At 38.2% G+C, this 115,343-nt stretch carries 103 protein-coding genes, 1 pseudogene and 1 other annotated feature (2 of these 105 cut by a window edge); of the genes and pseudogenes, 69 read left to right on the forward strand and 35 right to left on the reverse strand.

What is annotated here, in order from left to right; translation table 11 throughout:
- From AC4PID_RS10050 to AC4PID_RS10120, 15 genes and pseudogenes are all read left to right on the forward strand, one after another.
- Window positions 1–418 carry the 3' end of an alpha-galactosidase gene (locus tag AC4PID_RS10050; protein ID WP_492131875.1) on the forward strand. 1,823 nt of this gene lie to the left of the window's left edge, so the window shows 418 of its 2,241 coding nt (coding positions 1,824–2,241); its start codon lies beyond the left edge, outside the window; its stop codon occupies window positions 416–418.
- A gap of 80 nt (window positions 419–498) precedes the next feature.
- Complete coding sequence (locus AC4PID_RS10055; RefSeq protein WP_492131876.1) at window positions 499–1,335, forward strand: Cof-type HAD-IIB family hydrolase; 837 nt, start codon at window positions 499–501, stop codon at window positions 1,333–1,335.
- A gap of 130 nt (window positions 1,336–1,465) precedes the next feature.
- Window positions 1,466–2,584 (forward strand): 3-dehydroquinate synthase, encoded by a 1,119-nt coding sequence (gene aroB / locus AC4PID_RS10060; RefSeq protein ID WP_492131877.1) that lies wholly within the window; start codon window positions 1,466–1,468, stop codon window positions 2,582–2,584.
- Window positions 2,577–3,833 carry a 3-phosphoshikimate 1-carboxyvinyltransferase gene (gene aroA / locus AC4PID_RS10065; RefSeq protein WP_492131878.1) on the forward strand — a complete coding sequence of 419 codons (1,257 nt, stop codon included), beginning with the start codon at window positions 2,577–2,579 and terminating at the stop codon, window positions 3,831–3,833. The genes aroB and aroA overlap by 8 nt, the downstream gene beginning before the upstream one ends.
- Window positions 3,823–4,920, forward strand: coding sequence for a chorismate synthase (gene aroC / locus AC4PID_RS10070; protein ID WP_492131879.1), 1,098 nt, complete (start codon window positions 3,823–3,825; stop codon window positions 4,918–4,920). The genes aroA and aroC overlap by 11 nt, the downstream gene beginning before the upstream one ends.
- A gap of 991 nt (window positions 4,921–5,911) precedes the next feature.
- Window positions 5,912–6,241 (forward strand): annotated as a pseudogene (locus AC4PID_RS10075) (methyl-accepting chemotaxis protein); the annotation flags it as partial.
- 22 nt (window positions 6,242–6,263) lie between these two features.
- On the forward strand, window positions 6,264–7,148 hold the full coding sequence (locus AC4PID_RS10080; RefSeq protein WP_492131880.1) for a branched-chain amino acid ABC transporter permease: 885 nt from the start codon (window positions 6,264–6,266) through the stop codon (window positions 7,146–7,148).
- Between the two features lie 8 nt (window positions 7,149–7,156).
- Complete coding sequence (locus AC4PID_RS10085; protein WP_492131881.1) at window positions 7,157–8,143, forward strand: branched-chain amino acid ABC transporter permease; 987 nt, start codon at window positions 7,157–7,159, stop codon at window positions 8,141–8,143.
- A gap of 1 nt (window position 8,144) precedes the next feature.
- Complete coding sequence (locus AC4PID_RS10090; RefSeq protein ID WP_492131882.1) at window positions 8,145–8,954, forward strand: ABC transporter ATP-binding protein; 810 nt, start codon at window positions 8,145–8,147, stop codon at window positions 8,952–8,954.
- A complete protein-coding gene (locus tag AC4PID_RS10095; protein ID WP_492131883.1) occupies window positions 8,947–9,675 on the forward strand; it encodes an ABC transporter ATP-binding protein in 729 nt (242 codons plus the stop codon). The genes AC4PID_RS10090 and AC4PID_RS10095 overlap by 8 nt, the downstream gene beginning before the upstream one ends.
- Window positions 9,676–9,782: 107 nt before the next feature.
- Window positions 9,783–11,054 carry an ABC transporter substrate-binding protein gene (locus AC4PID_RS10100; RefSeq protein ID WP_492131884.1) on the forward strand — a complete coding sequence of 424 codons (1,272 nt, stop codon included), beginning with the start codon at window positions 9,783–9,785 and terminating at the stop codon, window positions 11,052–11,054.
- A gap of 201 nt (window positions 11,055–11,255) precedes the next feature.
- Window positions 11,256–12,143, forward strand: coding sequence for an intracellular short-chain-length polyhydroxyalkanoate depolymerase (gene phaZ, locus AC4PID_RS10105; protein WP_492131885.1), 888 nt, complete (start codon window positions 11,256–11,258; stop codon window positions 12,141–12,143).
- 1 nt (window position 12,144) lies between these two features.
- A complete protein-coding gene (locus AC4PID_RS10110; protein WP_492131886.1) occupies window positions 12,145–12,963 on the forward strand; it encodes an alpha/beta fold hydrolase in 819 nt (272 codons plus the stop codon).
- Window positions 12,964–13,081: 118 nt separating this feature from the next.
- The gene (locus AC4PID_RS10115; RefSeq protein WP_492131887.1) at window positions 13,082–13,738 is read left to right on the forward strand and encodes a sigma factor; all 657 of its coding nucleotides are present in this window, start codon (window positions 13,082–13,084) and stop codon (window positions 13,736–13,738) included.
- 92 nt (window positions 13,739–13,830) lie between these two features.
- Window positions 13,831–15,366 carry a putative polysaccharide biosynthesis protein gene (locus AC4PID_RS10120; RefSeq protein ID WP_492131888.1) on the forward strand — a complete coding sequence of 512 codons (1,536 nt, stop codon included), beginning with the start codon at window positions 13,831–13,833 and terminating at the stop codon, window positions 15,364–15,366.
- A 119-nt stretch (window positions 15,367–15,485) separates the two neighbouring features.
- Here the strand turns inward: AC4PID_RS10120 and speB are convergent, their stop codons facing one another.
- From speB to AC4PID_RS10145, 5 genes are all read right to left on the reverse strand, one after another.
- Window positions 15,486–16,337 (reverse strand): agmatinase, encoded by an 852-nt coding sequence (gene speB / locus AC4PID_RS10125; RefSeq protein WP_492131889.1) that lies wholly within the window; start codon window positions 16,335–16,337, stop codon window positions 15,486–15,488.
- A 1-nt stretch (window position 16,338) separates the two neighbouring features.
- Entirely contained in the window at window positions 16,339–17,184 is an 846-nt protein-coding gene (gene speE / locus AC4PID_RS10130; protein WP_492131890.1) for a polyamine aminopropyltransferase, read from the reverse strand.
- 107 nt (window positions 17,185–17,291) lie between these two features.
- Window positions 17,292–18,740 carry an aminotransferase class I/II-fold pyridoxal phosphate-dependent enzyme gene (locus AC4PID_RS10135; RefSeq protein WP_492131891.1) on the reverse strand — a complete coding sequence of 483 codons (1,449 nt, stop codon included), beginning with the start codon at window positions 18,738–18,740 and terminating at the stop codon, window positions 17,292–17,294.
- A 33-nt stretch (window positions 18,741–18,773) separates the two neighbouring features.
- A complete protein-coding gene (speD, locus tag AC4PID_RS10140; RefSeq protein ID WP_492131892.1) occupies window positions 18,774–19,586 on the reverse strand; it encodes an adenosylmethionine decarboxylase in 813 nt (270 codons plus the stop codon).
- Window positions 19,587–19,909: 323 nt separating this feature from the next.
- A complete protein-coding gene (locus AC4PID_RS10145; protein ID WP_492131893.1) occupies window positions 19,910–22,036 on the reverse strand; it encodes a heavy metal translocating P-type ATPase in 2,127 nt (708 codons plus the stop codon).
- A gap of 188 nt (window positions 22,037–22,224) precedes the next feature.
- Between AC4PID_RS10145 and AC4PID_RS10150 the strand changes: the two genes are divergently transcribed.
- Window positions 22,225–24,165, forward strand: coding sequence for a U32 family peptidase (locus tag AC4PID_RS10150; protein WP_492131894.1), 1,941 nt, complete (start codon window positions 22,225–22,227; stop codon window positions 24,163–24,165).
- A gap of 8 nt (window positions 24,166–24,173) precedes the next feature.
- On the forward strand, window positions 24,174–25,445 hold the full coding sequence (locus AC4PID_RS10155) for an aspartate aminotransferase family protein (RefSeq protein WP_492131895.1): 1,272 nt from the start codon (window positions 24,174–24,176) through the stop codon (window positions 25,443–25,445).
- A gap of 312 nt (window positions 25,446–25,757) precedes the next feature.
- Here AC4PID_RS10155 and AC4PID_RS10160 read toward each other — a convergent pair whose 3' ends face one another.
- From AC4PID_RS10160 to AC4PID_RS10180, 5 genes are read right to left on the reverse strand one after another with little or no spacing between them, the layout of a single operon-like run.
- On the reverse strand, window positions 25,758–26,498 hold the full coding sequence (locus tag AC4PID_RS10160; protein WP_492131896.1) for an ABC transporter permease: 741 nt from the start codon (window positions 26,496–26,498) through the stop codon (window positions 25,758–25,760).
- Window positions 26,495–27,256, reverse strand: a complete 762-nt coding sequence (locus tag AC4PID_RS10165) for an ABC transporter ATP-binding protein (RefSeq protein ID WP_492131897.1) — start codon at window positions 27,254–27,256, stop codon at window positions 26,495–26,497. The genes AC4PID_RS10160 and AC4PID_RS10165 overlap by 4 nt, the downstream gene beginning before the upstream one ends.
- Window positions 27,249–27,830: a UbiX family flavin prenyltransferase gene (locus tag AC4PID_RS10170; protein ID WP_492131898.1), complete on the reverse strand. Its 582-nt coding sequence runs from the start codon at window positions 27,828–27,830 to the stop codon at window positions 27,249–27,251. The genes AC4PID_RS10165 and AC4PID_RS10170 overlap by 8 nt, the downstream gene beginning before the upstream one ends.
- Window positions 27,831–27,864: 34 nt before the next feature.
- On the reverse strand, window positions 27,865–28,758 hold the full coding sequence (locus AC4PID_RS10175; protein WP_492131899.1) for a UbiA-like polyprenyltransferase: 894 nt from the start codon (window positions 28,756–28,758) through the stop codon (window positions 27,865–27,867).
- On the reverse strand, window positions 28,745–30,481 hold the full coding sequence (locus tag AC4PID_RS10180; protein WP_492131900.1) for a menaquinone biosynthesis decarboxylase: 1,737 nt from the start codon (window positions 30,479–30,481) through the stop codon (window positions 28,745–28,747). The genes AC4PID_RS10175 and AC4PID_RS10180 overlap by 14 nt, the downstream gene beginning before the upstream one ends.
- A 117-nt stretch (window positions 30,482–30,598) precedes the next feature.
- Here AC4PID_RS10180 and AC4PID_RS10185 point away from each other — a divergent pair, with 117 nt between their 5' ends.
- Window positions 30,599–31,531, forward strand: a complete 933-nt coding sequence (locus AC4PID_RS10185) for an ABC transporter substrate-binding protein (protein ID WP_492131901.1) — start codon at window positions 30,599–30,601, stop codon at window positions 31,529–31,531.
- Between the two features lie 160 nt (window positions 31,532–31,691).
- On the opposite strand, the gene AC4PID_RS10190 is transcribed toward AC4PID_RS10185, so the two are convergent.
- From AC4PID_RS10190 to acpP, 9 genes are all read right to left on the reverse strand, one after another.
- Window positions 31,692–32,165, reverse strand: a complete 474-nt coding sequence (locus AC4PID_RS10190; protein WP_492131902.1) for a MarR family winged helix-turn-helix transcriptional regulator — start codon at window positions 32,163–32,165, stop codon at window positions 31,692–31,694.
- Window positions 32,166–32,237: 72 nt separating this feature from the next.
- The gene (locus AC4PID_RS10195) at window positions 32,238–33,518 is read right to left on the reverse strand and encodes a glutamate-5-semialdehyde dehydrogenase (protein WP_492131903.1); all 1,281 of its coding nucleotides are present in this window, start codon (window positions 33,516–33,518) and stop codon (window positions 32,238–32,240) included.
- Window positions 33,519–33,522: 4 nt separating this feature from the next.
- Window positions 33,523–34,314, reverse strand: coding sequence for a glutamate 5-kinase (gene proB, locus AC4PID_RS10200; RefSeq protein WP_492131904.1), 792 nt, complete (start codon window positions 34,312–34,314; stop codon window positions 33,523–33,525).
- A gap of 153 nt (window positions 34,315–34,467) precedes the next feature.
- On the reverse strand, window positions 34,468–34,893 hold the full coding sequence (gene fabZ / locus AC4PID_RS10205) for a 3-hydroxyacyl-ACP dehydratase FabZ (protein ID WP_492131905.1): 426 nt from the start codon (window positions 34,891–34,893) through the stop codon (window positions 34,468–34,470).
- 2 nt (window positions 34,894–34,895) lie between these two features.
- Window positions 34,896–36,134: a beta-ketoacyl-ACP synthase II gene (gene fabF, locus AC4PID_RS10210; RefSeq protein ID WP_492131906.1), complete on the reverse strand. Its 1,239-nt coding sequence runs from the start codon at window positions 36,132–36,134 to the stop codon at window positions 34,896–34,898.
- Window positions 36,135–36,147: 13 nt separating this feature from the next.
- Window positions 36,148–36,870: a 3-oxoacyl-[acyl-carrier-protein] reductase gene (fabG, locus tag AC4PID_RS10215; protein WP_492131907.1), complete on the reverse strand. Its 723-nt coding sequence runs from the start codon at window positions 36,868–36,870 to the stop codon at window positions 36,148–36,150.
- Between the two features lie 8 nt (window positions 36,871–36,878).
- Window positions 36,879–37,835 carry an ACP S-malonyltransferase gene (fabD, locus tag AC4PID_RS10220; RefSeq protein WP_492131908.1) on the reverse strand — a complete coding sequence of 319 codons (957 nt, stop codon included), beginning with the start codon at window positions 37,833–37,835 and terminating at the stop codon, window positions 36,879–36,881.
- A 9-nt stretch (window positions 37,836–37,844) separates the two neighbouring features.
- Complete coding sequence (fabK, locus tag AC4PID_RS10225) at window positions 37,845–38,789, reverse strand: enoyl-[acyl-carrier-protein] reductase FabK (protein ID WP_492131909.1); 945 nt, start codon at window positions 38,787–38,789, stop codon at window positions 37,845–37,847.
- A 103-nt stretch (window positions 38,790–38,892) separates the two neighbouring features.
- Entirely contained in the window at window positions 38,893–39,123 is a 231-nt protein-coding gene (gene acpP, locus AC4PID_RS10230; RefSeq protein WP_492131910.1) for an acyl carrier protein, read from the reverse strand.
- Window positions 39,124–39,410: 287 nt separating this feature from the next.
- Here acpP and AC4PID_RS10235 point away from each other — a divergent pair, with 287 nt between their 5' ends.
- From AC4PID_RS10235 to AC4PID_RS10315, 17 genes are all read left to right on the forward strand, one after another.
- Window positions 39,411–40,574 carry an SPFH domain-containing protein gene (locus AC4PID_RS10235; RefSeq protein ID WP_492131911.1) on the forward strand — a complete coding sequence of 388 codons (1,164 nt, stop codon included), beginning with the start codon at window positions 39,411–39,413 and terminating at the stop codon, window positions 40,572–40,574.
- Between the two features lie 4 nt (window positions 40,575–40,578).
- Complete coding sequence (locus AC4PID_RS10240) at window positions 40,579–41,688, forward strand: TFIIB-type zinc ribbon-containing protein (RefSeq protein WP_492131912.1); 1,110 nt, start codon at window positions 40,579–40,581, stop codon at window positions 41,686–41,688.
- Between the two features lie 25 nt (window positions 41,689–41,713).
- Window positions 41,714–42,919, forward strand: a complete 1,206-nt coding sequence (locus tag AC4PID_RS10245; RefSeq protein ID WP_492131913.1) for a histidine kinase — start codon at window positions 41,714–41,716, stop codon at window positions 42,917–42,919.
- Window positions 42,912–43,541 (forward strand): response regulator, encoded by a 630-nt coding sequence (locus AC4PID_RS10250; protein ID WP_492131914.1) that lies wholly within the window; start codon window positions 42,912–42,914, stop codon window positions 43,539–43,541. The genes AC4PID_RS10245 and AC4PID_RS10250 overlap by 8 nt, the downstream gene beginning before the upstream one ends.
- Window positions 43,542–43,724: 183 nt before the next feature.
- Window positions 43,725–44,687 (forward strand): hypothetical protein, encoded by a 963-nt coding sequence (locus tag AC4PID_RS10255; RefSeq protein ID WP_492131915.1) that lies wholly within the window; start codon window positions 43,725–43,727, stop codon window positions 44,685–44,687.
- Between the two features lie 13 nt (window positions 44,688–44,700).
- A complete protein-coding gene (locus AC4PID_RS10260; protein ID WP_492131916.1) occupies window positions 44,701–45,636 on the forward strand; it encodes an ABC transporter ATP-binding protein in 936 nt (311 codons plus the stop codon).
- 10 nt (window positions 45,637–45,646) lie between these two features.
- The gene (locus AC4PID_RS10265; RefSeq protein WP_492131917.1) at window positions 45,647–46,978 is read left to right on the forward strand and encodes an ABC transporter permease; all 1,332 of its coding nucleotides are present in this window, start codon (window positions 45,647–45,649) and stop codon (window positions 46,976–46,978) included.
- Complete coding sequence (locus AC4PID_RS10270) at window positions 46,962–48,122, forward strand: ABC transporter permease (protein ID WP_492131918.1); 1,161 nt, start codon at window positions 46,962–46,964, stop codon at window positions 48,120–48,122. Before AC4PID_RS10265 ends, AC4PID_RS10270 begins: the two co-directional genes overlap by 17 nt.
- 84 nt (window positions 48,123–48,206) lie before the next feature.
- Complete coding sequence (locus AC4PID_RS10275; protein ID WP_492131919.1) at window positions 48,207–48,605, forward strand: secondary thiamine-phosphate synthase enzyme YjbQ; 399 nt, start codon at window positions 48,207–48,209, stop codon at window positions 48,603–48,605.
- Window positions 48,606–48,732: 127 nt separating this feature from the next.
- On the forward strand, window positions 48,733–51,432 hold the full coding sequence (locus AC4PID_RS10280; protein ID WP_492131920.1) for a sigma-54-dependent transcriptional regulator: 2,700 nt from the start codon (window positions 48,733–48,735) through the stop codon (window positions 51,430–51,432).
- Window positions 51,433–51,736: 304 nt separating this feature from the next.
- Window positions 51,737–51,994, forward strand: coding sequence for an HPr family phosphocarrier protein (locus AC4PID_RS10285; RefSeq protein WP_492131921.1), 258 nt, complete (start codon window positions 51,737–51,739; stop codon window positions 51,992–51,994).
- Window positions 51,995–52,888 carry an N-acetylglucosamine kinase gene (locus AC4PID_RS10290; protein ID WP_492131922.1) on the forward strand — a complete coding sequence of 298 codons (894 nt, stop codon included), beginning with the start codon at window positions 51,995–51,997 and terminating at the stop codon, window positions 52,886–52,888.
- 10 nt (window positions 52,889–52,898) lie between these two features.
- Window positions 52,899–53,198: a PTS sugar transporter subunit IIB gene (locus AC4PID_RS10295; protein ID WP_492131923.1), complete on the forward strand. Its 300-nt coding sequence runs from the start codon at window positions 52,899–52,901 to the stop codon at window positions 53,196–53,198.
- A 141-nt stretch (window positions 53,199–53,339) separates the two neighbouring features.
- Window positions 53,340–54,623 (forward strand): PTS sugar transporter subunit IIC, encoded by a 1,284-nt coding sequence (locus AC4PID_RS10300; RefSeq protein ID WP_492131924.1) that lies wholly within the window; start codon window positions 53,340–53,342, stop codon window positions 54,621–54,623.
- 72 nt (window positions 54,624–54,695) lie between these two features.
- Window positions 54,696–55,010, forward strand: a complete 315-nt coding sequence (locus AC4PID_RS10305; RefSeq protein ID WP_492131925.1) for a PTS sugar transporter subunit IIA — start codon at window positions 54,696–54,698, stop codon at window positions 55,008–55,010.
- 6 nt (window positions 55,011–55,016) lie between these two features.
- Complete coding sequence (locus AC4PID_RS10310; RefSeq protein WP_492131926.1) at window positions 55,017–56,102, forward strand: DUF871 domain-containing protein; 1,086 nt, start codon at window positions 55,017–55,019, stop codon at window positions 56,100–56,102.
- 111 nt (window positions 56,103–56,213) lie between these two features.
- Window positions 56,214–57,365, forward strand: a complete 1,152-nt coding sequence (locus AC4PID_RS10315) for an MFS transporter (RefSeq protein WP_492131927.1) — start codon at window positions 56,214–56,216, stop codon at window positions 57,363–57,365.
- A 76-nt stretch (window positions 57,366–57,441) separates the two neighbouring features.
- Here the strand turns inward: AC4PID_RS10315 and AC4PID_RS10320 are convergent, their stop codons facing one another.
- Window positions 57,442–58,335 (reverse strand): selenium metabolism-associated LysR family transcriptional regulator, encoded by an 894-nt coding sequence (locus AC4PID_RS10320; protein WP_492131928.1) that lies wholly within the window; start codon window positions 58,333–58,335, stop codon window positions 57,442–57,444.
- A gap of 198 nt (window positions 58,336–58,533) precedes the next feature.
- Window positions 58,534–58,754: a binding site (T-box leader), on the forward strand.
- A 92-nt stretch (window positions 58,755–58,846) separates the two neighbouring features.
- Between AC4PID_RS10320 and cysK the strand changes: the two genes are divergently transcribed.
- From cysK to AC4PID_RS10335, 3 genes are all read left to right on the forward strand, one after another.
- On the forward strand, window positions 58,847–59,770 hold the full coding sequence (gene cysK / locus AC4PID_RS10325; RefSeq protein ID WP_492131929.1) for a cysteine synthase A: 924 nt from the start codon (window positions 58,847–58,849) through the stop codon (window positions 59,768–59,770).
- A gap of 11 nt (window positions 59,771–59,781) precedes the next feature.
- Window positions 59,782–60,363 (forward strand): serine O-acetyltransferase EpsC, encoded by a 582-nt coding sequence (epsC, locus tag AC4PID_RS10330; protein WP_492131930.1) that lies wholly within the window; start codon window positions 59,782–59,784, stop codon window positions 60,361–60,363.
- A 96-nt stretch (window positions 60,364–60,459) separates the two neighbouring features.
- Window positions 60,460–61,218, forward strand: coding sequence for an ATP-binding protein (locus tag AC4PID_RS10335; RefSeq protein ID WP_492131931.1), 759 nt, complete (start codon window positions 60,460–60,462; stop codon window positions 61,216–61,218).
- A 187-nt stretch (window positions 61,219–61,405) separates the two neighbouring features.
- On the opposite strand, the gene AC4PID_RS10340 is transcribed toward AC4PID_RS10335, so the two are convergent.
- Together AC4PID_RS10340 and AC4PID_RS10345 are read right to left on the reverse strand one after the other, a co-directional pair.
- Window positions 61,406–62,323, reverse strand: a complete 918-nt coding sequence (locus AC4PID_RS10340; protein ID WP_492131932.1) for a PhzF family phenazine biosynthesis protein — start codon at window positions 62,321–62,323, stop codon at window positions 61,406–61,408.
- A gap of 3 nt (window positions 62,324–62,326) precedes the next feature.
- Window positions 62,327–62,863 (reverse strand): Holliday junction resolvase RecU, encoded by a 537-nt coding sequence (locus AC4PID_RS10345; RefSeq protein WP_492131933.1) that lies wholly within the window; start codon window positions 62,861–62,863, stop codon window positions 62,327–62,329.
- 571 nt (window positions 62,864–63,434) lie between these two features.
- On the opposite strand from AC4PID_RS10345, the gene AC4PID_RS10350 reads away from it, so the two are divergent.
- From AC4PID_RS10350 to AC4PID_RS10370, 5 genes are all read left to right on the forward strand, one after another.
- A complete protein-coding gene (locus tag AC4PID_RS10350) occupies window positions 63,435–63,575 on the forward strand; it encodes a hypothetical protein (RefSeq protein WP_492131934.1) in 141 nt (46 codons plus the stop codon).
- Between the two features lie 13 nt (window positions 63,576–63,588).
- Entirely contained in the window at window positions 63,589–63,822 is a 234-nt protein-coding gene (locus tag AC4PID_RS10355; protein WP_492131935.1) for a glutaredoxin family protein, read from the forward strand.
- 83 nt (window positions 63,823–63,905) lie between these two features.
- Window positions 63,906–66,401 (forward strand): DsrE/DsrF/DrsH-like family protein, encoded by a 2,496-nt coding sequence (locus AC4PID_RS10360; RefSeq protein WP_492131936.1) that lies wholly within the window; start codon window positions 63,906–63,908, stop codon window positions 66,399–66,401.
- A 10-nt stretch (window positions 66,402–66,411) separates the two neighbouring features.
- Window positions 66,412–66,675 carry a metal-sensitive transcriptional regulator gene (locus AC4PID_RS10365; RefSeq protein ID WP_492131937.1) on the forward strand — a complete coding sequence of 88 codons (264 nt, stop codon included), beginning with the start codon at window positions 66,412–66,414 and terminating at the stop codon, window positions 66,673–66,675.
- Window positions 66,676–66,778: 103 nt separating this feature from the next.
- A complete protein-coding gene (locus tag AC4PID_RS10370) occupies window positions 66,779–68,182 on the forward strand; it encodes an alpha/beta fold hydrolase (RefSeq protein ID WP_492131938.1) in 1,404 nt (467 codons plus the stop codon).
- A 124-nt stretch (window positions 68,183–68,306) separates the two neighbouring features.
- On the opposite strand, the gene AC4PID_RS10375 is transcribed toward AC4PID_RS10370, so the two are convergent.
- On the reverse strand, window positions 68,307–69,485 hold the full coding sequence (locus tag AC4PID_RS10375; protein WP_492131939.1) for an NAD(P)/FAD-dependent oxidoreductase: 1,179 nt from the start codon (window positions 69,483–69,485) through the stop codon (window positions 68,307–68,309).
- 277 nt (window positions 69,486–69,762) lie between these two features.
- Here AC4PID_RS10375 and rd point away from each other — a divergent pair, with 277 nt between their 5' ends.
- The 6 genes from rd to pcp all read left to right on the forward strand — a co-directional run bounded on the left by rd (window position 69,763) and on the right by pcp (window position 72,822).
- The gene (gene rd / locus AC4PID_RS10380) at window positions 69,763–69,924 is read left to right on the forward strand and encodes a rubredoxin (RefSeq protein ID WP_459848895.1); all 162 of its coding nucleotides are present in this window, start codon (window positions 69,763–69,765) and stop codon (window positions 69,922–69,924) included.
- A 19-nt stretch (window positions 69,925–69,943) separates the two neighbouring features.
- A complete protein-coding gene (locus AC4PID_RS10385) occupies window positions 69,944–70,354 on the forward strand; it encodes a Fur family transcriptional regulator (RefSeq protein ID WP_492131940.1) in 411 nt (136 codons plus the stop codon).
- 9 nt (window positions 70,355–70,363) lie between these two features.
- Window positions 70,364–70,741: a desulfoferrodoxin gene (locus AC4PID_RS10390; RefSeq protein WP_492131941.1), complete on the forward strand. Its 378-nt coding sequence runs from the start codon at window positions 70,364–70,366 to the stop codon at window positions 70,739–70,741.
- Between the two features lie 53 nt (window positions 70,742–70,794).
- Window positions 70,795–71,304 (forward strand): ferritin, encoded by a 510-nt coding sequence (locus AC4PID_RS10395; protein WP_492131942.1) that lies wholly within the window; start codon window positions 70,795–70,797, stop codon window positions 71,302–71,304.
- A gap of 22 nt (window positions 71,305–71,326) precedes the next feature.
- Window positions 71,327–71,902, forward strand: a complete 576-nt coding sequence (rbr, locus tag AC4PID_RS10400) for a rubrerythrin (protein WP_492131943.1) — start codon at window positions 71,327–71,329, stop codon at window positions 71,900–71,902.
- Between the two features lie 293 nt (window positions 71,903–72,195).
- Window positions 72,196–72,822 carry a pyroglutamyl-peptidase I gene (gene pcp, locus AC4PID_RS10405; RefSeq protein ID WP_492131944.1) on the forward strand — a complete coding sequence of 209 codons (627 nt, stop codon included), beginning with the start codon at window positions 72,196–72,198 and terminating at the stop codon, window positions 72,820–72,822.
- Here the strand turns inward: pcp and AC4PID_RS10410 are convergent.
- Window positions 72,819–73,364, reverse strand: a complete 546-nt coding sequence (locus tag AC4PID_RS10410) for a ribonuclease H family protein (protein ID WP_492131945.1) — start codon at window positions 73,362–73,364, stop codon at window positions 72,819–72,821. The two genes, pcp and AC4PID_RS10410, sit on opposite strands and share 4 nt — an antisense overlap.
- 143 nt (window positions 73,365–73,507) lie before the next feature.
- On the opposite strand from AC4PID_RS10410, the gene glnA reads away from it, so the two are divergent.
- Entirely contained in the window at window positions 73,508–74,935 is a 1,428-nt protein-coding gene (glnA, locus tag AC4PID_RS10415) for a type I glutamate--ammonia ligase (protein WP_492131946.1), read from the forward strand.
- Window positions 74,936–75,105: 170 nt separating this feature from the next.
- Window positions 75,106–76,659: a M20/M25/M40 family metallo-hydrolase gene (locus AC4PID_RS10420; protein ID WP_492131947.1), complete on the forward strand. Its 1,554-nt coding sequence runs from the start codon at window positions 75,106–75,108 to the stop codon at window positions 76,657–76,659.
- A gap of 222 nt (window positions 76,660–76,881) precedes the next feature.
- Here AC4PID_RS10420 and AC4PID_RS10425 read toward each other — a convergent pair whose 3' ends face one another.
- From AC4PID_RS10425 to AC4PID_RS10435, 3 genes are all read right to left on the reverse strand, one after another.
- Window positions 76,882–78,666, reverse strand: a complete 1,785-nt coding sequence (locus tag AC4PID_RS10425; protein ID WP_492131948.1) for a M3 family oligoendopeptidase — start codon at window positions 78,664–78,666, stop codon at window positions 76,882–76,884.
- Entirely contained in the window at window positions 78,666–80,429 is a 1,764-nt protein-coding gene (locus AC4PID_RS10430; RefSeq protein ID WP_492131949.1) for a M3 family oligoendopeptidase, read from the reverse strand. Before AC4PID_RS10430 ends, AC4PID_RS10425 begins: the two co-directional genes overlap by 1 nt.
- A gap of 146 nt (window positions 80,430–80,575) precedes the next feature.
- Window positions 80,576–81,997, reverse strand: coding sequence for a sensor domain-containing diguanylate cyclase (locus AC4PID_RS10435; RefSeq protein ID WP_492131950.1), 1,422 nt, complete (start codon window positions 81,995–81,997; stop codon window positions 80,576–80,578).
- A 239-nt stretch (window positions 81,998–82,236) separates the two neighbouring features.
- On the opposite strand from AC4PID_RS10435, the gene AC4PID_RS10440 reads away from it, so the two are divergent.
- From AC4PID_RS10440 to AC4PID_RS10470, 7 genes are all read left to right on the forward strand, one after another.
- Window positions 82,237–82,683, forward strand: a complete 447-nt coding sequence (locus AC4PID_RS10440; RefSeq protein WP_492131951.1) for an NfeD family protein — start codon at window positions 82,237–82,239, stop codon at window positions 82,681–82,683.
- 110 nt (window positions 82,684–82,793) lie between these two features.
- Window positions 82,794–83,723, forward strand: coding sequence for an SPFH domain-containing protein (locus AC4PID_RS10445; protein WP_492131952.1), 930 nt, complete (start codon window positions 82,794–82,796; stop codon window positions 83,721–83,723).
- 310 nt (window positions 83,724–84,033) lie between these two features.
- The gene (locus AC4PID_RS10450; protein ID WP_492131953.1) at window positions 84,034–84,402 is read left to right on the forward strand and encodes a DUF2089 domain-containing protein; all 369 of its coding nucleotides are present in this window, start codon (window positions 84,034–84,036) and stop codon (window positions 84,400–84,402) included.
- Window positions 84,403–84,419: 17 nt separating this feature from the next.
- Window positions 84,420–84,794, forward strand: a complete 375-nt coding sequence (locus tag AC4PID_RS10455; RefSeq protein WP_492131954.1) for an SHOCT-like domain-containing protein — start codon at window positions 84,420–84,422, stop codon at window positions 84,792–84,794.
- A gap of 12 nt (window positions 84,795–84,806) precedes the next feature.
- Entirely contained in the window at window positions 84,807–85,790 is a 984-nt protein-coding gene (locus tag AC4PID_RS10460) for a DUF4097 family beta strand repeat-containing protein (protein WP_492131955.1), read from the forward strand.
- Window positions 85,791–85,816: 26 nt separating this feature from the next.
- A complete protein-coding gene (locus tag AC4PID_RS10465; RefSeq protein WP_492131956.1) occupies window positions 85,817–87,466 on the forward strand; it encodes an ABC transporter ATP-binding protein in 1,650 nt (549 codons plus the stop codon).
- The gene (locus tag AC4PID_RS10470; RefSeq protein ID WP_492131957.1) at window positions 87,463–89,082 is read left to right on the forward strand and encodes an ABC transporter ATP-binding protein; all 1,620 of its coding nucleotides are present in this window, start codon (window positions 87,463–87,465) and stop codon (window positions 89,080–89,082) included. The genes AC4PID_RS10465 and AC4PID_RS10470 overlap by 4 nt, the downstream gene beginning before the upstream one ends.
- Before the next feature lie 61 nt (window positions 89,083–89,143).
- Here the strand turns inward: AC4PID_RS10470 and AC4PID_RS10475 are convergent, their stop codons facing one another.
- Complete coding sequence (locus AC4PID_RS10475) at window positions 89,144–90,700, reverse strand: amidohydrolase (RefSeq protein ID WP_492131958.1); 1,557 nt, start codon at window positions 90,698–90,700, stop codon at window positions 89,144–89,146.
- A gap of 130 nt (window positions 90,701–90,830) precedes the next feature.
- Between AC4PID_RS10475 and AC4PID_RS10480 the strand changes: the two genes are divergently transcribed.
- The gene (locus AC4PID_RS10480; protein WP_492131959.1) at window positions 90,831–92,087 is read left to right on the forward strand and encodes an FAD:protein FMN transferase; all 1,257 of its coding nucleotides are present in this window, start codon (window positions 90,831–90,833) and stop codon (window positions 92,085–92,087) included.
- A gap of 239 nt (window positions 92,088–92,326) precedes the next feature.
- Here AC4PID_RS10480 and AC4PID_RS10485 read toward each other — a convergent pair whose 3' ends face one another.
- The 3 genes from AC4PID_RS10485 to AC4PID_RS10495 form a co-directional block, all read right to left on the reverse strand.
- Window positions 92,327–93,235 carry a hypothetical protein gene (locus AC4PID_RS10485; protein ID WP_492131960.1) on the reverse strand — a complete coding sequence of 303 codons (909 nt, stop codon included), beginning with the start codon at window positions 93,233–93,235 and terminating at the stop codon, window positions 92,327–92,329.
- Between the two features lie 214 nt (window positions 93,236–93,449).
- Complete coding sequence (locus AC4PID_RS10490; protein WP_492131961.1) at window positions 93,450–93,764, reverse strand: YbjQ family protein; 315 nt, start codon at window positions 93,762–93,764, stop codon at window positions 93,450–93,452.
- 16 nt (window positions 93,765–93,780) lie between these two features.
- A complete protein-coding gene (locus AC4PID_RS10495) occupies window positions 93,781–93,999 on the reverse strand; it encodes a hypothetical protein (RefSeq protein WP_492131962.1) in 219 nt (72 codons plus the stop codon).
- Between the two features lie 433 nt (window positions 94,000–94,432).
- On the opposite strand from AC4PID_RS10495, the gene arcA reads away from it, so the two are divergent.
- The 6 genes from arcA to AC4PID_RS10525 all read left to right on the forward strand — a co-directional run bounded on the left by arcA (window position 94,433) and on the right by AC4PID_RS10525 (window position 101,933).
- Window positions 94,433–95,668 (forward strand): arginine deiminase, encoded by a 1,236-nt coding sequence (gene arcA, locus AC4PID_RS10500; protein WP_492131963.1) that lies wholly within the window; start codon window positions 94,433–94,435, stop codon window positions 95,666–95,668.
- Window positions 95,669–95,763: 95 nt separating this feature from the next.
- Complete coding sequence (argF, locus tag AC4PID_RS10505; RefSeq protein ID WP_492131964.1) at window positions 95,764–96,756, forward strand: ornithine carbamoyltransferase; 993 nt, start codon at window positions 95,764–95,766, stop codon at window positions 96,754–96,756.
- A 34-nt stretch (window positions 96,757–96,790) separates the two neighbouring features.
- The gene (gene arcC / locus AC4PID_RS10510; RefSeq protein WP_492131965.1) at window positions 96,791–97,729 is read left to right on the forward strand and encodes a carbamate kinase; all 939 of its coding nucleotides are present in this window, start codon (window positions 96,791–96,793) and stop codon (window positions 97,727–97,729) included.
- A gap of 248 nt (window positions 97,730–97,977) precedes the next feature.
- The gene (locus tag AC4PID_RS10515; RefSeq protein ID WP_492131966.1) at window positions 97,978–99,390 is read left to right on the forward strand and encodes a sigma-54 interaction domain-containing protein; all 1,413 of its coding nucleotides are present in this window, start codon (window positions 97,978–97,980) and stop codon (window positions 99,388–99,390) included.
- A 190-nt stretch (window positions 99,391–99,580) separates the two neighbouring features.
- Window positions 99,581–100,624, forward strand: coding sequence for a 3-oxoacyl-ACP synthase (locus AC4PID_RS10520; protein WP_492131967.1), 1,044 nt, complete (start codon window positions 99,581–99,583; stop codon window positions 100,622–100,624).
- On the forward strand, window positions 100,605–101,933 hold the full coding sequence (locus tag AC4PID_RS10525; RefSeq protein ID WP_492131968.1) for an acetyl-CoA hydrolase/transferase family protein: 1,329 nt from the start codon (window positions 100,605–100,607) through the stop codon (window positions 101,931–101,933). Before AC4PID_RS10520 ends, AC4PID_RS10525 begins: the two co-directional genes overlap by 20 nt.
- A 157-nt stretch (window positions 101,934–102,090) precedes the next feature.
- Here AC4PID_RS10525 and AC4PID_RS10530 read toward each other — a convergent pair whose 3' ends face one another.
- Window positions 102,091–103,290, reverse strand: a complete 1,200-nt coding sequence (locus tag AC4PID_RS10530) for an FprA family A-type flavoprotein (RefSeq protein WP_492131969.1) — start codon at window positions 103,288–103,290, stop codon at window positions 102,091–102,093.
- A gap of 354 nt (window positions 103,291–103,644) precedes the next feature.
- Here AC4PID_RS10530 and nifJ point away from each other — a divergent pair, with 354 nt between their 5' ends.
- The 4 genes from nifJ to AC4PID_RS10550 all read left to right on the forward strand — a co-directional run bounded on the left by nifJ (window position 103,645) and on the right by AC4PID_RS10550 (window position 109,625).
- The gene (nifJ, locus tag AC4PID_RS10535) at window positions 103,645–107,178 is read left to right on the forward strand and encodes a pyruvate:ferredoxin (flavodoxin) oxidoreductase (RefSeq protein ID WP_492131970.1); all 3,534 of its coding nucleotides are present in this window, start codon (window positions 103,645–103,647) and stop codon (window positions 107,176–107,178) included.
- A 139-nt stretch (window positions 107,179–107,317) separates the two neighbouring features.
- Window positions 107,318–107,707 carry a hypothetical protein gene (locus AC4PID_RS10540; protein WP_492131971.1) on the forward strand — a complete coding sequence of 130 codons (390 nt, stop codon included), beginning with the start codon at window positions 107,318–107,320 and terminating at the stop codon, window positions 107,705–107,707.
- A 45-nt stretch (window positions 107,708–107,752) separates the two neighbouring features.
- Complete coding sequence (locus tag AC4PID_RS10545; RefSeq protein ID WP_492131972.1) at window positions 107,753–108,889, forward strand: aldo/keto reductase; 1,137 nt, start codon at window positions 107,753–107,755, stop codon at window positions 108,887–108,889.
- A 94-nt stretch (window positions 108,890–108,983) separates the two neighbouring features.
- Window positions 108,984–109,625: a hypothetical protein gene (locus tag AC4PID_RS10550; protein ID WP_492131973.1), complete on the forward strand. Its 642-nt coding sequence runs from the start codon at window positions 108,984–108,986 to the stop codon at window positions 109,623–109,625.
- Between the two features lie 125 nt (window positions 109,626–109,750).
- Here AC4PID_RS10550 and AC4PID_RS10555 read toward each other — a convergent pair whose 3' ends face one another.
- The 3 genes from AC4PID_RS10555 to AC4PID_RS10565 all read right to left on the reverse strand — a co-directional run.
- A complete protein-coding gene (locus AC4PID_RS10555; protein WP_492131974.1) occupies window positions 109,751–109,942 on the reverse strand; it encodes a hypothetical protein in 192 nt (63 codons plus the stop codon).
- Window positions 109,943–110,224: 282 nt separating this feature from the next.
- Window positions 110,225–113,959 carry a hypothetical protein gene (locus tag AC4PID_RS10560; protein WP_492131975.1) on the reverse strand — a complete coding sequence of 1,245 codons (3,735 nt, stop codon included), beginning with the start codon at window positions 113,957–113,959 and terminating at the stop codon, window positions 110,225–110,227.
- Between the two features lie 679 nt (window positions 113,960–114,638).
- A protein-coding gene (locus AC4PID_RS10565) for an MBL fold metallo-hydrolase RNA specificity domain-containing protein (protein WP_492131976.1) crosses the window boundary here: on the reverse strand, window positions 114,639–115,343 show its 3' portion. It continues 699 nt past the right edge of the window; 705 of the gene's 1,404 nt are visible here — the last part of the coding sequence; the start codon falls outside the window, past its right edge — the gene reads right to left on this strand; it ends in the stop codon at window positions 114,639–114,641.

The following is a 115,343-nucleotide window of genomic DNA, read 5'->3' on the forward strand; positions in this document are numbered from 1 at the left end:
GCTGACAACTAATGAAAAGATCGAAGTAAAAAAGCAAATTGCTTTTTATAAAAAAAACAGAAACACATTTCTTAATGGTACATTTTACAGACTGATTAGCCCTTTTGAAGGTGATGGTAATGTGACTGCTTGGCAGGTTGTTAGCAGTGATCTTAGAAATATTATATTGGGCTATTATCAAGTGTTATCGAGACCAAACGATGGCCTATTTAAGGTCAAACCCGTTGGACTTGAGCCAAGTGCATTATATAGTGTATCGTGTTTAGAAAGACCAGTATCCGGTAGTTTTCTAATGCATTCTGGAATCCTCATGAAGCCAGCTTTCAATGGGATCGAAAGTACGGAAGAATATGACGGAGATTTTCAGTCGCGTCTCATTATGATAGATAAGGTTGATGACTCTAAACAAAGTAGATAAATTTATTAACAAAAAAGCAACATGCTATAAATTGTAATGGTTTCACCTTTAGGGTATACTGTACGGGTGGAGGTGAAATCATGAACAAACCTATTAAAGTCATTATTTCAGATTTAGATGGCACTCTCCTAAATGCAGAGCACACCATTAGCGATTATAGTAAGAAAGTGGTAAGGCAACTTGCAGAGCATGATATTAGATTTATCATTGCCACTGGAAGACATTTAAGAGATGCAAGTAAAATTAAAGAAAAATTAGGCGTAAACGCTTATTTGATTACAGCAAATGGCGCGACGGTTGCAGATGAAGCTGGCAACTTAATCTATCAAGCTTCAATTCCTTCAGAAGTTGTAAAAGATATCTTATCCATTGAGGTGGAAGAAGGCGTCTATAAAAACCTCTATCAGGGCGATCACTGGCTGATGGAAGAAAACGATAAAGTGTTTGATGAATACTACCAAGAAGGCGATTTTGCATTTACACTCTGTCGCTTCGAAGATCGTTACGGACACCCAACCAATAAAATCTTCTTTACGACAAAGGATTATAGAAAATTAGAAGAAGTTGCTAAAATCGTGTCGGAAAGACATGGTGATATTGTTGACTTAACATTTTCAATGCCAGAATGCCTAGAAATTATGCCAAAAGGTGTCAACAAAGGTGCTGCTATTTTAGAGACTTTGAACCTACTTGGTGTTTCAAAAGATCATGTAATTGCATTTGGCGATGGTATGAATGACGTCGAAATGCTTCAAGTAGTAGGAAAAGGTTATTTGATGGGGAATGCGACTCCTAAGCTAGTCGAGAGTTTACCTAAACACGAAATGATAGGTAAAAACAGTGAGGATGGCGTTGCAAGACATATTGAAAAGCTATTAGATCATTCGGTGAAAACACCTCATAAAGCGGTAGTGTAAACGCTTTGTTAGGTGTTTTTTACATGAAAAAAATCTTTAGGTTTCCTTTCAAAATGATATACTAGATAGAGATGCATGATGGAGCAATAACGGTCATGCAGATAAACCTTTGTATAAGAAAGAAGGCATTATGATAGTAAATCACACGCCTGCAATAACACTAGAGTTAAAGCAAGGTAGTTATCCAATATATATTGAAAATCACTTGATTAAAAAAGGTCTGATAAAGTCACTTATTGATGAAGTTAATGACAAAGAAAGTATCGTTATAACCGATGCAACCGTATATCGTCTTTATGCTTCTTTTCTTCCAAAGGATCGAGTCATCGTCGTTCCAGAAGGAGAATCCTCAAAGCAGATCAATGTCTATACAGAAGTGGTAGAAAAATTAGCCACCTTAAATTTGAATCGCCAGAGTCGTCTAATCGCTTTTGGCGGTGGCGTGGTTGGCGATTTGACTGGATTTGTTGCAGCGACATTTATGAGAGGTATCTCATATATACAAGTCCCTACATCGCTCATGGCCATGGTTGATAGCAGCATAGGCGGCAAGGTCGCTCTGAATCTAAATCATGGTAAAAACATGATTGGCAGCTTTTATCAGCCAGATGCAGTCTATATCGATCCTTCTTTATTATTGACATTGGATCAATCGGAATGGATTAACGGCATGGCAGAGGTGGTCAAATACGCTGTCGGGTTTGATGTAACACTTTTTAATCTTCTAAAAAACCAGTCATTAGAGACTTTAATGTCAGATGAAACGTTGATCCGTCAAATAATCACATCATGTGTGAAAATAAAATGTCAAATAGTCTCTGAGGATGAGTTTGATAGAGGGATTCGTAATTATCTCAATTTTGGACATACATTAGGACACGCTGTAGAAACTTTCTACAATTATACGACTTTCAAGCATGGAGAAGCGGTTGCTATTGGCATGTTTCTTAAAATGAAATTAGCACTATTAAATAACCAGATATCGCAGACCGATTTTGATGCTATTTCGGATATTTATAAGCGCTACCAGTTACCGACGTATTTTGACCCGAATGATTCTGAAGCCGTATTTGAACTTATGGCAAGAGATAAAAAACGCATAACAGATGCTGTGGAATGGATTCGGTTTGAAGGTATAGGTCATCTAGCTAAAGGACGTGATCCGTTAAGCTGGCTGATGGCAACTTTTTCGATTGTTTTAAACGAGGTTGTAAAAGAAGTTGTAATAGAAGGTGAAAAAGATGAATAATCAGATCCAGATTACACCGAGTCATTTGAATGGAGAAGTATTCATTCCACCTTCCAAAAGTATGAGTCATCGTGCAGTGATCTGTGCAGCACTGGCAAAAGGAACTTCAAAGGTTGAAAATCTTATCCTTTCAGAAGATATAAAAGCATCAATAGAGGCTATGAAGCAACTTGGTGCACAAATATACCTCGATTTTAATACATTAAACAACCGATTTGTTGCCAATATATTAGGAATAAAAGAGCCTGCAGCTGGTCCTTTGACCATAGACTGCAATGAATCTGGATCGACTGCACGTTTTTTGATTCCTTTTTTTCATATGACACAGAACAATGTTACTTTTAAGGGTGCTGAGGGATTAATGAAAAGACCCTTTGGCCCCTATTTAGCGCTTTTCGAAAGTCAAAAGATTCAGTTTGAAAGTAACTTTGGCGCACTTCCTATCACAGTTTCAGGAAGCTGGCAACCGGGAGAATACGAGCTTGTTGGTAATGTTAGCTCACAGTTTATCACCGGTCTTTTATTTATGTTGCCCCTACTAGAAGGTGACAGTCAGATAAAGATTAAACCGCCTTTTGAGTCGATGGATTATGTGAAGCTTACCATTAGTTGTTTAAAAAGGTTTGGCATTGAAATTGAATGGAAGAATGAATTAACTTTAGGAGTTAAAGGCAATCAATCCTATCAGCCAGCAAATTATTGGGTTGAGGGAGATTACTCTCAAGCTGCATTTTGGTTAGTGGCAAATGCAATTGGTAGTCAAATAGAGGTTAAAGGACTAAACGCAGAATCTGAACAAGGTGATAAAAGGATTATTGAAATCATTGAAAAAGTGACGCAGCTTAGCGCGTCTGAAGACTACTTAGCTATCGATGTCAGTCAATGTCCTGATTTAGTTCCGATCATAGCAGTTCTTTGCTCGGTTAAATCTGGTTTGTTTCGGATTACTGGAGCGGAACGTGTGAGAATTAAGGAGTCCAATCGTCTATTAGCAATAGCGTCTGAACTCAATAAATTAGGTGCATTAATCAGTGAAACTGATGATGGTCTTGAGATTGTCGGCAATAGGCAGTTGACTGGCGGGATCGTTGAAGCGTGGCAGGATCATAGAATTGCTATGGCGCTTGCAATTGCAGCAACTTGTGCAAATGGTGAGGTTACTATATTAGGAAAAGACAGTGTTAAAAAATCTTATCCAGAGTTCTGGAAGGATTATCGTGCGTTAGGAGGTGTACTTAGTGGCGAGTAGCATAGGGAGTTCAATAAAGTTAACTTTGTTTGGTGAGTCACACGGACAAGGTGTAGGCTGTGTGATAGATGGTCTACCCCCAAACTACAAACTGAACAAAGCACTCATAGAAAAACGTCTCAGTCAACGCAAACCAGGACAAGCTCTTACAACGCCTAGGGCAGAGTCAGATGAGTTTGAAATATTAAGTGGTTATTTCAACGAGAAAACCACAGGAGCGCCACTTACCGTGTGGTTCGTTAGTGGTAATACACGTTCCAAGGATTATGAAGCTGTAAAACATGTCTTTAGGCCTGGACATGCTGATTATGTTGGACATATAAAATCTGAAGGTGCAAACGATTACCGAGGAGGTGGTCATTTTTCAGCAAGATTAACGGCACCATTGGTTTTTGCAGGTGCCATTGCTGAGGATTTACTGAATAAAAAAGGCATTCAGATTGTGGCACATATTTATCAAATCGGTAGTGAAAAATCAATTTCACTATCGAGATATGGAATTTATAATGAGGATTTGGAAAGACTGAATGATGCTCCTTATGGTATTTATCCAGATGCAAAGATGCGATTGTTGGATGTTGTTGAATCCGCTAGAAGTCAAGGCGATTCAGTAGGAGCAATTATCGAAACTTCAGTTTTTGAGCTTCCTATAGGCTTAGGTGCCCCTTTTTTTGATTCAGCTGAAAGTCAATTATCTCATGCCTTGTTTTCAATCCCAGGAATTAAGGGAATCAGTTTTGGAGATGGCTTTGATTTTGCATCAAAATTAGGTAGCGAAGTGGTGGATGCTTTTGTCTTAGATCACCTAGGTCGAGTTCAAACCAATGCCAATCACAATGGTGGTATCAATGGTGGGTTAACCAATGGCATGCCATTGACGTTCAAATGTGTTTTAAAGCCGACCGCATCTATCAGTAAAACACAAAATACTTTGGATTTTAAAACAAAAGAGATGACTGAACTTAAAATTGAAGGCCGACATGATCCGTGCATTGCTCTTAGAGCGGTGCCTATTGTCAAGGCTATGACTGCATTGACGCTAATTGATATGATGATGGCGCATCAAAGCGCTTTTTCTGATGATTGATAGCTGTACACCGATTGGTCAAAAATTTGTACATGACAATAAACTTATTTCAGAACTCCTATTAATTAGATAAAAAAATGGTTTCATTTCAATAAATTAGGAGATGATATGGTATTGAAAAAAAGTTTAAATTTGGCTGCAAGACAATCAAATCAATAGGTTCTGTGAATTGTACACAGAGCACGTTAAATATCATAAAAAAGCGACTTAATATGAAATTGACATAAATGTGATAGCGAAATGAAATGAGATTCAAGCAAAAATGAAACAAATATTGACAGTTGTCCATTTATTGTACATAAATTTGTACACAATTTGGACATCTGTCAATTTTTTTATCATAAATTGTAAAGCTTTTATTAATAAAGTCGAGTAAATGCACGTTTTTAAGTGCAAGATTTAAAGTGAATATTTTGGCATAGGAATTGCTAGTATTAATGACAAGGAATGCAGGAAATAAACAACTAGAAATTAGGAGCTAATTATGATCACGGATATTTCCCAAAATTCAACGATGCAAGTGTTCAATGAGATCATACCTTTGTTGAATCTTCTAGTCGATGAAAAGCTCATGGTCGGAATCAATAACACTGAGCGCTGCCTAAAGTTCTTCACGGGAACAGCGGGAACAGTACAGTCGGAGGAACAGTCGTTACTTAAAAAAGGCTCTGCAGCCTATGACAGTATACAGACGGGTAAGCTCGTTCACAAAGTAATTCCTAAAGAGGTTTTTGGATTTCCTTACAAGGCAATCGGCTATCCAGTATATGACGAAAATGGCATCGTCGTTGGAGCGATTGGCTTTGGCGTCAGTCTTGAAAAGCAAAGTCAGATGGAAACACTAAGTACTACTTTATCTGTAGCCTTAGATAAACTATCTACATCTTTCCGCGAGGTTTCTACAAATATTCAGAGTGTTGTAGACCGTAATATCGATATTGGAAGAGACGTCGTTGCTTCTAGAGAATCAACTGAAAAGACAGATGAAATTATTAGTTTCATCAGCAACATTGCAAACCAGACGAATTTGTTGGGATTAAATGCAGCGATTGAGGCTGCAAGATCTGGCGAACACGGTCGCGGTTTTGGTGTTGTAGCAGAAGAAATTAGAAAGATGTCAAAATCGAGTAAGGATTCTGCAGACTTAATTAAGAATACTTTGACCCAAATCAAAGGTTCTATTGGCAACATTGAACGCAAAATTCACGATAATAACGGAATCTTTAGTATGCAGACCGAAGCATTAGAGGAGATTTCAAAATCGGTTGAGGCGCTCAATGAAAGTGCTAAAACGCTTGAAAGCCTTGCAAAGCAGTTTTAGTTAAGAAAAAACATTAGATGAGGTGAACATTTTGAGTACTTTTATTCAAGTCATTCTGCGTAGCTTAGAGACTGGGAGTATATATGCACTCGCAGCACTAAGCATCATCATTATTTTTAGAACATCCAATATCGTTAACTTTTCTCAAGGTGCGGTTGCGATGTTCAACACATTCGTCGTTACCTACTTATTCAACACAATGGGCATTAACATTTGGTTAGCAGCTCTTGGTGGTATCGTCAGTGCGATTCTAATCGGTATACTGATTGACCTAGTAGTTATTCGACATACTAAAAAAGTTCATCCCGAAGCTAAGCAGATAATTACGCTGGGTATGATCATGATCGTTTTAGGAATCGCACCACTCATCTTTGGTGTAGATCCATTGAGATTACCGAGACTGATTGAACAGGGTAACCTTTCAATTCTCGGAGCAGACATTTCCTACAACGGTATTTTTAATATTTTCTTTGGTCTACTTGTTATGGGTGGGCTGTTTGTAATTTTACAAAAAACAAAAATTGGATTAGCAATTCGTTCTACTGCTTCTAACGAGCATACTGCGAGACTGATGGGCGTACCAACCAAAACTGTTACCATGGGTGCTTGGGCAGTTGCCGGTGTACTAGGCGTTATCTCAGGTGTTATGACAGCACCGATGACCTCTGTAACCCTTCACATTATGGATGACGTTCAATTAAACGCATTAATAGCGGTTGTATTGGGTGGCTTCCAGACGTTCTATGGTCCTGTAGTTGGCGCATATATCATCGGTATTGGAAGAAACTTATTACTTTACTATGGTAGCTCAGTTTGGGGTGGACAGATTTTATATATTCTAATCTTAGTATTCTTAGTGTTTAGACCTCACGGTTTATTCGGTAAGAAAATCATTAAAAAGGTGTAGGTGAAAAGATGAAGAAAATAGTTAAAAATCCTTACTTACATTTTGTCCTTTTAGGTTTGATATTAGCACTTGTGCCTACATTGGCAAAAATGGGACTAATGAAGACGAGTTATTTAACAACTCTTGGTGGAACCTTTATTTTCGCAATTGCGGCATTAGGACTTAATATTTTACTTGGTTATTCTGGTTTGATCTCTTTAGGTACAGCAGGCTTTATGGGTTTTGCTGCATATTTATCGGCATATTTTACAACCGATTTGGCATTACCTTTTGAGTTGAGTATCGTCTTAGCGGTTGTCATTCCAACTTTATTAGGTATACTAGTAGGTCTGGTATCACTTAAAATTGAAGGTATTTACCTTGCAATTGCCACTCTTGCTGTTTCTGAAATTCTCAAAAAGACTTTTGAGGAGTTTGACTTCTTTACAAACGGCTTCAGTGGTAAGACAGCCCAGTATCCAACACTTCTTGGCTCATTTGAGCTAGACCGTGCAGGTACCTATTATTTTGTCGTAGTCGTATTGATCCTGGTTATGCTTTTAACTTACAATCTCATGAATGGTAGATTGGGTAGAGCATTAAATGCCATGAGAGGTAGCGAAGCCGCATCTCAAGCAATGGGGGTTAATCTTTTAAATCACAGACTTATTGCTTTTGCTTTAGCTACAATGTATGCAGCAATAGCAGGTGTACTTTATGTTCACTTTGTTAAATACTCATATCCGACAATTTGGTCGCTTAACTTATCCCTTAACTTCCTTGCGATGATCGTTATCGGTGGTCTTAGATCCATCTATGGTACCTTACTTGGGGCGTTTATCGTATTTGCGGTACCGGATTTACTATTAAAACAAGTGCCGTTTTTCAGTGATTTATCGTATGTTTTAAACGGTATTCTCATCATCGTCGTTATCATATTCTATCCTAACGGCTTGGTGCATATGTTTACTGACTTAAAACGCTTTATAGTAAAACTGGTAAAAGGAGAGAAATAGTATGCAAAAAAATATTGACGGCTTAGTACTCAAAGTCGATGGACTTTCCATAGCATTTGGAGGCTTAAAGGCTGTAGACAATCTCTCTTTTGACATCAAAGAAAATGAAGTCTTTGGATTGATCGGACCAAATGGTGCTGGTAAGACAACGGTATTTAACTGTATCACACAGTTCTATAAGCCAAATTCAGGAGATATCTTATTTAAAGATAGAAATGGATCGGTGCACAACCTACTTGAGAAAAACGTGCATGACATCATCAAGCTCGGTTTGGTCAGAACCTTCCAGAATGTCGAGTTGATTAGAGAGTTGAGCATTATTGATAACGTATTAATCGGTGCTCATGTGGATTTTAAATCAAACATCCTTGATCAAGCACTGAGATTGCCAAGAGCTAGAAAAGAAGAAAAACAATACAGAGCTGAAGCGATGCGCGTACTCAGTATCTTAGGCATCGAAGATAGAGCAGATGCACCAGCTGGTGGACAACCTTATGGCGTTCTTAAAAAGGTAGAGTTTGCAAGAGCGTTAATGTCTAATCCAAGATTGATCATTTTAGATGAACCAGCAGCGGGTCTCAATGATGTTGAAACAATTGAGTTGTCAAAGTTGATTCGTCGATTAAGAGATGAGCTTAACTGTTCAATCCTTCTAGTTGAGCATGATATGAGACTGGTAATGGAAGTCTGTGATCGTATCTGTGCGATTTCTTTTGGTAAGTTCCTAGCAGTTGGAACACCTAAAGAAATCAAAGAAAACAAAGATGTGCAAGTTGCATATCTTGGAATCGAGGTAGATGAAAATGCGTAAAGATAAAAAGACAGCGTTGTCAATTAATGGCCTGGTTGTAAGATATGGAGCTGTAGAAGCCTTAAAGGGCATCGATATCGAGGTTAAAGAAGGCGAAATCGTTGCGCTTCTCGGTGCAAACGGTGCCGGCAAAACATCCACTTTAAGAACGATTTCTGGTTTGGTTGAACCCGCTGAAGGCACTATTAAACTGTATGATGAAGACATTGCTAAAAAAGAAGCTGAAAAAGTTGCTGCTCTTGGTATTGCACAGTCTCCTGAAGGAAGAGCGGTGTTTAGAGATTTTACAGTAGAAGAAAATCTTAAAATTGGCGCGTTTACCCTTCGAGATAAGGCACAAATTGCAGCCAACTTCGAACGTGTTTATAAATATTTTCCAGTCCTAAGAGAACGTAAAGCACAAGTTGCATCGACACTCTCAGGTGGTGAACAACAGATGCTGGCAATTGCAAGAGCACTGATGAGCAGCCCTAAAGTCCTTCTTCTAGATGAACCTTCACTTGGGCTAGCACCATTAATCGTTCAAGACATTATGAAGATAGTAAAAGAAATCAAAGAAGAAGGAACAACCGTAATTATCGTTGAGCAAAATGCAGCTCAAACACTTAAAATTGCAGATTATGCTTATCTTCTTGAATTAGGTCAGATTAAGACACATGGTCCAGCGGATCAGCTTAGAAATGATCCAAAATTAATCGAAGCTTATCTTGGTTCTCATTAATTAAAGGTAATAGAGTAACATTTAAACTGGTATTGAGTCGGATTAAATCCCAATCCCGACTGAATATAAATTACAGATTTAGACTCATAAGAGGAGGAGTAAGAAAAATGAAAAGATTTTTATCGCTTTTATTAGTTTTTGTTATGGTTTTTTCATTAGCTGCTTGTGCTAAGAAGGACGAACCAGCTACAACTGAAGCTACTACAGCTGCAAATGGTGAAACAGTGGCAACAACAGAAGAACAATTAGAGTGGGCTCAAGGTATCACTGATACAGAAATCGTCGTAGCAAACAGCGCGGCAACTTCTGGTGCATTTGCACCTGTTGGCGTTCCATTTAACGCTGGTATTGAAGCTTATTTCAAAATGATCAATGAAGCTGGCGGTATCCAAGGCAGACAAATCGTTTTCAAACATGTTGATGACGAGTTTGACCCAGTTAAAGGTAAAGCTGCATTAACAAGCTTTGTTGAAGATGAAAAAGTATTTGCAATCGTAGGTCACTTTGGTACACCTGTAGTTGCAGCTACTATCGAAGATCTTAAATCTTATGGTATTCCAGCGGTTTACTTTGCAACTGGTATCGGCCAACTTTATAACGAAAATGCAACTGGTTCAGATAGAAACATCTTCCCAGTTCAACCAATCTACAAAACAGAAGGTAAAATCATGGTAGCGCGTGCTGCTGGTGACTTCGAAGCTAAAAAAATCGGTATCGTTTATACAAATGATGATGCTGGTAAAGACTTACTTTGGGGCGCTCAAGAAATGGCAAAAGAACTTAGCTTAGAATTAGTAGAGCAACAAGTTGCTGCTGGTGCTACTGACGTTTCTTCTGCAATTACAGCAATTAAAGATGCGAATGTTGATTTCGTAATCGTTGCTGCTATTCAAGCAACTTTCCCAACAATCGTTAAAGAATTGGCTGCACAAAATGTTAATAAAGACGTTATCACAACTTACGTTAACGTTTCTCCAGTTATCGCTCAAGGCGTTGTAAATGAAATCGCTGGAAAATTTGATGTTTATGGTAATGGTTGGGTTTCATTTGAAGGTGAAAGAGCTAAAGCTTTAGAAGAATTCCAAAAATATGCTGTTGGTTATGAAACTAACGTATATGCTATGACTGGTTGGATCGCTGCTTACTTCTTTGTAGAAGGTTTAGAAAGAGTTGATGGCGTAATCACTTGGGATAAATACATGGATGCATTAGAATCTGCTCCAATCATGAACCCATTTGGTGGAGAAATCAACTATGCTGACGGTTTAAGAGCAGGTACACAAGAAATGAACCTTTCTAAAATCGATCCAGAAAACAAAGATGGCGCTTGGTTACCTGTAAAAGACCTTGCATCAATCAACTCAATCTTAGGAAACTAATTAATAGAACGACTCTTGTTTAATCAAACAACCTTTATAGATGACAGCTCACATTATACTCAATTAGGGTATAATGTGAGTAGGCATCGACAAGGTTGTTTATTTTAATCGAAAAACACGGATTATTCATAAAATCATTTGTCAAATGGGGGATGATTTTAATAATAGTCTGGGAATAAGACAAGAAAGAGGGCACTTAGCATGAACGAATTTGAATTTAAAAAGATTCATATTAAAAATGAAGTCCTCGCATATCGTGAGGGTGGATTAGGTGACAGAACTCTGTTGTTGATCCATGGTAATATGTCTTCATCTGCTCATTTTGATAAGTTGATGGATGCACTTTACGATGACTTTAAAATTTACGCAGTTGATCTTAGGGGCTTTGGACATTCTTCTTACCATGAAAGATTTGATTCACTTAAAGAACTCAGCGAAGACCTAGAATACTTTATCGACAAATTGAGACTCAAGGATGTGGAAGTTTTGGGATGGTCCACAGGTGGCGGTATCGCCATGCACCTTGCAATCGATTGTCCTGATGTAATTAAGCGCGTTATTTTACTAGAGAGCGTTGGCATTATGGGATATCCAATGTTCAAGAAAGACGCACAAGGTCAACCGATTCTAACCGAGCTTTTAATGACAAAAGAAGATATTGAGAACGATCCAATACAGGTTGCACCAGTTTTAGATGCGATTAAAAATCGAAATGCAGATTTTTATAAATTCCTATGGAATGCAGCAATCTATACAGCTGGTAATCAGCCGGATGCTGAGGATTATGATTACTATGTCTCTGAAATGCTTTTACAGAGAAATTTAGTGGATATCGACTTCTCTCTGACAAGATTTAACCTTTCTCATGCGGATAATGGCTATGGCGTCGGAAGTGGAGAAATCGATAAAATTAAATGTCCAGTTTTGATCATTCAAGGGGATAAAGACATCGTCGTACCTATGGAAATGGCAGTTGGCATAAAAGATGCGCTTAAGGATAACGCAAAGTTGGTTGTGCTTGAGAACTCTGCTCATAATCCAATGGTGGATAGTTTGGAAAAAGTAGTTGCTTTAATCAAGGAGAAGTAAAATGGCATTTTTAGAGGTGAATGGAAAAAAAGCCTACTATGAAGTGCATGGCGATCGTGAGTCTACACTCGTCATACTCAATGGAATAATGATGAGTTGCGCTAGTTGGCAACCTTTTGTTAGCCTATTGAATCAACATTTTAAAGTGGTGCTATTGGATTTTTACGATCAGGGTAAGTCCGATTATTTAGATGAAGCTTATACACAAGATTTGCAGGTTGAACTCGTAAAAGAAGCTATGGTGGCACTTGACCTTCAGCATGTGACCTTACTTGGTATCTCTTACGGTGGTGAAGTTGCCATGAAATTCGCTGTTAAGTATCAGCATATGATTGACAAACTTATTTTGGCAAATACAACTGCTTATACCAATCAACAATTAAAGGCCATTGGCGATGCTTGGGTTTATGCTGCTAAAACACATGATGGCAAGCAGTTTTTCAAAAATACGATTCCACCGATTTATTCAATGGATTTCTATGAAAAGAACATCGATTGGCTAAATGCAAGAGAAGGTATGTTTGCCAGATTGTTTGATGCAAGATGGTACGATGGTTTTATTAGATTGGTGATCAGCGCTGAAACACATGACGCTAGATCATTAGTGAACCAGATAAAAGTGCCAACCTTACTCATTGGCGCAGATGAGGATATCATTACACCTTTATCTTGCCAAGTCGAGCTAAATGAAGCGATTGAAAATAGTCGATTCGTAGTGATTAAGAATTGTGGACATGCTTCCATGTATGAAAAGCCGATTGAATTCTTTTCTGCAGTTATTGGCTTTGCAGCAATCGGGGAGCAAACTTTTAAAATTTAAGTATCTCCTTCTAAGCCAATGGGATGTGTATGCATCTCATTTGGCTTTTTTATTATGTAATCATATTGACTTGTTTGAAGTGATTGTGTTGATGATATAATAACATTGGAGGCATAATATGGATCACAATCAATTAATGAAAGCAAAAGTTGACTCAGATGTGAGAGAGTCTTTTATAAAAGAAAATATGAATTTTATTATATATACAACTTCTAAACAATTGGGCAGATATTTATCGATAGAAAACGATGAAGAGTTTAGCGTAGCTTTGGAGGCTTTTAATGATGCTATAGATACCTACGAGGAAGGTCATAGCAAGTTTGAAACCTATGTGACGACCGTCATCCGAAATCGCTTAATTGATTTTCATCGATCAGGTGTGAAGCATAAAACCATGCAACAATCCTGGGATGATGAGATAGATGAACCTGCTGCACCAGAGGCCGATCCCATTTTAAAAATTGAAATTGATACATTTGGTAAGAGGCTAAGTGACTTCAATATAACCTTCGATGAGCTCGTTGACTCAAGTCCCTCACATGAAGACACCAGAGTGAAAGCGATAGAAGTCGGTGAATCGGCTTCCAAAGAAGAAACGGTCATTGACCTTCTTTATAAGACCTTAAAGCTACCAGTTATGGCCATTGTTAAAGTGGTTAAAACCACTAGACGATTTGTATATGCGCACAAGACGTTTATACTGTCAGTAATCGTAATATTTCATGAGGAGTTTCCATCTTTAAAAGAATGGATCGGAGGCGTCAAAAAACTTTAAGATGCCGCTTTAATTTGTATCTTCAATGGCTTATAATGTAATTTGACACCTTAGTGAATGTCAGAGTTTGATACTAGAAAAAAAGAGGTCTTATGAAAAATAAATTTGCAAAAAATCTTGGTATATTGGGAATTATTGGACTATTAGTAAAAATTATTGGTGCGTTTTATAGAGTGCCACTTGCCATGTTTATGTCTGAGGATGCAGTTGCTTATTATTCGCTAGCATATCCTTGGTATAATATATTGATCGTAATCTCCACCACATCGATTCCTGCTGTAATTGCCAAATTAACTGCGGAGGCGATAGCAACTGAAAATCAAGTTTTACAGGACGATGTCTATCATGTGTCGAAGCGATTTTTACAGATTTTCGGGATTGCTGCGATGATTTTCTTAATTGGATTTGCCGGTGTTATTTCAAATGCGCTGGGTTATCCCGAGAGTCGTTATTCTTTCTACGTCTTGGGTATTGCAGCTTTCTTCGTATCGCAGAATGCAGCTTATAGAGGCTATTTTCAGGGCACACAAAGGATGGAATTCTACGGTATTTCACAGCTGATTGAACAGCTAGGTCGAGTGATTCTAGGTCTTGGCGTCGTTGCTGTGGTATCAGGTTTTGCTATGGGCGATGGCTATGTCGCTGCTGCGGGTACATCAGGTGCTTTTTTCGGCGCAGTAATCAGTTGGGGATACTCTGTTAGTCGCCACAGAAAGCATTTTAAAGTGGTGAACAAAGAAGTTCATGATTTTAAAGGGATTTCAAAGAGAATTTTTGAGGTGTTAATACCGATTGCCATTGGCGCTTCTATTATGCCACTTCTTACCATTATCGATGGTACTTTAGTCGTTTGGCGTCTTAGAGATGTTGGCTTTATCGATGAAGCTGCGGTTATGTATTCCTATTTATCGTTTTATTCAACACCGATTATCAATATTTCACAAGTGGTATTTTCAGCACTTGAAGTTAGCCTATTGCCAATGATTACGCGTGCATTTACACAGCGAAATCCAAATCTTAAACATCAAGTAGACTTAGGAATTCTACTCTCTGTATCACTAGGGATGCCGATGGGTGTCGGTATTTGGGCTTTTGCAGAACAGATTTTACTGTTCCTTTACCCTTCTAAGGCTGAGATCGCTATCGATGCGGCGCCGGTACTTGGCATTATGGGATTATCCATCGTCTTATTCTCTGTATTTTTAGCGACGACGAGTATTTTACAAGGTATTGATAAATATAGAAAACCTGTGCTTCACTTAGGGATTGGTGCGATAGCAAAAGTTATATCAGCGTATATCTTAATAGCAATACCAAGCTTAAATATCGTAGGTGCTGCTTATTCAACGCTGATCGCATACTTTGTTGCAGCTGCATTAAATGTCAGCGTGGTTTATAAATCGTTTAAGCCGTCTTCTGAGTTTATAAGAAAGATACTGATGACGATAGTAGCCAATGTCGTTATGGTAGTCCTTTCAAAAGGTGCATATGGCATTATCGAGCCACATTTGGGTATGAGACTTTCCTTGATGTTCGCTATAATGGTAGCTGTCATCGTCTATGGCGCTATCCTATTGGGTGCTAAAATTGTGACAAAGGCAGACTTTGATAAGCTTGGGGATCATTAGTATTAATGGCTAACAAACTACATTAATCAATGGATGAGATAATGTAAATTAGATTTGAAATAAAGAAATAAAGAAATAAACGCCTGTTAACCGTAACTTGTTAACAGGCGTTTTATATACTATTTAAGCATTGTTAGCATAAGCTCTCTAATGACTTTACAAGCAGTTGCAGTACTAACACCTGTTTGGTCATAATGTGGTGAAAGCTCGACGACATCTGCACCGATGATATTGAGTGGTGCAAGTGTCTTTAAAATTTTAATCATATCATTGAAGAAGATGCCACCTGGTTCAGGTGTACCCGTACCAGAGAAGATAGATGGATCGAAAACATCAAGATCGATAGTGACATATACAGGTGTATCTGCTTCAATGCCAGATACGACATCCTTAAGTGTATCATAGGTGAATTTTTCAAGATGCGTATGTGTCTTTGCCCATTCAAATTCTTGTTTTTCTCCAGAACGGATACAGAACTGAGAGATGGTACCATCGCCCATAAAATCCCAAGCACGTCTGATGACCGCCGCATGTGAAAGTGGTTCGCCCATGTAATGGTCTCTTAAATCTGTGTGTGCATCAAAGTGAATCAGCTTCATATTTGGATATTGCTTATAAGCTGCGCGAATTGTACCGAGTGATACTAAATGCTCACCACCGATTAAGAATGGCTTTTTGCCAGCACTTAGTATTTCTGAAGCCGTTGACTCGATCACATCAAGTGCCTTAGCAGCATTACCAAAAGGTAAATCGAGGTTGCCGATATCCGTTAGTGCATAGTCGCTTAAATCTTTATCAAGGTAAGGACTATACGTTTCTAGTCCAAATGAGTCCATACGGATATAGTCCGCAGCAAAACGTGTCCCCGGTCTAAATGAAGTTGTAGAATCAAACGGAGCGCCGAAGATTACGACGTCAGCATCATCAAACTCACAATCACATCCGATAAACGTATGAATATTTGAATGCATCTTATTCCTCCAACATCTTTTTAACGAAAGTAGGGAGTGCAAAGCAGCCTACGTGTAAATCTGTATTATAGTATTTTGTTTCAAGACCAAAAGATGCCCATTTTTCAGGATTGAAATCTTTAATTGGATCAAGTGTTTTAGAAGCAAAACCAAATAACCAATGACCTGATGGGTAAGTAGGCATATGGAATTGATACACTTTACTAATTGGGAAGATTTTCTCAATTTTTGAATGCGAACGCTTCATTTCTCTAGCATAATTTGGATAATATGGGCTCTCATGTTGGTTAATTAAAATACCATTTGGAGAAAGAGCTGCATAGCAATCTTTGTAGAATGCTTCAGAGAATAAACCTTCTCCAGGTCCGATAGGATCAGTACTATCTACTAAGATTAAATCATATACATTTTCTTTACCTTCGATGAATTTAAGACCATCTTCGAAGTAAAGGGATACTCTTGGATCTGTTAATTTTGATGCTGTAATAGGTAGGTATTTTTCGCAAGCGCGAACAACCATTTCATCGATTTCAACCATATCAATTTTTTCTATATGTGCATATCTTGTTAATTCTCTTACTGTGCCACCGTCACCACCACCGATAACGAGTACGCGTTTGATTTCTGGATTCGTTGCCATCGCCACGTGTGTAATCATATCGTGATAAACAAACTCATCTTTTTCATTTACCATCATTAAGCCATCTAATGTAAAGAAAGTACCAAATTCTTCAGACTCAAAGAAGTCGATTGTTTGAAATGGGCTCTCTTCAGAGTAAAAGTGTTTCTTTACTTTTATTGAAAAGTCAACTGTATCTGTGTGTTTTTCCGTGTACCAAAGTTCCATGATTACCTCCTAATAATAACTCCTGACGAAGACGCCAGATTTAATTTATATATAACCTTACAAATGAACAGCCAATCATTTTATAAAACAATTGGCTGTAATTTAAATTATTCTTTAATGACTTTGATGAAATCGGCATTTGGATCTTCCATGCCGGTCACAATACCGTGAGATGCCTTGAACAGTTTAATTTGTTCGATGACTGATTCGTTGATACGCTCGCCGTAGCTGACGACAGGTATACCAGGTGGGTAACTCATAAGCGATTCGCCACTGATACGACCAAGTGTGTCTTCTAAAGCAACCATTTCTTTTTCAGCATAAAAAGCGTCTCTTGGAGAAATGATCACCTCTGGGTAATGCAGATCGATTTTCTTATAATCGACGCGTTTGTCCATAAAGCGTTTGCTGATGTCTTTAAGTGCTTCGATTAACAGATCAACATGATCGTAATCATCGCCTACGCTTAAAATGGCAAGAGAATTATAAACATCACCTGTTTCCATCTGAATGTTGTACTCATCTCTTAAAATATCATAAAGCTCCATACCGTTTAGTCCCATATCACGTGTAGTGACACTCAGTTTAGTAGGATCAAATGCATAGATACCAGGTCTGCCTTCTGATTCTTTTCCGATCGCATAGCAACCGGGAATCTTATTGATTTCAGTTCTAGCATAATCTGCAACTTCGAGGATATGATCTAAAATGACTTTGCCTTCAGTTGCGAGCATCTTTCTAGCCACATCCAAAGATCCCATTAAAAGATAGGAAGGGCTTGTCGTTTGCATCATGTTGATGACTTTTCTAACATACCTGCCATCCACACGAGTGGTATTGACCAAAAGTGCTGAGCTCTGTGTTAATGAACCACCAGTTTTGTGTAAACTAACCGAAGACATATCTGCACCTGCTTGCATCCCACTAAGAGGAAAGGCATCATTAAAATGAAAATGTGTGCCATGTGCTTCATCGATTAAAACCAATAGTCCTTTTTCATGACAGTAATCGACGATCTCTTTAAGATCGCAGACAGCACCATAATAAGTGGGGTTAATGATAAAAGCAGCTTTAGCATCCGGATGTGCTTCGTAAGCCTTCTTTAATGATTCTAAAGTAATATTATGAGAGACACCCATTTCTTCATCGATTTCTGGACTCATATAGACGGGCGTCGCACCGCATAGAATCAAGGAGTTAATCGCTGATTTATGAACGTTTCTTGGAAGTATAATCTTATCGCCTTCGCCTACAGCGGTCATAATCATAACTTGTACGGCAAATGAGGTCCCATTTACGATAAAATAACCTCGATCTGCACCAAATGCTTCGGCTAATAAATCTTCTGACTCTTTTATAACACTGATTGGATTCCCTAGAAAATCTAGAGGCTTCATAGAATTGACATCAAGCTCTAGCATAGCGTCGCCAAAATATGCCGCGTATTCCCTTAAACCTCTACCGTGTTTGTGACCGGGAACGTCAAACGGAATTACTTTCTTATCACGATACGCCTTCATTGCAGTAAAGACGGGTGTTTTGTTTTGATCTAGCATTTAGCCGTCTCCTCTCTTTGAACAAAGTAGTAACTATGCTTTACCAATATTTCGACCATAGTAGATTTCTGTCATTTCTTTTTTAAGCTTAGTCATAATCTCTCTTTGATCTTTTGGTGTTAAATCATCTTTGCTAACTTCGAACAAGTAGTTGTTGAGCTCAAAATCCTTAAGCATCATTTTTGTGTGGAATATATTTTCTTGATAAACGTTAACATCAATTAACTGGTATTTATTTAAAGTTCTTTTAGCGATATAGTTTTGAATTGAATTAATATTGTGGTCGATGAATAATTTTTGACCAGATGCATCACGAGTAAAGCCTCTAACTCTATAATCAATAGTGATGATATCAGAATCAAAACTGTCAATCAGGTAGTTAAGTGCTTTAAGTGGTGAAATTTGACCACACGTTGATACATCGATATCAACTCTAAAAGTGCTAAGACCATTATCAGGATGATATTCAGGATAAGTATGCACCGTTAAGTGACTCTTATCTAAATGGCCAACAACGTGTTGCGGTACATTGACGAGAACGCCTTTGTTACACGATGCGTCTAAAGCGCCGTCTGGTACCTCTTCTTCTGAAATTAAGATGGTAACGCTTGCGCCCTGTGGTTCATAATCTTGTTTTGCGACATTTAAGACATGTGCGCCAATCATTTTAGTAACATCTTGCAAGATATTCGTCAAACGTTCTGAATTATATTGCTCATCGATGTATTCGATGTACTTTTGACGATCCTCAGCTGTTTGTGTGTAGCAGATGTCGTAAATGTTAAAGCTCAAAGTCTTCGTTAAGTTATTGAACCCATGAAGTTTAATTTTCTTGTAACCTTTCAAGTCAGGCCTCCTTAATTCAAGATAGTCTGTTATTTAAAACGATAGATAATACTTAAAATATTAACCCGTAAGTATACTAATACTGTTTTTAGCACAAGTACAATTATAGCACAAAATATGAGAAATACTAGTATTTAATACGGTTTTTTTATAAAAATTTTATAGGTTGTTTTTAAGTGAAATTAAGTTTAATATATTAAACAAAATAGGGTTAAATATGAAACAAAAAACAAAAAGCCATTTTATGGGAATTCCCTAAAATGGCTTAAATGGTCTATTTGGTGTCTTGTCACTTTAAAATGCTTGTTATAAATTAAGGAATTTTATTTTGCGATGCTAGGTGGTTTGAAACCCAAAACACGAGTAGAATTGAGAACTGCTATCAAAGCCACACCTACATCAGCGAAAATTGCCATCCACATGGAACTCAATCCAACCGTACCCAGTGCCATAATTAATAGCTTAGCACCAAGTGCGAAGACGATGTTTTGTGTGACGACACTTTTAGTCTTTTTAGATATGGCAATTGCTTCTATGATTTTTGATGGCTCATCAGTCATAAGGACGACATCAGACGCTTCAATAGCGGCATCGCTACCAATGGCACCCATAGAGATGCCCACACTTGCTAGTGCTAAAACAGGGGCGTCATTTATACCATCGCCTACAAAACCAACGTTCTTACCAGAGCGAATCAACGCATCGACAATCTCATATTTATTTTCAGGGAGTAATTCACTGGACACTTTGTCTATACCCAGCTCAGTACTTACTGAAACAGCAGCTTCCCTACGGTCACCAGTGAGCATCTGAACTTCAATATGGCTTGAATTCAATGCGGCTACGGTTTCAAAGGCATCTGCTTTGATTTCATCACGCACTTCAAACGTTCCTTGATATTCGCTATCTAAAGCGATGTGAACTTGCGTATGTGGTGAATCTATTGGTGTGACAACGATTTGATTCTCTTTCATAAGGCTGAGATTGCCAGCGACGATTTTGCCCAAAGACGTTTCAACGATAACGCCTTTACCACTGACTTCTTCGATCTTATTTAGGCTCACAGAACGATCATAGTCGCCGGTATAGTCTAATATGGATTTTGCTATAGGATGGTTACTATGTGACTCAGCTATGGCAGCAAGCTTCATTAGAAATGTTCGCTCGATTGAAGCATTGGCAACATAAATTTCATGAACTTTAAATTTACCTTTTGTAAGTGTACCCGTTTTATCAAAGACAACTGTATCGATTTGACTAAGTGCTTCAAGATAGTTACTACCTTTCACAAGTATACCGTGTTTAGAGGCATTACCAATACCACTGAAGAAACCGAGTGGCACAGAAACCACAAGTGCACATGGACATGAAATAACTAAGAAAATAAGTCCTCTGTACAGCCAAGTATTAAATTGATCAAATCCAAATAGGATTGAAGGAACGATGACCAAACCAAGTGCAAAGAAAACAACCGCTGGTGTATAATATCTAGCAAATTTAGTAATAAAGTTTTCTGTTGGTGCTTTATTTGCTGTCGCATTCTCAACTAAGGATAAGATTCTAGCGACAGTAGACTCACTGTAGATCGAAGTCGCCTTTACCTGAACGACGCCACTTAAGATGACACTTCCGCTTAAGACTTCATCTCCCTTGGTGATAAATCGCGGTACTGACTCGCCTGTTAATGCTGAGGTATCGACGGATGTACTTCCTTCTATAATAATACCGTCAAGTGGTACGCGCTCACCGGGTTTAACCATGAGGGTTTCACCCAGAGATACAGATTCAGGAGAAACAGACATCCAAAACCCATTTCTTAGAACCGTTGCTTGATCGGGTCTAATATCCATAAGTGAACTGATTGCTCGTTTTGAACGGTTAACGGCCAAGTCTTGAAAATACTCGCCAATTTCATAAAAAATCATAACGGCAACTGCTTCAGGATATTCGCCAATTGCGATTGCGCCGAAGGTTGCAAGAGACATAAGAAAATTCTCATCAAAGATTTCGCCTCGACGAATGTTTCTAAAGGATTTGTGTAAAACCTTATATCCAGAAAGCAGATAAGCAACTAAAAAGAAGGGCAGTGCAATGGTTGAATCTGAACCGATTATGATACCGATTAAAAATAATGCCAAACTCGAAAAGAGTCGTGCCACTTCCTTTTTATCGTGAATCCAGTGAGAAAGCCCGCTATTTTGACTTGTCGCTTTCGTTTCAGCAGGTGCGCCAGCAACTGAAACGACAACATCAGGTTCTAGATCAAGTACGATTTGTTTAATAGCTTGTATGGTTGCATCGGCATCGCCTTTACTTTCAAAGGTTAACCGTGATCTTGAAAAGTCTAGAACCACATTATCAGCACCCGCTAAGTTTTTAGATCTTGATTCAATTTTTGCGGCACAGTTGGCACAGCCAAGTCCGCTGAGATTTAACGTCACTTTTTCCATATGAATACCCCTAAGTTAAAAGATTAGATTTAGAAATTAAATTCCAACAACATATGAACAGTTGCTCATATGTTCAATTATATTTTAATCTCTTTTAGACGTGATGTCAATAGTATAGAAAGGTTGTATCAAAGTTATTTGAGGTGTAAAATAGTGAAGGTAGTGAAGTGATTAGACAAGGAGCAATGATGAGGAATTTTAACGGAAAGAAAATCGAATTACTTGCACCAGCCGGTAATTTAGAAATTTTTAAAGGGATAGTAGACAGTCGCTGTGATGCGATCTACTTTGGTGGACAGCGTATGAACATGCGCATGATCCGCAAAGGATTTAACTTTAGTGACTCTGAATTAAAAGAAGCGGTGGATTTGGCAAAAGAGAGAGAAAAAGCCACTTATATAACCGTCAATAACCTAATAGATGCGAACGAGCTTTCTGAGTTAGACGATTATTTATTACTATTAGAAGATATAAAGCCAACTGGGATCATCGTACAGGATATGGCAGTTCTTGAACGTGCAAACGCACTGGGTTTAACCATCGAAAAGCATGCGTCGGTTATGTTTAACGTTCACAACACGGAAATGATTCATGCACTTGAGTCACTTGGCGTTAGCAGAGTCGTGCTTTCACGTGAAGCGACCCTTGCAGATGCGGCGCGATTTAAGAGGGAAGCCAATCTTGAGCTAGAGTATTTTACACATGGCGATATGTGTATCGCACATGGCGCTCAGTGTTATTACAGTGCCATGCTCTTTGGCATGAGCAGCAACAGAGGCAAATGCTTAAAGCCATGTAGATGGTGGTTTGAACGCGAAGGCAAGCAGGAATTCCCACTCGCTGTAAAGGACATGTCCATGATCGCCCATCTCCCAGAGATGATTCATGCGGGGATTACGTCGTTTAAAATTGAAGGTAGAATGCGCGAAAGAGACTTTATCGTCAATCTCATCAACCACTATGGGGATGTGTTAGACGCCTATATCGCCGACCCTGTAGGCTATGATTATAAGAGCTCAGAAGCGTGGATCTATGAAAATCGTAAGCGCGATCTTTCAACTGCCTATGCGTTTGGCACACCTGGCGTCGCGAACATCAATACTCGATATGAAGGCACAGGTAAATTTTACAGTACAGGTAAAATGTTCAGCACCCCAACGGCAGAATCAAAAATAGAACTGCACCAAGTCAAGAATATAAAAGAAGTCTTTGCGGGTAAAACAGCCAAAGGCTTTACAGATAATAATAGCGAAAGCGACGAATTGCCATCCAAAAACAGCTGTCGTTCTTTAAGCAACACAGAGCGTTTGGAGAATCATAAGCTTTCAGTACGCGTTATGGATATAACACAAGCGCGCATCGCATTCGAAAAAAAAGTAGATAGAATATATCTCAGTGCAGATGTGTTTGAGCCGAAAACGCCATTTACGCTTTCACAAATCAAGGAACTTATCAGTGAAAAGGGTGATACAGAGGTATATTGGTCGCTACCTAAGATGATGAGCGATGCACAAATCGAAACCTATCACGCTTGGTTTAAGAGACTTAAAGTAGAAGGCATTCATCTGGATGGCTTATTGATTACCAATCTAGGAGCACTCCATGCCTTTAAAGGCTATGGCTATAAAATGATAGGCGATTATTCGCTCAACCTCTTTAATGCCATCGCGGTTAAAGGGTATGAGCAGCTTGGATTAAGTGCTTTTACACCTTCCATCGAAATCCCTGCAGAGCATCTTGCAAACCTACTGGCTTCAGACTATGAGTTTGAAGTGATCTCACATGGTAGATTGACCAGTATGTATCTGTCACACGATCTTTACAAAGCCTATGGGGTCTCAACGGATGAAGCCTTGATTCTTGAAAACGAAGGTGGCAAGTATTTGATTCGCAAGGATGTGAATGGCATGTGCCATTTGCTGATGCAGATGGATTACAGCTTAGTACCTTTGCTGAATGATCTTCCAGCAAGTCGCTTTAGAATTGAAGCACAGGAGATGTCATCAGAGAAGCTTATGGCAGTTATCGATTTACATCAAGAAATACTCGGTTCAGATCTTTCGGAAGAAGCAGCTTTAAATGCGCTTAATGCTGTGACCGATGCCACACTTGGCGCAACGCGATTTTAGGAGGGCTTATGAACAATTGGCTATCACCAGAAATGATTATAGATAAGAAGAAAACCTTTTTTTATCCCAACACCATGCACTTTTACAAGCAACCACCACATATCGTAAAAGGCGAGATGCAGTATTTATACGATCATAACGGTAAACGCTATACGGACTTCTTCGCAGGTGTGACCGTTTTAAACTGTGGACACAGCAATCCAGAGATTATCGAGGCGATTGAACAACAACTTGAAAATTTACAGCATACGTCCATCATCTATCTGACACAGCCTATGGTTGAACTTGCAGAAAAATTGGCGACGAAACTACCTGGAGACATTCAGACCACCTTTTTCTGCAACAGTGGCACTGAGGCAAACGAAGGGGCATTGCTACTTGCGAGGATGCATACTGGCAAAAAAGGCTTTGTGGCATTGGAAGGTGGCTTACATGGTCGATCTCATCTCACCATGAGTGTCACGGGTATCCCAATGTGGCGAATCGATCCTTTTTTAGAGGAAGATGTCTTCTTTGCGCCTTGCTATGCGACGAGTGGTGAAGACACTGAAAGTGCAAGTCAAAAGACCATAGATGCCATTGAAGCGATACTAAAAGCGCACGGCCATGAGATTGCAGCTTTTATCGTAGAACCGATGCAAGGCAATGGCGGTATGATGGTGCCAAGTGCTGATTTCTTTAAAAAGCTAAAACCCATTTTAGAAAAACACGAAGTTTTACTAATAGCAGATGAGGTTCAAACTGGGTTTGCTAGAACAGGTAAGTACTTTGCTATGGCACACTTTGATGTGGTGCCAGACATCATCACCTATGCCAAAGCGCTCGGCAATGGTGTGCCAATCGGTGCATTCAGTGCAAGACCACATGTGGCAGCTTCCTTTAACAAGCCTTCCGCATCGACCTTAGGCGGTAATCCCGTTTCTTCAACTGCGGGTATAGCAGTCCTCGATTATATCGACCGACATGACTTGGTATCACAGGCTGAAGTGCTTGGCGCAATTTTGAAAGCAGAGTTGATAAAGTTAAGTGAGCAGTTTGACTGTTTTAAAGAGGTTAGAGGACTCGGCTTGATGCTTGGGGTTGAGGTAGCTGGCGAGCGTTCACCAGAAATCGTGGATTATATTCTTGAAGAGATGAAAAACAGAGGCTTCATCATCGGTAAAAACGGTATGAATCGCAACGTACTTGCTTTTCAGCCACCACTGGTGATAACAAAAACAGATATCCAAGCGATGATTAACGAACTGGAAGCGGTACTGGAATCTTTACCTATTATGTAAGTAAAAATAGACAAGAGAATAAGAACACAAGAACACAAGAACACAAGAAAATAAGAAAATAAGAAAATAAGATTAATAAGTTTAATATTTAGTAAGCATAATAAAAGTTACTAAGAGAAAAAAAGTTACTAAGAGAAAAAAAGTTACTAAGAGAAAAAAAGTTACTAAGAGAAATAAAAGTTACTAAGAGAAAAAAAGCTACTAAGAGAAAAAAAGCTACTAAGAGATTTAATTTAAACTAATAGATAAAACATAAAATCCTACAGTCACATCAAATAAAACGATGTGACTGTAGGATTTATTTTTTAATGATTAGTCTCTCGTATTTTGCCAACGGCAAAGCTTTTTCTCAATAAAATCTATGCTTTGGAAGAGGAAGACGCCCATTAAGCTGATGGCGACGATGCCTGCAAACATCCCCTTATAATCGAGTTTTAGCCAGCTGTCCATGATGTAGTACCCGATCCCGTACTTGGTCGCAAAGTTCTCTGCAAAAAAGAGTACGGAGATGGAGGTGCCAATGCTAACTCTTAAAGACGTTAAGAGATTGGGCAGCAGTGCGGGAATAATGAGGTGCCTATAAACTTGAGTCTTAGATGCGCCAAGTGTTTGCATCGCCGTAAAATAGCTTTTGTTAATCCCTTTGACACCATCTCGTGTACTGACGAGGATTTGGAAAATCAAAATCAAACCGACAAGGATGATTTTTGATAGGTTCCCTAGTCCAAAGAAAAGCATCAATAAAGGAAGAAATGCAATTTTAGGCACAGGATAAAGCGCGTAGATGACAGGTGATAACCAGCTGTCGAGTTTAGGATGCATCGCAATTAAGATCCCTATTGGTGCACCGATGATGACCGTAAAAAAAATCGCAACTAGGATTCGATATAAGCTATATACAACATGAAGGCCAATGGTTGGCGCATGCTTTAAGAAAACCATAAAAGTATCATGTGGTGCGGGTACGAGTCTTTGACCTGCAGTGAAACTCATAAGATACCAGACGATAAGAATAACACAGAGTGCATAAAGGTGGCGTTTTGACTGTTTCATCTGGCACCTCCATCTGCAAGGTGAATTTCTTTCATCGCCTGTCTGATCTGTAGGCAGAGCGCATAAAATTCAGGTTTTTCACGAAGCTCAAGGTCACCGAAGCTTGGGTTATCAAAGCGATGTGTGATTGCACCACCCGTTTGTGACATCAGTAAGATCTCACGTCCAAGGAATACGGCTTCTTCAATGTTGTGTGTAACCGTAACCCAAGTGGTCTCTTGTTTACTAGAAAGACCGATTACAGAATTTTGAAGCGCTTCACGGGTGATGGTATCCAGTGCTGAAAACGGTTCATCCATCAGTAGCAGCTCTGGACTTAATAGCCATGCACGACCTATGGCAACCCTTTGTTTTTGCCCACCACTGAGCTGGTGTGGGTACTTGTCCAGGTGGGTGTCGAGACCTAATTTGATGGCTAATTTTTCGATAGAATCTGTCATTTCAGAGCTGAGTTTTTTATACTTGATGATCAGACCTAGCGAAAGGTTTTCTCTGACTGTTTTCCATGGAAACAGCCCATACTCCTGTAACACAGTCGCAACGTGTGAAGGTGTAGACTCGCTTTCGAAGATTAAGCTACCAGTCTTTGGCTGAATCAAGCCACCCAATGTATAGAGCAACGTCGTCTTACCACAGCCAGAATGCCCGATTAAGGTATAGGATTTTCCCTTTTCTAAGGTAAGTGTCAAGTTATCTATAATGGTTTGTTCACCATAGCCTACTGTAACTTCATTAAGTGTGAGCAGATCTTTACGCATGTGCTTCTCCCCAAACGCGGTGTGACTCTGATTTGATTCCCAGAGATAATAGCACTCTGGCAGCCGTCTGTGTGACGATTTCTTCTACAGTCGTAGGACGATTGTAATAGGCAGGTACTGGTGGCAATATAGTCGCGCCATTCTGCGTGAGGGTCAACATGTTTTGTAGATGAATGCCACTAAGTGGCGTCTCTCTCGTGACGAGAACGAGGGGTCTTTTTTCCTTTAAAGCAACATCCGCCGCTCGGATAATCAAAGTATCTGAAATGCCATGCGCGATTTTCCCCAAGGTCCCCATGCTACAAGGCACGATAACCATGGCATCGATGCTATATGAGCCACTTGCCAGTTGTCCGAAGAGATCGGTGTTATCATACTTTATAAAGTGCGGGTGACTTAGGTAGTTTGAAAGCCATGTCGCATAAGGCGTTTCAAGTTCATAGGATAGTACTTTTTCACCCACTTGCGTCGCCACAAAGTGAACCTCGTGCCCAGCGTCCAGTAGCTGTTTGATGACGCTGTTTGCAAGTGTACTGCCACTGGCGCCAGTAAGACCAACAGCGATTTTTTTCATAGGGTTTCCTTTCTATCTCACAATTGAAAATCCTTTATTTTAAGAAGATATCAAGTGTGGTTGTAATCAACAGTTGTGTTGAAATCAGTTGGTTGATATGATAAGCAGCAAAATTCATTTTGATACGGTGTCCGGGATCGATTAAGCCGTGCTCGATCAGTAGAAGCAATGCGCTGATGCCAACACCGATGTAATAAATCACGCCTAGACCAGCAAATACGCCTACCGCAATTAAAAGCCCCCACATGATCAGGTGGAAGGTTCTAGCGATGATGAGTGCGCCTTTTAATCCAAAGCGAGCTGGGATTGAAAAGAGGCCAGTCGCTCGATCGAAGTCGATGTCTTGAGTGCCATAGATGATATCGAAACCAGCAATCCAAAGCGTAACGATGGCGCCTAAAAACAATGGGATCCAGTGGATACCAGCGGTTACAGCAATCCAAGCGCCCACTGGAGCACCTGCACAAGTTATACCGAGGACGATGTGACAGAGCCATGTGAAGCGTTTGGTATAGCTATAAAGTGTGAAAAGTGCCAGTGCAATCGGTGAAAGATAAAAACAAAGCGTGTTGATTTGATAAGCACCAAATACAAATAAGATATAGCAAAGCGCTGTAATAATTAACACTTCCTTAGACTTAACGATACCTTTTGGCATGTGTCGATGCTGTGTCCTTGGATTGAGCGCATCGTACTTTTGATCGACATAACGGTTGAGCGCATTGGCGCCATTTCTACCAGCAAATAGACAGACCATAACCCATATGAAGGTATGGAGATCAGGAAAGCCTTTTGCTGCGATAAAGAGCGAGATCAGTGCAAAGGGGAGTGAAAACAAAGTATGAGAGAACATAACGAGCTCGCCATAGGTATTGATTTTACTAAAGATCCTTTGCAACCAACCTTGTGTATTATTATTTAATGCCATATTTGTCCCATCTTTCTGTCACATAGGCTTTCATTTCGTCAGACATCTCTATATCATCTGGCCAAGGGCGATGTAAGCCATCTGCAGGTCCCTTTTTAGTTGCATCCAGCGCGATGTAGAGTCGATCGTGTGCGTTTTTGCCCGTCATCATATCGCGTTTCGGATCGATGTTATTAAAAATCTTCCAAAACACTGTGGATAAATCTTCAGGTTTAACCCATTCATCCACAACGACAACAAGACGGTGTTCGCCTTTTTCGTTTTCTTTCATGATGTCATGCGCAGTTTGTGAAGTATTGGCCTTATCAAAAGGAATGACCTTAAGTGCTTTAAGGGGTGCATCATATGAACGCGTTTGATTGTAGCTTGGATCGATCTCAACCTCTCTTTTGCGAGTTGCATCGACACCCAATCTAAAGCCTTGGAAGGCTCTGTTAGAGGCATGATCCAGCGCATCCAGTGGTCCTTCAGTAATGATGAGATGACTTTCATCGGTCACATTTGCCTCTAGCGCAGCAGCAACTGCTTGATAATCATGGACGTTAACCGTATGGTCAACGACGATAATCATTTTGGTATACATCATCTGACCGAGACCCCAGAGACCGTAGAGCACCTTATTGGCGTGTCTTGGGAAACCCTTTTTAATAGAGACGATGGCACAGTTGTGAAACACGCCTTCAAGTGGCATGTCCATATCTATGATTTCAGGTGTTTGAATTTTCATCAGTGGTATAAAGATGCGTTCAGTTGCCTTTCCGAGATAACAATCCTCCATCGGTGGCTTGCCCACTATGGTCGTCGGATAGATCGCGCCATTGCGATGCGTGATTTTCTCTAGATGAAATACAGGGTACTGATCGGCAAGAGAATAATAGCCCGTGTGATCCCCAAATGGACCTTCGAGGCGACGCTCGTCTAAATCCACATAACCTTCGAGGATAAACTCAGCTTCAGCGGGTACGTAGATGTCGTTGGTAACCGATTTGACCAGCTTAACCGGTCTCTTTTTAAGGTAGCCAGCAAAAATCATCTCATCAACCATTTTTGGTAGTGGGGCAGTTGCGGCATAGATAATCGTCGGATCACATCCTATCGCTACTGAAACCGGCATTATCTTCCCTAGTTTTCTATATTTTTCATAGATTTCTTTTCCATCTTTGTGTAGGTGCCAGTGCATACCTGTGGTTTTTGCATCGTAAACCTGCATACGGTACATACCGACATTTTGTTGACCGTTATCAGGGTCTTTGGTAAAGACCAGTGGTAGGGTGATGTATTTACCGCCGTCATCTGGCCAACATTTTATGATAGGCAATAAGTCGAGGTTGGGTTCGATGATCACATCTTGACAAGCCCCTTTCTTTACCTTTCGTGGGAATATAAACGGGAGTGGTGCAAGCTTAGGAATGGCTTTAACCTTTCCTAAAAGTGAAGCATAAGCGCCAACGTCCATATAACCTGCAATTTCTTTAGCGATATCATCTAAGTTTGTAACGCCAAAGCTAAGATTGAGTCGCTCGTAAGTGCCCATTGCATTGATGACAAGTGGGAAACTCGATCCTTTAACGTTATTAAACTGTAGTGCATTACCGTATTTTTTTGAGATTCTGTCTGCGATTTCTGTGATTTCTAATTCTGGGTCAACTTCTATATCTATCTCTGTGAGAAGTTCTCTTTCTTTTAAAGCTTTCAGGAAGCTCTGAAGATTTTTATAGGGCATACCATCCTCCTTATTAACACCTTAGATTATAGCTATTTTAAGGGCTGGTGTCAATTTAGCTATATTGACTGACTAGGTCAAATATGTTAGCATGAATAGGTTGACAAGGAGGACATCATGAAAAAAATGATTACAGTAATGCTTGCTATATTATTAGTTGCAAGCTTAGTACTTGCAGGTTGTTCTGCAAAAGTAGAAGAGAGACAAAGCCTTAGAATTGGCGTTATGTCAGATTTAGGGGCTGCGCCATTTGTCGTTGCAAAGGAAAATGGCTTTTTCGATAAATTAGGATTAGACGTAGAAATTACGGTATTCAAAAGTGCTACAGATAGAGATACCGCAATGCAAACGGGTAACTTAGACGCTGCAATGGCAGATATGTTAACGATTGTATTTTATAATGACGGTGCATTTGATTCTAAAATGATTGCTGCAACCTATGGTGACTATGTGATGTCATCGACACCAAACTTAGATGCAGCTGCGTTAAAAGCACTTGATCAAATCAATGTCGGTATTTCTGCAAACACGGTTATCGATTTTACAACGCAACAAATCGCTGAGAGTTTAGGCGTTGAGGGTCAAGTTGAAACGGTTGCAATTCCACAAATGCCAGTAAGACTTGAAATGCTTGCAGCTGGTGAACTTCAAGCGGCGACATTACCTGAGCCTTTGGCATCAGCTGCTGTTTTAGGTGGTGGCGAGAAGGTGAGTGGTACATTGGATTTAGGGCTTGAGCCAGGGATCTTTATCGCGACACAAGCAGTAATCGATGAAAAATCTGCAGCTTTAGAGAAGCTATTGGAAGGTTACAATCAAGGTGTCGATTATTTGAACGATACAGAGCAAGGCACTTATATTCAACTTTTAATCGATCAATTAGGTTTCCCACCAACACTTGCAGAGTCGTTTGACTTCCCAACACTTGCGCATGCAACTGCAGCAAACGAAGCAACATTTGCTAAAGTACTTTCTTGGATGCAAGAAAGAGAGCTAACAACTTCTGAATACAGTTATTCAGACTTAAACGAAGGCAAATTCATTAAATAGTCGTCAACAAAATAGGCCTTTGGTACAATTGAACAAAAATATAAAGGACCGTAACCAATCAAAATTTGATTGATTCTGGTCCTTTTTTTTAGTCATATGAAAAAGAGCTATTGCGCATCTATTTAATTAGATTTGCAACAGCTCTTTTTTTAATACAGTTTTAGTTGTTCTTTCCGTTTGAAGGAAAGAGCGTTTCAGAGAGCAGATGATTGAGATTGGAAAAGGACTGATCCAATTTTTCTAGTGTTTTGAAATCGAGATCAAGTAATTGTGACGCCATTTCATCACCGAAACTATCGAGTGTTGACTCGACGATCTGCTTGCCTTTCTCAGTTAATGAAATATAATAAATTCTCTTGTCCTCGAGGTCAATTTGCTTTTGTATATAACCATTTTCAATTGCAGTTTTTACGTATCTACTGCAATTCGGAAGTGAAATATTGAGAATATCAGAAACTTCTGAGATCATCAACTTCTCGTGGCGATACACAGTATGTAGCAATTTGAATTCAAGTTTACTCACTGCCTCTGCTTGATTCTTGATAATGCTAGACTGAATAACTTCTTCGTAAAAATCGTTGAAAATCATGACTTGTTTCAAAATGTTTTTGATCTTATGGTTGTTGTCCTTCATTTGTCAATCACACTCCTTAACTCATTATAAAATGACAGATATATAATTGCAACCTACAATCCTGTCAGAAAACTATTTTCTGATTTGACCTGTCCCATAAACGATATATTTAATCGTTGTTAACGCTTTTAATCCCATCGGACCTCTTGCGTGTAGCTTTTGCGTACTAATGCCTATTTCAGCGCCAAAGCCAAACTGCCCACCATCTGTGAAACGCGTAGAAGCATTGACATATACTGCTGAAGAGTCTACACTTGCAAGGAATTTTTGTGCGTGCTCATAGCAATCCGTTAAAATGGCTTCACTATGCCCTGTGCTATAGTTGTCGATGTGATCGACGGCTTCTGTTAAGCTATCAACCACTTTTATAGCTAATTTAAAATCGAGGTACTCGGTTTGATAATCCACTTCAGTTGCATGCCATGCGCTGGATAGATCACAGTTTGAAGCTTCAGCAATCGCCCAACTCTTTTCACAAAGTGCAACGCTGACGTTTGATGTTTTCAGTGAAGCGAGTAGAGTAGGAAGAAGCTCAGGTGCGATTCGGTTATGAATAAGAACCGTTTCAACCGCATTACAGGCACCAGGTCTTTGAACCTTTGCATTGAGAATGATTTCCACACTTTTTTCGATAGAATAATATTCATCTACGTAAATATGGCAGTTGCCTGTTCCTGTTTCAATCATTGGCACCTTAGAATGCTCAGCGACAAATTGAATCAAACCTGCACCGCCTCTAGGAATCACGCAGTCGATGGCGTCTCTTGCGCTTAAAAGTTGCTTTGTGAAGTCACGATCTGGCGTTTTCACAAGTTGAACGGTACCTGTCGGCATGCCTTGCTTTTCTATAGCGGCGTCAATTGCCTTTAAAAGCGCAATATTGGTCGTGAGTGCGTCAGAACCACCTTTGAGGATAACTGCATTACCGGTCTTTAAACAAAGAGCAGTGGCGTCTACGGTGACGTTTGGACGGGATTCATAAATCATAGCGATTACGCCAAGCGGTACGCGTTTTTGACCTATGCTTAGTCCAGCTTCATTTAGCCACATAGCATCGACTTCGCCAACTGGATCACTTAATAAAGCGACTTCTTCCAGTCCTTGAATCATTTCGTTAAATCTTTGATCGGTAAGTGAGAGCCTTTCAACCATTGCTTCTTTTAGTCCGCCAGCTCTTGCATCGGCGACGTCAATGGTATTTGCAGAGAGTATATCTGTTTTGGCATTTATAAGCTCATCCTTAATCGCTAATAGCAATTGATTCTTATCTGCTGTAGATAATGTTCTTAGAACTTTGGAAGCTTCTTTAGCAAGCTTTCCCATCTTTTTAATATCTTCACTATAATTTTGCATATTTTTATCCCCTAAAATCAAAAAATGTACCGTCTGCATTCCCCTCTAGTAGTAGATTGAGAATGTTAGGTGTGCCACTATTGACAATTAACATCGTTTTTTCAGCGCTTGCAATGATGCGAGCCGCTTTGAATTTGGTTTGCATACCGCCAGTTCCTACTTTAGAGCCAGCGTCGCCAGCATCAATCTTTGATAAATCATCAAGAGAGTTGATTTTAGGAATCATAGTTGCGTCCTCAAACTTCCTAGGGTCTTTATTATATACCCCATTAATGTCTGATAAAATAATTAAATTTTCAAAATCAATCATTTTACAAACTGCAGCCGATAAAGTGTCATTATCGCCTACTTTGATCTCATCTATAGCCACTACATCGTTCTCGTTAACGATAGGAATTACGCCGTGTTTTGTAAGAGCTGATAGTGCGTTAACACTATGTGTTTTTCTCTGCGGGTCTACCATATCTTCCTTAGTTAGTAAGACTTGAGCGACGGTAATCCCATATTCTGAGAAGAATTTTTCATACATATGCATTAACGTACCTTGTCCGACTGCTGCAGCTGCTTGCTTTTCTGGGATAGATTTAGGCTTCTCGGGCAGTTTCATTTTTCCAATCCCAGCAGCGATAGCGCCAGAAGATACGACAATAATTGATCGACCGCTATTATATAGATTTGCAATTTGTTTGACGATGCTCTCCATCTTCCAAAGATCCAGTAAGCCACTTTCATGTGTCAACGAGGAAGAGCCAATTTTGATAACGATTTTATTAAATTCTTTAATTGAGTGTTTCATACCTGCCTCCTAAATTTCAATGAGTATATCACAATTAAAGGCGCATTGTAAAGACGTTAACAGATTCACAAACATACAAAAAAATATATATGGAAACGAAAACAAAAAGAAGTCTATGTGCATGGTTGACACATAGACTTAATGGAGGATTTTCTATCCAATCATAAAGGAAAGTTCTGCTTCACATGCAACTGTATCGCCCACATAAGCAACTGCCTTTCCAACACCGAAATTAGAGCGTGACTTAATAATTTCGATGGTGAGTGTAAGCGTATCGCCTGGAATGACTTTTCTTCTGAATTTACAGTTGTTAATAGAGGCAAAATAAGCGATTTTACCTTGGTTTTCAGGCTTTTTAAGTATTGCAATTGCACCTACTTGAGCAAGTGCTTCTACTATAAGAACCCCCGGCATAACGTGTTCAGAAGGAAAATGACCTTGGAAAAACGGTTCATTTGCAGTTACGTTTTTAATACCAGTCGCCTTTACCCCTTCTTCTAACTCGAGAATTTGATCTACAAGCATAAAGGGATAGCGGTGTGGTATGATTTCTTGTATTTGATTACTATTTAATAGCATAATTAACCTCTGTATTTCGCAAATATAAGTGATGCATTGTGACCACCAAAGCCGAGAGAATTTGTAAGCGCATATTCAACTTCTTGGTTTCTACCAGTGTTTGGTACGTAGTCAAGGTCACAAAGTGGATCAGCCTCGTTGAAATTGATTGTAGCAGGAACGTAACTATTTTGGATTGAAAGTGCACAAACAGCAGATTCAATACCACCAGCTGCGCCGAGGAGGTGACCAGTCATAGATTTAGTTGATGACACAGGTACTTTATAAGCATAATCGCCAAAAGCAGTTTTGATCGCTGCTGTTTCGAAGATATCGTTGTAAGGTGTGCTTGTTCCGTGTGCATTGATATAATCTACTTTTTCTGGAGCAATATCAGCGTCCTTTAACGCCATTTTCATCGCTCTTGCACCACCCTCGCCACCTGGAGCCGGTGTCGTGATATGATGTGAATCACTTGTTGTACCGTATCCAACTAGCTCAGCATAGATTTTTGCACCACGAGCTTTTGCATGATCAAGTCTTTCGAGGACGAGCATCGCAGAACCTTCTGCCATAACAAAGCCACTTCTGTCTTTGTCGAAAGGAATCGATGCGCGCATTGGGTCTGTCGCTTCACAAAGTGCAGTCATCGCTTGGAAACCACCGATACCGAGTTTTGAGATAGATGCTTCTGTACCACCTGCTAAGATCACATCGTGTGTACCGTATCTGAGTTCTTTTAAAGCTTCACCAATTGCACTTGCACTAGATGCACAAGCTGTGTTGTAAGTGAGACATGAACCTTTGATGCCAAGTTCGATAGAAACATTACCAGCAGCAAGGTTTGCAATTGATTGTGGGATAAAGAAAGGTGAAATTCTATCCACGCCTTTTGTCATCATTTTCTCAGCAGTTTCTTCTATTGTAATTAACCCACCGATGCCATTGCCAAGGTAGACGCCAACATTTTGTGCATTGTCATCAGTGATTGTAAGTCCAGAATCTTCAAGAGCCATTTTAGATGCGGTGATTGCAAAGTGTGTAAAGCGATCCATACGCTTTGCATCTTTTTTATTAATGGTTAAAGTTGGGTCGTAATCTTTGATTTCGCCTGCAACTTTGACTTTAAAATCAGTTGTATCAAACGATTCAATGTGGCTGATACCACATTTACCTGCTTTTATGCCATTCCAAAAATTTTCAACGCCTTGACCGATTGGTGAAACGATACCGATGCCTGTTACAACTACTCTATGTTTCATGTTTCCTCCTAAATTACATAGCCATTCCGCCGTCAACTTGAACGACTTGGCCTGTGATGTATTTTGCTTGCTCCGATGCTAAGAAGACGACGAGATTAGCTACGTCCTCAGCTTCTCCAAATTTACCCATTGGAATATTCGATAAAGTAGCTTGTTTTACAGTTTCATCAATCACATCTGTCATGTGGGTTGCGATGAATCCTGGTGCAACAGCATTGACACGAACACCCCTAGGTGCTAGTTCTCTAGCAACTGCTTTTGTGAAACCGATAACGCCTGCTTTTGAAGCCGCATAGTTTGCTTGACCGATATTACCAGAGATACCAACTACTGAAGAAATATTGACGATTGAACCGAAGCGTTGTTTGAACATAATTTTAGCAACGTGCTTTGTGCAGTTAAACGTTCCTTTTAGGTTGGTATTGTTAACTGCGTCAAAGTCTTCCTCAGACATTCTAACAAGAAGGGTGTCTTTCGTGATACCAGCGTTGTTGACGAGTAAATCAATCCTACCAAAATGATCAAAGGCAGCTTTTGCGAGATGCTCTGCGTCTTCAAATGAACTAACATCACCTTTGACAAGAAGTGAATCTGCACCAATTTCATCGACGAATGCTTTAAGCTCATCTTCATTTTTTCTGTAATTTAGAACCAAACTGTAGTTTGCTTTAGCAAGTGCCTCTGCGATACATCTTCCGATACCTCTACCGGCACCTGTTACGATAGCTACTTTCATGATGCCTCCTAAATGGCTTTTTCTATTGTCAATTCTTTAAGTGTATCTACTGCAGTATGCAGTGTTTCTATATCATAAATTGAGATAACTTTTAATGACTTATCAATTTTTGAAACAAAGCCTGAAAGCGCATTTCCAGGACCAAACTCTACTAGAGTATCGATTCCTAATTGTTTCATTGCCTCGATACATTCAATCCATCTTACTGAACTCGTCATTTGTTTTGCCAAGTAAACAGGAATGTCATCTGTACTTGAGACGATTCTACCATCTACATTGGTAATAACAGGTGTGCGCATTTCATTAAAAGAAATTTTTTCAAGCTCAACCGCTAAGTTTTTTTCAGCCGGTAGAAGCATAGAAGTATGGAATGGCGCACTGACTGGTAGTGGGAAGATGCGTCTTGCACCTTCTGCTTTTGCATATTCATGTGCCATTTCAAGAGCAGTTAACTCTCCACCAATAACGATTTGGTTAGGTGCATTATAGTTACAAACTTCTACTATGCCATGCTCAGATGCTTTTTCAGCGACTTTATCAGCTTGCTCAGGTGTTAATCCCATAAGAGCCGTCATACCGCCGATGCCAAGTGGTACTGCATCTTGCATGAACGCGCCTCTTTTTCTAACGAGTTTAACTGCATCTGCAAAAGCAATAGAGCCAGCGCTGACATGTGCACTGTATTCGCCAAGTGAAAGACCAGCGCATGCGGATGGTGATAAATCTATTAGAGATTCAAAGGCCTTAAGCATTGCTACTGAAGTGGTTAGAATTGCAGGCTGTGTTACCTCAGTTTCATTGAGTGCTTCTTGAGTGCCATTAAAGATCAGGTCTTTTAAATCATAACCTAATGCTAAGTTCGCTTCGTCGAAAACGACTTTTGAAGCTTCGAAAGTTTCGTAAAAATCCTTACCCATACCTTGTTTTTGAGCGCCTTGTCCGGCAAACAGATACCCGATTTTCATAAATGCCTCCTATTTTATATGGTCGTAAACACGCGTCATGACCGCTTGGCAATCGCCAAGTAATTCTTCAACGATTTCCTGTGCACTTTGTCTTTTCGTAATTAAACCTGCAACTTGTCCTGCCATAACTGAACCGTAAGTAACGTCGCCATCTACAGCAGCCTTTTTAAGAGCGCCTGCACCTAGGGCTTCAAGCTCATCAGCCGATGCGTTATTTTTTTCGAGTTCACAGTATTGTCTGTAAAGTTTATTTTTAAGTATTCTAACTGGGTGACCTGTTGGTCTGCCCGATACCACTGCTGACGTATCTTTTGCATCAAGTACCATTTCTTTGTAGTTCTCGTGAACGTTACATTCATGAGCAACTAAGAAACGCGTACCAACTTGTATCCCTTCAGCACCAAGCATAAAAGCTGCTGCTGCGCCACGGCCATCTGCTATACCACCTGCAGCAACTACAGGAATCTTAACTGCATCGACCACTTGAGGTACAAGTGCCATCGTCGTGAGTTCACCGATATGACCACCAGCTTCAGTACCCTCGGCGATGAGTGCGTCAACCCCCAAGCTCTCCATACGTCTTGCAAGTGCTACCGAAGGTACTACGGGAATGATTTTAATCCCAGCTTCTTTAAGTCTTTCAACGTATTTACCTGGGCTTCCAGCACCGGTGATGACGATTGGTACTTTTTTATCTATAGCAAGATCGATGATGTCGTCAGCAAATGGACTAAGTAACATGACATTAAGTGCATAAGGACGATCGGTTAAGGTTCTAATTTTATCAACTTGTTCTTCAACGACTTGACGCGGTGCGTTGCCACCTGCAATAACACCTAAGCCACCTGCGTTTGAAACTGCTGCAGCTAAATCTGCATCTGAGATCCAAGCCATACCACCTTGTATCAGCGGGTACTTAGTGCCAAGCAAATTACTTAAGTCATTTGCTCTCATAAAAACCTCCAAATTTTATAAAAAGTTTATTTTTCCCCTTATGAAAGAAAATCCAAAGCTTTCGCAATGGATTTTCAAGTGAAGTGGATGTTATTCAAATTGATTAAGCGTTATAGTTTTCAATATAAGTTACGATGTCGCCAACTGTCTTAATAGAAGCAGCATCGCTCTCAGCAACTTTGATATCAAACTCATCTTCGATAGACATGATTAAATCAACCATATCAAGTGAGTCAGCGCCAAGATCTTCTTTAATTTTGCTTTCTAATGATACTTCATCTGCATCTAAATCCAATTCTTCAACTAAAATTGATTTTACTTTTTCAAAACTCATAGTCTTCCTCCATATACCTTCTCTTTTTATAAGTTCAAATCATACGATTAATCGACTTCAAAAGTCAATCAAAGTATATTGGATTAAGATGTCCCATTCAATAGCTTTTATAAATTGTTTATAATTGAGAATAATTTCTTTATAATCTTTTTTTAATGTGTTTAACCGTCTTATTTAATCATTTATATGTTAAAATAATTATAATCTCGGCAGTTTGAATTTGGTCTTAAAATGGTATAAAAAAGCTAATTGTAGTGTAATATTAATTGTAGAAATGGGAGGCAGAAATGGGTCTTTTGAATTTTATTAAAGGTGAATTTTTAGAAGTTGTACATTGGGAAGATGACAGTCAGGATACGATGGTCTATAAGTTTCCAATGACGGATAAACAACAAATTAAAGAAAACGCGCAATTAATCGTACGACCATCACAAGTGGCGATTTTTGTTTATCAAGGTCAGATCGCTGATGTTTATCAACCTGGTAAATATACGCTACATACTGACACTATGCCAATTTTAACTAGTCTTTCAAACTGGAAGTATCTATTTGAAAACCACTTTAAGACAGATGTATATTTCATAAATACAAAACAGTTTGTTAATCAAAAATGGGGAACTGCCAATCCGATAATGATGCGAGATCAAGATTTTGGGATCTTGAGATTAAGAGGATTCGGCGTTTATTCTTTTAAAGTAAATGAGCCAGTTGCATTTTTAAAAGAAGTCTTTGGCTCAAATAAATTTTTTACAGTTGATCAAATTAATGAACATTTAAAGAGCTTAATTGTATCTACTGTATCTGATGCTATAGCAGAAGCTAAGATCCCAGCGATAGACCTTGCGATGCAATACGATGAAATAGGCAGGTTGACGCAAGCGAGAATCGATGAACGATTTGCAGTTTATGGACTCACAATATCTGACTTTGCGATAGAAAATATTTCTCTGCCAGAATCAGTCGAACAAGCCATCGACAAGCGTTCACAAATGGGTGCACTTGGCGATCTAAACAAATACATGCAGTTTCAAACCGCAGAGGCGATACGCGATGCCGCACAAAATGAAGGCGGTGGTATGGCGAGCATGGGTGCAGGTATGGGCGCAGGCATGGGCATCGGCAAAGCGATGAGTGATATGATGAATGGTATGTCAGGCGGACAGGGTACAGCTAGCCCTTCACAGCCACAAGTTCAGCCACAAAATCAAATAACAAAACCTTGCCTAAACTGTAATCATCCTGTTCCAGAAGGCGCAAAGTTCTGTCCAGAGTGCGGTGCAGATCAAGTTAAAAAATGCATTCATTGCCAAGCAGAGATCAAGGGTAATCCAAAGTTCTGCCCAGAGTGTGGCGGTATACAAACCATGGAAAGTACTTGCGGTAAATGTGGAGAGCCCTATGAAGGTGACTTAAAATTCTGTCCAAACTGTGGCAATAATTTGAAGGGATAATGCCATGAGTGATGTGAATTTAAATGAAAAAACGAAAGTAAGCTCTTGCCCTACCTGTGGTGGCCAAATGGCATTTGACCCTGAGACGGGAGCTTTAAAATGCGGCTACTGTGATTCGGTTAAGGAAATTGAAATGCTAAAAGAAACCGTCATTGAAAACCCATTTGAAGCAGCGCTAAAGGATGGCGTTCGGGAATGGAATGACGATGATATTGCATTGATTCAATGTAAAAATTGTGGCGCTCAAATTGTTTTTGATCCACATACCAAAGCACAGTTTTGCAATTATTGTGGCTCATCTCACGTCAGTGTGATAACCGCAGAGAAAACCATTGCACCAGGCTATGTTATACCGTTTAAAGTAACGGATAAAAAAGCAGGTGAAGCTTTTAAAACCTGGATTAATAAAAGATGGTTTGCACCTAACGATTTGAAAACCGCTTATAAAAACGATAAAATTCTTGGTACGTACGTGCCACATTGGACTTTTGATACGCAAACCTTTAACCGATACACCGCTCAAAGAGGAGATTACTATTATGTGACCAAGACTAGAGTGGTTAATGGTAAGACGGAAACCTATCAGGAGAGACATACGAGATGGACCAACGTAAGTGGCAACTATGAACGATTCTTTGACGACGTACTCGTTACGGCTTCTAAGAAAGTGGATAACCAAATATTGTCTCAAGTGGATTCATTTGACCTTCATGAACTCATCACCTATAAACCCGATTATTTAGCGGGATTCTTCGCTGAGCGATATAGCATAGCGCTCGAAGAAGGCTGGGGAATTGGCAGAAGTGTTATTGATAACCAACTTGAAAGTGAAATCACACATCGAATTGGTGGCGATGAAGTGCGTATGCTCAATGTGGCTACGCATTACGATGATGTCATGTATAAACACATCCTATTACCACTTTGGATCTCTAGCTATCTTTATAAAGGAACGACCTATCACTTTATGGTCAATGGACAAAATGGTACAGTAAAGGGCACTTATCCAAAAAGTGCACTTAAAATTGCATTGGCTATTTTGGCAGTTATCGCCGTTTTTGTGGTGGCATATGTACTGATTTCAGTTAATTCGGCAGATGTGAACACGTATTAAGAAGTAACCATAAAAGAGGGGAATTATGAAGCAGAATAGCATAAAGGCAATCACTGTCATTATCGCTTTATTAATTTCATTTGGATATGAAAACGCCGCTCAGGGCAGAATGGCACTTTTGCTTGCCTTGGGCGGTTCTTTTGTGATGCTCTCGTTTTTACGAGGCAGTTCTCATCAAAAGTTTAAATGGACACTTTTAATAGATGTACTCGTGGTTTTGGGTCTCAATTTCAACTCGAGATTTGATGTGAATTATCTATACATTTTATTTTATCTTTGGATTATCATTGAAGCGGTTGGTTATCATGATTTATATTTTGGTGCAGGCTTTTCATTTATTAGCATCATTGCTGCTGGTTTGAGTTTTTATTACAGTCTTACCTTCCATATCAATTATCAAAGCATTATGGAAGCGTTTATCATTTTGTTTCTAATTGGTCTGTTTATTACGATGCTCTTTATTTATAAGCTTTACAAAAGTGAAAAAATCAGAGTTGATGAGCTCAATGAAAAGCTGAATCATCAAATTGATTTAATGGCACAGACCAACCTAAAACTAGAGGTATCCAATGCATCTTTGGAATCCGCAAGGGAAACCGTCGAGCAGTTGACGCGCATCAAAGAGCGTTCACAGTTAGCAAGAGACCTGCATGATACGATAGGTCATGAGCTGACGGGGCATATTATGTCGCTTGAGATGATAAAATTATCTCCTGAGTCAACTGCTATTAGATCAGAACTACAAGAGACGATTGATCATTCAAGAGAGATCTTAAGAGCACTGAGGGCAATGGTTGAAAAAAATAAAGATGTCATTTTACAAGATAATTTTTATGAAAGCTTGAGTCAAAAATTAGAAAGTTTTTCGACGCACACTAAAATTCAAGCAAAATTGAGTTTTCATCTCAAAAGTGCATCGATTGAAGAACAAGTTTTACAGGTTGCACAGCGCTGTATCGTAGAATCATTAACCAATACCGCTAAGCATAGCCAATCTAAAAATGTATGGGTTTCCATTCAAGAATTGGATGAAGGTGCTGTCCTGATTAAGATTCAGGACGATGGTGGCGGTCAACTCCCAATTGTACTTGGGAATGGACTTAACTTTATTAAAGAGCGCGTTAAAAGATTTGGTGGAACGGTTACATTTGACTGTGATGAAAATGGATTTAGAACGACGATCAAATTACCAGTAAAAGTAGGTAAAGAGAGTGAGGTAAATCGTGATTAAAATAGCGATCGTAGACGACCAGGTTTTGCTTGTTAAAGGAATCAGCATGATTGTTAGCACTGCAAGTGATATGACAGTCATTTGGACGGCTAATAATGGTGAAGAAGCATTATTTTTAGCAGATCAAAACACGCCCGACGTGATATTGATGGACATTCGAATGCCAGTTATGGACGGTGTAGAAGCGACAAAGCAAATCAAATCTAGGTTTCCAAGCACAAAGGTCATTATACTCACGACCTTTATGGAGGACGATGAAATTTACCTATCGATGAAGTTTGGTGCAAGTGGTTATTTGCTTAAAGATGCATCCCCTGAACAGATTTTAGAAGCGATAAGAAATGCGATGACCGGTGGTACCATTATGGCACCTCATGTTGCTTCAAAGCTGGTTAAGCAATTGGATCGCAGCCAAACACCTAATTTCTCTTTTTTAGAAGTACTCACAGCAAGAGAATCAGAGATTGCAGTTCTTATTTCTGATGGCTTAAGCAATCGTGAGATTGCAGACCAGCTGTTCGTCTCAGAAGGGACTGTAAAAAATCACCTTACCAATATTTTAGAAAAGCTTAACCTAAGAGATCGAACACAGCTAGCGATTTACATCCTGAAGAACAAATAGAATGGTTAAAGTCATTTTCATAACCCTTTTTTACGAAATAACTGAAAAAAGTTGTTTCATAAAAAGGGGTTATTTTAGTTAGCACACAAAACCATGACAAAAGTCATGGACGAATTAGCTATAAGTCAGAGGTCTCTTTTATCGATACGATATAGAATAGCATTAGAAAGTGAGGTAGCCTTTATGCGTAATAATAGGAAAATAGGAATTGTACTGCTTGTAATTGTGAGTATTGCTTTTACGGGGTGCCAGTATGGCACTGATTATAAAGATTATATAGAAGCAAGTGACAGAACGGATCAGATAAAAAAAGGTGCTGTGTCTTTTGACTTTAGTATGGACAATCAGATGAGTGAAATGGTTAATAATAGTGAGGATGAGGCATTAGAACAAATGGGTACTTGGCTTAAAACAATCGTTCTAAACGGTGTAACCCATTTTGATAGGGAAGTACAATCCTCTATAACTGAACTCAATTATAACCTCGGTGGACTGGGAAATGATGTAACGCTTTATCAACCTTCTAAGGAAGAAATGTATATCAAATTGCCTTTTGACAGTCGCTTGTTCAGACTACCAGAAGGTGAAAATTCAGATCAGTACGATGCATTTGGAAAAGCATTAATTACCATTGGAACTGAATGGACACAGATGATGCAAAAAGAAAATATTTTTATTGGCGAGAAAACCATCATTCAAAACGAAGCTGGTGACATAAAGGCGACTAAGTTTACTGTAAGGCCAACGACAGGGCAGCTAGAGACCTTTAAAGCAAAGCTGAAGGTGGTGCTTCAAGATAATGTTTCTCTACTAAATGAAGTGATCAAAGAACAGTTCGGTAACGTAGATCTGTCAGATGAAGAATTGAGTCAGTTAATCAGCGCTTTGTTTGATACAGTTGATATTAGTAAATACGAGGAGGTGGCTTTCATGGATATGGATGGCTACCTAGTAGACCAAACGATTTATATTGAGATTGAGTACCATTCAACCTCACAGATGACCAATGTATTTGAATCACAGACAATAAGGATTCATACCAGTTATTTTGACATTGAAAAAAACCAAAGTATGGATTTTAGCGTAATAAAAAGGGAAAATGCAGTTCCAATTGATGCGTTAATGCCACCTATGGGAAACGAATAGAGGAGGAAAGAACATGATGATAGTAGCTGAAAAATTAACGAAGAAATTTGGGGATTTCACCGCAGTTGATGCCATTGATTTAACGATAGAGAAGGGCAAAATTGTGGGTCTTTTAGGACCGAATGGAGCAGGCAAATCCACTACCATTTCTATGATATCAACTTTATTTAAGCCAACCTCAGGCAGACTGTTTTTTGAAGGCAATGACATCGTTAAAAGTCCTAAATGGATTAAACCACATCTTGGATATGTGCCACAGGAAATTGCACTTTATGATTCACTATCAGGATACGAAAATTTAAAGTACTTTGGCGGGCTTTATGGACTTTCTGGTGTAACGCTTAAAAAGAGAGTGGAAGAAGTTTCAAAGGTTATCGGAATCGATGAGAGACTCAAGGACCGTGTTTTTGAATATTCAGGTGGTATGAAGCGTCGAATCAATATTGGTGTGGCACTTTTACATGAGCCAAAGCTGATCATTATGGATGAGCCTACGGTTGGTATCGATCCACAGTCGAGAAACCATATTCTTGAAACGGTAAAAAGTTTAGGTGATCAGGGCATTACAGTCATCTATACTAGCCATTATATGGAAGAGGTCGAGGCGATTTGTCAAGATGTTTGGATCATGGATCACGGTAAAATGATTGCCAATGGCACTCAAGAAGCCTTAATAGATCAGGCAGGCATCCATACAGCGATTCGCATGAAGTTCGACTCAGCTATAAAAGAAAGACTCGATCCACTTAGAAAATTAAATCACGCGATGGCAGTGGATTTGATATCTGATGATGAGTTGGTTGTGCTGGTTAATGGCGGTGGTAACACTCACAAGGAAGTTATAAAAAGTGTTATGGAAATGAATTACGATTTAACTTCATTCGATATAACCAGACCAAATTTAGAGCAAGTCTTTTTGAAATTAACAGGCAGAGGCTTGAGAGATTAGAGGTGAAAAGATGCTAATTAAATTATATAAGAAGGATATGGCAGTACTAATGTCAGATAAAAAGGGTTTGTTTATCTTTATCCTGATGCCTATAGTACTTACCACAATCTTAAGCTTTGCACTTTCCGGTAATTTTGGTGAACCAGGTGTTATGTCGCCGATAGAGGTGGCAATCGTCAAGTCTTACGATAAAGAAGCAGAAAGTAATGCTTATTTAGAGATGGTATCGCCCTATATGGGAGAGGGATTGGCATCGCTTAAAGCATCCCTAAATAAGGATCTCGACTTTGAAGGTCTGTTCTTCAATACATTCTTAGGTAATACCGAAGTAAAAGCAATGCTATCAACCAAAGTCATGTCGGAGGAAGAGGCGCTTAAGGCATTGGACGAAAAGTCAGTTAAAGCAATCGTCGTATTGCCTAAGGGCTTTATCATGGATCAATTGATAAACTACACGATGCCGAATCGAAATGAAATGACGATCCAAATCATTAGACATACTGATTATAGCTATTCAGGAGACATCGTCGAGAGCATCGTCACTAGTTATTTTGAAACCTTGAATAAACAAATCGTGAATAAGAATACCTATTTAAGTGTTGGTTCAGCTTATTTAGATCAAGCGACATTAATGGCATCACTGTCACTGGTTATGTCAAGCGAGTCTGCTTCATACTCTGAAAAAGTAACGCGAACCATCGTACCTGGAAAAAGATTAATTGATAGTCCTACCTATTATTCCATCGCAATGATGGGGATGTTTATCCTATACAGTGCTGGCTATATGGGGCGGGAGCTCTTAAGAGAAAAAAGACTGCTCACTTTAGACCGTGCCAGCGTAGCAGGTGTTAGTTATATTAAGGTGTTAGCTGGAAAATTCTTAATGACCATTACCCTTTGTGTGATCCAAATGAGTCTATTAATTCTATTCGCTAAGTTTGCGCTTGGTGTAGACTGGCTGAATCCAATTAAAATACTAGTTGGCATTTTCTTTTCAGCAGTGGCAGTTAGTGGTGTGGGTGTATTTGTTAGTGCGTTGACACTAACTTCTGAAAATTATCGCGTTGCGAACATTTTTGAAAATCTGCTCATTCATCTTTTTGCTTTATTTGGCGGTAGTTATATTCCACTCGATGTATTGCCTAAGATTTTTATGACATTGAAATACTTTGCATTAAACGGAATCGTCATCGATCTCTTTCTCAATACGTATCAGGATGCAGGTTGGAGCAAGTTAGGATTGTATTATCTTTCCTTAATAGGCATTTCAGTCTTCTTTAGCATCCTTACTGTGTTGATGATCAAAAGAAAGGAGGTATTCACTTATGAAGGCACTCATTAAATTGAAAATAAGATTAATGAAAGACAATCTCATATTGTATGTCATCATGGCAGCGATGAGTTTGATTCTTTCAGCAGTCTTTGGTGGTACTATGGGCGGTAGCTACAGTCCGACCATCGTTGTAGTGGACGAACTTCAAACGGTTGAAACCTCGAACATCATCAGCGATCTTCAAAAGAATCATGCCTTTAATGTAAAGCTAATGGATTATGAAGCTGCTCTTGATGAAGTAATGGGACGTAATGTAATAGCGGCAGTGGTCTTTGATAAAAGCTTAGACCAAGGTGTGAACGTGATTCAGCTGAGAGACACGGTCGAAGGTTTCCAGCTTTCAAGACTCCTGGAAGACGAGCTCAGCTTATTGGAAAATATAAAGACATTGGATGCGCAATTATCCAGCATTCTAGTCAATGAAAAAATTGTGTTTAATCAAGATGACCTTTACCTTGAGGTGAAAAATACCTTTAGTGACCAATGGGATCACAAACGACCTGTTAGCATAGAATCCTATCTGGTCGCTTCTGATAACGCTTTGACTTCAAATGTTAGTCGTCACTATATGATTGGTATGACGTTGTTCTTTGTCACTTATTCACTTATGTTTACAGTGGGGGATTTTCTTGAGGATAAGAGATTGCACACTCTGGATCGCATGATGATTGCACCTATTAGTCGTAGGGGCATTCTTTTCTCAAATCTCGTCAGTTCGATGATTGTTGGTGTTTTACAGATTTGCTTTATGGTGCTGATTGGAAAATTCTTATTCCACATCGACTGGGGTCAAAATTTACTAGGGGTAATCGGCGTTGGTATCTTATATATTTTCGTTATGACCACACTAAGCTTATTTGTCGTCAGTATCGTTAAAACCATGGCTCAATTAGGTGCTGTATCACCCATTATCCTTACTGGCATGGGCATGCTTGGTGGTTGTATGTGGCCACTTGAAATTATCTCATCAAAGGTACTGCTCACTTTAGCAAATTTCACACCTCACAAATGGGCACTTGAAGCGATTGAAACACTTGCTGGTGGCAATACATTCTCCTATCTACCCGTCATCGTGCTTTTGGGAATGGGTATAATTTACCTCATCCTCGGCGAGAGAGTAATGTATTTTAAATCTCTTAAGGACAATCAGTAAATTATGATTAAAAATAAATCCCTGTTTAATCTAATCGCATCTGTCGTATATATGAGATAAGAAGCCGTGATTGGAGGGGTGTTTATGTTTAAAACAATCGACATTAAAACGACAGAACAATATCAAATGTACGAAATTTTAGAGGAAATCAAACGAATCGTAAGTGAAAGTGGTGTTTTATATGGGATTGTAATCGTTCATGTACCTCATGCTACTGCGGCACTGACGCTTAACAAGAACTACGATCCAGTGGTTCAAAAGGACATCATTGAAAAGCTTAAGGAAATTGTACCAAAGGATGGGAACTATTTACACATAGAAGGTAACAGCGATGCACACATAAAGGCATCCTTGTTCGGTAACACCGAAACCTTGATCATCGAAAATGGTAGAGTTGAGCTTGGGATGTTCCAATCCATTTTCTTATGTGAGTTTGATGGTCCAAGAAAACGTAAAATTAATATTAAGGTTCTCGAAGGATAGTTTGTTGACGATAACTCTCAGCTTGTGATACCATGAGCTGAGAGTTTTTTTTAGCCACAATCTTGCTTGTGGCAAAATTGGAAGGCTCGATGCCTAAAGATTTGATAAAGCAAAAAGGGGAGTCGATATGCGAAAAATTGATGAAGTACTCAATTGGATTTCAGCAAAACCAAATGAATCGTTTACAGCAAATCAAATATCAGAAGCACTATCGATCGACAGAACCAATGCAAGTCGACATCTCAATCAATTGGTGGTCGATAATAAAATCCAAAAAATAAAGACTCGTCCAGTTCAGTACCAGCTGTTACATACTAATGCTGAAACGAGTTACCTCTCAAAACCAAGTTCGGAAAAGAAGACGTCACTCGACCTTTTAATAGGAGCGGAGAAAAGCTTAAGTGTTCCGATCCAACAGGCAAAAGCAGCTATTCTATACCCGCCTAGAGGACTACACACTTTGATTTTAGGTGAGACGGGTGTGGGTAAATCCATGTTTGCAGAGCTGATGTATCAGTTTGCAAAGAATTCGAGTATGATTGGTGAAGATGCGCCTTTTGTCAGGTTTAACTGTGCAGACTATGCTGAGAACCCGCAATTGTTAACCGCTCAGATCTTCGGCGTGAAGAAGGGGGCATATACAGGTGCGGAAAAGGATAGAGAAGGTCTCTTAAGTAAAGCGAATGGTGGTATTATATTTTTAGATGAGGTACATCGCTTATCTTATCAAGGGCAGGAAATGCTCTTTACTTTTATTGATAAAGGCTACTTTAGACGGCTTGGCGATACTGAAGAACGTCAGTACGCTGAAGTACAGATTATCGCTGCAACCACAGAGGACCCAGAATCGGCACTCTTAAGAACGTTTACAAGACGTATTCCTATGACGATTCAGCTCCCAGCACTGAACGAGCGTGGCTTAAAGGACAGATACATGTTGATACAGACCTTTATAAAGGAAGAGTCAAAGCGTCTGTCGAAAAGCATCTACATTAACAAAAATGCACTTGAGTCATTTTTGCTTTATGATTGCCCAAGCAACATCGGACAGCTTAAAAGCGATATTCAGCTGGCTTGTGCAAAGGCTTTCTTCAACTATAAATCACAAGATAAAAGCTATATTTTAATAGAGCTAAGCGACCTGCCACAGCAAGTGGGGCGTGGTCACCTCAGAATCAAAGAAAATCGATCTGAAATAGAAAAACTCATTAAAAACCAAGATGACATCTTTAAGTTTCACTACGATGATGAAACCATGTATCTCTACGAGGATTTGGATGACACTTATTTTTATGAGCAAATTGAAAGCAAGCTAACGCGGCTTAGAAACGATGGTCATAGTGAAGCTGAGATCAATCAGATTATGAGCATTGACATTGAGACGCACTTTAGAAAATACATGGTGGATATGACGCCACACTTTAAGAAGGACGAAATCGCTAAGGTGGTGGATGTTGGGATTGTAGAATTCACTGAAAAAGCACTTTCAGAAGCAAGTGAAAAGCTAGGCAAGTCCTTCGATGAAAAAATCTTTTATGGTTTTGCTCTTCACCTCAACGGCAGTATCGAACGCCTTAGAAGAGGCAAGAAGATCTATCATCCAAAGCTGAATCTAATAAGGGTTAATTATCCTGACGCGTTTTTAGTTGCGATGGAGCTGGCGAAGAAGATAGATGAATCATTTAATGTAGAGACACCACTAGATGAAATCGGATATTTGACCATGTTTCTCGCATCCAACCCACATGAACACATAGGGGAAAAGGATGAGAATGTGGCTGTTTTGATTATCATGCATGGTAATTCCACTGCATCAAGTATGGCGCAGGTGGTGAATACGTTGGTAGGCACAACACATTGCCATGCGCTGGACATGCCGTTGAACATGAAGCCACAGGCGATGGTTGAACTCGCGGTGAGCAAGGTGAAAGAGATTCACGAAGGCAGAGGCGTCATTCTTTTGGTAGATATGGGATCGTTGGTGAATTTTTCTGAAATCATTTATGATGAAACTGGCATATCTTGCAAAACCATCGACTGCATCAGTACACCTATTGCGCTTGAAGCTTGTAGACGAGCAGTTCTAGGTCGTGACTTAACAGAAATTCATTCTGCTTGCTCCGAGTTGATGGGCAGAGCGCCAACTGTGGTTAGTGTGCCAGATATTCGTAAGAAGAATCTAATTATTACAGTGTGCTTCACTGGTGAAGGGGCAAGCGAAAAATTAAAAGAGCTGATCGTTTCACAACTGGATTTAGGCGATTCTTTTGAGGTCGTTCCGTTAGACATCCTAAACCGCAAAGCTTTTGCAGCTTCGGTGGCAGAATATCGAAGAACGCATGAAATTCTTGCGATCGTTGGAACTGTAGAGGTGGAAGAGCAAGGTATTCCTTATATTTCAGCAGTGGATGTATTGACGGGTAAGGGCATGACGCTATTAAAGACATTGGTATCTCATCAAGACGAATACATTAAAATAGGCGATTCACTTTCTGAGCATATAGAAACGGTAGATGCCAAAGAACTCATTTCTTATGTGCGTCAATTTAGCATCGATGCAGAACGCTTATTAAAGGTAAAGGTACCTGATGATGTAAAGGTTGGCATCGCGCTTCATATGAGTTTTTTAGTGGAGCAGATAAAAACTGGGACACACAGTAAGCGTCGCGATGATGTGGATGCCTTTATTTCTAAGAACTCAAGAGAAATCGCTTTGATTAAGCAAGCCTTAGGTGCGCTTGAGAGTCGATTTGGACTTAAGTTCAATGAAAGTGACGTTGCTTATCTGGCCAAACTCTTTTTATCTAATAATATTGAAAGTGTGTAAAAAATACACTAAAACGTCAAAGTTACACACAAACACAAACTGTGTAAAAATGTGTGTCGACGTTTTACACACTGAATACACATAATTTAAGACTAATTTTACAAAAAAAAGCCAAAAAATCCGTATATACGGATTTTTTTTTGTATTTTTTTACAGAAAATTAAAAGTTAGAAACCGCTAAAATGCACGAATAATTAAACATAACACCAATTTTTTAAAAAACATCCGATAAATTTGGATGACTTGGCACGGGTTTTGGCATCATTCATGCATTATATAAGCGTGTAAGTGAGGAGGTGTGTATTTGAAACAATTAGCAGTTAGAGTACAAAGCGAAACAGGACTTCATGCTCGACCAGCGAGCCAGTTTGTCACTGAAGCTTCAAAATATTCAAGTGAAATCAAAGTTCAAAAAAATGAGAAGCTCGTCAATGGCAAAAGTATTATGGGCATTTTAGGTTTATGTGTTAATACGGGTGATGAGATTATCATCATTGCAGATGGTGAAGACGAAGCTCAAGCTATTGAAGGGATCAACCTATTATTTGAAGGCGGTCTATAAATGTATTATATCGGAATGGATGGTGGCGGTTCAAATACCATAGGCATAATCGGTAACGCAGATCAAATATTATTTGAAGCGACTTCAGGGCCATCAAATTATCATAACATTGGGAAACAAGGTGCTCAAGCGACGATAAAGGACTTATTGTTTCTTTTGTTGGACCACGAGGGCGTTTCCTTGAGCGAAGTTGAGACCATCTGCTTCGGTGGCGCAGGTGTGGACACACCTTCAGATGAAGCCGTTATTAGATCGCTTTTTAGTGAACTGGGATATAAAGGTGGGCTCATTGTCATCAACGACGCACTTGTGGCAATGGCAGCTGAGACGGGTAGCTTAACCGGCGGTATTCTTATCAGTGGAACAGGCTCTATCGCAGTAGGTGTAGATGCAGAGGGTAAGGCACATCGCGTCGGTGGATGGGGGCACCTTGCCGATGACTATGGTAGTGGTTATAGAATTGGTATCAGAGCCATTGAGGCAATGTTCAGAGCCTATGATGGCAGAGGTGAAAGCACAGGATTGTTTGAAGCCTTAAAGGATCAAATGACGGTAACTTCGGTTCCGGATATAATCGATTTTCTGTACAATAGAGACAATCAAAAACACCAGATAGCAGCACTTGCAAAAACAGTGGCAACACTGGCTGAAACCGATCAGGTTGCAAATGCTATCATCGATCAAACGGCTGTTGATTTGGTGGAAATGTGCTTCGCTTTACAGAAATGGGTGAATCAGTCGCCACTCGAAATCGTGTTAAGTGGCAGTGTTGTTATGAACAACGATGCGATCGTTAATAAAATGAAAGCGCTCTTACCAAGTGACATTCACATTAAGAGATTGAACGAAAGACCTGTAGTAGGGGCATATAAATTAGCCAAAAATAAGAAATAGGAGAGAAGTTATGAAAAAAATCATGTTGGTATGTTCGGCGGGAATGTCGACGAGTTTGCTTGTCACTAAAATGATGAAAGCAGCAAATGATCAAGGGATGACAATAGAGATTTTTGCATGCTCTGAGTCAGAGGCGAAAGCAAAGTACAATGATGTGGACATCATCTTGTTAGGACCTCAGGTTCGTTTTTTACTATCTAAGATTCAAAAGGCGGTTGAAGCAAAAGGAACACCAGTTGCGGTTATCGATAGTATCGATTACGGCACGATGAATGGACCAAAAGTCCTTGAAAAAGCATTAAAATTGTAGACGTACAATTTTAAGTTTCATCACCACAGCACGTGATCACTTGCTGTGTTAAATCAAGAGCACATGCTCAAGGTTTATCGTATGGAATCATAAATTTATCAGAAAAGCTTTTCATCAACTTTTAATTACAGGGGGTTAGTCATGAACAAAATTATGAGGCTTCTAGAGAGAAGTTTTATCCCAGTGGCTGGGAGAATTGGTTCACAAAGACATCTCGTCGCAATTAGAGATGGTTTCGTGGCATTGATGCCGATCCTTATAGCAGGATCATTTGCAGTATTAATTAACAATTTACCAATTGACGCTTATCAAAATGCGATGACATCTATCTTTGGAGATAGCTGGAAAAGCTTTGGCGGTAACATTTGGTGGGGTGCATTTGCAGTAATCTCTATCTATCTTGCTTATAGTATTTCATACAACTTAGCTAAATCTTATGAAGTAGATGGATTAGCAGCTGGTATGATTTCATTAGCAGCATTTTTCATCATGGTGCCTCAAGTATCACCAAACGGTGGTTGGGGTGACGTTAACTGGACTTATCTCAACTCAGGTGCAATGTTCGTGGCATTAATCGTCGCAATCGTTTCAACTGAAATCTTCGTCAGATTAACGCGCGTTAAACACTTAGTAATTCGTATGCCTGAAGGCGTACCACCAGCAGTTGCAAAATCATTTGCTTCATTGTTCCCAGGTTTATTAACTTTAGTCATCTTTGCTTTTGCATCGATTTTATCGACTAAATTACCTGATGGCAACTTATTCGCATTTATCAATAGAGTTGTTGCAGCGCCACTTACAAACGTTGCTGATACAATTGGTTCTGCAATCGTTATCGTATTTATGAATCAAATTCTATGGTTCTTCGGTCTTCACGGATCAAATATCATTGGCGGTATCATCGAGCCAATATTACTACCAATGATTCAAGCAAACATCGATGCATTCCAAGCTGGTGCTGAACCAGTTTACACGGTAACAAAAGTTATGCTTGATACGTTTGTTTATATGGGTGGTAGTGGTGCTACTATCGGTCTTTTAATTGCAGCATTCATCGTTGCGAAGAGAAAAGAACATAGAGAGATTGCTAAATTAGGTATCGGACCTGGTCTATTCAACATCAATGAGCCTGTGGTATACGGTTTGCCAATCGTACTGAACCCATTCTTGTTAATTCCTTTTATCATTGGTCCAATTTTAATGGTAATCAACACCGTTGTCCTTATGAAACTCGGTATTTGCCCTAAAACGGTAGTAATCGTACCTTGGACGTTCCCACCAGTAATCGGTGCTGCAATAGCAACTGCTTCTATAAAAGGTGGTATCGTTGCACTGATCAACCTTGCAATTGCAACCGTGGTTTATTTACCATTTATGGGTGCACTTGATAGAAACAAAACACTAAACTCTGGCGAGAACAAATAGAAAAACAGTATAATGAGATTAGGGGATGAGCAATCATTCTCTAATCTCGATTTACTAGAATAGGAGCATTTTATGGAAATGGTTATAATGAATCTGATTACGAATAGTGGTGAGGCAAAAAGTGCGGCTATGGAAGCGATTGGCTATGCAAAGACTTTTAAGTTCGAAGAAGCACATGCTGCCATCGAAGCATCTGCAGCGAGTCTTTCAAAGGCACACAAAAGTCAAACTGCTTTGATTCAATCAGAGGCATCTGGTGATAAGGTTGAGCTTTCGATGCTCTTAATTCATGCACAGGATCACTTAATGAATGCTATGACTGCAAAAGATTTAGCATCTGAAATCGTAGAGTTGTATCAAGTGATTTATAATATGACTAGAAAGTAGGCAGAAATGAGAAGACTAGGCGTATCGGTCTATGTGGATCAAGCCCCGATAGATGAGATTAAGAATTATCTAAGTTTGGCTGCTGAAAATGGGTTTTCACGTGTTTTCACCTGCTTAATCTCCGCAGGGGAGGAAGGGACTGCATTTATTGACAAGTTTAAAGAAATGACAGAACATGCTTCAAGACTGGGAATGGAAGTGATTGCAGATGTTGATCCTACAGTATTCTCAACTTTTGATTTATCACCAAGTGATCTGTCTTTTTTTAAAGAGATTCATCTTTCAGGAATTCGTTTGGATCTAGGCTTTTCTGGACATGAAGAAGCTTTGATGTCATTTAATCCGCATGGGATTAAAATAGAACTTAATATGAGTAATGGTAATCGGTACATCGATAATATTCTCAGCTATCAACCGAATTTAGGCAATATTTATGGCTGTCATAACTTTTACCCACACGTTTATACTGGCCTTTCTAGAACTCACTTTTTAAAATGCTCAGAGCAGTTTAAGCAGCTCAATGTTAAAACAGCTGCATTCGTAAGTTCATCACATGCTGAGTTTGGCCCATGGCCTGTCTCTGAGGGGCTTTGTACCTTAGAGTCACATAGAACCTTACCGATTGAAACGCAGGCAAAGGACTTATTTAATACAGGATTAATTGACGACGTTGTCATAGGCAATATGTTTGCCTCAGAAGAGGAAATTAAAGCACTGGGCAAACTCGATCGCTATCTTTTATACCTTCAGGTAGCATTTACAGAGAACACGACAGACCTTGAAAAAACCATTGTCTTAGACGAACCCCATTTCGTAAGAGGCGATGTTTCTGAATATGTTCTAAGATCAACGATGAGCAGGGTGAAATTCAAAGGTGAGTCTTTCCCACCTCATGATACAGATGAGATTAAACCAGGCGATATTCTTATAGAGAACGATCTATATAAAAGATACACTGGAGAATTGCAAATCGCATTAAAGGAGATGCCAAATAGTGGTAAGACCAATCATGTGGCAACTGTAGTATCACATGAACAGTTCTTACTAGATGAACTGAAACCATGGCAATCTTTTAGATTTTGCATCAAATGATTTGGTTCCAAATGATTTTAAAATTATAGGATGGACAAGTTGTGACGATGTGCTATACTGATGCTTAAGGCATATTTTACAAACAAATTTTAAAGATCTTTTGAGGCATCAATGAATCGTTATAAGTCATTCTATTTTGTATTATTTTTTACATGGTCATCTGTGTATACGTTAATAACGCTCTATCTCAATGAAGAGATAGGGCTTTCTTTGTCTACAATTGGATTAGTAATGTCTATCTTGCCATTAATCTCACTGGTTTTTCAGCCGATTTGGGGATTGGTGTCAGATATGAAGGGCAATAAGCGGATTGTACTACAAGGGTTATTAATAGCGACAGCACTTCTTACAGGTGCAATTACTTTAATAACCCAACAGTTCTGGGTCATCGCACTGTATTATCTCTATCAGATTTTCCTGTGTGGTCAAGGGCCATTGTCAGATGCGATGACGATTGAATATGTAAATCAGGCAACTGAAGGGTCATTTGGATACGTTAGAACCTGGGGTTCTCTGGGTTATGCGATAGGAGCTTTTTTCGTCGCTTGGATTTCCAATCGTTACGGACTGGTGTGGTTATTTTATATAGCGAGTATCGGTTATGTTTTAAGTTTATTCCTGACCTTTCGATTAGATGCGTTCAAACTGCCAAGGCTAGATAAGACGCTTAAGGCAGATTTATCAGCATTGTTAAAGGAAAAGAAATATCTATTTGTACTGGTATACAGTTTTCTGCTCATCGGTTCATTTTTTGGATCCGATCAGTACCTAGGGCTTTTTATAAGAAGCACTGGTGTGGATTTGTCAAAGTTAGGACTGATAACGTTTATTTCCGTATGCGTGGAAGTACCGTTGATTTCTCAGTCTAAAAGGTTAATAAAACGCTTTAGCGCAACAAAGCTGCTGGTTTTCATGAATGTGATCGCCATCATAAGGATGCTGGTGCTAAGTCAAAGTACTGAGCTTTGGCAGTTTGTTTTAGCGGGTGTGCTAAGGGGACTATTGGTTGGGATATTTGTGCCACTTTTCGTTGAACTTATAATTGAGATGACACCTAGAGCAGTGGTTACTTCAGCTATTGCCATCTATTCGGCAGTTTCCTCTGGAATAGCAAACTTTATCTTTACTTTGATCAGTGGATTTTTGGCGGATTATCTAGGCTATCAAGGGTTGTTCTTGACCGTGGGCATCTTCATGTTGCTACCATTAGGTTTGGCGATAAAGATGCACCGAAAGACGTATTCTGCAGAATCAATAAAATAAAAATCCTGTGTTCATATCACGCTTTCTTAGAAAGTGTTTGATGAACACAGGATTTATTTTATTTGAGAAAAGTTTTTCAGACTTCATCCTTAAGGCTAATTAAAAGCTTCACGAAATCCTCTGCAGCCGGTGAAAGCGTTCTTCGTCTATTGGTAATCAAGTGTATGTTACGGGTTGTATTTAAACCTTTGATATGAAAAGCCTTAACGGGCAAGTTTTTACTATAGCACTTAAAAAGTCGCTCGGACATATATGAAATGCCAAGTCCAGAGACGACGAGATTGATGATTAAATTAAGGTTATCGCTCTCTACGATGGTATCCAATAATGAGATATCAAGACCGCATTCAGCCATAAGACGTTCAATTTCTATACGTGTTGCGGATTGATCGCTTCTACTAATGAACTTGTAAGGGAGAATTTCAGTGAAATCCACCATACCTTCTAATGGTAAGTCTTCACTACAGATAAAGACCATGTCGTCATCAAATAGAGGTGTGCTAATAAAACGTTCATTTTCGATGTGCATACCAATTAACCCAAGGTCACTGGATAATGAGCATACGTCTTCTAGAATAACAGTAGATGTCTTTTCTTCTATGATAAACTTTACCTCAGGATGCAAGGCCTGATAGATTTCGATGGCTTTTGGTAATAGCACAAGGCTCGGTGTTGTGGACGTGGAAATGGTGATGGAGCCAGTAATTTTCATCTGAGAAGTAATAATGTTATGGATGGCTCTATTTTTCATATTGATCATATCAAGGGCATAATTAAGAAACTCAGAACCTGCGGGTGTGAGATTAACTTCTTTTGACGTTCGATCGAAAAGTGGGGTACCAAGCTCTTTCTCAAGATTGGAAATGTGCAAACTGATCGTTGGTTGTGATAAAAAGAGCGCTTTACCGGCTCTTGAAAAATTCTTATAACGCGCCACATTGACGAAAGCTTCAAGCTGACGAAAATCCATAGTATCACCTCTGACACTATTTTAACACATAAAAATTAAACTGCACATAGGTTGAAGGTCTGAAAAGTTAAAAAATTAACGACACATCCTTAACAATTTATTTACTTTTTCATAGTTGACAGTTATGCATCAAGAGGGTAAAATACGTATTAAGATATCGTACTGAATTAGTTGGAATTAATTTGGTAGGGATTATAGGTTAAAGCATTGAAGAAGGAAAGTAGTTTTCAAAAGTCTTTTAGAGAGAAAACGGTTGGTGAAAGTTTTCAGGCGGTTGTCAATGAAGTGCCCTTCGGAGCAGTATACCGAATTAAGTAGGCTATACCGGGTTCTCCCGATACAGAGATAGAGTACATCGTACTTGAAGGTGGATCTTTGATCAATTAGAGTGGAACCGCGGAGTTTACTTCGTCTCTTAGTAGAGACGGGGTTTTTTTATTTTATGAAGCGTACGAATCAAAGATCCCTTAAGACAAGGCGCTGTATTCGTAGCAGAAAGAGAGAGGAAAAAATGATGGAATCGAAATTAGTTAAGGAAGATGTATTATCACTTATTGGCAACACACCAGTCGTTAAATTAAATCATTTAGTTGATGAAGATATGGCAGAGGTTTATGTTAAGCTTGAAGGCATGAACTTAACAGGAAGTGTTAAAGCTAGAGCTGCACTGGGTATGATTCTAGACGCTGAGAAGTCAGGCGCACTAAAAAACGGTATGACAATAATTGAACCAACAAGTGGGAATACGGGAATTGCCCTTGCATATATAGGTAAACTTAAAGGTTATCCGGTAACCATCGTTATGCCGGATACGATGAGTGTTGAAAGAAGAAACATCATCAAAAGCTATGGCGCAGAATTAATATTAACAGATGGCAGCAAAGGAATGAGCGGCGCTATTCAAGAAGCAACTAGACTTTCTGAGACGCCAAACTATTTTATGCCTCAACAGTTTAAAAATAAAGCCAATAGAGACTATCACTATCAAACAACTGGTCAAGAAATCATTGATTCGTTTGAAAGCTTGGATGCTTTTGTTGCTTCAGTTGGTACTGGTGGAACAGTATCTGGTGCAGGTGCAAGACTGAAAGAACACTTCAGTGGCATTAAAGTCATCGGTGTTGAACCTGTTGAATCACCGGTTTTATCAGGTGGTCAGGCTGGACCGCATAAGATTCAAGGGATTGGCGCTGGATTTGTTCCTGAAATCTATGATGCAAATGTCGTTGACCAAGTAGAAAAAGTAGACAGTACACAGGCATATCAACTTACAAAAGAAATATTTGAAAAAGAAGGACTATTTTTAGGTATATCAAGTGGGGCAGCGATTGAAGCAGCGCTTAGAGTTGCAAAAGAACTTGGTAAAGGTAAAAAGGTGGTCGTAATTTCACCAGATGGTGGCGACAAATATATTTCTAATAACGTATTTTTATAGAAGGTGATTGAATGTTTAAACGTGCAAAAGAGTATTTAAAATTTATTAAAGAATCGGATCCTGCGGCACGCAGCTATTTAGAGGTACTTTTACTCTATCCATCTGTTCATGCAATAGCGCTTTATAGAGTCAGCAATTTTCTATATAGACATAATCGATTCTTCTCAGCTAGATTCGTTTCACAGTTGAGTCGATTCTTTACTGGAATCGAGATTCATCCTGGTGCGACCATAGGTAAAGCTTTGTTTATCGATCATGGCACTGGTGTGGTTATCGGTGAAACGACAATTGTAGGTGACTACGTTACGATCTATCAAGGGGTAACACTTGGCGGAACAGGAAAAGATACAGGAAAGAGACATCCGACGATAGGCGATCGCGTTACAATTGGTGCTGGTGCTAAAATTCTTGGTCCAATTCATATAGCAGCGGGAACGAAAATCGGCGCAGGCTCTGTGGTATTAACAGATACTAAGACTGAGTCAACAGCGGTAGGTATTCCAGCGAGAGTCATCGGCGGGATTGATTCATCAGTGATTCCAATTTTTAAATTTAAAGACAAATGCGACGTTTATAACGATATGGTGATTTAAAATCAAACGGCACCGTTTTGTAACATAAGTTACAGACTTGCCGTTTTTTCTATTTTATAATAAGCTTACAATATGAGTGATGTGTAGGAGGAAATTATGAAAAGAAATGTAATTGAAATTAATGAAGATAAATGTATTGGTTGTGGATTATGTGCCGGCGCTTGTATGCAAGGTGCAATTGAGATCATCGACGGTAAAGCAAAGCTGGTAAGCGAATCTTACTGTGATGGACTGGGAATGTGCTTGCCTAAGTGTCCAGTAGATGCGATTCATATCGTTGAAAAGGAAACAGATGCTTTTAATCAAGAACGTAAAAATATCAAGGCTAAAAGTGATGCGCCTAAGGCTATGGAAAGTGGCTGTGGCTGTGCTGGCTCACAAGCGAAAACTTTTGATAGAATAGCGACGATTCCTACTTTAGATATGGCGCCTAAGGCGACGATTACGCCTTTAACTTCTAAAGCTGAAGCTACATTTGATGGCGTGGTGCCTTCGGAACTTATGCAGTGGCCTGTACAGTTGAGATTGGTTAGTCCAAATGCACCGTATTTCCAAAATGCGGATCTTTTAATTGCAGCGGATTGTACGGCATTTGCTTACGGTGATTTCCATAGGGATTTCATTAAGGGTAAAGTAACTGTCATCGGTTGTCCAAAACTAGACGACAATCAGTACAATACGGATAAAATAGCACAAATTTTAGCGTCGAACGAGATCAAGAGCATAACTGTCGTTAAAATGGAAGTGCCATGCTGTGGCGGTATGATTTCTGCGGTTAAATCGGCGATGTTAAAAGCACAATGTATTGTTCCTTACAGCGAAGTCACTATTTCAACAGATGGCAGAATTAAGTAGTAGCAAGCAATTAATATGAGTTAACAGCAATTCTAATTTCAATAAAAAATCCTATCCTCACAATAAGCGTATTTGCTTGATATGAGAGATAGGATTTTATTTTTGTAATCGTTTATTTTAGTAGTAGTTACTTATAATAGAAGTTATTTATAATGTATTTGGTCTTATATAACAGTTGCCCACGAGATTATTCGGATGCCTGTGCTTCGATTAAAACGCGTTCGCCTACAAGGTAGCAGTTACCACCCACCCAAACTGAAAGGTTGGGTTCTTCAAAGAGTTTGGTTTGAATCAGACTTGTATTTGACATGGCTTCTCCTTGAAGTACATCCATTTTATAGTAGACTGGCAGTTGCAAGTCTTTGGCTAATAGTGGTGCTTTGTCTTGAAGATTTTGATACAAGTATGCAACAAGTGCACCATTGGATGTTCCCGTCGCTGATTCTTCGTCAATACCATAGAGCGGGGCAAAATTTCTAGCATAGACTTTTCCGTCTTCAATAGCAAAAGCGTGTACACCGACAACAGCATGTGCCTCTGAGAGCTTTGACAATGCCTTCATATGGACATCTAAACGATTGAGAGCCTTTCTTGAGCGAATCGGTAAAAATAAATCCTTTAAGCCTGTGCTCCAGATTGCGATGGGTAGGGATGGGGAATAATCCATTTCAATGGATGGAAAAGCCTTAACAAAAGCGTCAGAAAGCTCAATGTGAGGCGTAATCTCATCAGGAGTAGCTTGAGCCATCCAAATGGTAACCTCTGGTACAGCTGTATCGATTTTTACTGTAAGTTCGCCAGCGCCTGTCAATTGTGTATAAGAACCTTCTGTTAAATACCCAAGATGATTTAACAGCCAAAAGCTGGCTATGGTTGCATGACCGCACAAAGGCACTTCATCAGTGGGTGTAAAGAACTTAAGCTCAAAATCAGCAAGAGTTGTCGAGCGAATAAAGGCAGTTTCTGAAAAACCAACTTCTTTTGCTATGGCTTGCATTTGAGCACCGGACAGAGCATTTTCAAAATCGAGCACAACACCTGCTGGATTACCACCTTTTAACTGATATGAAAATGAATTAACCAAGTAAACTTGAACTTTTTTCATAGATTACTCCTTTTTTAATGTCTCTTTGTAGGTGACATATGTGTTGAGCGTTTCCATGTAGTTTAATATGCTACCTGAGCGCTCTTTTTTTATCTGAAATTCCTTTAACATCGCTTTATATGGAATAGATCGCCTTGTGCTATCCTTTGTGTAATAATCGGCAATCATTTCATATGGCACCAGATAGAACTCATCATTGAACTTAAAATGTATGATGATAAATGCCAACCCGCCTTGTGCGTCTATATCCTTCATATATTCAATCTGATGGTCGTGTATATTTTGAAGCGGTAAGCTCTTTAGGTTGGTTTCTTTCGCATCAAATGCTAAGCAAACACCTTGAGCGATACCGATAAAATCCACAGTGGATTTTTTTTCAAAAAATCCTTTAGTGATCATGCCTTGATGGTCAATATCGATCACTTTTATCGGTGTACTCACTTTATCTACTCGACATAATCCTAATTGATGGTAATATTGATTTGTATAGTAGAGAAGTTCTTCTAATGCGTCTCCTCTATGACCTCTTTTTCCCCACATAGTACCCTCCCAAATAAAGAATAACAGAAATTCGTCAACCTGTGAATAATGGAGAAAAAAATGTGGACAAAATTGTGGATAATGTGTATAACCGAACAATAACTTTTTAAAATTTTCAGAATTAGCCAAAATTTTTATAGTTAGGAGGTGTTTTGGTGAATTAAATAGGCTGTTCATTACAAAATGTTCGATAAATGTTTACAAACCGTTAACATTGTAAAGAGATGAAAGACTATTTAGATCATTTAGAGTTAACATAAATGAACCACTTTCTGTGGAAAATATGTTGATGATTTTGGGAAAAGTCATTTTAAGGTTGTTTACAAACAATTCACAAGAATTTTTTTAATATCGAATTGACAAAGGAAACAATTGACGTTATTATAAGAAAGAAATGACCCCTATGCGGAGGGTGGAGGATTCAGTGAAGATATTTGCAACTGAACAAGCAATAGAGCGACTTAAAAAAGACATCGCTAAGCGTGGTCCCTATCGAATCACAGTCGTAGGCTATGGTTGAGGCGGCCCACAGTTTGGGTTGGTTCCGGGTGAACCACAAGATGATGATTATATGGAAGATTTTTCGGGTATACAAATATTTGCCGAGAAATTGTTAATAGACAAATTTGAAGGCTTTAAAGTCGATTATTCAAATTTCTTTTTAACAAGAGGCTACTATGTAATGGCCATGCGTTATGGCTCAAAATGCTAATATGGAGGTAATTATGTCTAAAAATGTAGTAATTTATTCAAGCAATTCTTGTGGCTATTGTACAATGGCTAAAGATTATTTTAATGAAAAGGGTGTCGCTTACACTGAGAAAAACGTATCAACAGATATTGAAGCAAGAAAAGAATTAATGTCTAAAGGCTTCATGGGCGTACCTGTAATTTATGTAGAAGATGAAGTGATTCAAGGTTTCGACAAAGCAAGACTAGATACATTGTTGGGATTATAGCACACATCAAAACAAGCCCGAAAGGGCTTTTTTTATAGCTAAAGATTGTTAAAAATATATTCAACTTTTTTATGGAGGTTATTATGGGTCAAAAGGTGATCATTGTCGGAGGGGTTGCAGGCGGTGCAAGTGCTGCTGCGCGTCTCAGAAGAATGGATGAGCAAGCAGAAATTATCATGTTAGAGAAAGGTCCTTACATTTCATTTGCGAATTGTGGCTTGCCATATTATATCGGTGGAACAATTGCAGAGAGAAGTGCTTTATTGGTTCAAACACCAGAAGGCATGAACGCAAGATTTAATGTAGATGTTCGTGTTGAAAACGAGGCGATTTCTATTGATAAAGAGAATAAAATCTTACAAATTAGGGATATCAAGAACAACCGTGTTTATGATGAAAGCTATGATGTATTAATTTTATCTCCAGGATCGACACCGCTTAAGCCACCAATTCCAGGCATTGATTCCCCAAACATCTTTTCACTTTGGAACATTCCAGATGTGGATCGCATTAAGAGCTTTGTGGATAATGTAAAACCTAAATCAGTTGCGGTGATCGGTGGTGGTTTCATCGGACTTGAAATGGCTGAAAATCTTCACGATCTCGGCATGGAAGTTAACGTCGTTGAAATGGCTGACCAAGTTATGGCACCCGTAGATTTTGAAATGGCACAGATTGTTCACAAACATATGAAGACTAAAAAAGTCGGTCTTTATTTAGGCGATGGTGTTAAATCTTTTGAATACCATAATGGCAATACAAAAGTAACCTTACAAAGTGGCAAAACACTTGATGTTGATCTCGTTATTTTATCGATTGGTATCCGTCCTCAAAGTGAGCTTGCAAAAGCTGCAGGCTTAGAAACCAACCAAAGAGGTGGTATCCTAGTTGATGAGTTTATGAAGACTTCAGATGAAAGCATTTATGCGATCGGTGATGCGATAGAGGTAACCGATTTTATCGGTGGCGGAAAGACGATGATTCCTTTAGCAGGTCCTGCAAACAAACAAGGTAGAATCTGTGCGGATAATGTGGCAGGTAAAAAAGTACCATTTAAAGGTTCAATGGGAACCTCGGTTGCTAAGGTCTTTGATTTAACGGTTTCAGCAACTGGTGTTAATGAAAAAACACTTAAAAGAGAAGGAAAAGTATACGGTAAAGACTATTATACAGTTCTTGTACATCCTAACTCACATGCTGGCTATTACCCTGGTGCACTTCCAATGACTTTAAAAGTTATATTTGATATGAGCGGCAAAGTATTGGGTGCGCAAAATGTTGGATACGATGGCGTTGAAAAGAGAATCGACGTGATTGCAACTGCTATTCGATTTGGTGCAACGGTGTATGATTTAACTGAGCTTGAGCTTGCTTATGCACCACCATATTCTTCTGCAAAAGATCCAGTTAATATGGCTGGCTTCGTCGGTGAAAACATTCTGACAGGTATGGAAAAACCATTCCAGTGGCATGAGTTCAAAGATATGGACCCAAGCTTCGTCGTATTAGATGTTAGAGAGCCAATGGAAAGAGAAATGGGATACATTCCAAACTCTATTAATATTCCTGTAGATCAATTGAGAAGCAGAATTGTTGAATTAGATAAATCTAAAACTTATGTTGTTTATTGTGCGGTGGGTATTAGAGGTCATGCGGCTTCAAGAATCCTCGTTCAAAACGGCTTTGAAAATATCTATAATTTAATAGGTGGATTTAACACTTACTCTACGGTTCTTTGCCAAGATGATAATGGTATGTGTGAAGGTACTCTACCACAAGGTGAAGTGCATGTATCTGAGACAGGTGATGTTGAGCAAGATGCTTCTTTCCAAGACGCACAAGATGATGTGAACGCACAAGTAATAAAGGTTAATGCGTGTGGATTACAATGTCCAGGTCCTATTATGCAAGTACACAAAGCGATTGAGATGATGAATCCTGGCGATATCTTGGATATTAAAGCTACAGATCCAGGCTTTGTAAATGATATCGGTGTATGGTGTGAAAAAACGGGTAATACCTTACTTGAATCAGGAAAAGAAGATAAAGCATTCTTTGCTAAGATTAGAAAGGGTAGAAAGAAACCAGCACAAGCACCAACCGTTGTTAAAGATGATAAAACCATGATCGTTTTTAGCGGTGATTTAGATAAGGCAATTGCGACATTAATTATAGCAAACGGCGCTGCATCAATGGGCAAGAAGGTCACTCTATTCTACACCTTCTGGGGACTTAACATTTTAAGAAGACCAGAAAAAGTAGCGGTTAAAAAAGACTTGATGAGTCGTATGTTCAGTGGTATGATGCCAAGAGGTACTAAAAAATTAGGTCTATCAAAAATGAACATGATGGGCATGGGTCCTAAAATGATCAGAATGGTAATGAAGAAACACAACGTGGATTCATTAGAAGATCTACTTAGAATGGCTATGGAAAATGGCGTTAGAATGGTAGCTTGTAACATGTCTATGGATCTTATGGGCATAACACAAGAAGAATTAATCGATGGTGTTGAACTCGGTGGTGTTGCTTCTATGCTAGGCGCTGCTGAGGATTCAAACATGAGTTTGTTTATTTAATGGAGGGCTTATGGCAACAGAAGAACAAAAAAAGAAAATTATCAATCGCTTAAAAACCATAAAAGGGCATATTCAAGGCATCGAGAATATGGTCGAAGCCGATAAGGGTTGCGATGAAATTTTAATTCAAGTTGCCGCGGTAAAACAATCCATCCACAAAGTCGGCCTTGCTATTATGGAATCGCATGCATCTGAATGTATGATGGATGAAAATCAAATGGACAAGGATAAAATTGAAGACTTAATAAAGATGATTTTCAATTATACAAAATAATCAATTAATTGGTCCGGTGCAATCAAGCACCGGACTTTATTTATTTTGGGTTTTATAGTATGATGAATGTGTTGTTTACTTTGACGAAAGGTGAGGATAAAACATGAATAAAAAGCGAATCATAATGATTTTGGCACTATTAATTGCACTTCTTGCAATGACCGCTTGCAGTAAAGACGATCAAAAGTCTGAGAACGCGACAACAGAAACCACTGAGGCAGCTAGTGAATCCCGTGAAATTGACTTTGATGCAGAGGGCATCGCAAACCAATTCCTCGAAACCTTCATGGCAGAGTCCTTTCCAGAAATGCTCGTTAATTTTAGTTATTCTGATGAAATGAAAGAACAATTTACAGTAGAGGCAATGGAAACGATTCATAAGCAAATTATCAAAGCCTATGGCTCCTTTGAAGGTACCTACGGCTTAAAAACAAACGAACAGGCACAGTATTACATCGTATCGATAGGTGGCAATCACGTTGATAAAGATCTGGTGTATAACGTTGTCTTCAACTATGATGGTAAGATTGCTGGTTTCAACTATCAAGAAATATCTTCTGTTGAAGATTACTTTGACGCTGAAATAGACAATGCAAATGAGTTTGAAGTCACTTTTGGCGAAGCACCGTTTGTCATAGAGGGTACTTTAAGCATCCCTAAAGAGGGTAATGGTCCATTCCCAGTAGTTGTACTGGTTCACGGCTCTGGTCCTAATGATAGAAACGAATCTATCTATGTGAATAAGCCTTTTAAAGATATTGCTACAGGTTTAATTGATAAAGGGGTTGCCGTTCTAAGATACGATAAGAGAACCTATACGCATTTAGAGAAGTTTAATGATCCTGCTTTAGCTGCGGATTTCACCATTTATGATGAAGTTGTAGACGATGCAGTTTATGCAGTTGAATTTTTAAAGAACTATGAAGGCATAGATCCAAATCACATATTTGTAGTGGGACATTCTTTAGGTGGTAATCAAGCACCTAGAATTGCAGATGCGACCGAAGATGTTGCTGGTATTGCGGTTCTTGCTGGGAACGTGACACCACTTCAAAAGTTAATCGTTACTCAGTATAAGTATCTTTTAGGTTTAGATGGTACTTTGGATGAAAATGATCAAAAACAAATCGAAAGCATCGAAAGTGCATCTAATTTAATTTCTTCGGATGAAATGACTTTAGATACAGATATGAATCTAACGATGGGATTATCACCGAAATACTGGATGGACATCAAAGACTATAATCCAGTTGAACTTGCAGCGACGCTTAACATTCCAATCTTAGTGCTACAAGGGACTAGAGACTATCAAGTTACGGTTGATGAATTTAAGCTATGGCAAGAAGGATTGGGTGATAAGGCAGATTATAAAGAGTACAGTGACCTCAACCATTTGTTTATGACAGGTGAAGGCATGTCTAAACCAGAAGAGTATACAGTAGCAGCTCACGTTTCATCTGAGATGATTAATGATTTAGCGGACTGGATTTTAAACAATAGCAAATAGAAAATAGGAAATAGGAAATAGCTTGTGACTAATGTCATTGCTGCATAATAATTAACCCCTGAGATGAATGTCTCAGGGGTTTTTAATCTTAGTGACAATTGCCATATGAGAGTTTACAGAATGATTATGAGAGCATTTTCTCAAAATCTTCACGTGACATTTCCTCGCTTACGGCTTTCTTTAGTTTAGAGGATTTTGAAATGTTGCCAATAAGGATACCGCCAACTACTTTGCCTCCTCTGTAGAAGAATTTTTCGAAATGATCTTCTGTAGAATAACTATAGATATCATAAGTAGCTTCAGCATTTGAACCTACATCGCCAATTGAGAAAAGTCTCAAGTTAAGACCGTGATAGATATTGAAAGGTGTAACTGGAACATAAGGTGTGTTTTTCCCGAGAACATTGAGTGCAGCAACCTTACCTTGCTCAACTGCTTCTGGCCAAATGGCATAATTGACGCCTTTATATTCAGCGCAGTCTCCTGCTGCATAGATGCTGTCAAGGTTTGTTTTCATATAGTCGTCTACTATGATTGCTCGATCCGTATTAAGCCCAGCTTTTTTAGCACAAGTTGTCTCAGCTCTAACACCAATGGAGACAGCGACGAAATCGGCTGGTAAAATGGTGCCATCGGATAGTAGCACGCCATGAGCGATATCTGAACCGATAATTTCTTTGGTTTGTACGCCTTTAATTACTTTAATACCAGTATTTTTTACCTTTTCTTCAAACAGCACAGATGCCTCTGCGTCTAACTGTCTAGGTAAGAGTCGCTCCATCATTTCAACCACAGTAACGTCCACATTTAGTTTTGTCAGCTGCCAGCCTAACTCAAGTCCTAATAACCCACCACCGATAATAACAGCCGTCTTCTTTTGCCAAGCAAATTTTTTAAGAGTTTCAGCGTCGGTTAAGTCACGAAGATTGAGTACGTTACTTTTGTCAACGCCTGGCAATGGTGGTATGAAGTTTCGACTTCCCATCGCCAATATTAACTCATCGTATTGGAGCTCTTGACCATTAGAAAGCTTAACTGCTTTTCGATCAGGATGAATTTCATCAAGAGCAGTTTCATACTTAATATCGATTCCATTCGTTATGTACCAGTCGTGATTATGAAGATAGAATCGTTTTGGAATTTCAGTTTCTGAAATGTATTCGGAAAGCATCGGTCTGTAGTATGGCGGTGTCGCTTCCATGGTTACTACAGTTATATCAAATGCTTCACCAGATGCAAGAATCTCTTCAAGTGCAGAATTACCTGCTGCGCCATTTCCAATAATTATTATTTTCTTTTTCATTTGTTTCCACCTTTCTCTATATATGTCTCGATAATAGCTTTATACCTCCTTTTGAGAAAATAATGCATTAAAAATTTGTTAATTTATGCTGATATAAATAGAAATTTTGTTTTATTTGATATATATTGAGGTATATAACACTTATGTCAAATCTGTATAGCTTCATCATCTGTAACAATGATATATTGATGTTGACAGAAAAGTTAAGTGATGGTATTATCAATTTGTAATGATTACAAATTGAGAAAGAAAAAATTTAATGTATAAGGAGAGTATTATTATGAAGTATGAATGTGTAGCATGTGGTTATGTTTATGATCCAGAGATCGGCGATCCAGATAGTGGTATTGCACCAGGTACAGCTTTTGAAGATATTCCTGAAGATTGGGTTTGCCCACTTTGCGGCGTTGGCAAAGATATGTTTGAGCCATTAAAATAATTAAGAAAGCGTATTTAAAATGATGAACAATGTAGGTGATTTTTTAAAAACCAACGGGATTAAGCCGTCTTACCAAAGGATAAAAATATATGAATATCTGATGAACACGAAAGACCATCCTACGGTAGAAAGCATCTACAGTGCGCTAAACGGACAAATTCCAACACTTTCAAAAACGACAGTATATAATACACTCAAGATTTTTATCGACAAAGGGATCGCTATGGCGATTACTATTGACGACAACGAAGTTCGATTCGATGCGTTTATTGATACGCATGGTCATTTCAAATGTCAGGAATGCCATAAGGTATATGATTTTCAAGTGAACTTTGAAGGCGCAATTGGCGATCAATTGGACGATTTTCAAATTCTTGAGCAACAGATGTTTTTTTATGGCGTCTGTAGAAGCTGTAACGAAAAATCATAGGAGGTCCCAATGAAAAAATTAGATGTATTCAAATGCGGTGTTTGTGGAAATATCGTAGAAGTTGAGCACGTTGGCGGCGGTACGTTAGTTTGTTGTGGTCAAGAGATGAATCTGTTAGAAGAAAAATCTGCTGATATGGCAACTGAAAAACACGTTCCTGTTATCGAAGCTATTGCTGGTGGTTATAAAGTTACGGTTGGATCGACGATTCATCCAATGACTGAGGAACACCATATTGAGTGGATTGAGCTTGTCACAGAGTCTGAGTCTCTAATTACTTATTTAAAACCGGGTGATGAGCCAGTTGCTATTTTCAAAACCGATGAAAAGGCAATAAAGGCAAGAGAATATTGTAATCTTCACGGTTTGTGGAAAAACGAATTATAATTTTGATAGAGTTTAGAAGGTAACTTCTAAACTCTATTTTAAAGGAGAAAAATATGATCAACGCTAGATTGGAAGAAGTGATCAATAAGCAAATAAATACAGAATTATACTCAGCTTATCTATATTTATCGATGGCGGCTTATTTTGAAAGCGTTAACCTTCCGGGGTTCGCAAACTGGATGAGAGTACAGTTTGAAGAAGAGCAATTTCACGGTTTGAAGTTTTTCAATTACTTAATTAGTCGTGGTGGTAGAGTAAAATTAGATGCAATTGAAGTACCAAAATTTGAGTGGAATAGTGCTATTGAAGTATTTGAAGAAACTTTAGAGCATGAAAAACACGTTACTGCACTTCTTAACAACATCGCTGAAGTTGCTGAAGAGGAAAAAGATAGAGCAACTAGAAACCTTATGGTTTGGTTCATCGATGAGCAAGTCGAAGAAGAAGGCAATGCAGAAAAAATCATTAATGAGTTGAAAATGATCGGTGGCGAAGGTCATGGTATGCTTATGCTCGATAGAGAATTTGCAACAAGAACATTTGTCCCACCGGTTGGCGCATAGAATTTAAGGAGGTATTTTTTACATGGCGAGTATCAAGGGAACAGAAACGGAAAAGAACTTACTAAAAGCTTTTGCTGGCGAATCACAAGCTAGAAACAGATACCAAATGTTTGCTAAGCAAGCTGAAAAAGACGGTTATAGACAAATCGCTGATTTCTTTATGGAAACTGCTGATAACGAAAGAGTTCATGCTGCTAGATTCTTTAGCTTCTTAGAAGGTGGCGATTTAGAAATCACTGCTATGTATCCAGCAGGTAAAGTTGGTACAACTCTTGAAAATCTTCAAGCTGCTGCAATGGGCGAGCATGAAGAGTGGGAAATCCTTTATCCAGAATTCGCAAGAATCGCTAGAGAAGAAGGCTTCCCAAAAGTTGCTGCTGCTTTTGAATTCATTGCTAAAGCAGAAATCGAGCATGAGAATCGTTATAATAAACTTGCTCAAAACATCATCGATGGCAAAGTATTCAAAAAAGATGAAGTGGTTAGATGGAAATGTAACAAATGTGGTTACGTACATGAAGGTCCAGAAGCACCAGCTGTTTGTCCAACATGCTTACATCCACAAGAGCATTTCGAGTTAAAAGAGTCTAACTATTAATCGTTTGTTCTTTTTAAGTTTAATATCAAAACCGATCTTAGGATCGGTTTTTTTATTTAGCCACAATCTCGCCTGTTGTAAAATCTGAAGTTTCTATGCCTAAAGATTTTATTTCTCAACAGCTGAATATAATCACTCATGTAGTAATATTTGAGAACTCGATGTTATAATAGGACTATAATCTTGATAGGAAATTCATTCTTGAGAGTAAATTCATTCTTGAGAGTAAATCTATTCTTGAGAGTAAATCTATTCAATCTAAGTAAGATTGTGTTATATGACTAGGAGGAAAAATGAAGGTACTCATAACAGGGTTCGAGCCCTTTGGTGGCGAGAAGATTAATCCATCGTATGAAGCTGTAAAAGGGATTAAAGCAATTGAGAACATAGAGATTATAAAAGCGTGTCTTCCAGTTGTCTTTGGAGATTCTATCTCTAGACTGGAACAACTCATTGATCATCATCAACCTAATATCGTTATCTGTGTAGGACAAGCTGGAGGACGTCAGGGTTTGACTATAGAAAGAATCGGTATTAACGTAGATGATGCAAGGATTCCTGATAATGAGGGAAACCAACCTATTGACGAAAGAATCGTCGATGCTGCTCCCGATGGTTTTTTATCAAACTTGCCAATCAAAGCGATCGTCAATGAGTGGTCAATGCAAAATATCACTGGAAGTGTGTCCAACTCTGCTGGTACTTATGTCTGTAACCACATATTATTTGGATTGATGGAAATGAGACAAAGAAAAACCCCCCAATATAAGGGAGGCTTTATTCATGTACCGTTTATACCCGAGCAAAACAATGAACCTTCGATGGCGCTAGAAACCATTATTAAAGGCTTAGTTATTGCTATCGAAACCAGTGTAAAAGTCCATGTGGATTTAAAACAAACTCAAGGTACAATCTGCTAACCTTTAAAAGGCGCCATACCTAAGTTTGCTAGTGCATCTGCACGGTGATTGAGTTCTATTAGAGATAAAAAAGCCTCTTTCGTCAGAGAAGCATTGTGTTCTTGATTAAACTTGGTGAGCCATTTATTGACCTCAGCCGTCTTGTTGGGATCTAAATGTCCTTTTATCTTGTAGAAATTCACTTTTTCAAAAGATTCAACTAAATTAACTAAAGTTTCCCAAAGGGCCTTATTTTCCACAGGCTCTTTTTTTGAGGTCAGCCACCCATTTAAACGCCATTTATGATACCACCCTTGCCTAAAGCAGTTGACTACATAGGCACTATCCGAATAGATATGTACGTTAAGTGTTTTTGTTTTTAACGATTGCAAAGCTTCGATAGCAGCAGTAAGCTCCATGATATTATTGGTCGTCGTCGGTGCGCCACCGTAGATTTCTTTTAATTGATCTTTATATTTTAAGACTGCTCCCCAGCCGCCGACGTTGCCTTCTTGACCATTTCCTGAGCATGCGCCATCACAAAATATGATAATATCTTTCATAATTCACCTCATGACTATTATAGCAATTACATGTGTGGCTTACAACTAAATGAATCACTCCGATTTAGCAGAAAATTTGCACAATTCAACAAAAATTTGATATTATAAAAAGGTAGCAACCATTACATTTAGGAGGCAAGGACATGTTTAAAAACCATCATGAGGTACAAGAGTTTTGCCGCAACAATGAAATTGAGTTCATTGATTTTAAATTATTGGATTTAGCAGGTAGATGGCATCATTTAACCATTACACCGCGCCGATTTACTGAAGAGACTATTACGCAAGGGATCGGCTTTGACGGGTCGAGCTACGGATTTTTAAGTGTTGAAAAATCAGATATGGTATTCAAGCCAGATTTGGAGTCTTATTTCATCGACCCTTTCAATGAGTCTAAGACCTTGGTTTTTATGACGCGACTTTTCAAGGTGGATGAAGAACATTATAGATTTGAAAGTGATCCAAGATTCATCTGTGAAAAAGCAATGTCATATATGAAAGAAATGGGACATGCAGATCAAGTGCTGTTAGGACCAGAATTTGAATACTATACGTTTGATAGATGTCAGTTTGAGTTGACGCCACAAGCCTCTGGATATCTGGTAGATACACAGCAAGCAGAATGGCACTCAGGTAAAGTAGAAAACAACAGTGGTTATATCGTAGCACATAAAGGCGGGTACCATGTAGATCGTCCAAAGGATATCAATTTTGATATGCGAAATGAAATTGTAGGTTTATTAGAGCAAGTTGGGGTTCCAGTGAAATATCATCATCCAGAGGTTGGTGGACCAGGACAACAAGAAATCGAACTTGATTTTGAGGGACCAGTTATCATGGGTGATCGATCGATGCTTGTAAAATACATTATTAAAAATACATCACACTTATATGGTAGAACAGCTACATTTATGCCAAAGCCTATCTATGGTGAAGCTGGAAGTGGTATGCACGTACACATGCAATTACTAAATGAAGGTGTAAATCTTTTCTATGAAAAGGGTGGCTATTCGAACATGAGTAAGATTGGACTTTATGCAATGGGCGGAATCCTTAAGCATGCGCCATCACTTATGGCTTTTACAAATCCATCGACGAACTCATTTAAGAGATTGGTGCCAGGCTATGAGGCACCCGTGAGCTTATGTTTTGGTACAGCCAATAGGAGCTCTGTGGTTCGAATCCCTGGCTATGCGATTGAACCTAATAGAAAGCGATTTGAGTTTAGACCATCTGATGCAACTGCGAATCCGTATTTGGCATATGCAGCTTTGATGATGGCAATGTTTGATGGCATTGAAAATCAAATTGATCCAATTGAACAAGGCTATGGTCCAATAGATGTCAATATATTCAAATTAACGGAAGAAGAAAGAAGAAAAATTGGGGCTTTACCGAAAGATCTTTACGAAGTTATAGATGCGATAGAAAACGATCAGGCTTATCTCCTTAAGTCAGGGGTGTTTACAAAGGCAATTATTGCGGATCAGATCGACTATCTTAAAAAAGAAGCGTTGGCTGAGGGACGACAACCATCACCACGCGAGTATAAAGTTTATTATGATCTATAATAGAACAGAGTTGTAAAATTGCAAGCACACTTGTTTTTTAATGTTAACAAGTGTGCTTTTGTTTATAGAAATCACTTAAATTTCATTGTCATTATGTCCATATAATGAGATAATACAGTATAAGCCAGACGTTAGAAAAGGACGTATTTATGCACAAAAGCGACAACAAAATGATAATAGATCAGTTAAATAATTTCATTAAATATAGAAGTGATTCATCAACGGAACACGAAAGAGCATTTGAAAGAATCTTGTTGGATGAAATCAAAAGTATCCCTCACTTTCAAAACAGTGATGCACTATATGGGGCAGCATTAATAGAGTCAGATACACTACATAGAAGTGTTATTTGGGCATTAAGTGGAACGAAACATCCTAAGACCGTGATACTTTTTGGACACCATGATACCGTTGACTTAAGTGATTATGGACATTTAGATGGGACGCATCCTGAGGAGATAAGAGTTTATTTTAGCGATAATGAGGTAGATGCAGCCTCTGGTAAATGGCTCTTTGGTAGAGGGAGCTGTGATATGAAGGCAGGATTGGTGATTAATATCAATCAGCTTAGAAAAGCCACTGAAGGTGCTTATAAGCATAACATTCTTTTTATCAGCGTGCCAGATGAAGAAACATTATCAGTAGGGATGCGAGCTGCAACAGAGTTAATTTTAGATTTAAAAGAGAAGCATCGCCTCGATTTTGAGCTTGCCATCTTAACAGAACCACATGAGAGAGTAGATGAAGATGAAATCGTACTTTCCTCTGGTTCAGTTGGTAAAATGATGCCGATCATCGTCACAAAAGGACAGTCCACACATTCTGGACTTGCATATAAGGGTCTAAATTCGGTTGCTATTGCTATGGAAGTTATCAAAGCAATTGAGTTAAATACCGAGATGGGCGATGTAATTGATAAACGTATGACACCACCTCCAACTTTCCTAGATCTTCATACGCTAAGAGAAGGGTATTCTGTTACTACTCCTGAGTACACTGTAGCCACTTTTAATTGGTTATTTTTAAAAGGGAATCTAGAGTACAAAATGACACAGCTAAAAGAATTGTGTAAATGGTCAGTGGAGGATGCGATTAATCAATATAATTACTCTTATAATGAGTTTTTGAGAAAGCAGCATCAGCCTTCTTACTGCGATTGTCATGACATTAATTTTGAAATATTGTTTTATGATGAGTTAATCGACCGTGTAAAAGATAGCGTCAATGTTGACGTGTTATATAACGATATTGTTTGTACCAATTCAGAACGCTCTATACAAGAAAATACTGCACTCTATATTAAGGCATTAATGGGTTACTTGAATGTAGATGAGCCAGTTGTGGTTATAGGATTATTACCACCGTTTTATCCAGCTGTTTCAAGTAAAGTCTATTTTGAAGAAAAGTTAAAAGGTATAGTTGATGCCTATAGTCTTGAAAATAGCCAAAAAATAAAAGTGGATCAGTTCTTTATGGGCATATCGGATATGAGCTATATGAAGGCTTGTCAGCACGAGGTCTATAGCACTCTAAGATTGATGCCGACTTTTAATAAAGAGTATAAGTTACCGTATGATGCAATTGATGCACTAGACATAGAAGTATTGCATCTTGGACCTTGGGGAAAAAATCTTCATTTAAAAGGGGAGAGAGTTTTTATCGATGATGTAACATCGAACATCCCTAAGTTGATGGATTATATTTTGAATGCACTTGGTGAATAATAATAAGAGCCTAATTAGGTGAAACGAATGTTTTACTTAACAACACAAAATTAAGACAGAATTAAAGCGTGATTGATTCAATATCAATCACGCTTTTTTGTTGATAATTCTACTTTGACTTATCAAGAGCTTATTCAGAGCTTATTAACACCATTTCAACAGAAAGTGTGGATAATTGTGGATAACTCTGTGGATATTGTGGGCAAACGCATGTTTGTATCCCTATTTTGACAGTTTTTGTTCCACAATTGCTTCAAATGAATCAACATCTTCTTTAATCTTCTCAAGTGAGGATGTCCAAAATGCTTCGTCTTCCGGGTTAATATCCATAATAGCACATACTTCCACGATATTCATTTTACCAGTTGCCTTTAACATTTCATCGTATTTTGGTAAAAACTGAGCTGGATCTGTTAAGTACTTCGCATAAAGTCCAGTAGCAAACAATAATCCAAATGCGTAAGGGAAATTGTAGAAGTTTCTTGTTGCATAGTAGTAGTGATTTTTATTCAGCCACATAAACGGATGTAGATAATTTTCGTCAAGTCCATCACCGTAAGCCCTCTTTTGAGCATTTATCATCAGTTCTTTTAGTTCAGCGACCGATAACGGATGATCCTTTCTTTCTTCAAATACTGCCGTTTCAAAATAATATCTTGATAAGATATCAACGATGACCTGTGTCGCACTGGAAAGACTGTTTTCGAGAATCGAAAGCTTCAAGTCATCGTCGGCATTTTTTAAAACCGCATTTCTCACAATGGTCTCACAGAAAATTGATGCAGTTTCTGCCAGCGGCATCGGATAGCTAGTGTTCAATATACTTTCCGACATAATCCTATCACCGTGAAAAGCGTGCCCCAACTCATGAGCAATAGTAAGGACATTTTTAAGCTTTCCAGTAAAGTTGAGAAGGACTCGACTTTGATTAATGCTTGGAATATTTGAGCAGAAAGCACCGCCAACTTTACCAGCACGTGGTTCAAAATCAATCCATTGTTCTTCAAAACACTTGTCTGCAAACTTAGATAAATCGGAGCTGAAGTCAGCAAAATACGTTACAATAAAGTTTCTTGCTTCCGCAATCGTATAGCTTTGATCGGACTCTGAAACTGGAGCAAACATATCATAAAAAGGCATTGGACCATCGTTACCAAGTAATTTAGATTTTGCTTTCATATAACGTCTAAATTCAGGTAAGAATTTCTCCATCGTTTGAAGCATCATATCCAATGTTTTACGCGTCATTCTTGAATTAAATAACGTCTCATCAAGAGGTGACTCAAATTTACGAAGTGTGCTAAGAGTTAAAACCTCGCCCTTAATACCATTGAGAGCAGCAGCAGATACCTCTGCATGTGTCTCGTAGGCTTTAAGTTCAGTTTCATAACCTATTTTACGAAGTGCTCGATCGCCACTAAATGCCAGATTTCGAATTGCCATAATCGGCATTTGCTGTGTTCCTTCTGGTAATGGAACGTCATAAGCGAGTTGTGATGATGCTTTACTTTGCAGCGTTTCCCAAGCTGAAGCGCCTGTAGCACCTAATTTTGAAGCTAGTATTTCTTCTTTAGGAGACATCATATGCGCTGTTGAAGCGATTAGCTCCTCAAGGAAAAAGCGGTGTTCATGTATCAGCTTAGATTTTGAAGCAAGTGATTCGAGTGAAGTAATTTCTTTTAACCAGATTTTGAAGACAACTCTTGGTTCAGTCAGCATACTATCAAATTTTAATACCTTTGATTTGGTCATCAGTGCTTCTTTTGACTTAGAATTAGTGGTGAAGGATAGATGACCAAATGCACCAATCCTTCTCAAGATGGTCACGTCATCTACCAAGGCAGTTAAAAAAGCCTCGATGCTCTCGACTTCATTTTTGTGATGGGTCAAGTGTGTTTCAATCAGAGATTGATAACGCTTTGTTATGCCTTCACATTTTTTAAGATCTGCTAGAAACTGAGGGTCCTCAAATCCTTTATAGAGTGCATCTAAGTTCCAAGTTGTCATTATAATTCACCTGCCAATCGAATAAATTCATGGATATCATTCATGATTTGATTGAGAGACGCATTCCAAAATGCTTCGCTTTCAACATCAATGGCCATAATTTTGCAAACATCAACAATCGACATTTTACCTGAAGCAGCCAAAAGCTTATCGTAGTTTTCTTTGAAAAATTCAGGTGCTTCTAGGTATTTTGCATATAAGCCTTTTGCAAATAGCAAACCAAATGCATAAGGGAAATTATAGAAGTTGAGACCCGCAGAATAATAGTGTGGTTTAATCAGCCACATATAGGGATGAAGCGTCTCTTGATCTAGTCCTGTGCCGTATGCTTTTTTCTGAGCATCGGTCATAAGTGTCTTTAATTCTTCAACCGATAGCGGGTGATCCACTCTTGTTTCAAATAATTTAGATTCAAATAAGAATCTAGAATAGATGTCACAGATGACTTGTGTTGCATCTTGAAGTGAATTTTCTAATATAGTAATGGCTTCTTCTTTTGTTGCGATTTTAAGAGCCGCATTATTTACTATCGTTTCACAGAAAGTTGAAGCTGTTTCAGCTAAAGGCATTGGATAATCGATGTTGAGAATGTCTTCATCGTTTGTACAGATCGCATGATAACCATGTCCTAGCTCATGGGCCATTGTGGTAACATCACCTAGGTTGCCGGTATAGTTTAATAAAACTCTAAACTCACCAAGTGGATGAAGCGACGCACAGAAAGCACCACTCACTTTACCTTCGCGAGGTTCGACATCTATCCAAGCATTGTCTATAGCGTGTTTTGCAACATTAGCTAGCTTGTCTGAAAAGGCAGAAAAGTTATCGATGACAAATTGACAGCCCTCTTCATAGCTGAATTTTTTCTGAGCCGTTCCAATCGGTGCAAATAAATCATAAAAAGGCAATCCGTTTTTATGATTGAGTAAGCTTGCTTTTGTCTTTAAATACTCATGGAAGGTTGGCAATGATTTTTCTATAGCACCAAACATAGCGTTTAGTGTTTGCTTTGACATACGTGAATTTTCAAGCGTCATATCGATTGGCGATTCATAGCCTCTTAGTTCGCTCATAGTTAAAACTTCGCCTTTGATACTATTAAGTGACATAGCAACTGCTTCGTCAACTTTACTATAGGCGTCGAGCTCTGCTTCAAATGCTGTTTTTCTAACCACTTGAGAAGAATCGTAAGCCATATTACGGATCACAGTAATCGGTAATTTTTTCTCCTCACCATCAAGATTGATGGATACGCTTAAAGTAGAAGTTAATTTTTGCTGTAGTGTGGTCCAAGCGCTTGAGCCAGTGATGGAAAGCTTTGAAGCAAGAACCTCTTCTTCTTCAGACAACAAATGAGAAGCGTAGTTTCTATCTTCACAAATGATAAATTCAAATTGCTTTAAAAAGTCAGATGGCGCAATAAACGATTGAATATCATCTATTTTACTTAAGAATTGGATTAGCTTTGTTCTTGCAGGTGTTATATCTGAGATGAACTTTCTTAGTTTATTTTCAGTTTGTAATGCTGCTTCGTTTGAAGTATCACATGAAAATGTTAAACTAGCAAAATTGTAGAGCTTTATTATAGTGGACTCAAGAGTAGAACGCTTTTGATAAAATGCTTCAAGTGTTTCTACTGTAGATAACGATTCTGCAATCTGATTCAATGATTTAATATCATTTTCAAGTTTTTCAAAATCAGCTTTAAAGTTCTCAGAACCGAAATTGCTGTATAGTTCTTTTAGTGACCAATTTAAATGCATAAGACCCTCCGTTTAAATTATCAAAATATTTAGTTATTCGAAGTATTAATTCATTATAACACATATAAAAAAATTTATACTTAAAAGTGGATTAAAAAGTGCTTTAAAAAAGCATCCATCACAGAGATGAATGCTTTTGTTTTTTTTTAAAAAGTATTGATAATACTAAGTATTTCTGGATGCTCTGCTTTATATTTCTCTTTGAATTTGTACATCCTTATATCTGCAATCTTGACGAGAATGTCATAGATCATTGAGTCGTCTGGTGATGCAGCAACACCATAGCTAAAGCTAACGGGAAGTTCATTACCATGAAACTCAATGGTATGATTCTTTAGATTTTCAAATATGGCAGACATTTTTTCTTCAGCATGTGTCAAAGTGATGGATCTCAAAAGAATGACAAACTCATCGCCACCGATACGAGAGAGTACATCAGATTCTCGTATAGAGCCTTTTATCATATTTGAAAATTCTTTGAGGATAACATCACCCGCACTATGACCGAAACTATCGTTTATTAACTTGAGATAGTTTAGATCACAGAGCACAATAGCATAGGGTTCTAAAGTGTCTAGAGTGTAATCTCGATGATCGTCTATGATTTTCTCAAAGTAGTTTCTATTAACCGCACCGGTTAACTTGTCGTAACGGGACATGGTTACAGTTTCATCTACAAGATACTTGTTCTTAAGCGCAATTGCGATTTGGGATGAGAAGAAATGAATCAATTGTAAGTCAATCTCATCAAATGCATCTTTTCGATCACTATCAATGTTTAATATCGCAAAGATTTTTCCGTCGATGACGATAGGAGCAGAGAGGACTTCCTCAATATCTAGACCGCCTGCATTCTCAATAAAAGTAACGCGACTTTCATCAAGTATCTTTGTATCAAACTCTTTGATATTACGGATGATTGCAGGGGCTTCGAAGTTATTATTTGCATTTTTATATAAGAAAGTTTCTTCTAATTCCATCTTTACTTTTTTTAATTCGGCGAGATCATAACCCACGCAGGTGTGGTATTCGTATAAATTGTCTTTTTGATTGAGAACTAATAAACTCCCCTTATTTGCATTCTCGATAACCTCAATTGCAGAATGAAGGATGATTTCGTAGTAATCATCAGAATCGTTAAGGTTAAGAAACAAATGGTTAACCTTCAAAAGGGTGTCGAGCGTATGATTCTTGAAAACATTAATTCTTTCAAGTTCCTTTAATCTATTTTCATAAAGGTCGTGCTCATCAATTGCTTGCGTGATGATGCTTTCGTAATGCGAAAATAAGGTGTCTATATTTCTGAAATGACCAAACCTGGATTTATCGATTTTTTCGATGGGTAGCTTACCGAGCTTTTGTTCCAGACGAAAGGTGTTATTTTCGATGATTTTGACCATTCTTCTAATGTGAAAGAATACGCCGAGCATAGGTATTCCAAAGATTAAAAACAGGGATATGAAAAGTGGAAACGGGTCTTTGTAAGTATAGACACTACTAAAAACCAGTGAGACTAAAAGCAGTGCAACTAGACCGAATGAGATAAAGTATTTTTTTCGTAAGTTCATGAATTCACCCTCTATGTGTTAATTGTTCTTTTCTTAAGTCGGACTTAATAGTTTCTTAATATTTATGGATTATAACTAAATTAAGATTTAGTCGTCTTAGCGCAATAATGGTATAATGGCAAATTATTAAGATAAAGCTTTTGCAATTAAACGATATGTATATAGAAGTGATATTTTTATTATACATGATATGCGCTATCAAATAAATATTAGACTTCACGATTTATTAGGAGGGTACTATGAGTGGCGAAACATTATCTATTATTTGGGCAATTTTAATTGTCTTTTTCACTGTAGTTGAAGCTTTTACCTTAGGGCTTACATCGATTTGGTTTGCAGTAGGTGCCCTGGTAGCGTTAATTGCATCTGCAATTGGACTTGGATTTGCAGTTCAGTTTATTGCATTTGTCGTTGTTGCAGTGGTGCTATTAATCTACACAAGACCAATCGCTAGAAAATTCTTGAAAGTCGGTCAAAATAAAACCAACGTAGATGCACTAATTGGTAAAACAGGTTTTGTAACAAAAGCCATCGTTTCAAGAGAAGTTGGACAAGTTAAACTTAATGGTCAGATTTGGACGGCAAAGGGCTTAGGTCATGAGTCATTCGATTTGGATGAAGAAGTTGAAGTGGTTGCAATAGAAGGCGTTAAACTAATCGTTAAGAAAATTGAAGGTGCAAACTAAAGCGTTGTGGCTTCATTAAAGTATGATTAGAAATGCGCATTTAAGCATTGTTTAATCACGAAAGTGATATAATGTAATATATATATTAATATGATATTTAGGAGGTTTATATGGGTTACTTAATTGGTGTCGTTTTGGCACTTCTGTTCTTACTGTTAGTTGCTTCAAACATTAGAGTTGTACCACAATCTAATGGATATGTCATTGAACGTCTTGGCGCGTATATGACAACTTGGGAAACAGGCTTACACTTTAAAATTCCTCTCCTTGATAGAATTTCTAAGAAAGTTTCTTTAAAAGAAATGGTTGCTGATTTCCCACCACAACCTGTAATTACAAAAGATAACGTTACTATGAAAATTGACACTGTTGTTTATTATCAAATCACAGATCCAAAGCTCTACACATATGGCGTTGCAATGCCAATCGTAGCAATCGAGAATTTAACAGCGACAACACTACGTAACATCATAGGTCAGCTTGAGCTTGATGAAACTTTATCTTCAAGAGATATCATCAATACTCAAATGAGAGCCATCCTTGACGAAGCAACCGATCCATGGGGCATTAAGGTAAACCGTGTTGAGCTTAAAAACATCTTACCACCAAAAGACATTCAAGATGCAATGGAAAAACAAATGAGAGCAGAACGTGAAAGACGTGAATCGATCCTTAGAGCAGAAGGTGAAAAACGTTCAGCAATCCTTATCGCAGAAGGTAAAAAAGAATCGGTAATTCTTAGTGCAGAAGCTGAAAAACAAGCTGCCATCTTAAGAGCTGAAGCTAAAAAAGAAGCTCAAATTAGAGAAGCAGAAGGGGAAGCAGAAGCTATCCTTAAAATTCAAAAGGCAACTGCAATGGGTCTTGATATGATCAAAGAAGTTCATGCAGATCAATCTGTATTAGCACTTAAGAGCTTTGAAGCACTTGCAAAAGTGGCTGATGGCCAAGCAACTAAGTTAATTATTCCAAGTGAATTAACAAATGTTGCTAACATCGTTGCTAGTATCAAAGAAGCTGCAACTTTGGACAAAGCATAATAAGTCGGTGTGCTGAAGAATTAAAAAATAGTATATACCAAGAGATATTGTTCATCTTAAATATTAGGTGGATAATATCTCTTTTTATTTTGCACAGATCGGTTTCTTTTATCAAAATTAATCGTAAAGTTAAGAATCTTAATCGCATAATATATGTGATTCATTAATTTAACGGATGAATTAATATTATTAATTGAAAAGTTAGAATAAGGTTAAAATGTTCAATATGATATTGATTATATTGAAGAAAAGGTGTAGTTTAGCATTAAGAGGAAAAAGTGAATCAGTTTTGCAACACGAGAGGTGAAAAATGAAAAGAACAGTATTGGGAAGATGTCCTGTATGTAGCTCAAAGCTAAAAGTTGTACGACTACAATGTGATCATTGTAAGACAGGTATTGACGGGAATTTTACATTAGACAAATTTAGCTATCTTAGCGACGAACAAAAAGAGTTTATTGAAATATTTGTGAAGAACAGAGGCAACATAAAAGAAATTGAAAAGGATCTTGGCATTTCATATCCAACGGTAAGGCGTAACCTAGATCAAGTAATCGAAGCACTTGGTTATAGTGTTAAACCAAGTGAAGAAGAAGTGAATAAAAAAGACATCTTGGAAAAGCTAAGTACAGGAGAGTTAACATCTGAAGAGGCTTTGAAAAAGCTTCGCGGAGAATAGTGTAAGAGGAGGCTATTATGCAAGAAGATCAAATGAAAATACTTAAGATGATTGAAAATGGTACTATAACAGCTGATGAAGGGATGAAACTTCTTCAAGCTATTGGCGGTAGTGAAGAAAAGAAAAGTAGTACTAACCGTAATTCAAAACCATCGCATGTGAGAATTTTGGTAGAAAATGAATTTAAATCTAAACCCGTAACTGTTAAGCTGCCTATTGGATTGTTTAAAGCGGGAATAAAATTCGGAGAAAAGTTTTCGCCAGAGTTTCAAGGTGCAATGTCCGAAGTTGACTACGATGCTATTTTGACAGCGATCAACGAAGGTACAATGGGTGAAATAATGTCAGTTGACACAGATGACGGCAGTCACGTCAGTATTTTTATAGAATAGAGGGCGATGCATATGAGTGATAAATTAGAAATCCTTAAAATGATAGAAAGTGGTCAAATTTCAGTCGATGAAGGGCTTCAGATGATTGAAGCACTTGAGCAAACAGAAAGGATAGAAGAGGATGTCCGAGAAGAGCTATATAGTGATCGAATGGCCGATGATACCAATATTGAGTCAGAAATCTACGGAGAAACCATCAGAACCAGTGAGTTTAAAAATTTTGATGTATCCTTAGTAACGTGTAAGTTAAATGTTGAAAGATCAAATGTGGACGAAGTTACAATTGAGATCTTAGACAATCACACAAGAGAGTATGTCGATAAACCAGAATGGTTACATTTGAATGAAGAACAGGATACGATTTCCATCAAAGAAAAAAGAACGTCAAGCTTAACTGATATCTTTGACTTCTTCAAAAGCGGCAGTGGCCTTAGTAAATCCGTCTATATTAATGTAAAACTACCACTTGAAATGGTAATCGATAAAGGAAAATTTTCAAACGTATCAGGAAGCATTTCATTACTTGGTGTTAAATCAGTAGACCTAGAAGCAAGATCGGTTAGTGGCAAAGTCTATGCGGGTGATATCAAAACACAAACCTTACAGCTTAAGTCCACCTCTGGTTCGGTGACCGCAGATAACGTAAAGGCTGCGAAGCTTTATCTCAACTCAACTTCGGGCAAGGTTAAGTTAAACGGGAATGCACACTTAGTCGAAGCCAAATCCGTGTCGGGGGCATGCGAACTTCAAATTGGATCGATGTTAACGAAACTAAAGACCAGTACCGTATCGGGCAGCTTAAAAATGTACCTTGCCGAACCTGAAATATTCAACTTGAAGTTCAATACCGTTTCGGGTGGTATCGATACAAATGGATTCGCGATCGTCGATAAATCTAGTTCAAGTAAAAAATCGGTTCAAATAGACAACCGTTCAAACGATCACTTTATCGAGGCAAGTACAGTCTCTGGCAAAATCGTCATCGATAAATTTTAGTACAACATATAACAGCGGAGGCGACAATGAAATCCTTACTCTTAAAGAGAAAAAGAGCTTTTATTATTTATATCATTGCCTGCTTTTTCCCGGTTATCGGTCAATTGGCTGGTAACTTTGGATTTGCTAAGTTAATTGGAGTTGTGGAAGCCAAAAGCTTCCACGATTTCTATATTTCTATAGGCATAATGTTGATAATTGTAGTTTCTACATCACTGCTACAGCTTGCGTCGCGATTTCTAAGAATTCGTTTTATGCGAGATACACTTTTAGATATTAGAAAACAAGCATTTGACAAGATTATGAGCTTTAGCTATGCGCACTTTAGTAAAAAATCTAAAGAGGTCTACATATCCAATCTTGTAAATGACATCAACAACTTTGAACAAATATTTTTCCATAGATTATTAAACGTAATATTTTATACTGGGGTTTACTCAGTTTCACTGATCATCCTTGGCTTTTACGATTTGAAATTTGCAATAGCGATATTTGTAGTGTCTTTAGTGGTTTTCTTTATAACGAAATCATTTGAAGGAAAGACAGTGAAAATTCAAGAGGAGGTTTCAGAAAATAATGAAGCCTTTACATTGAAGGCGTCAAACACATTCAACGGACTTGAAATTCTCAAGCTCAATAATATGGATGATAAATTTTTAGATCAAACCATCGATGCCATCAATAAAGTTGAAACGAAGCGCTTTCATTTTACACTCTTCACAGAAGCGCAAAGAGGTTTAACGAACATTCTAAGGTATGTGATATTTGTAGGTATCTTGATGTATTTGATTATGCAAGCCTTTAATGATGTGAGTTTAACCCGAATTACCTTCATGATTCAATTGGCAAATGGCTGTGTTTGGCCGATAGGTCAAGTTATGCCGATGTTCAATGAGTTAAAGGCAACCTTAAAGATTTATGAGAAGATTACTGTAAGTGACGAGCTTGCTGATGAGAATCATTCAGGTACAGTGCCTTTTGCGTTTGATAATCAAATCGTTGCAGAGAACTTAACCTTTTCTTATGAGGATCACCGCATACTGAACAGCGCTAATTTTTCTCTAAAAAAAGGACAAAAGTATCTGTTAAAAGGAGCGAGTGGCGCAGGAAAGTCAACATTAATCAAATTGATCTCAAAAGTCTATGAGGGCTATGAAGGAAAAATCACAATGGATGGTTTTGACTTCCACAGCCTTTCCACAGAGGATTTCAATCAAAATGTCTCGTTTATCTACCAAGATGTATTCTTATTTGAGGATACACTTCGCAACAACATTACACTTTACAAAGAATATAGTGATGAAGCAGTTGAAGAGGCGATTGCTAAGTCCGGTTTAAAAGAGTTAGTAGATTCCTTCGAAATGGGTCTAGATCATAAAATACAAGAAAATGGAAAGAACCTATCAGGTGGTCAAAGACAGAGAATTTCCATCGCAAGAGCAATTATTAAAAAGAGTCAAATCCTGTTTGCAGATGAAGCAACCTCAAGTCTAAATGAAGAGCTAGGACGCGCTATAGAGGATACCTTACTGACGCTGGACGCTACTGTGATCGCAATTTCCCATCGCTTCTATGAGGGGATTACAGAAAAATACGATGCCGTTTTGGAGCTTAAAAGTGGCTTGCTTCAGGAATATCCGAGCGAGGTTTATTTTAAGGAGGTAGTGACAATATGAGAAAACAACTCAAAAAAGCCTATCCCTTTTTAATACTTGCAGCGATAGCGGGGATTGCGGTCTATGCTGTCGATGGATTAGTTAGCATTCAAATTATGAGAGCGATAGATGCCGTTATGGCGAAAGATAAATCATTGATGTTTGATCATATCAAAACGATGCTTTTATTAGCCGGTGTTTTTGTTCCTACGACACTGCTACTGGCTTATTTGAAAGGGATCTATAAGAAAAAGGCAATTGTAACTGCAAAGGCGTACTATATTGATAAAATTTTTGATAAAGAGATCAACCAGTTTCAAGCTGAAAATACAGCGCTATATTTAAGTGCATTAACCAATGATGTTTCAAATGTAGAGATGAACTATATTGACGGGATTTACGAAGTTGTACTCAATACCATGAATTTTATCGTTGGAATCGTCGTTATCGCTTATGTTAGTCCAGTTGCACTTGCAGTCGGTATCTTACTTGGACTTTTGGGACTTGTCGTATCCGTGATTATGGGTAAACCCTTACAGCTACATCAGTCTCACCGAAGTGAATACTATAAAGACTATACGATTTATATTAAAGAGTTTCTAGGCGCATTTAATATCATTAAATCGAATAATTTAGCAGATAAAGTAAGAAGCGATTTTTATGGTAAATCGGAGAAAATCCAAGAAAAGGGATACATCATCGACAAAATTGTATCTTATATTAGTGCTACTCAGAACTTCATTATGATGTCGATCATGTACGGCCTCTTGGCGTTTTCAGTATGGATGGCACTTAAAGGGAATCTGACATTAGGTGGTGTTATTCTTATCGTAAACAACATGGAAAAAATTATGTTCCCACTGATGCAGATTAGTGAGTGGCTACCAAAGGTACAGTCAACAAAGGGCATTTTTTCTCGTATAGATGAAGTTCTTGAGAAGAAGGTGGATCATGAAGAAACGCTACCAGTGGGCGATCTAAATGATAGATTGAGCTTTGACGATGTGAGCTTCTCTTATGATCAAAATGCAGTGCTTGAAGAGGTTGCGTTTGAGTTTGATAAAGGAAAGAAATATTTAATCGTCGGTCCAAGTGGTGGTGGCAAATCCACTATCTTAAAATTGGCAAGGAAGTATTTTAATCCTTCTAAAGGACAAATCAAATACGATGCACTGGACTTGAAAAATGTACTAAAAGAATCCTATTTTAAGCAAATCTCTAATATCGAACAGGCTGTATTTATATTTGAGGATACACTTAGAAATAATCTCACATTATACAAGCAGTACGATGATGCTGCAATTGATGAAGCTATTCGAAAAGCTGGACTTTCAGACTTCATTAGCAAGTCGGAGGAAGGTCTTGAAAGAATGTTATACGATAATGGTAAAAACATCTCTGGTGGTGAAAAGAGTAGAATTGCAATCGCGAGAGGCTTACTTCAAAATGCAAACATACTGATATTAGATGAAGCATTTGCTAGTCTTGATGGACATGTTGCTAGAGAGATTGAGGAAACCATTTTAAATTTGAAAGACGTTACGGTGGTTAACGTCAGTCACGTACTATTCGAGCAAACTAAGGAGAAGTACGATAAAATCTTCTTGGTTAAAAATAAAAAGGTTTATGCGATATAATTACGCGATATTAAAGTAAAGAAGCTGACAGGTTATATAAAATATAATCTGCCAGCTTTTTTTATGCCCTACTGAAAGTACACTCGCCACCGATATAGGTTTTCTCAACTTTGGCATTTAATAGTTCAGTTGGATGGAGGGTTTCAAGAGACTTTGAAACAGCAAAGAAATCTGCCATAAACCCTGGTTCGAGTTTTCCCTTTATGTGCTCCTCATAAGAAAAATAAGCGCCTGCTGTTGTGTAAGCATCAAAGGCCTCTTTAAACGAAATGCCTTCTTCTTTAAAATAAGCCAAACCATCAGGCCTTTCCCTATAAATGGCATAATATATACCGCGCATAGGATTGGGATCTTCCACAGGCGCATCAGATCCAAATGCAAGTGCAATGCCTTTCTCGAGCATTGTCTTGTAAGCGTAAGAGGTTTGAGCAAGCTCAAGCCCAACTCTTTCTGGAACGATGGTCATATCGTATTCGAGAAAAACTGGTTGTACCAGAGCACTAACGCCTTGTTGTGCCATCTTTGAGATCAGATCATTGTCCATGATTTGACAGTGGATAATACTATTTCTACCCGTTGAGACATTTTCAAATAATGAAAGTATTAATTCTATGGTAGCATCGCCAATGCCGTGTATCGCAATATCCAGTTTGGCTTCTTGACAAGTTTTTATGAGTTTACGAAGCGCCTCCTCCGAGTGAATATAAATCCCGTTTTCATTAGGCGCATCGTAATAGCCGTTTCTAATCTTAGCAGTTCGAGATCCTAAACTACCGTCTGCTAGGATTTTTAGAGGACCATCTGTATATCGACCGTGTTTTTTGTTTTGTTTATAGCCCTCGTAAATAGCCGATTTTAATAAATCAGGTGTAAAGAATTGACTTTGTTCATTGACCCTAATTTTTAGCTTGTTTTGATCCACGAGTGATTTAAAAGCTTCTTGTACGATCGCAAAGTTTTCTTTTTCAACCATGATTAAGTCATCGGTTTGAACGGATGTAATCCCATATGCCATGAGGTGATCTTGTGCCGTTTCGACAAAGGACATCAATTGCTCTTTAGTGGGTTCAATTTTAACAAGTCCTAGTGCATTTTCACGAAGGATGCCAGTGAGTTGGCCCTCAACGCTATCAATTGCACCGCCTTCTATCGACATGTCTGCAGTTAGTTTAAAATGCGATATGGCCTTAGAGTTTAAGACTGCGATATGACCACAGGTTCTGTACAAGATAACTGGACGATCGCTACAGCAAGCGTCAAGATCGTATCTATTGGGGAGACGTTTTTCTTTAAAAAGATCCTGATTCCAGCCCCTACCGGTAATCACTTTGAAGTTGTGCTTTAAACAGTAGGCTGAAAGTTGCTCTTTAAGTGCGTCGATACTATCAACATCACTTAAAAGACATTGAGAAATTGATGCGCCATAGCCCATGAGGTGCATGTGAGAATCGTTGAAACCAGGATAAATGATATAGGAAGAAAGATCTTCAAATACGACCTCTTCGTCTAATTTAGGGGATTCGGTCGTAATCGATATAATCAGTTCATCTTTTGTAAGGACATAGCTTGGTGTCGTAGTCGTCGGATAAACACCAGCAACCTTAAAGAGCTTATTCATATGCATCTCCTTTAAAAAGTATTTACAATTATTATATATTGTTGAAGATGACTTGTCAGTGTATTATGGTATAATGGTAAGGTGCTGTTATTGTAAAATAAATCACAATGTATTGAAATTAGGAGGAATAATGAAATATAGTAAACCTATAGTATTGGGTATGAGTTTACTGTTATTGTTAAGTGGCTGTTCAAATGCTGTAGATGATAAAGAAGCATCAACTGAAACCACTGTCGCAATTACATCTGAAGCGGTTACATCAGAAGCGGGTTCGGAGTCGTCTTCTGAAGCAACTACAGAGCAAACTTCTACAGTAGAAGGAACAACGGTTGCTCAAGAGTCAACTGAAGCGACGACTGAAAATAAACATGTCATCGTTAGAACTGAATCGACTATAAAAAATGATTCAAAAACAAATAGTATTATCACATCACAAGAAAGCTATCAGCTAGGAACATACATTACTTTGAGTATCTATGCAGATCAAGAAGTGCCCAACAATGTGTTTGACGATTTGTTTAATTTGATCGATGAGTACGAATACATGGTTTCAAAAAATATCTCAGGTACTGAGCTTGACTTAGTCAACAAAAACGCAGGGATTGCGCCTGTGAAGGTATCAAGCGATATTATAGAAATGGTGAATCTCGGTTTGAAATACGCTAAAGTATCAGAAGGCCGTTTCGATATATCGGTTGGACCGATCGTCGATTTATGGGGAATTGGATCAGATTCAGCAAGACTACCAGGAGATTCTGAGATTCAAGCACTTATGAAGTACATCGACTATAGTAAAATTGTAGTAGATAAAGCAGCATCAACGGTTTACCTACCTGAAAAGGGCATGGAGATCGACTTAGGTGCAATAGCGAAAGGTTATATCGCTGATCGATTGAAAGACAAGATCCAAGCAGAAGGCTATGATAGTGCAATTATCAACTTAGGCGGTAATGTTTTAACCGTTGGAAGAAAGCCAAATAGCGACAACTGGAATATAGGCGTTAGAAATCCTGAATCAGATGCAGGTTCAACGATGGGTATTCTGAAATTGGTTGATAACTCAATTGTTTCTTCAGGCGTTTACGAAAGATTCTTTATACAGGATAATGTTAGATATCATCACATTATCAATGCTTTAACGGGTTACCCAGAACAAAATGACATGTTATCTGTTTCTATCGTTTCTGATCGATCGGTTGATGGTGATGCATTGTCGACCACGACGTTCTTACTTGGACTTGAAAAGGGTTACAAGTATATAGAAAGCTTAGATGGCATTGGTGCTGTATTTATCATGAAGGATCACTCAGTTTATGTTACAAGTGATTTGGCGGATAAGTTTACACTAACGAATAAAGAATATACCATTAAAACATTACAGCCATAAAATCTATGTTGTAACCTGTAATATTAATCCGGAATCGTATTCAAATGTAAATGATTTAAGCCTAGTAAATGAAGCATATATAAACTAAAACGATCAAAAACTAAAGCTCTATGAACCGACTCTGCGTTCATAGAGCTTTTATTTTGAACTAAGCATGGAAACATAAGAAAAGCGCAGTTCATTTGAACTGCGCTTTGTTTCTGATTAGCTGGTTGTTGTTTGCATTTCTCTAATCAATACTATTTTAATTTAAGTGCTTTCTTAGCTAATTCAATAAAGTTACCAACTTTGATAGAAACGCCAGTTACAGCATCTGTATGACCATCAGCATCAGTTAAAGTAATTTCATCTAAGCTTTGTGTATCTACTAAGAAATTCTCTACCATAGCTGCTTGTTCATGCCATTCAGAAGATGCTTTACCGATTGAAACCATACCGTAATCGCCATCGATTGAAGCAGTTTTCTTGTCTTTATCTGTAGCTTCGCTTGTACCATTCCAGTTAGCAGCTACGATAAATCCGTTGATTACTGTGAAAGAAGCGTTTTCTTTCCAGCCTGAATCACCAAAAGCAGCGTCTTCAGCGTAGAAAGTACCATCAACATATGGACCAGAACCTACTGGACCAGCAGCTAAAGCTTCTTGAGTTAAGTCAACGAAATCACTTACGTGAATAGAAACGCCAGTAATAGAATCTGTGTGACCTTCAGCATCTGAATAGTTAAGACCTTCAAATGATTGGTTGTCGATTAAATATTGCTCAGTAAGAGCAGCTTGTTCATGCCATTCAGCTTGAGCTTTACCGTAAGCAACCATGTTGTATTCGCCATCAGCAGAAGTTGTCTTTTTGTCTTTACCTGCAGTAACGCTTGCGCCGTTCCAATCTGCAGCTACGATTTTACCACCTGTAACTTCGATTGTAACAACTGATTTCCAACCTGATTCAGCATCAAATGTTGGTTGAGTTGCGAAATAGATACCGTCAGCTAATTCGCCGCCAGCAGTAGTCGTATCAGCTGCAGTTGTATCTGCTGCTGTTGTTTCAGCTGCTGTAGTTTCTTCTACTGCAGGCTCTTCGTTTTTACCACATCCAATAAATAAACTGCTCACCATTAAAAGAACGAGCAATAGACTTAATAATTTCCTCATAAGCCACCTCCTAAGTGTTTTGCAAACAACCTAAACCTATTATATCAAAAGATTTAAATAAAGCAATTTTTATTAAGGAAAATTGATACTTTTTTAACGTTAAAAAAGGAAACATTTGAGAAATGCTTCCTTAGCTTGCAATTACTTGTGTATAGAATTTTTTTTATCGTGAAAACGCTTATAAAAGTAGCAACTTATTTCCAATTATAGGTTGTTACTCGAGGGTAACGGCAGTACCGTAAACCATAATCTCTGCAGCGCCTTGTACCACACTACTTGAAGCATATCTGATGTTCACAATAGCATCAGCACCCATTGCAGTTGCTTCTTCTACCATAAGCTTAGTAGCGATTTGTCTTGCTTCATTAAGCATTTCACTATACTCTTTCATCTCGCCGCCAACTAAGTGTCTGAAAGCAGACGTTATATCTTTTCCGACGTGTCTCGCTCTAATGGTACTCCCTTTGACAAGTCCAAGAGTTGATGTGATTGTTTTACCTGGAATATCAGGTGTGTTCACTAATAACATAAAACCTCCTATAAGACTAGTATTTTTTATAATCATCGCCTTCGGATTTTGAAGTTTTATAACGATCCAAAATCAAGGCAACTATAAGCAGAATACCGACGATCAACAAACCAATTGCAAGAAAATTAATGACTTTGGCCAAGATGTAGGCACTTGGAAAGAAACTAATAATAATGCCTATTCCAAACATTGCGACTAAAAAGGTAACAAAAAGGATACTTGTTGTTTTTATCATATAACCAACCTCCATTTCATTGCTCCGAAAGGGGCTTATTTCATCTTTATCATAACAAATCTAAGCGATTTAGTTATTAAAAAAGGATTAAACTTTAACTCAAATTTATAAAAATTAGAGAAGTGTAGACCAGTTAAAAAAAAACAACAATCATTAAAATATTTTATTAATTTAAAAAAATTTTTATACATCTCAGTAAAAGCACAAAAGACAGAATAGACAGACAATTCAAAAGATTTCTACCGATTCCGACAATTATAAATTGTTTATACAATGCATGAATATGCAAAATAATCCGAAAATTCTTTCAACGACACGCAAGCCTTGAAAATAGATGCTTGTAAATATTTTAACAACGGGTGTATACTATAATTGCTTCAAAGAAATATGAATAAATTACCATATAATTACAATCCAAACTGAAAGAGGTGCAATGATGAACCAAAATGGCTTACAGGTCTTTTCTGAAATAGGAAAGCTGAAAAAGGTTTTGCTTCACAGACCAGGTGAGGAAATAGAAAATCTAACACCATCACTCATGAATCGTTTGCTATTTGATGATATTCCATATCTTAAGATAGCTAGAGAAGAGCATGATGCATTCGCGGATGTGTTTAGAAAAAATGGTGTTGAAGTCTGTTATCTTGAAGACCTAATCTCAGAAACGTTAAAGGATGCCAATTTGAAAGAAGCTTTCATAGAAGAGTTTGTTTCAGAGGCAGGCCTAAAGAATCGTTTAAGAATAGAGCAGGTTAAGGACTATTATAGGGAGTTCGGTGATAATAAATCCATGATCGACAAAATGATGTCAGGGATTCGCCGTGAAGAGTTACAACCATCTGGACTAAGATCGCTATCGGACTTAGTTGATATGGATTACCCCTTTATCGTAGATCCAATGCCTAATTTATACTTTACAAGAGATCCTTTTGCAACCGTAGGAAATGGCATAACGCTGAATAAGATGAGAACGATAACAAGATGTCGTGAAACCATATTTGCGAAATACATCTTTAGATTTCATCCAGATTATCGTCATCACGACATACCGTTTTGGTATGATCGTGAAATGAAAAATTCGATTGAAGGTGGCGACGTACTGGTTTTAAGTGAAAAAGTAATTGCAATCGGTATTTCTGAAAGAACAGATGCAGATGCAATTGAGCTGTTTGCTAAAAACGTTTTTTCTGATGGACAACCATTTGAAACCATATTGGCCTTTGATATCCCTAAAAGTAGAGCGTTTATGCATCTGGATACGGTATTTACCATGGTAGATCATCAAGTGTTCACCATTCATCCAGAAATTGAAGGCCCGTTAACCGTCTATTCTCTCAGACGTACAGAGCGTAAAGGCGAGTACAAAATTGAAAGAGAGTATCAAACGCTAGAAACCATATTGAGTAAATACCTTGAAGCCGACTCAGTGAAGCTAATTCGCTGCGGTGGTAAAAAGGGAATCGATGCAGGTAGAGAACAGTGGAATGATGGTTCAAATACACTTGCCATCGCACCTGGTGAGGTTATCGTCTACTCTAGAAATCACGTAACTAACAGATTGCTAGAATCAGAAGGCATAAAGCTTCACGAAATACCATCATCAGAGTTATCAAGAGGACGTGGTGGTCCAAGGTGCATGTCTATGCCACTTTTTAGAGAGCGGTTATAAATTTGCTAATTAACGGTTTTAATTTTACTGATTAACGTAGGTAACAAACACGCAACGCGTGATTAAGATTATATATGATCAACTAGGAGGATATTATGCCAGTTAATTTAAAAGGAAGACATTTATTAACATTAAAAGACTTTACACCAGAAGAAATCAGATATCTTTTAAATTTGTCTAGTGATTTAAAAGCAAAAAAAAGAGCAGGTATTAGAGGCAACTTACTAGATAGAAAAAATATTTGTCTATTATTTGATAAAACATCAACACGTACAAGATGTGCATTTGAAGTGGCTGCATTTGATGAAGGTGGTACAGTGACTTTCTTAACCAACAGTCAAATGGGCAAAAAAGAAAGCATTGAAGATACTGCAAAAGTACTCGGTAGATACTATGACGGTATCGAATACAGAGGTTTTAAACAATCAACAGTAGAAGAGTTAGCAAAATACTCTGGCGTTCCAGTATGGAATGGCTTAACTGACCTTTATCATCCAACTCAAATTTTAGCAGACTTCTTAACAGTGATGGAGCATGTTGATAAGCCGCTCAATAAAGTGAAGTTCGTCTATGTTGGTGACGCAAGAAACAACATGGGTAACTCTTTAATGATCGGTGCGGCTAAAATGGGAATGCATTTTGTGGCGCTTGCACCAAAAACATTGTGGCCAGAAGAAGCACTTGTAGAAGAAATGAAACAGGTTGCTAAAGAGACAGGTGCAGTCATAGAGCTTTCTGAAGACGTCGCTTCTGTAGATGGTGCTGATGTACTTTACACAGATGTTTGGGTATCGATGGGTGAAGAACACTTATTTGAAGAAAGAATCAAAATGCTTAAGCCTTACCAAGTTAATATGGACATGGTAAGAAAAACAAACAATGAAAATGTGATTTTCATGCATTGTTTGCCAGCATTCCATGACAATATGACTGAGATTGGTGCACAAATCGAAGAAAAATACGGAATCAAAGAAATGGAAGTTTCTGATGAAGTCTTTAGAAGCAAGCATTCAGTCGTATTTGATGAAGCAGAAAATAGAATGCATACTATAAAAGCAATTATGGTTGCAACGATTGGCAACTTGTAAGATCAGTGACTAAACTAACTCGGAGGCAACTTACATGAATAAGGATAAAATCGTCGTTGCTCTAGGTGGCAATGCTTTGGGAAATTCGCCTGAAGAACAATTGATGCTTGTAAAAGGAACGGCTAAACCGATTGCAGATCTAATAGAAGCTGGTCATGAAGTTATACTGGCTCATGGCAATGGACCACAGGTTGGAATGATTAATCTCGCAATGTCAACTTCAGCCGCGTCTGAAGCTAAAACGCCAGATATGCCTTTCCCAGAATGTGGTGCGATGAGTCAAGGCTATATCGGCTATCATCTACAAAACGCAATCAGAGAAGAACTCTTAAATCGTAATCTCAATATCCCAGTTGCAACAATTGTAACGCAAGTAATCGTCGATAAAGAAGACCCTGCTTTCAATCATCCAACAAAACCAATTGGTGCATTTTATACTAAAGAAGAAGCAGAGCTATTAATTGCTCAAAAAGGTTATACTATGGTTGAAGATGCAGGTAGAGGCTATCGACGTGTGGTCGCTTCTCCAAAGCCGATCGATGTGGCAGAAAAAGAAACCGTAGAAGCTTTGGTGGAAAAGGGACATATCGTCATCACGGTAGGCGGTGGTGGTATCCCAGTGATTAGAGAAGGCAATCGACTTATAGGCGTACCCGCAGTAATCGATAAGGATTTTGCATCAGAAAAAATCGCAGAGCTACTGGACGCGGATTATTTGATCATTTTAACTGCTGTAGAAAAAGTAGCGATTAACTATGGTAAGGAAAATGAAAAATGGTTGTCTAAGCTTACCGTGGATGAAGCAAATCAATATATTGCAGAAGGACATTTTGCACCGGGAAGCATGCTGCCAAAGGTTCAAGCTGCTCTTCAATTTGCAAATTCTAAGCCTGGAAGACGCGCATTGATTACATCACTTGAAAAAGCGAAAGATGGCATTGAAGGTAAAACAGGCACCATGATACAAGTATAAAAATTGAGTCGTTTGAATATCTACTATAAATTCCCAAGTTTATAAATTTGATTTAAGATAAACTCATAAAGTCCTTCATCGGTTTTGAATAGATTCCAGATGAAGGACTTTGTTTTTATTTGAAATTCAGTTTTTCTAAGCTTTATGGCATAAAACTTGCGTGTTATTATTTTCAACCTAGCCATATGAAACATTCTTTAAATGTTTTATAATGTAGAAAATGAGAAAAAGATAGCGAGCGTGATGATATGAGTAATTATACTGGAGAAATAGGTAACTTAACAGACGATTTGTTTATCAAAAGGCTTCATCAAATTTTCGATCCGATTTCAGTACCCATCATTATGGTGAATAAAGACACTGAAGTTGTAATGATCAATGAGTCTTTCGCAGATTATCTCGGATATCCGAGAAATGAGATTATCGGGAAAAAAGTTGCAGTACTCGATCCAAACACGCGTTTTCCATATGTCATAAAAAACAAGCAACCTGAATTCAATCATAAGCACAAGTTTACAAATGGACATACGGCACTTGTGCATAGAATTCCTGTTCTAGATGATGATGGAGAAGTTGTTTTCGGGTTTGGAATGGTCATATTTGATGACCTAAAGAAGTTGCAAGAGGTATTAGAGAAGAACAAGCTTTTAGAGGGCAAGCTCTTGATTTACCAAGAAGAATTAAAGAGCATGCGTGGTGCGAAATACTCTTGGGGATCGATTATAGGCAATTCGATTATCATGCAGGACGTTAAAGGGATTGCAGCTAAGGCAGCTAAAACGGATTCCAACGTCTTGATTATCGGCGAAAGTGGTACGGGAAAGGAATTGTTCGCCCATGCCATTCACAATGATAGTAAGAGATTTGACGGACCATTTATAAAAATCAATTGTGCAGCCATTCCTAAGGATTTGTTAGAATCAGAACTCTTTGGATATGAGGAAGGTGCATTTACAGGTGCAAAAAAACAAGGCAAGCTCGGAAAGTTTGAACTTGCAAATGGTGGCACCATCTTTTTAGATGAAATTGGCGATATGCCCTTGGACATGCAGGTAAAGATCCTCAGAGTGCTTCAAGAAAAGGAAGTAGAACGAATCGGTGGCAATAAGACCATCCCTATTGATTGTCGAATCATCGCTGCAACCAATAGAGACCTTGTAGAACGCATTAGAGAAAATGAGTTTAGAGAAGACCTTTACTATAGACTCAACGTCGTAAATATCGAGGTACCACCGCTAAGACAAAGAAAAGAAGACATCGAGATCTTAACTCTTAAATTAATGGAAAAGCTTTCGCACTCACTGGGAAAGTTTGTTAGCAATATTACTGTGGATGCGCTTGATTGCCTTAAAACCTATAATTGGCCGGGCAATATAAGAGAGCTTGAGAATGTCGTTGAACGTGCTATTAATATGACAGAAGGTGAAACCATTGAAATTCAACATCTGCCATCGTTTATCATCGCACACAACCCAAATGAATCGAAAGAAACGACTACTCTAACCAGTTTAAGACATGCTGTAGAGGAAGTTGAAAAGGCGACGATTTTAAAATCTTTAAAAGCGGTTAATTACAATAAATTAAAAGCGGCGAAAATTTTAGGCATCAGTCGTACGAGTTTATATGAGAAAATTGAGAAATTTAAGCTAGAAGTTGAGTAAAGTGTAAGGGAGTGTTCACAAAACTGTTGTACAAATTGTGGACACTGTCTTTTTTTTGTACAGTTTTTTATACACGATTCCAATAAAAATAGTCTCTTATCTGCAAATTTGTTTTGGCACGACTCTTGCGTATTCTAAAAAGCAAACAAGAGTTGTAATGAATTGCATAAAGATTTAGGAGGCTTGGCAGATGAAAAGAAGATCTGTTGGAATCGTAGGAACCGGTATATATATTCCGGAAAATGTTATTACTGCTAAGGAAATCGCTGAAGCGACAAATGGCGTTTGGGCAGAACAAGCAATTATAGATAAGTTAGGTTTTACACAAAAGCCGATTCCTGGAAAAGGGGATGGCACACAAGCGATGGGTGTAAAAGCCGCATTGGATTGTTTAAAGAACACAGGGGTAGATCCTTTAGAAATAGACGTCATCTTATGTATGGGTGAAGAATGGAAAGAATATCCACTGACCACATCTGCGATCTATATCCAAGAGCAAATCGGTGCAAAAAACGCATGGGGTATAGATGTTCAAAACCGTTGCTGTACGACAGTAACCGCTATGAAGATGGCAAAGGACATGCTTGTAGCAGACGAGAGCATCAATACCATCATGGTTTGTGGTGGTTATAGAAATGGTGACTTCGTAGACTACAGCGATAAAAACATGTCGATGATGTTTAACCTTGGCGCAGGTGCTGGCGCAATTATTCTTAAAGCGGATTATCATAAAAACTTGCTTTTAGAATCTCATATTATGTCTGACGGTAGTATGGCGAGAGATGCTGGTGTAGAAATCGGCGGTATCGAACATCCGATTACGACAAGTAACTTAGGAGAAGCATACAAATCATTAAGATTGATGGATGCGGACCACATGAAAAACAGACTCAACGACGTTTCTATGGACAACTGGATGAAATGTATCGATTTGGCATTTAAAAAATCTGGCGTTGAGAAATCAGAACTCGATTACTTAGCAGTACTTCATTTTAAGTACTCTATGCATAAACACATGCTTGACCTTCTGGGATTAGAAGAAAGCCAATCTATCTATCTTAGTGAATTCGGTCATATAGGTCAAGTAGATCAAATATTGTCTTTACATTTAGCCGAACGACAAGGGAAACTTAAAGAGGGGTCGGTCGTGTCTATGATTGCGGCAGGAATCGGTTATGCATGGGCAGCTAACGTAATAATTTGGGGAGAAAGGGGTGAAGGTAGTGTTGAGTAAATCAGAATACCAGAAGAAAGTTGTTCTTGTAAAAGACGTACTTCCATTGATCAGCTCTGGCGACCATATCGTTTCAGGCTTGGCAGGTGCAGAACCTCAATTGATTCTATCCCAGCTTCATAACGAAGCGGATCGATTAAGAGATGTTTCTATCATTACTTGTCTACCAATGGGAACTTACGATTTCTTTGGCAATCCCCAGTATAAGGATGCTTTCACTATGGAAGGATGGTTCTACAGTGGCGCAATGAGAAAATTGCATGCCAATAAGAACATCACCTTTATCCCCAATCATCTTCACTTTGCAGCAACTAAAAGATTGGACTTTAAAAAACCGAAAATTTACATGGGGAACTGTTCACCAGTAGATGCACACGGTTTTGTATCGCTCGGTTTAAGTGCGGTATATGAAAAAGAAATGATCGAAAAAGCAGATATCGTCATCCTCGAGGTTAATCCAAATGTACCGAGAACATTTGGTGATACACTGTTACACTATAGCAAAGTGGATTATTTTATCGAAGCAGATTATCAACTACCAGAACTACCTGTAACTGAACCAAATGAAAAGGATATCAAGATCGGTCAATATATCGCTGATTTAATCGAAGATGGCTCAACGATACAACTCGGCATCGGCGGTATTCCAAATGCAGTCGCTCAAGCACTTAAAACTAAAAAGCATTTGGGCATTCATACAGAAATGTTTACTGATGGTATGGTGGACTTAGTAGAATGTGGTGCTGTAGATAACAGCATGAAATCCATTCATCCTGAAAAAATGGTTGCAGCATTTGCACTTGGTAGCAAAAAGCTCTATGACTTCATCAATGATAATCCAAGTGTAGAAATCAAACGTGGCACATATGTAAACGATCCTTACGTGATCGGTCAAAACTATAAAATGGTTTCAATCAATACGTCTATCGAAGTGGATTTAACTGGACAGTGCTGTTCGGAGTCAGTAGGCTCTAGACAAATCAGTGGTACAGGTGGACAAGCCGATACCGCTATAGGTGCTCAAAACTCTAAAGGTGGTAAATCATTTATCGCACTTTACTCAACAGCAGTGGTTAAAGATCCAGTCACAGGCGAGAAAGTTGAAAAATCTAAAATCGTACCAATTTTAACGCCAGGGGCTATCGTATCCTTATCGAGAAATGATGTGGATTATGTGGTAACTGAATACGGAGCAGTCTCATTGAGAGGAACATCCGTAAGAGAACGCGTTAAAAGACTCATTAGCATCGCACATCCTAAGTTCAGAGAAGAACTGCAAAGTGAAGCAGATGCACTAATGATTTGGTAATTAAGCTATATTCGTCTCCTTTAAATAGACCCTAAACGTAAAGAAGAAACAGGACACCCAACCTGTTTCTTCTTTATTTTATATAATATTCTTATTATTCTTATAAAACAATTAATTAAGACAAAGCCTATTCAAATTTAAAGGCTGTCAATTTACTCTAGTTAAAATCAGAGTTTAATCTCGCAACGATTTCTTTTCCTAAAGCATTTAAAGCTTCGAACTCTACATCCTTAGGCGAGTAGGTCGCTTCGATAGAAGGGCCAATTTTTTCCCAACCAATTTCGTTAACGAATGCTTCGATACCAGAAACCCCGCCACCTGACCACGATTTGTTACCAAATACTGAAATCAAGCGATCTTTAAGACCAGAGTTGCTGAGTTTAGCAAGTACCGTTTCAACAGAGCTAAATACTTTAGTATTGTATGCACATGAGCCGATAACGACAGCTTTGTATTTCCAGATCTCACTTAAAATATAAGAGCTGTGTGTTTTAGAGGCATCGAATACTTTAACATTTTTAACGCCGTTTTCAGCGATGATACGTGCAAGGTAGTCAGCCATTTTTGCAGTGTTACCATACATAGAACCGTAAACGATAACGACGCCGTGCTCAGCTTCAAAACGACTCCATTTGTCGTAAAGTTCAACGATTTTCGATGGGTTAGTACGCCAGATCGGGCCATGCGTAGGTGCGATCATTTTAATGTCTAAGCCACCTAATTTTTTAAGGCTTCTTTGAACCATTGGGCTGTATTTTGCTACGATGTTACTATAGTAGCGTCTTGTTTCATCCTCATAAAATTCAAAATTTATTTCGTCGTCGAAGATACCGCCGTCTAAAGCACCAAATCCACCAAAAGCATCCATAGAGAAGAGGACGCCTGAAGTTTCATCAAATGTCATCATAGTCTCTGGCCAGTGAACCATCGGTGTTAGATAGAACGTTAATTTGTGTTTTCCTAAGTCGATAGAATCCCCATCGCCTACTTCATAATAATTACGCGTAATGCCATAAAAACCTTCTATAAAAGGAAAGGTCTTTTTATTACCTACGATTTTCATATCTGGATATGCACCTAAAAGAGCGAGCATCGAACCTGAATGATCGGGCTCCATATGATTGACGATTAGATAATCTACTTGTCGATCGCCAATGATTTCTTTTATTTTCTCAAGGTACTCTGTTGTCTTGTTAAACTTTACCGTATCTAGAATGGCTATCTTTTCATCGTTGATCAGGTATGAGTTGTATGCCACACCTTTTTCCAATGGCCAGTAGTTTTCAAATAGAGTAGTCTCTCTATCGTTGACTCCTATCCAATGGATATCTTCTCTAATACTTAATCTACAATTCATTCTTCACCTCATATTTGTATTTACCTAACAGTAGTCTTTTAATGCTTTTATTATAGAATAAAATTGCAGGTTATGACAGACTATTTTTGTATTTAATAATTTACAGTTTCGAATTGTATACAAAATACAGATATGCTATAATACTAAATGTAATCGAAATGGCTATAGTGGTTTACATCCTGAACATTCTTATATATAATGTACTTGAACTTTAGTAATAGAGGTAGTTGACCATTGTGTCAAATGATTAACAAAATGTAGCATAAGGATTGGGAGTACGTTGATTGACAGGGATGTATTTTGTATACTATACTGTTTCTGTAATCAATGATGATTAAAAGGAGGCTATTTTTAATGGGTAAAAAAGTAATGAAAACCATGGACGGTAACACGGCTGCAGCATATGTATCATATGCGTTTACTGATGTTGCTGCTATCTACCCAATTACACCATCTTCAAATATGGCAGAAGCTGTAGATGAATGGGCGTCAACTGGGAAAAAGAATATTTTCGGCCGACCTGTAATGGTATCTGAGCTTCAATCAGAAGCTGGTGCTGCAGGTGCTGTTCACGGCTCTTTGCAAGCAGGTGCTTTAACGACGACTTTTACAGCGTCACAAGGCTTGCTATTAATGATCCCAAATATGTACAAAATCGCTGGTGAGTTATTACCAGGTGTATTCCATGTAAGTGCTAGAGCACTCGCTTCACACGCACTTTCTATCTTCGGCGATCATTCAGACGTTATGGCAGCTAGACAAACTGGTTTTGCTTTCTTGTCTTCAGGTTCTGTACAAGAAGTTATGGACCTTGGTGGTGTTGCTCACTTAGCAGCTATCAAAGGAAGAGTACCATTTGTTCACTTCTTTGACGGTTTCAGAACTTCACACGAAGTTCAAAAAATCGAAGTTATTGATTACGCAGAGTTCGATAAATTAGTTGACCACGAAGCAATCAATGCATTTAGAAATGGCGCATTAAGCCCAGAGCATCCAGTTACAAGAGGTACAGCTCAAAACCCTGATATCTTCTTCCAAGCTAGAGAAGCTTCTAACGGTTTCTACAACGCTGTTCCTGAAATCGTAGTTAACTACATGAACGAAATCAACAAAATCACTGGTAGAGATTACAAGCCTTTCAACTACTATGGTGCTCCAGATGCTGAGAGAATCGTTGTAGCGATGGGTTCTGTAGTTGAATCATTAGAAGAAACAATCGACTACTTAAACGCTAAAGGCGAAAAAGTAGGTATGATTAAAGTTAGATTATACAGACCATGGGCACCAAAATACTTCTTTGATGTTTTACCTGCTACTGTTAAAACAATTGCAGTATTAGATAGAACTAAAGAACCAGGTGCAGATGGCGAGCCATTATACAAAGACGTAAGAGCTATGTTCTACGGCAAAGAAAATGCACCTGTTATCGTTGGTGGACGTTATGGTCTTGGTTCTAAAGATACTACGCCTACTCACCTTAAAGTTGTATTTGACGAAATGAAAAAAGAAAACCCAGCTAACGGCTTTACACTTGCAATCAACGATGATGTGACTCACCTTTCTTTAAATCCAGAAGAGAGCATCGTTGCTGAGAGCGAAGGCACTATCCGTTGCAAATTCTGGGGTCTTGGCTCTGACGGTACAGTTGGCGCTAACAAAAATGCGATCAAAATCATCGGTGATAAAACTGACCTTTATGCACAAGGTTACTTCTCATATGACTCTAAAAAGTCAGGTGGTATCACAGTTTCTCACTTAAGATTTGGTAAAAACCCAATTCGTTCAACTTACTTGATCGACGAAGCGGATTACGTTGCATGCCACAATCAATCATATGTATACCAATATGATTTATTAAAAGGCCTTAAAAAAGGTGGTACGTTTGTTCTTAACTGTAAATGGAATGAAGAAGAATTAAATGCACTTCTTCCAGCAGCTATGAAAAAATATATCGCAAGCAAAGAGATCAAATTCTACACAATCGACGCTACTAGCATCGCTGAAGAAATCGGTCTTGGAAACAGAATCAACATGGTAATGCAATCTGCATTCTTTAAACTTGCTAACGTTATCGATATCAATGACGCTGTTAAGTACCTTAAAGAAGCAATTGAAAAATCATATGGAAATAAAGGTGCTAAAATCGTTGAACTTAACAACAAAGCTGTTGATTTAGGTATCGATAGACTTGTAAAAGTTACAGTTCCTGCTGATTGGGCAACTGCTGAAGAGTCAACTGGCGTTGAAGCTAAAGGCGAACCAACATTCATTAAAGAAATCTTAAGACCAATCGCTGCTCAAAAAGGTGATGATCTTCCAGTAAGTACATTCAAAGGCTATGAAGATGGTACTTTCGAAGCTGGTACTGCTGCTTATGAAAAACGTGGTATCGCAGTTAACGTTCCAGAATGGCAAATCGACAACTGTATCCAATGTAACCAATGTTCATATGTCTGCCCACATGCAGCTATCCGTCCTTTCTTAATCACTGAAGAAGAAAAAGCGGCAGCTCCAGCAGGCTTTGAAACAAAAGGTGCAATCGGTAAAGGTCTTGAAGGTTTACAATACAAAATTCAAGTTTCTCCATACGATTGTACAGGTTGCGGAAACTGTGCAGACATCTGTCCATCTAAAAACAAAGCATTAATCATGAAGCCAATCGAAACTCAAGTTGAAGTTCAATCTGAAAACTGGAATTTCGCAGTTGCTCAACCAATCAAAGATGACAAAATGGCTCTTAACACAGTTAAAGGCTCACAATTTGCTCAACCATTATTCGAGTTCTCAGGCGCTTGTGCTGGTTGTGGTGAAACACCATATATCAAAGCAGTTACACAATTATACGGTGACAGAATGATGATCGCGAATGCTACAGGTTGTTCTTCAATCTGGGGTGGTTCTGCTCCTTCTACACCTTATACTAAAAATGCTAAAGGACAAGGACCAGCTTGGGCGAACTCATTATTTGAAGACAATGCTGAATACGGATACGGTATGGCGCTTGCTGTTAAAGCAATCAGAGCTAATATGGTAGAAAGATTCTCTGCACTTGTTGAAATGAACATTGACGAAGCTGTTAAAGCACCATTCGTTGAGTGGTTAGGTTGCTACGAAGATGCAGAAGCTTCAAAAGTTGCTTCAGCTAAAATTCTTTCAGTACTTGATGCAAACGTAGATGCTGCTGCTAAAGAAATCCTTGAGTATGCTAGAAACCAAAAAGACTACCTAGTAAAACGTTCAGTATGGATCGTTGGTGGTGACGGTTGGGCATATGACATCGGTTTCGGTGGTCTTGATCACGTTCTTGCAAGTGGCGAAAACGTAAACGTTCTTGTATTTGATACAGAAGTTTACTCAAATACAGGTGGACAAGCTTCTAAATCTACTCCAGTATCTGCAGTTGCTAAATTTGCTTCAGCTGGTATGAGAGTTAAGAAGAAAGACCTTGGTATGATCGCTTCAACTTATGGCTATGTATACGTAGCACAAGTTGCTATGGGCGCTAACCAAAACCACTTCTTAAAAGTGCTTCAAGAAGCTGAATCATATGATGGTCCATCATTAATCATCGCTTACGCACCATGTATCGCTCACGGTATCAAAACTGGTATGGGCACAACACAAAGAAGAGAAAAAGAAGCTGTAGATGCAGGTTACTGGCATCTTTGGAGATTTGACCCACGCGTTAAAGCTGAAGGCAAAAATCCATTCTTCCTCGATTCTAAAGAGCCTACTACTAGCTTCCAAGACTTTATCCTTGGCGAAACACGTTATACAATTCTTCAAAAACAATTCCCTGAAGTTGCAAGTGACTTGTTCAAAGTAGCTGAAGAGAACGCTAAAGATAGATATGCTGGCTATGTAAGATTAGCTAAAATGGAATACTAAGAGTAAAAAGATAAATTAATGCTATAAATTAACACTTTAAGGCTGTCGAAAGACAGCCTTTTTTATATTTTATTTGCAATGGAAGAGTAGATGTTTTAAAATATATTTAGCCTATCGAATGAATTTGAAAGGAGTCGCTATGAACTTCATAAGACTTGAAACGAGAATCTATACAGATATCAATAACGGTTATCGTTATTTGACGAATCCCTCTAAAATCGAAAAATGGACTCAGAAAAAACCGAATAAGACAGAGCAAGAACAGTTCAGCTGGGTTGTGTGGCATTTTGAAGAGAGTGATTATATCTATACTTTCAATTTAATGAGATGTGGCGTGAAAACTGAATACTGCACAGAAATTCACCTTATGATTACACATCCAAGTGGTAGCATCGAAGAGACGCTACAGGAGTCAGTTAGAGCGGAGGCGACTGCTTTACTTGATGCACTTAGATTTGAATTCAATAAAGAGTGGGTAATAACAGACCGTGATTTAACGGCGAGCTTCTTTAAAGGGAGCAAGCTATAATCATTTGGGGTGGCTTTTTAACTTTACAGGTATTAAGGAGGAAATATGCAATACAGAATGATTGGTAAAACAGGTATTAACGCTTCTGTTCTAGGACTTGGTTGTATGCGACTTCCGGCAGATGCAGCAGATGCAAGCGTAGTAGATAAAGCAAAAGCAATAGAAATGATTCGATATGCACTTGATCATGGGATCAACTATATCGATACAGCATATCCTTATCATGGTGGTGAAAGTGAGAGAATCGTTGGAGAAGCGCTTAAAGACGGTTACCGCGAAAAGGCTGTTTTAATTACGAAATCACCAGGCTGGCTCATTAAAACACAAGCGGATTTCCACAAGTATTTAGATGAGCAGCTTGAAAAATTAGGTACAGATCATTTAGACATTTACCTATTACATGCACTCAACAGAAACACATGGGCAACATACAAAGAAATCGACGTATTTACAGCGATAGAAGAAGCGAAGGCAAGTGGTAAAATCAAGCACATCGGTTTTTCATTCCACGATGAGTATGAAATCTTCCAAGATATCGTAGATAGCTATGATTGGGAGCTTTGTATGCTTCAGCTTAACTATATGGATATGGGCGAGCAAGCGGGTCTTAAAGGACTTAAGTATGCAGAGTCTAAAGGTTTACCAGTGATCGTTATGGAGCCACTTAAAGGCGGTATGCTAGCAAACCCACCTGAAGAAGTGAAGTCTATCTTCGAAGGCCATGCGAAAGAAAGAAGTGCAGTTGAATGGGCGTATCGTTATGTGGCGAACTTTGAAAATGTCAAAGTTGTCTTAAGTGGTATGTCTAACCTAGAACAGCTTCAAAACAGCATCAGTCTTTCAGATCATCTTACAGTAGGTAACTTAGATGAGAAAGCACTTGAAGTAGTTGAAGCGGTTAAAGAAGCTTACGCAAGACGTGTTCAAGTACCATGTACGGACTGTAAGTACTGCGTACCTTGTCCACAAGGCGTTCAAATTCCTAGAGCGTTTACATTCTTTAATAGAGCATACATCTTTGATAGCCAAGAGGCGATGAAGAATCAATATATGCAACAAATTCCTGAGGCAGGTAGAGCAGGCCAATGTATCGCATGTGGTCTCTGTGAACCTAAGTGCCCTCAAAAGATAGAAATCATCGCAAGCTTAAGCAGAGTAGCAAGCGAGTTTGAAAGCGTATAAAAATATTGTAAGACTTATAAAAAATATTGAAACCCACTTTGAAACCCTCTATAATTAAAGGTGCAATTATGATTATATCGAAAGAGGTGGCATTTTGAAGAAGGGCGATTTTATTTGGGGTGCATTATTAGCAGCGTTTACTGCTTTTGTAATTGTACCATCAACACATGAGGTTTTTGTTACATTTACAGGCGCACATCCTTATATAGGCGGTTTTATCAAGTTTGGACTTTTAGCGACGATGGGTGAAATGCTCGTGGTACGTATCAGTACAAAAGAGTGGAAGAAAGCACCAGGATTCCTATGGCGTGTGGCGATTTGGGGATTCCTTGGTATGGTCATCACCTTGATTTTCTCTATCTTCTCAGGTGGCGTAACCAGCGCACTTGGAAAGGGTTTATTACCAGGAGGCGATTCAAAGCTCGCATTTGCATTTTTCACAAGTTTTTTGATGAACATGACATTTGCTCCGACGTTTATGGCATTCCACAGATTTACAGACACGTATCTCGATCTTAAATACGGTGAAGGCAAAAAACCAACCATCGCAATGGTTGTCGATCGAATAGACTGGAAAGGATTTATCTCATTTGTCCTAATGAAAACAATCCCATTCTTCTGGATCCCAGCACACACGATCACATTCCTTTTACCACCAGAATACCGCGTACTCGTCGCAGCGTACCTAAGCATGGCACTAGGCTTACTACTTACAATAGCAAAGCGTAGAAAGTAATTGGTAGTCTAAGGGCTATGTAACTGAATCAATTTTGACAAAAATTAAGGAGATGGCGTAATCTATGAGAATAGATTATGGCATCTCCTTTTGTGTTTAATCTCTGTTGTTAACGCTTAGATCTTTTATAATAAATTCTTATAGCGATGACTAAATACGATAAATTGGTCATCATCAGATAGGTTAGATAATAATAATTCAATAGATTTTTCGTTCTCACAAAATCTTAAGTTACAGTTGTCTTCTAATAATTTATAGATTCTGCGTTCTTGTTCACCAGCAGGAGTAGTTGCTACTTCGTTCAGCTCTCGATACATACGTGGTTTACCATCCTCAGTAGTAAAAAAACTTGAAATCCGAACCCAGGAACCTCACCAACACTTCTAGTAGATTTTTTAGACATTTTTATTCCCTTCGTTTAGTATAGAGTTCAAATTTACAAAATTGATTCCTACAAATAGTTAGGGTTAATAATTTTGCCTAATTCATTGTGTCCTCAACACGTCTAGAAGAAAGAATACGGTGTTTGATGTCTTTAATATTTTTCTGTTGTATATTGTTCAATATGAATACCAATCTCACTTATAATGTCTCATTCTTTACAAAAAACGTTCTTCCATGATTTCATCAATTTCTTCTTTTTCTATTCTTCTCTTCCAAACTTCAATACTATCTTGAATTAATTTTTTATGATGAAGAAAATCCAAACCAGTAAAAATTGGAAGCAACGATTCATAATATTTTACTCTAGCCTGCATATATGGAACCATGCTTCCTGATCCTCCCCAGTGATTAGGCTCTAGTGTTAATTTACTAAAAACATCAAAATTTTTATTTAATGAAACAAACGTTTTAGTGGCTTCTATTCGCAATTCTTCTCCCAACTCAGACAAAATTTCAAAGAGCAGAAAAATTTTTTCACTATCATAATTTTTTCGAATTGTGTAGATAACCCATTCATGTTGCCTTTTGACGACATCCTCCTCACCTTGTTTGTGAACTAAAATTTTTACAAATGGATTTTTCATTCTCCAATAATAATTTTTGCCTCTTTCAGCAATATAATCAAATAAATAGTCAAATATTTCATAGTAATTATCCAACTTCCAACAACTTGTTATTCGTTCTTGAACATATCCGATATGCTTATCTTGATGTTCGTAAAAATAAACTGCATACGAATGAAGCCAAGAAGTATCCACTGATATAAAATATTGAAGAAAAGTACCATCGTAATCTATATGAGAATCATTGTCTGCTAGAAAGAAATATATTTCTTTTAAAACATCTTTATCCCCATAGAAGTACTTAAACAGTTGATCTGGCGAACAGCAATGCTTATTGAATAATAAATTAAAATAAATTTTTACTATAAATTCGCTATATTGTTTTTTATCTAAAATAATTTTAGCACACCTACAGAATATTTCTGAGTCGATAGATAAGTACTTTTCTAAAAAAATAAGATTTCTATATGAAGAAGATGTAATGGACTTGTCAGAATCTTCATTTAGAAATGCAATAAGTTTTTCTGTCCATTCATTATTAATTTTTTCCTGTGATAGAGATTCAAAAAATACAAATTTCCAAAGGTTAGAATATTGAAACTGCCTTTCAGAAATAAAATTATATGTACTTTCTTCTCCCCAAAGCACAATTAACTCAGTGATAATTTGTCCTGGATGAAGATCAATACTGGAGCCATAGCTAATTAATGCATCTACAAAAGTCTCAAATTTACTCCTATTAGATAAAATTGCAGAAACAAATATGTCAATTGAAGATATAAACTCATACCTCTTATTATCTAACTCTTCAATTAAAACGTTTAGTTGTTTAACAAACTCTTCAATTTTACTTGTATTAATATCTTCTGCAAAACTTGTGATTTTTTCTTTCCAATTTTTTTTTGCTTCTTCATAGTCTAAATCACTGTCAAAATATCGTTCTGAAAACATGTGATATACATTCCAGATATCAGAATCAAAGATGTCATTTATGCATTCTATTGTTTTGATTCCATAGTGTTTCCACTTTCTCTCTAATTGGTTAATTAATTCACCTTTTATAATTTCACTACAACTATCTAGTTTTAAGATAATCGAAACGATATAACTCTGATCATACGAAATTATGTCTTCATCATGATCTTGCCATCCTTGAGCATATTTTTGCAAAACTTTTAAAATATGCAATTGCCATTTTTTTGAATCAGCAATTATAAATAATTCATCCCAAATCCCCTTGCGAAATTCTTTACTTCCCTCAGTTAATACTAGTGGGATGTTGTACATCACCATCTTATTCCCTCTAGAATATTCTACTGGTCTAAATACTGTTTTTAAGAATTGCTCTGCTACGGCAATAAAAAGTTTAGTCAATATTTCACTCTCACGCTTACGTCTCAATGTATTGATAAGTATTTTTTCTACGTAATAATTATACCTACTTGAATATTGATTAATGCTGTAATAACTCTCTATGCAATCATACGCATCTTTGACAACATCTTGCTTTTTATTTACATATTCACAAATAAGTTCAATAGCAATTTCCAAATTTTCTTGATAACGGTATCCCTCCAACAACTCCATAATTGTATCTTTTTCTTTATACTCATTTTTTGTAAAATCAATTTCGGTAATATCTACTACTTGATTATCAACTTGATCAATTTTCCGTTTTACAAATAAAAGTGCATCTAATGGTCGGAAATCATGAAAAACCTTCACATATTCACAAAATATTTGCTCTGATTCATTTTCAAATAAATCCCATACTTTCTTTATTTCAGACTCTAAATATGAATGTACCTCTTTAGAACTAAAAATATTCCAAAGTACATTTGTAGCTTTTATAATACCTGTTCTGAAGTTTCTAAAGCCAACTTCTAATATCTCAGAAAATGAAATGTATTTCTTCTTAAAAAAACAGTATAACAACATGTAATTTCCTAAACACTGATCAGAAACAATAGCAACCTTATCCAACTTAATATCTACAAATTCCAATTCAAATAATCTGTAAACATTTATTTTAAATTCATCAATACTAATATCAATTTTTTCAAGTATGGCTTCTAAACAACTTAATTCTCCTAAATTGATCGTATGCAAGAGAGCTATAATGCTTGCTGATAGACATAAATCTTTTTCAACTATAATTGGTGAATTTGAAAGGATTTTTCCATAATAACTTTCATATAGATCAGTTGCATCTTTTATGGTTTCAAGATTTTGTGTTAACTTCGCAAGTTTTCCTGCCATATATGCTATTCTTGCATTTCCTTCAGCAATATTTATAATTTTGTCTACATAATCAGAGTTACGTATCTCCATATTAACATCTAAAAATGTCTTGATTTCATCATCCGTAAATCGATTTATCCTAAGAATATGTGGTGTCGTATATTCCTTAATTTGTGCAATTACACTTTCAGCAGTATAATCTCGCATAGTTGCGATAATTTTCACATCATATCCATTCTGTAAAAAGTTCAAATATTCCAGAACAGATTTTAATCCTATTAATTCATTGGCATCATCAATTAATAACAAATACTTCCCAGGTCTTTCAATATATGATGCTATATCCTCTGATATTGGTAAATCAGTACTACGAATGCATAATATTCTATATCCATTTTCTATTCCATAATTTTTTGCAACCTCTAGCGAAATTCTGCTTTTCCCAACACCTGCTTGTCCAACCACAGCAATTACTTTCGAATTATTCAAAGATGTGATCATATCATTATATTCATTTTCTCTGAATTGAAAAATTGTAGATAAAGGGGTAGCCATTTCATTGGCATCATATCTTTCTACAAAAGTCTTATAATCCATAATTTGATTTGTATCTATACTTAATCCGAGATGATCTTTTGAAAGTATTTTATGAAATCTGTATATTTCATCTGCAAGCCTGTCGATTCCATATATATTTAATAAAACTCCATGGCTTGCACAAATATCTGATAGTTTTTTATCATTTCCTGCCGATAAATTAGATGAAGTGTGGCAAAAAATTATTTCTGCAATATCCTTAGTTTCTACACCAGTCTTGGAAACATCAAGACATTTTTCTATGTCTTCCTGAGCTTTATAATATAAGCGTTCCTTTTGAGTTGTATAAGCTACAAAGATGTATTTTCCTTCTGAATTTTTAAAGTATGTATCCGGATTACCTATTGTCGTTTTCGTAGTACCAGACTGCATGCCAAATGCATGAATTCCTTCATAACCAATTCTTGACAGCAGTGCATCACATAATTCTTGAAATGCTCCTCCTTCGAGTTCTATTATTCTTCGTTTAATATCCGTTAAAGTAGACATTTTCTTCCTCCATTCACAATACGTATCAAGTAAATTAGAAAAACACCACTACTATAAAATACATATTAGTCCATTTTGAAAATTAAAGCATCTCGAGGTATATCAACACACAATGCTTAGTTCAACTACTTTTCAAACTCAACAATATTTATTGCATTCACATTGTGATTAAGGAATATTTATATGAAATTAAGCAACTTCATAAAAGTATACGATAGCAATATATCGTTATTAGTGACTGAGTTACTTGATAAGTAACAGTCTATAATCTCTTTTATAATATTTCAACATAAAAAGGACAGTTGGTTACCGTTTTCTAATTGATACGTTCAACATATTATGTATCTTCAAAAAATGAACCCTAGCCTTGTGTAATATTATTTTAATTACGTATTAGAACTATCAAATTACTTAGAATGTTATCATTTTGAATTTTCATATATTCTAATTTTCTTTTAAAAGTGCATTTGAAACTCATATCCCCCACACCAGCACCCAATAATAACAATCATAGGAGGCTCCGCAGTGAAGCGAGGACCGGTCCTCCGGAGAGCGTTATTATTGGGTGCTGGTGCAGTTGGCAATAAAGTCCAAAATTACGATATTCTATACCTTACAATCAATCATTTAATCACTTGATCACTTGAAATCACTTGAAATCACTTGAAATCATTTGAACCTACAACTCAAACCCATCCCCAATCACAGGCATCAAAATTTCATAATCACCTTCGCTTTCAAGCTTTTCCTTCAAAGCAAATCTAGATTCTTCCTCACCGTGGTTGATGATGATCTTCTTGATGTTTTGAATCTGATTGACCCATCTTAATAAACCTTCTTCGTCTGCATGACCAGAGAAACCGTGTAGGTCGTGTAGTCTTGCTGCGACGATGACGTCTGAGTCCATGATCTTAACGGATTTCTCCCCGTCGAGGAGGCGTCTGCCCAAGGTCTCTTCACCCTGATAACCGATAAAGATCACGTGCGTGTTGGATTTCCATAGGTTGTGTTTTAGATGGTGTGTGATTCTGCCTGCCTCGCACATGCCACTTGCTGAGATGATGACTTTACAGCCCTTCATGGTGTTCAGTGCGATAGACCCTTCTATAGAGGTTACTAGGTGCAGGTTAGGGAGCTTGAAGGGAGCGCCTTCGTATTTTTGAATCGTTTCGCTCATGTACTCGATATGTGCGTCGTAAAGTTTGGTCGCTTCTATGGCAAGTGGTGAATCGATATAGATCGGGATCGAAAGGAGTCGATCTTTGGTTTCTATGTCACAGGTATCTAAGAACTGTCTTAACTCAAAGATGACCTCTTGCGTTCTTCCCACTGCAAAGGAAGGGATAAGCACAGTGCCGCCCTGACGATCGGCCTCTAGGATGAT

The sequence above is a fragment of the Fusibacter sp. QWL-12 genome, from assembly GCF_058683495.1.

Bases quoted from the DNA above. Each gene is read 5' to 3' on its own strand.
- argF (WP_492131964.1), top strand. From the start codon at position 95,764: ATGCCAGTTAATTTAAAAGGAAGACATTTATTAACATTAAAAGACTTT.
- AC4PID_RS10465 (WP_492131956.1), top strand. From the start codon at position 85,817: ATGAAATCCTTACTCTTAAAGAGAAAAAGAGCTTTTATTATTTATATC.
- AC4PID_RS10455 (WP_492131954.1), top strand. From the start codon at position 84,420: ATGCAAGAAGATCAAATGAAAATACTTAAGATGATTGAAAATGGTACT.
- AC4PID_RS10410 (WP_492131945.1), bottom strand. From the start codon at position 73,364: ATGAAAGATATTATCATATTTTGTGATGGCGCATGCTCAGGAAATGGT.
- AC4PID_RS10265 (WP_492131917.1), top strand. From the start codon at position 45,647: ATGCTAATTAAATTATATAAGAAGGATATGGCAGTACTAATGTCAGAT.
- AC4PID_RS10360 (WP_492131936.1), top strand. From the start codon at position 63,906: ATGGGTCAAAAGGTGATCATTGTCGGAGGGGTTGCAGGCGGTGCAAGT.
- AC4PID_RS10460 (WP_492131955.1), top strand. From the start codon at position 84,807: ATGAGTGATAAATTAGAAATCCTTAAAATGATAGAAAGTGGTCAAATT.
- AC4PID_RS10310 (WP_492131926.1), top strand. From the start codon at position 55,017: ATGAGAAGACTAGGCGTATCGGTCTATGTGGATCAAGCCCCGATAGAT.
- speE (WP_492131890.1), bottom strand. From the start codon at position 17,184: ATGGAACTTTGGTACACGGAAAAACACACAGATACAGTTGACTTTTCA.
- AC4PID_RS10095 (WP_492131883.1), top strand. From the start codon at position 8,947: ATGCGTAAAGATAAAAAGACAGCGTTGTCAATTAATGGCCTGGTTGTA.
- phaZ (WP_492131885.1), top strand. From the start codon at position 11,256: ATGAACGAATTTGAATTTAAAAAGATTCATATTAAAAATGAAGTCCTC.
- acpP (WP_492131910.1), bottom strand. From the start codon at position 39,123: ATGAGTTTTGAAAAAGTAAAATCAATTTTAGTTGAAGAATTGGATTTA.
- AC4PID_RS10485 (WP_492131960.1), bottom strand. From the start codon at position 93,235: ATGAGGAAATTATTAAGTCTATTGCTCGTTCTTTTAATGGTGAGCAGT.
- AC4PID_RS10450 (WP_492131953.1), top strand. From the start codon at position 84,034: ATGAAAAGAACAGTATTGGGAAGATGTCCTGTATGTAGCTCAAAGCTA.
- AC4PID_RS10340 (WP_492131932.1), bottom strand. From the start codon at position 62,323: ATGAAAAAAGTTCAAGTTTACTTGGTTAATTCATTTTCATATCAGTTA.
- aroA (WP_492131878.1), top strand. From the start codon at position 2,577: ATGAATAATCAGATCCAGATTACACCGAGTCATTTGAATGGAGAAGTA.
- arcA (WP_492131963.1), top strand. From the start codon at position 94,433: ATGATGAACCAAAATGGCTTACAGGTCTTTTCTGAAATAGGAAAGCTG.
- rbr (WP_492131943.1), top strand. From the start codon at position 71,327: ATGGCGAGTATCAAGGGAACAGAAACGGAAAAGAACTTACTAAAAGCT.
- AC4PID_RS10115 (WP_492131887.1), top strand. From the start codon at position 13,082: ATGGATCACAATCAATTAATGAAAGCAAAAGTTGACTCAGATGTGAGA.
- AC4PID_RS10185 (WP_492131901.1), top strand. From the start codon at position 30,599: ATGAAAAAAATGATTACAGTAATGCTTGCTATATTATTAGTTGCAAGC.
- AC4PID_RS10315 (WP_492131927.1), top strand. From the start codon at position 56,214: ATGAATCGTTATAAGTCATTCTATTTTGTATTATTTTTTACATGGTCA.
- AC4PID_RS10305 (WP_492131925.1), top strand. From the start codon at position 54,696: ATGGAAATGGTTATAATGAATCTGATTACGAATAGTGGTGAGGCAAAA.
- pcp (WP_492131944.1), top strand. From the start codon at position 72,196: ATGAAGGTACTCATAACAGGGTTCGAGCCCTTTGGTGGCGAGAAGATT.
- AC4PID_RS10100 (WP_492131884.1), top strand. From the start codon at position 9,783: ATGAAAAGATTTTTATCGCTTTTATTAGTTTTTGTTATGGTTTTTTCA.
- AC4PID_RS10490 (WP_492131961.1), bottom strand. From the start codon at position 93,764: ATGTTATTAGTGAACACACCTGATATTCCAGGTAAAACAATCACATCA.
- AC4PID_RS10495 (WP_492131962.1), bottom strand. From the start codon at position 93,999: ATGATAAAAACAACAAGTATCCTTTTTGTTACCTTTTTAGTCGCAATG.
- AC4PID_RS10290 (WP_492131922.1), top strand. From the start codon at position 51,995: ATGTATTATATCGGAATGGATGGTGGCGGTTCAAATACCATAGGCATA.
- AC4PID_RS10180 (WP_492131900.1), bottom strand. From the start codon at position 30,481: ATGCCCTATAAAAATCTTCAGAGCTTCCTGAAAGCTTTAAAAGAAAGA.
- AC4PID_RS10375 (WP_492131939.1), bottom strand. From the start codon at position 69,485: ATGAAAAAGAAAATAATAATTATTGGAAATGGCGCAGCAGGTAATTCT.
- fabD (WP_492131908.1), bottom strand. From the start codon at position 37,835: ATGAAAATCGGGTATCTGTTTGCCGGACAAGGCGCTCAAAAACAAGGT.
- AC4PID_RS10135 (WP_492131891.1), bottom strand. From the start codon at position 18,740: ATGCTAGATCAAAACAAAACACCCGTCTTTACTGCAATGAAGGCGTAT.
- AC4PID_RS10385 (WP_492131940.1), top strand. From the start codon at position 69,944: ATGATGAACAATGTAGGTGATTTTTTAAAAACCAACGGGATTAAGCCG.
- AC4PID_RS10420 (WP_492131947.1), top strand. From the start codon at position 75,106: ATGATAATAGATCAGTTAAATAATTTCATTAAATATAGAAGTGATTCA.
- AC4PID_RS10435 (WP_492131950.1), bottom strand. From the start codon at position 81,997: ATGAACTTACGAAAAAAATACTTTATCTCATTCGGTCTAGTTGCACTG.
- fabG (WP_492131907.1), bottom strand. From the start codon at position 36,870: ATGAAAGTAGCTATCGTAACAGGTGCCGGTAGAGGTATCGGAAGATGT.
- AC4PID_RS10430 (WP_492131949.1), bottom strand. From the start codon at position 80,429: ATGCATTTAAATTGGTCACTAAAAGAACTATACAGCAATTTCGGTTCT.
- AC4PID_RS10395 (WP_492131942.1), top strand. From the start codon at position 70,795: ATGATCAACGCTAGATTGGAAGAAGTGATCAATAAGCAAATAAATACA.
- AC4PID_RS10530 (WP_492131969.1), bottom strand. From the start codon at position 103,290: ATGAATTGTAGATTAAGTATTAGAGAAGATATCCATTGGATAGGAGTC.
- AC4PID_RS10175 (WP_492131899.1), bottom strand. From the start codon at position 28,758: ATGGCATTAAATAATAATACACAAGGTTGGTTGCAAAGGATCTTTAGT.
- AC4PID_RS10365 (WP_492131937.1), top strand. From the start codon at position 66,412: ATGGCAACAGAAGAACAAAAAAAGAAAATTATCAATCGCTTAAAAACC.
- AC4PID_RS10480 (WP_492131959.1), top strand. From the start codon at position 90,831: ATGAAATATAGTAAACCTATAGTATTGGGTATGAGTTTACTGTTATTG.
- AC4PID_RS10545 (WP_492131972.1), top strand. From the start codon at position 107,753: ATGCAATACAGAATGATTGGTAAAACAGGTATTAACGCTTCTGTTCTA.
- AC4PID_RS10145 (WP_492131893.1), bottom strand. From the start codon at position 22,036: ATGGAAAAAGTGACGTTAAATCTCAGCGGACTTGGCTGTGCCAACTGT.
- AC4PID_RS10355 (WP_492131935.1), top strand. From the start codon at position 63,589: ATGTCTAAAAATGTAGTAATTTATTCAAGCAATTCTTGTGGCTATTGT.
- AC4PID_RS10260 (WP_492131916.1), top strand. From the start codon at position 44,701: ATGATGATAGTAGCTGAAAAATTAACGAAGAAATTTGGGGATTTCACC.
- arcC (WP_492131965.1), top strand. From the start codon at position 96,791: ATGAATAAGGATAAAATCGTCGTTGCTCTAGGTGGCAATGCTTTGGGA.
- cysK (WP_492131929.1), top strand. From the start codon at position 58,847: ATGATGGAATCGAAATTAGTTAAGGAAGATGTATTATCACTTATTGGC.
- AC4PID_RS10440 (WP_492131951.1), top strand. From the start codon at position 82,237: ATGAGTGGCGAAACATTATCTATTATTTGGGCAATTTTAATTGTCTTT.
- fabZ (WP_492131905.1), bottom strand. From the start codon at position 34,893: ATGCTATTAAATAGTAATCAAATACAAGAAATCATACCACACCGCTAT.
- aroB (WP_492131877.1), top strand. From the start codon at position 1,466: ATGATAGTAAATCACACGCCTGCAATAACACTAGAGTTAAAGCAAGGT.
- AC4PID_RS10425 (WP_492131948.1), bottom strand. From the start codon at position 78,666: ATGACAACTTGGAACTTAGATGCACTCTATAAAGGATTTGAGGACCCT.
- AC4PID_RS10445 (WP_492131952.1), top strand. From the start codon at position 82,794: ATGGGTTACTTAATTGGTGTCGTTTTGGCACTTCTGTTCTTACTGTTA.
- AC4PID_RS10195 (WP_492131903.1), bottom strand. From the start codon at position 33,518: ATGCAAAATTATAGTGAAGATATTAAAAAGATGGGAAAGCTTGCTAAA.
- fabK (WP_492131909.1), bottom strand. From the start codon at position 38,789: ATGAGAGCAAATGACTTAAGTAATTTGCTTGGCACTAAGTACCCGCTG.
- AC4PID_RS10320 (WP_492131928.1), bottom strand. From the start codon at position 58,335: ATGGATTTTCGTCAGCTTGAAGCTTTCGTCAATGTGGCGCGTTATAAG.
- AC4PID_RS10470 (WP_492131957.1), top strand. From the start codon at position 87,463: ATGAGAAAACAACTCAAAAAAGCCTATCCCTTTTTAATACTTGCAGCG.
- AC4PID_RS10540 (WP_492131971.1), top strand. From the start codon at position 107,318: ATGAACTTCATAAGACTTGAAACGAGAATCTATACAGATATCAATAAC.
- AC4PID_RS10150 (WP_492131894.1), top strand. From the start codon at position 22,225: ATGAGGAATTTTAACGGAAAGAAAATCGAATTACTTGCACCAGCCGGT.
- AC4PID_RS10475 (WP_492131958.1), bottom strand. From the start codon at position 90,700: ATGAATAAGCTCTTTAAGGTTGCTGGTGTTTATCCGACGACTACGACA.
- AC4PID_RS10120 (WP_492131888.1), top strand. From the start codon at position 13,831: ATGAAAAATAAATTTGCAAAAAATCTTGGTATATTGGGAATTATTGGA.
- AC4PID_RS10560 (WP_492131975.1), bottom strand. From the start codon at position 113,959: ATGTCTACTTTAACGGATATTAAACGAAGAATAATAGAACTCGAAGGA.
- AC4PID_RS10255 (WP_492131915.1), top strand. From the start codon at position 43,725: ATGCGTAATAATAGGAAAATAGGAATTGTACTGCTTGTAATTGTGAGT.
- AC4PID_RS10345 (WP_492131933.1), bottom strand. From the start codon at position 62,863: ATGTGGGGAAAAAGAGGTCATAGAGGAGACGCATTAGAAGAACTTCTC.
- AC4PID_RS10170 (WP_492131898.1), bottom strand. From the start codon at position 27,830: ATGAAAAAAATCGCTGTTGGTCTTACTGGCGCCAGTGGCAGTACACTT.
- AC4PID_RS10515 (WP_492131966.1), top strand. From the start codon at position 97,978: ATGAGTAATTATACTGGAGAAATAGGTAACTTAACAGACGATTTGTTT.
- glnA (WP_492131946.1), top strand. From the start codon at position 73,508: ATGTTTAAAAACCATCATGAGGTACAAGAGTTTTGCCGCAACAATGAA.
- AC4PID_RS10520 (WP_492131967.1), top strand. From the start codon at position 99,581: ATGAAAAGAAGATCTGTTGGAATCGTAGGAACCGGTATATATATTCCG.
- AC4PID_RS10110 (WP_492131886.1), top strand. From the start codon at position 12,145: ATGGCATTTTTAGAGGTGAATGGAAAAAAAGCCTACTATGAAGTGCAT.
- AC4PID_RS10085 (WP_492131881.1), top strand. From the start codon at position 7,157: ATGAAGAAAATAGTTAAAAATCCTTACTTACATTTTGTCCTTTTAGGT.
- nifJ (WP_492131970.1), top strand. From the start codon at position 103,645: ATGGGTAAAAAAGTAATGAAAACCATGGACGGTAACACGGCTGCAGCA.
- fabF (WP_492131906.1), bottom strand. From the start codon at position 36,134: ATGAAACATAGAGTAGTTGTAACAGGCATCGGTATCGTTTCACCAATC.
- AC4PID_RS10270 (WP_492131918.1), top strand. From the start codon at position 46,962: ATGAAGGCACTCATTAAATTGAAAATAAGATTAATGAAAGACAATCTC.
- AC4PID_RS10245 (WP_492131913.1), top strand. From the start codon at position 41,714: ATGAAGCAGAATAGCATAAAGGCAATCACTGTCATTATCGCTTTATTA.
- AC4PID_RS10240 (WP_492131912.1), top strand. From the start codon at position 40,579: ATGAGTGATGTGAATTTAAATGAAAAAACGAAAGTAAGCTCTTGCCCT.
- AC4PID_RS10190 (WP_492131902.1), bottom strand. From the start codon at position 32,165: ATGAAGGACAACAACCATAAGATCAAAAACATTTTGAAACAAGTCATG.
- AC4PID_RS10555 (WP_492131974.1), bottom strand. From the start codon at position 109,942: ATGTATCGAGAGCTGAACGAAGTAGCAACTACTCCTGCTGGTGAACAA.
- AC4PID_RS10160 (WP_492131896.1), bottom strand. From the start codon at position 26,498: ATGAAACAGTCAAAACGCCACCTTTATGCACTCTGTGTTATTCTTATC.
- AC4PID_RS10300 (WP_492131924.1), top strand. From the start codon at position 53,340: ATGAACAAAATTATGAGGCTTCTAGAGAGAAGTTTTATCCCAGTGGCT.
- proB (WP_492131904.1), bottom strand. From the start codon at position 34,314: ATGAAACACTCAATTAAAGAATTTAATAAAATCGTTATCAAAATTGGC.
- AC4PID_RS10370 (WP_492131938.1), top strand. From the start codon at position 66,779: ATGAATAAAAAGCGAATCATAATGATTTTGGCACTATTAATTGCACTT.
- AC4PID_RS10390 (WP_492131941.1), top strand. From the start codon at position 70,364: ATGAAAAAATTAGATGTATTCAAATGCGGTGTTTGTGGAAATATCGTA.
- AC4PID_RS10090 (WP_492131882.1), top strand. From the start codon at position 8,145: ATGCAAAAAAATATTGACGGCTTAGTACTCAAAGTCGATGGACTTTCC.
- epsC (WP_492131930.1), top strand. From the start codon at position 59,782: ATGTTTAAACGTGCAAAAGAGTATTTAAAATTTATTAAAGAATCGGAT.
- AC4PID_RS10165 (WP_492131897.1), bottom strand. From the start codon at position 27,256: ATGCGTAAAGATCTGCTCACACTTAATGAAGTTACAGTAGGCTATGGT.
- AC4PID_RS10350 (WP_492131934.1), top strand. From the start codon at position 63,435: ATGGAAGATTTTTCGGGTATACAAATATTTGCCGAGAAATTGTTAATA.
- AC4PID_RS10055 (WP_492131876.1), top strand. From the start codon at position 499: ATGAACAAACCTATTAAAGTCATTATTTCAGATTTAGATGGCACTCTC.
- AC4PID_RS10275 (WP_492131919.1), top strand. From the start codon at position 48,207: ATGTTTAAAACAATCGACATTAAAACGACAGAACAATATCAAATGTAC.
- AC4PID_RS10280 (WP_492131920.1), top strand. From the start codon at position 48,733: ATGCGAAAAATTGATGAAGTACTCAATTGGATTTCAGCAAAACCAAAT.
- AC4PID_RS10235 (WP_492131911.1), top strand. From the start codon at position 39,411: ATGGGTCTTTTGAATTTTATTAAAGGTGAATTTTTAGAAGTTGTACAT.
- speB (WP_492131889.1), bottom strand. From the start codon at position 16,337: ATGCATTCAAATATTCATACGTTTATCGGATGTGATTGTGAGTTTGAT.
- AC4PID_RS10335 (WP_492131931.1), top strand. From the start codon at position 60,460: ATGAAAAGAAATGTAATTGAAATTAATGAAGATAAATGTATTGGTTGT.
- AC4PID_RS10155 (WP_492131895.1), top strand. From the start codon at position 24,174: ATGAACAATTGGCTATCACCAGAAATGATTATAGATAAGAAGAAAACC.
- AC4PID_RS10295 (WP_492131923.1), top strand. From the start codon at position 52,899: ATGAAAAAAATCATGTTGGTATGTTCGGCGGGAATGTCGACGAGTTTG.